Genomic DNA, 115,343 nt, shown 5'->3' with positions numbered 1-115,343 from the left:
TCGACAAAATACCGTTGCGGTCACCGATATAGCGTTCGCGGACAACAATACTCGGCTGGTACTTGATCGTTTCCGCCGCAGTCACCGCGTTGACCGTCTGGTCGATCTCCTGCTTGTCGAGCGTTTTGACCACCGCCGGAACCGTTGCCGGAACCAGCGGCTTGCTCGCCGAAACCACCACATCCCCCAGTTCCAGCGCCGCACCATCATCGGGGGGGCTGTCCTGCGTCTGTGCCGCCAGCACCGGGGAAGAGCACAACACAACACCGCACACGCCAGCAAGCAGGTGCTGGCGACGGTTCTTCACTGCCATCATCATCATTCTTCACACGCCGTGTCCTGTCACCCGGCACAGTCATGCCGCATGCAGGATCATTTTTTCGGAAAGGACGCGCGCACGCATCCTTGCTGTTTATGGTGGAATTTATGAGGACAGCAGCAGCGGAGGCCCGCGCACATCGGGCCGCAGGCGGGCGGTGAAGCCGAGGAACAGCCGATAAAACGCCGCCAGAGTGGCGGCGACCCCGGCATTGTGCCGGATCAACACCACCGTCTGCGACAGCAGGAACGGCGGCAGGTTCAGGCAGCAGTCCAGACATGCCTGACAGGGAGCCTGCTTGTCGTGCGGCAACGCGTCAGATGCCGGTGTGCCCCCGTCATGGCCGTCTGCCGCACAGATAAAGCCAGCCGCCTGCAACGCGGCCATAACCTCAGGAGAGGCCACGACAGCACTGCTGGTCGTCCCGGCGGCAGAGAGCATGGACAGACCGCCACCGGGGTGGCTGGCCAGCACATTGAGCAGCAAGGAGATCACGGCCAGCATCGTCACCACGCGCAAGGACAGCGCGCCGCGACACCATCGCAGCGGTCCTGGCAGCGCAGCACTCCGAGCCAACCTGCTCACATGATCCCCCGGTTGATGATGTTTGCGCCGCGCACTGCCAGACACGGCATTCCATGCGCGGCATGACCATAAAAGCCGTTGCGAGGGTAATGAATTTTCCCCCTAAAAAAAACATGAAAATTATTCACATCAATACATAAGACGATCTTGATACACGCCGTCCCGTACCCGCCGCATCCTTGTCAAAAAAAGACCGTCTTTTGCTGCAATCAGCAAAAGACGGTCAGGTGATATGGAGGATGCCTAACAAAAAGAACACTCATACCAAGCGTCCCGGCCAGACGCATCAGGACACCATCGTCCCGAGGCGCACGGCGCGAGCGCGCCATTCTCACGAACGGATGGGGGAGCCCATCACGCCGCGAGTTACACCGGCACGGCCAGCGAGGCCGTAACGGCCGACAGCGCACGGTTGAACCGGGCCATCATTTCCTCGATTTCGCTTTCAGTGATGATCAGCGGCGGGCTGAAAGCGACAATATCCCCAGCCATCGAGCGCAGGATCAGACCTTCATCCTGTGCTCTGGCCACCACCTGCGCACCCACACCCAGCGCGGGGTCAAAGGGAACCTTATGGTCCTTGTCGGCGACCAGTTCGAGGGCACCGATCAGACCAATCCCACGGGCATTGCCCACCAGCGGATGCGTTTCCAGCTGGCGCAGCGCCGCCTGCATCGTCGGACCAACGTTGGCAACGTGGTCAAAAATCTGGCGTTCTTCGTAAATGGCCAGTGTTTCCAGCGCCACAGCGGCGGCAATCGGATGGCCGGAATAGGTATAGCCATGACCAAAGGCACCGATTTCAGCCGAGCCCTTCTTGACCGCCTCATAGACCCGTTCGTTGACCATCACCGCCGAAATCGGCAGATAGGCCGACGACAGCGCCTTGGCGCAGCTCAGGATGTCGGGCTGAATGTCAAAGGTCTGCGAGCCCCACGCCTTGCCGGTACGGCCAAAGCCGCAAATCACTTCGTCGGCGACCATCAGGATGTCGTACTTTTTCAGCACCGCCTGAATTTTGGGGAAATAGCCCGCAGGCGGCACCACCACCCCACCGGCGCCCATGATCGGCTCGGCGATGAAGGCAGCGACGGTGTCCGGCCCTTCGGCCAGGATCATCTCTTCCAGTTCGGCGGCCATGCGGTCGGTGAACTGCTGCTCGCTTTCGCCCTCCTGACCATAGCGCCAGTAGTGCGGGCAAGAGGTGTGGCGGATGCCCTCAATCGGCAGGTCAAAATTGCGGTGGTTCAGCGGCAGCCCGGTCAGGCTGGCGGCGGCAACCGTCACCCCGTGATAGCCACGCTGGCGGGAGATGATCTTCTTTTTCTGCGGACGCCCCAGCGCATTGTTCATGTAGCGAACAATCTTCACCACGGTGTCGTTGGCTTCTGACCCCGAGTTGGCAAAGAACACATGGCTCATCGGCACCGGAGCCATTTCGATCAGCTTTTGCGCCAACAGAATGCCCGGCTCATGCGACTTGTGGCTGAACTGGTGGAAGAAAGGCAGCAGATCAAACTGCCGCATCGCCGCTTCCTTCAGGCGCGGCTCGGAAAAGCCCAGCGAGGCGCACCACAGCCCGGCCATTCCTTCGATGTAGTCTTTACCGTTCTCGTCAAACACCCGGATGCCTTCGCCGCGCATGGCCATGAACGGCCCCTGCGCCTCGTGGGCGGCCAGATTGGTGTAAGGGTGAAGAACGTAACGAATATCCGCATCACGCAAGCTGTTCGACGACATGGTCTCTCCGGGGGTCAGACAAGAAAGAAGACACACACGCCCCCTCGCGGGCCAAAGGTCCACGGAAGACGGGATTTACAGGAACGTCAGGACTTTCCGGCCTGAGAGGGCAGCCCAGGCACCGGGCAGGTCTTTCTGCTTTGGGGAGCGCCAAGGGGATCAAGCGTTGCCCCAAAGAGAAAGCGGATCAGTCACGGGGGACAAGAGCACAATCGCCCCGCCCCCGTGATTTGTCAGACCAGTGCGTGATGAGACGAACTCATCAGGCAGCGGTCAGTTCTTCCAGAATGGATTCCAGAATGTCCATGCCTTCGTTGATCAGCTCGTTCGAGGCCACCAGCGGGCACAGGAAGCGGATCACGTTGCCATAGGTGCCACAGGACAGGATCACCAGACCACGTTCGGCAGCCTTGGCCACCAGCGCGCGGGTCAGGTCGGCATCCGGGGTGCGGCTGTCACGGTCCTTGACCAGTTCCATCGCCACCATTGCCCCCAGCGCGCGCACATCACCGATGCACGACAGGCTGTTGCGCGACTGCATGGCGGTCAGACGGCCAACCATCAGTTCACCGATTTCCTGAGCGCGGGCGACCAGGTTTTCTTCTTCGATCACCTTCAGCACCGCCAGACCGGCAGCGCAGGCGATCGGCGAGCCGCCGTAGGTGCCACCCAGACCACCGGGGTTGGCGGCATCCATCACCTCCTTGCGGCCAGTGACGGCAGACAGCGGGAAACCACCGGCCAGCGACTTGGCCATGGTCATCAGGTCCGGCGAAATGCCAGCGTACTCAACGGCAAACATCTTGCCGGTGCGGGCAAAACCGGTCTGGATTTCGTCGATGATCAGCAGGATGCCGTACTTGTCGCAGATGGCGCGCAGGCCCTGCAGGAAGTCCGGCGGAGCAATCACGAAACCGCCTTCACCCTGCACCGGTTCGCAGATGATCGCGGCCACGCGCAGCGGATCGACGTCGGACTTGAACAGGGCTTCCAGGCTGGCCAGCGCATCGGCCACCGAAATGCCACGGTACGGGTTCGGGTAGGTGGCGTGGTAGACTTCCGAGACGAACGGACCAAAGCCGACCTTGTAGGGAACGACCTTGCCGGTCAGCGCCATGCCGAGCATGGTCCGGCCATGGAAACCACCGCCAAAGGCGATCACGCCCGGACGACCGGTCTTGGCGCGGGCGATCTTGACAGCGTTTTCAACGGCTTCGGCGCCGGTGGTCACGAACAGGGTCTGGCAGTCGCCGTCGATCGGCACCAGTTCGTTCAGCTTTTCGGCCAGCGAGATGTAGCTTTCATACGGCATCACCTGGAAGCAGGTGTGGCTGAAGTTGTCCAGCTGCGCAGCAACCGCGGCCTTGATGGTCGGGTGGTTGTGGCCAGTGTTCAGCACGGCGATCCCGCCAGCGAAATCAATGTAACGCTTGCCTTCGGCGTCCCACATTTCCGCCCCTTGAGCGCGGGCAGCAAACACCGGCAGCATGGTGGACACGCCGCGCGGCACGGCAGAAACGCGACGGGCCTGGATATCAGCGTTAGACGTCATCTCAAGAGCACTCCAAATCTTACCGAGGGGGATTGACCGTTGAACGGCACAGGCAATTTTCAACTCAGGATTGAGAGTCGCGGCACACGCATTTCTCTTGATCCTTGACCTGCCCAGCCAGAGAAACCGTAAAACCCCTGACGCCCGGAGGCGCGTCCAACCATCAGGGGGCACAGGCCGGGGCGTGGCATCTGTCATGCAGGCACCACGCCCGGCTTTTGTCAAAACCTCATTCCGACAGGAACGAGGGGTGTCCTCAGGTGCTCAGGCCACCCATGCATAGGTACTTCAGCTCGGTGAAGTCATCCATGCCGTACTTGGAGCCTTCGCGACCCAGACCCGATTCCTTGACGCCGCCGAACGGGGCGACTTCGTTGGAGATCAGGCCTTCGTTGATGCCGACCATGCCATATTCCAGGCCTTCGGCCACGCGCCACACACGACCGATGTCGCGGGCATAGAAGTAGGCGGCCAGACCGAACGGGGTGTCGTTCGCCATCTGGATGGCTTCTTCTTCGGTTTCAAAGCGGAACAGCGGCGCCACCGGGCCAAAGATTTCTTCGGCAAAGCAGGCCATGTCACGGGTCACGCCGGTCAGAATGGTCGGCTCAAAGAACTGGCCGCCCAGCTCGTGACGCTTGCCACCGATGATCGCCTTGGCACCCTTGCTGGTGGCGTCGTTGACCAGACGTTCCACCTTGTCAATCGCCGCCGCGTTGATCAGCGGACCCTGATTAACGCCATCGCCAATCCCGTTCCCGACCTTCAGCTTGGCAACGGCTTCGGCCAGTTTGGCGGCAAAGGCGTCATACACGCCCGACTGCACCATGATGCGGTTGGCGCAAACGCAGGTCTGGCCAGCGTTGCGGTATTTCGAGGCCATCGCCCCGACCACAGCGGCATCCAGATCGGCATCGTTGAACACGATGAACGGCGCGTTGCCGCCCAGTTCCAGCGAGACCTTCTTGACGGTGGTGGCGCACTGGGCCATCAGCAGCTTGCCGACCGGAGTCGAGCCGGTGAACGACACCTTGCGCACAATCGGGTTGGAAGTCAGCTCGCCACCGACGGCAATCGCGTGCGGCTTGGAGCAGGTCACCACGTTGAACACACCAGCCGGGAAACCAGCGCGTTCGGCCAGTTCAACCAGCGCCAGCGCCGACAGCGGGGTGTCTTCGGCGGGCTTTACCACCACCGGGCAACCGGCGGCCAGCGCCGGGGCGCACTTGCGGGTGATCATGCCCAGCGGGAAGTTCCACGGGGTAATGGCAGCCACCACACCGATCGGCTCGCGCACCACCACCAGCCGGGCGTCAGCCTTGTGGGTCGGGACGGTATCGCCATAGACGCGCTTGGCTTCTTCGGCAAACCACTCGACAAAGCTGGCCGAGTAAACCACTTCGCCGCGCGATTCGGTCAGCGGCTTGCCCTGTTCGGCGGTCATCAGCTGGGCCAGATCTTCGCCGTTGGCAATGATCAGGTCAAACCACTTGCGCAGGATCGCACCGCGTTCCTTGGCGGTCTTTTTGCGCCAGGCCGGGAAGGCGGCATTGGCGGCTTCGATCGCACGACGGGTGTCGCTGTCATTCATGTCGGCGACATCGGCAATGTGGGCACCGGTGGCCGGGTTGGTGACGGCAAAGGTCTTGCCCGACGCTGCTGCCGACCACGCGCCATTGATGTAGCCATCGGTATGGAGCAGCGAGCGATCCTTGAGGAAATCCATGGAAAACCCTTTCATCTGGTCAGCCGGACATGGGCCGGTCAGGGACGGAAAGATGGTGATCTGGCCTCTGCCAGCATCTGAAAAGAACTCTATCACTGTTTAATATATCAAACAACAGCCTTTGCTCATTCCGGCCCCGAAGCACCTCCCCCACTCCGGGGGATAAAGCAGTTTGATATACCTGCCATCACGCCATCGTCTTGCTGAAAAAGATCGGTTGTTACATTGCAGGATTGGATTTAAGCGTTTGGGAGATTAAAATATTGAACACCCGAACAGGGACCGGAACAGGCGATCCCCAGTGTTGACAATGCCTCGCAAAACCGAGCCATCACCACGGGTTTCCCAAACAATCAACAACAGCCCTGACAACAAGGAACAACACCAATGATGGACTTCGACGTGGGAGGCCGACTGCGACAGGTCCGCGAAACAGCAGGACTGTCCCAACGAGAACTCGCCCGCCGTGCTGGCGTCACCAACGGGACGATTTCCCTCATTGAGCAAAACCGCAACAGCCCGTCTGTTTCCTCGCTGCGCCGCGTGTTGCAAGGGGTTCCGATGACCCTCAGCGAGTTCTTCAGCACCGAAGATACCGACCTGGAAAAGATCACCTTCCGTCACGATGAACTACTGCCGCTGACCAATGAAATCGAGCGCAACAATCAGGGTGCCGTGTCGTTTTTACAGGTGGGTGATTCCCGCAAATATGGCCTGCAGATCCTCTACGAAACCTATCAGCCCGGTGCAGATACCGGCCGGACGATGCTGCAACATGCCTCGAACGAAGGCGGCATTGTCATCTCGGGGACCATCGAACTGACCGTGGGCGACAGTAAGCACATTTTGAACACCGGCGATTCGTACCTGTTTGACAGCACCCTGCCGCACCGTTTCCGCAATACCTCCAAGGAACCCTGCGTTATCGTTTCGGCCTGTACCCCGCCCTATCTGTAAGCCTGTTTTTCCGACCTGATGCAAGAAAGGGGTGCCCGGCAGCACCCCTTTTTCGTGTTTAAAATTTTAGACTTTTGCACGGTCCTCAGGATCGTTACCGGACAGAAGCATAACGACCCTGATCATCGCACAACCGGACCGCCAGACCGCTTACCGCAGACCGCGCATCTTTTCGTTCCGGCGCCGGAGCATTTCCAGCAACAGCAGCAGGGCCACCGACACCAGGATCATCACCGTCGCCACGGCGGTAATCGTCGGGCTGATGTTTTCACGGATCCCGGAGAACATTTCACGCGGCAGCGTGCGCTGTTCCGGGCCGGCGATCATCAGCACCACCACCACTTCGTCAAAACTGGTGGCAAAGGCGAACAGACCACCAGACGCCACACCCGGCGCAATCAGCGGCAGGATCACCTTGAAGAAAGTGGTCACCGGGTTGGCCCCCAGACTGGCCGAGGCCCGCGCCAGGTTCATGTCAAAGCCCTGCAGGGTGGCACTGACGGTGATTACCACGAACGGAGCCGCCAGCGCGGTATGGGCCAGGATCAGGCCGGTGTAGGTGGCACTCAGCCCCAGCGGGGCAAAGAAGAAGTACAGACCCACCCCGGTGATTACCACCGGCACAATCATCGGTGACAGCAGAACGGCCATCACAAACGCCTTGCCGCGGAAATCGGCGCGGGTCAGCCCCAGCGAGGCCACCGTCCCCAGCGAGGTTGACAGGATGGTGGCGGCAATGCCGACGATGAAGCTGTTCTTGAACGCCCGTTGCCAGGCTTCGCTATGCATGAACTCTTCGTACCAGCGGAACGAAAAGCCTTGCAGCGGGTAGGTCAGGAACTGCCCCGAGTTGAACGACAGCGGCACAATCGCCAGGATCGGCGCCATCAGGAAAAAGAACACCAGCCCCGACAAGCCATAGAGCACGAACAGCCAGAACTTTTCTTCGAAGGTGCGAACGTGATTTGCACTCATCCCGAGGTCCCCTTAGAGCAAATCCCGAGCCGATGGCACATCGGCGACGACGCATTTGCTGAAATCACAAAGCCAGAGCAAATCCCGAGCCGATGGCACATCGGCGACGACGTATTTGCTGAAATCACAAAGCCAGAGCCGATGGCACAGGACACGACAAACAGAAAACAGGATCATGGAGCGCTGCTCCAAACCTCGCCGGGGCCTTCAGGCCCCGGACCCCATTTCTTTGATAATCAAAAGAAGGGAGGCTTGGGGGCATCGCCCCCGAACGGGCATGGGCGGTAGCCCATTCTTGTTTTTCAACTGTGGTGTCCTGTGATCCAGCAGAAACCGGAACTGCCTTAGCCCATCTTCATGTTGGAAATACCGACCAGCCGGTTGTAGATGGTGTACAGGATCAGGGTCACCACCAGCAGAACCGCACCCAGCGCCGAGGCCATGCCCCAGTTGACGGTTTCCGAAGTGTAGAAGGCGATGAAGTAGCTGATCATCTGATCGGCTGCGCCCCCAACCAGCGCCGGCGTGACGTAGTAGCCCAGAGCCAGAATGAACACCAGCAACGCACCAGCGCCCATCCCCGGCAGGGTCATCGGCATGTACACCCGCAGGAAGGCCACCGTCGGACGAGCCCCCAGCGACACCGCAGCGCGCATGTAATGGGGCTTGATGCCTTTCATCACCGAGTACAGCGGCATGATCATGAACGGCAGCAGCACATGGGTCATGGCGATATAGACGCCAGCGCGGTTGTAAATCATGCGGATCGGATGATCGACCACCCCCAGCCACAACAGGAACTGGTTCACCACCCCCTGTTCCTGCAACAGCACGATCCAGGCGGCGGTACGGACCAGCAGGGAGGTCCAGAACGGCAGCAGCACCAGAATCATCAGCAGGTTGGCAGTCTTGGGCGGCAGGTTGGCCAGCAGGTAGGCCACCGGGAAACCCAGCAGCACCGACAGGACAGTCACCGAGAAGGCGACGGTGAAGGTGCGCAGCAGAATATCGATATAGATGGCATTGTTGCCAGACACCGACACGATGTCACCGTTGGCCTTTTTGTGCAGGTCCATCGCCTGCAGCAAATAGAACGAGGTGAACGGGCCGCTGGCCTGATTGATCGCCTGCCACAGTTCCGGGTCATTCCAGCGGGCGTCGATGGCAATCATCGCCTCTTTCCAGCTTTCCGTCTGATCGGGCAGCTTGCGGGCGGTGCCAAACACCAGCGAACGACCATTATCAATGGCATAGTTCAGACGGCGGGCAGCGGTGGCCAGGGTGTTGGCGTCCCGGCTTTTGCGAATGTCTTCGGCCACGGCCTTGAAGACGGCTTCGCCCGGCGCCTGCGAACGGTCGGTCCACTGCTGCATCGCAGACTGGGTCTGCGGCCAGACGGCCGACAGCTCGTTGTCAACGAACGAGCGGCGCAGCATGTCGCCAATGGGCGCAATGAAAGTCACCAGAACAAACAGCAGCAGCGGCGCCACCAGAGCAAACGCCCGCACTTTCTTCATGCGCTCGGCGCGTTGCAGCCTGGCCTTCAGGCCCTGTTGATCCGGTAGCAATGCCTGTTGTCGTTCAGGCAGGGCCATATCGGTCATCGCAAGTCCCCACTTTGGTAGTGTACGCAGCCCACGGGCCGCCCCATGCTTTTTATCAGTAAGAAGAGAGTTGTCCGGTGCGGATCACCGACAGAACCAGATCGTCAGTGATCCGCAACCGGGGCCAGAACCTTAGTTCTTGGCAGCCGCCCACTTGTTGAAGCGTTCGGTCAGACGGTCACCGTTTTCCAGCCAGAATTCGGTGTTGATCTGGACCGCGTTGGCAATGTTTTCCTTGGCGGTCGGCAGGTCCTTCAGACGGGCCGGATCGATCTTGGCGTTCGCATCAACGTTGGTCACGCCATAGGCGATGTAGGTCGGCAGCTTGGCCTGATTGTCAGCCTTGCCCACGAAGTCGAGGAACTTGTAGGCGGCGTCCTTGTTCGGAGTGCCCTTCAGGATCACCCAGCTGTCGATGGTGAACAGGCTGCCGTCCCACACGATACCAAAGTTACGGTGGTCCTTGATGTTGGCGGCATCGACACGGCCATTGTAGACCGAGGTCATCGCCACTTCACCCGAGGCGAGCAGCTGCGGCGGCTGGGCGCCAGCCTTCCAGAACACCAGGTTGTCACGGATGCTGTCGAGCTTCTTGAACGCGCGGTTCACGCCGTCTTCGGTCGCCAGCACCTTGTACACGTCCTTGGGGGCCACGCCATCGGCAATCAGGGCGATTTCCAGGGTGGTCTTCGGGCCGTTGCGCAGGCCGCGCTTGCCCGGATACTTCTTCAGGTCAAAGAAGTCAGCCCAGGACTTCGGAGCGTCCTTCAGCTTGTCCTTGTCATAACCCAGAACGAAGTTGTAAACGATCGCGCCGATGCCGCACTTGTTGACGGATTCCGGCATGTAGGCTTTTTCACCGCCGATCTTGCTGTAATCGAGGGTCTCGTACAGACCTTCTTCGCAGCCCATCGCCAGTTCGTCGGATTCAACCTGCACCACGTCCCAGGTGGCGCTGCCGCCTTCGACCTTGGCGCGCAGAACGCCGATACCGCCGTCCCACGATTCATCGACCATGGGGGTGCCGGTCGCAATGAACGGCTCGAAGTACACCTTCTTCTGGGCTGCCTGATAATCGCCGCCCCACGACACGACCGACAGGTCGCGCGCCTGCGCTGCCATGGAAACCGACCCGACGATCGCAGCGGCGGCAGCCGCCAGTACCAACTTCTTCACGTCCATACCCGATGTACTCCCTGTAACAATCGATAGTGGATGATGGAATGGTAGCATGGTGATAGGCGGCCGGAGGAAACCGGGTTGCCCCAGTCAGACCGGCCGCATTTTTTCCGCCCCCCTGAACAGTGCGGCTGATGGTTCAGCCTGCCGGGCGAAAAATCGTGGCCGTACCGGCGCCTCAGATCGGATCGAGGGCCAGGCAGTCTTCGGCCGTAAAGGCAACAAACAGCTCTTCGCCCGGCAGCGGCACGGCACGGCCAGCGCGGAAGCGCATCTTGACGGTAAAGCTGTCGGACCCGGCAACGGTCATGCGCACCCGCACATGGTCACCATAGTAAATGGTTTCGTTCACGCGGCCATGCAGACGGTTCGGATGATCCGGACCAATACCTTCGATATGCACCTTTTCCGGGCGGAACGACAGGCTGGTCTTTGACCCGACACCACCGATGTTCACCGCACGGGCCTGCACCGTTTCACCGCTGGCCAGACGCACCGAACACAGCTCGCCACTGACGCTTTCGACGATGCCCGGCAGGGCGTTGTTCTCACCGATGAAGTGCGCCACAAAGCTGTTGCGCGGGCATTCATACAGACCGGTCGGGCTGTCGAGCTGCTGAATGATGCCATCGTTGAATACCGCGATGCGGTCGGACATGGTCAGGGCTTCGCCCTGATCGTGGGTCACGTAAACGATGGTGATGCCCAAGCTTTCGTGGATGTGCTTGATTTCAAGCTGCATGTGCTCGCGCAGCTGCTTGTCGAGCGCGCCCAGCGGTTCGTCCATCAGCACCAGCTGCGGTTCAAAAACCAGCGCACGGGCCAGGGCAACACGCTGCTGCTGACCACCGGACATCTGCCCCGGGCGACGGTTTTCCATCGCGCCCAGCTTCACCATGTCCAGCGCCTTGCGCACCCGGGTGGTCTGTTCCGACTTGCTGACCCCACGCACCGACAGCGGGAACGCAACGTTCTCGGCCACGGTCATGTGCGGGAACAGGGCATAGTTCTGGAACACCATCCCGATGTCGCGCTGGTGCGGCGGCACGTTGCGCAGCGACCGGCCATCCAGCAGGATTTCGCCATGGGTCGGCACTTCAAAGCCGGCCAGCATCATCAGCGAAGTCGTCTTCCCCGAGCCCGAGGGGCCGAGCATGGTCACGAACTCGCCGCGCTTGATCTCGAGGTTAAGGTCCTTAACGACCAGGATCTCACCGTCGTAGGTCTTCTGGACGCCGTTAAAGGTGACCAGAATATCTGATCCGTTCTGAGCGGAGGTACCACGCTTTGCCGCTGCGTCAGCCATTGCCATATGCCACTCCCAAACACGTTCACATCAGACTCTCTGTGCCCTGCCTGTCTGGCGCACAGGGTCTGGATCTCGTCGGCTCATCGGCCAGCCATGCATTCCATGATGGTCTGCAATGAAAGCATCATGACACGTTTAAAAAATTAGACAACAAACTTGCATATTTTTCGTGCTCGCACCTGCAACATAGCGTTCGTGGTGAAAATTTCGCCACATTTTCGGTCACATGAGCACCGAAACAGCAGATCAGCGCACAGCAAATAGTCAGGCTTCCCCTCGATTTTTCAGAAATATGATCACAATATGAGTTTAAAATTTCATGACACCGCGTTTAAAATGCGATTCGTACGCCGATTCATACAGCGAAATGAAGATGAATAATCATTATATATCAAATAGATATTGTAAAGCTCCTAAACCTTCAAAACAGCCAATAAAGTGATCAAATTATAAGAGCCCATCCACGCAACTAAACTATTTCACCTGTAAAAACCGCCCCCCATTTGCATCGTATTTTCAATAAAATTGTTGTATTTCAGATGTATAACCAGACACCCGGTTGCCATACCCCACCAGCATCCGCCTCAATCCCGCATAACCTGATCAATCCGGCACATGCCGATGTAAAATCAGACCCCTTCAAGCGGCCTTGTTGAAAATTCCCGACAGTCCACTTTAGGGGGAGCGGGCTGTAAAGATCATTTCAGACACGATTTCCCATACCGGAAGACAGAGTATTTCCGCCTGTAATCATTTTTATGCTAATACACTGAACAAGACATCCGCCCCTGCCCCCTTTGTGCAAGGAGAGCCCTGTGACACGCTATCGCTTGCTGCTCCCGCTCCTCCTTGCCCTGACCATCCTGTGGGGGATCATCTCTCCTTCGCATGCCCAGACGGCGCCTCCCCAGACCTCTCCCTTGCTGGAACCGGTGGTGTTGCAGCTGAAATGGCAGCACCAGTTTCAGTTTGCCGGTTATTACATGGCGGTTGCCAAGGGCTATTACCAGAGTGCCGGGCTGGATGTAAAAATTATCCCGGCCACACCCGGCTCTGATCCGGCTCAGGCGGTGATTGACGGCACGGCAGATTTTGGCATCGGGACATCCGAATTGCTGCTGATGCGCGCCAAAGGCGCTCCGGTGGTGGCGCTGGCTCCCATTTTCCAGCACTCTCCCTTTGTCCTGCTGACCCTCAGCGGGCGCAACCTCGATACCCTTGACTCTCTGGTCGGCAAGACACTGATGGCCGAAGAGCAGGCCGCCGAGCTGTGGGCCTATATGGTCAACGAGGGCATTCCCCTGAACCGCATCAACCGGGTCCCGCACGCCTTTACGGTGGCACCGCTGCTGTCCGGGGAGGTCGCCGCCATGACCGCCTATGTTTCCGACGAGCCTTACGATCTGCGGAAACTGGGTATCCCCTTTACCCTGCTCACGCCCCGCAGCGGAGGGATCGATTTTTATGGTGACACCCTGTTCACCACCGAACAGCAGATCAGCCAGCACCCCCAGCGGGTCAAGGCCTTCATCGAGGCCTCGCTGAAAGGATGGCGTGATGCACTGGACAACCCGGATGCCGCCATTGACCTGATCGAGGCCCATTACCCCAGCATCAAGAACCGCGATCATTTGCGTTACGAGGCCGAGCAGCTGCGCCGACTGATCATGCCCGAGATCATCGAAATCGGGCACAACAACCCCGGACGCTGGCAGCACATCCTGAACAGCTATCGTTCCCTGGGACTGATCCCGGCCGATCAGGATGTCGATCTATCCGCCTTTCTCTATACCCCCAGCCGCAACACCCCGTTACCGGCATGGGTCAACTGGACCGCCCTTTCCGCCGCCGCCGTCATTCTGCTGCTGGTGGTATTGCTGATGCGCACCACCTCTCTTGCCCGCCAGATCCGCGAGCGGGAACAGCGTCTGCGTTTGCTGACCGATACGATGATTGACGTGGTGTGGTCCGCCGATGCCTCACTGGTCTATACCTATTGCAGCCCGTCGGTCGAAAAACTGACCGGACGTCAGGCCCATGCCCTGCTCGGACACTCCGTTTTCGGCAACCTGCCTCCATCGTCGCGCAGCCGGGCGGAACAGGCCATCGCCCGCGCCCGGATGCAGGCCCAGACCACGGTACAGAAAACCGGTGCCCCCACCACCGAAGATGTCTGGCTGGAACTGGAAGCCCACACCCTGTATGGCGCCACCGTCCAGACCGAGGTTTCAGCCCGCCTCACCTTTGACGCCAACGGCACCTTGCAGGGCATGCATGGCATCACCCGCGACATTTCAGAACGCCACGCATTGCGACTGGAACTGGAAAAGCTGGCCACCACCGACCCCTTGACCAGCGCCGCCAACCGTCGCGCCTTCGCCGAGGCCCTTGAGCGCGAAATCAATTGCAGCGTCCGTTCCGGGCAGCCGGTTACCCTGATTTTACTGGATCTGGATCATTTCAAGCAGGTAAACGACCATTGGGGCCACCCGGCGGGCGATGTCGTGCTGTGTGCCATCGCCCGACAGCTCCAGAACGCCGTCCGCTCGGTGGACATGGTCGCCCGCCTTGGGGGAGAGGAGTTTGCCATTCTGCTGGAGAACACCCCTCTCAAGGACGCCAATGAGCTGGCCGAGCGGTTGCGGCAAGGCATCATCGCCACCCCGATCCTGCTGGAGACCGGCGAAACCCTGCACATCAGTGCCAGCTTTGGCGTTGCCCAGCACAGCCCCTGCGAAACCGGCAACAATCTCTATGCACGCGCCGACCATGCCCTGTACCATGCCAAAAGCAGTGGCAGGAATTGCGTCTGCCATGCCTGAGCCCCCCTGACTGCCCGGATTGCCATCCATTGACGACACCGCCACGCCCTTATCGCATGCTGGGAGACTTTCTGCGGGCCCACCGCGAACAGCACGCTGCCCCGCCCCCCGCTATCGGAGAACGTCGCCGCCGCACCCCCGGCCTGCGCCGCGAAGAACTGGCCGCCACCGCGGGCGTCAGCACGACCTGGTTGACCTGGCTGGAACAGGGGCGTGACGTACAGGCATCGGCCCATACCCTGGCCCGTCTGGCTTCGGCCCTCGACCTGACACCGGCCGAGCGGGCGTCCCTGTTCGATCTGGCCCGCCGCCGCGATCCGGCCTTGCCCGATCAGGAAGCCTCGCCCCTTCCCGCCTCTCTGCTGGCGCTGCCGGAAACCATCGCCGTTCCGGCCTATGTCCTGGATGGAGAATGGACCGCCCGCGCCTGGAACCGTCAGGCCGCCGCGGTCTTCAGCGGATGGCTGGATGACGGCAGTCAGGAACGCAACCTGTTGCGCTTCGTGTTCTGCCAACCGGCAGCACGCATCCTGCTGGGGAGTGACTGGTCTGAACGGGCGCGCCGACTGGTCGCCGAGTTCCGTGCCGACGTCAACCGGCGGCCCCGCGACCCACAGCTCTTGACGCTGATTACCGATCTGGAAGGCTGTTCGGTAGAATTTTCCACCTTTTGGCACAGTCAGAGCGTGCTGAACCGTGAGGGTGGCGAACGGCGTTTTCTACACCCGGGCCACCACGATCAACGGTACCGTCAGACCACCTTGCTGGTGGCCGAGGCCCCGGACTGCAAACTGGTCTGCCTGCTGCCTGCCGGATAAGGCCCCCGCCCCCGGGGACCCCGACCTTCAGGCATCTGGCCCTCAAGCATTTGGCCCTCAGGTATTGGCCGCAGCGCGGGATGCCAATTGATCCTGACCTTCCGGGTCGCGCAGGACATAGCCACGCCCCCAGACGGTTTCGATATAGTTTTCCCCGCTGGCGGCCTGCGTCAGCTTCTTGCGCAGCTTGCAGATGAACACGTCGATGATCTTCAGCTCTGGTTCATCGATACCGCCGTACAGATGGTTCAGGAACTGTTCCTTGGTCAGCGTCGTTCCCTTGCGCATCGCCAGCAATTCCAGAATGCCGTATTCCTTGCCGGTCAGATGCAGCGGCTGGCCACCCATCTGGGCCGTTCGGGCCTCCAGATTGACCTCCAGCTGGCCGACGTGCACCACCGGCTGGGCATGGCCCTTGGATCGGCGGACGATCGCCTGCAGGCGGGCGACCAGCTCGGCGCGGTCAAACGGCTTGGTCAGGTAATCATCGGCCCCGACCCCCAGCCCGCGCACCTTGCGCTCGGGCTCGTTCAGGCCGGACAGGATCAACACCGGCGTTTCCACCCGTGCCGCCCGCAGGGCGCGAATGACATCCATGCCGTCCATGTCCGGCAATCCCAGATCCAGGATGATGATGTCATAATCATAGAGCTTGCCAATCTCGAGGCCGTCTTCGCCCAGATTGGTTGAATCCACCACCCATTGCTCCTTACGGAGCATCAGCTCGATGCTCTGACGGGTCGCTGGATCATCTTCGACTACTAGAACTCTCATGCGAAGCCTTCCCCGTCTCATTCCCCAGGGTTGTTGCGATCACAACCGAAGAGTCATCCCCACCCCCCTCGTTCGGTCTCATACCGGCGGGATGGTAATGATCTTCCCATTCAAGGCAAGAGTTAACATGAGTTTAACGATAGAAGCATTACCGTTGGCGCGCAAGGGTCGTGCCTCTTTTGACACCAGATGGTCATCTCTGGCCTTTGCGATCAAGGGGGCACCAGCCATAATACAGCGTTGCCTCCGTTCCTCAGGTGGCTGTCTTGTGACCAGAGACGACTGTGACCAGCTTCATTCGCAACTTTCTGACCGAAGTTCAGCGCATTCCCGACCACCGCATTTTCGGGCGAGTGGTTGGCGTGCAGGGCCTGCTGATTGAAATTGGCGGGATTCAGACAACGCTGTCAGTGGGTGACCGGGTGAATGTGGTCGCCCGTGGCGAGCGCCGGGTTCCCTGCGAGGTGGTCGGCTTTCGCGGTGGCCGGGCACTGGTGATGCCGTTCGGTACCCTTGACGGCATCGGCCTCGGCTGTCTGGCAGAGCTTGAGCGGGCGACTCCGTCAATTTATCCGCACCCGTCCTGGCTGGGGCGGGTGATCAACGCCATGGGCGAACCGGTGGACGGGCTGGGACCGTTGCTGCAAGGCCCCGATGCCTTTCCGATTCAGGCCGCCCCGCCCTCGGCCCATGCCCGCCAGCGCGTGGCGGGCAAGCTTGACCTCGGCATTCGGGCGATGAACTCCTTTACCACCTGCTGTCAGGGCCAGCGTATGGGGATTTTCGCCGGGTCAGGCGTCGGGAAGTCGTCGGTGATGTCAATGATGGCGCGCTATTCATCCGCCGACATCATCATCCTTGGCCTGATCGGGGAACGTGGCCGCGAAGCCCGCGAATTCATCGAAGACGATCTGGGCGAGGAAGGCATGAAGCGGTCGATCGTGATCGTTGCCACCTCGGACGAAGCGCCACTGGTCCGCCGACAGGCGGCCTACATGACCATGGCGGTCTCGGAATTTTTCCGCGACCGGGGCGCCAACGTGCTGTGCCTGATGGACTCTGTCACCCGCTTTGCCATGGCACAGCGCGAAATCAGCCTGTCCGCCGGGGAACCGCCGGCCAGCAAGGGCTATACCCCGACGGTGTTCGCCGAACTGCCGAAACTGCTGGAACGCGCTGGTCCCGGCCCGGTCGGCAAGGGCAACATCACCGGCCTGTTCACCGTGCTGGTCGAAGGCGACGACCACAACGAGCCGATCTCTGACGCCGTGCGCGGTATTCTCGACGGCCATATCGTGCTGGACCGCACCATCGGCGAACGGGGCCGCTATCCGGCGATCAACATTCTGCGCTCGGTGTCGCGTACCATGCCCGGCTGCAACACGCCGGAACAGAATGCCCTGATCCGCACCGCCCGCCGGATCATCTCCACCTATGAAGACATGAGCGAACTGATCCGTCTGGGGGCCTACAAGGCCGGGTCGAACGCCGAGGTCGATCAGGCGATCGAGCTGTATCCCCGCATCGAAGCCTTCCTGACGCAAGGCAAAACCGAACCAACCGACCTCGACACCAGCTATGCCCTGTTGGCCGAGGCCATTCACTTTGACGGCGGCATTCCCCGCCCCGGCACTCCGGGGGTGGCTCCTCCGGCGGCTCCGCCTCGCCCTGCCGTCAAGCCTGCCGTGCGCGGCCCGGCCAAGCCCGCCGCCCCGGTCCGTCCCGCCGCCAAGGGAGCAAAGAAGTAACCGATGGCACGCGATCTGAAAGGCGTTATCCGCTTTCGCAAATGGGAGCTTGATGAAAAGCGCCGGGCGCTGGGCGACCTGTTGCGCAAGGAACAGGGCCTGATGGATGCGCTGGAAAAGTTCGATCAGGAAATGCTGGCCGAACAACGGGCCGCTGCCGCCAATGCCATCGAAGGCGGAATGACCTTTGCCAGCTATGCCATCGCCGCCAAGGCCCGCCGCGAGCAGGTCACCCTGTGGCTGAATGACACCCGCCGCGAAATCGAGGCCGCCCGCGACGAACTGGCGCAGAGTTTCAAGGAGTTCAAGACCTTTGAAATCGCGCAGGAACAGCGGGAAGAGCGCGACAAAAAAGAACGCGACGCCAAGGCGCAAAAGACCCTCGACGAAATCGCCCTGACCATCCACCGCCGCCGCGAGCGGTAACGGTGGGGTGGCTTCTGGCAATTCCTTTCCCGGAACAGGTCAAAGGAAAAAGTTATGGTGTTGATGCACCATGAAGCCGTTGCTCAAAGCTGACCAGTTCGTGAATGCTGCTATTTCTTGGATTATAGACCCATTCATTGTCAAAAAGACTCTTTAGGTGTTGGGTCATGTAGCAGCCCCCCACAACCAGCGAATGGAATCTTGATCCATTCAGCCTTTGGCCTTTAATCCGCGCAAGGATACTTTCGGGTAGTCCGGACATGATAAAGTCCGACACGATAAGCAAATCGGCATTCCTGTAAGCATCGCGTTTCATGGTGTCCAGAGCATGATCGAGCGCTGGTGCGACGTCGGTCCCCCCATGAAAAGACATCTGCAAGAAACGTATCAATCCGTCCATCCCAAAATCGCCCCCCAGATCCAGAGTATGGATTCCTGTGGAGAAATTGATCAGATAGCATGGACGCTTCTGCTCTCTTGCTTTCGTCGCCAGAAAAAGAGCAACAGCCTTGGCAATGGTCTCGGGCATGCCATTCATCGAACCGCTGGTGTCGATACAGATCACCATCGGCCCCTGCTTCTCGGCGTCCTTGACGCTCTGCTCTTCTTCAGTTTCGACGTGCCGATGGATATTCTGGATGCCCTGCATATCGAAACACATAAGGCGAGCCTCGACATATTTCAGGTCGAACAGAATCGCCGTATCGGGGTCCGCAAGCAGGGCCAGTTCTGCGGGCAGAACATGTTCAATATCCCGTCCGAGACGGACCCCGACAATCTCTTCCCGCGAATTGATGTCGGGCAGGCGAATTTTTGAGGGGGCGACTGATTTCACCCGCTCGATTCTCTCTGAAAATTCTATTTGCCGGATTTTCCCCAACAGATCGCAAAGTGCCCGGACACCCTGATCTTCTGCAAGGTACTTGGCCCAGCGTTTGAACTGCTCGATGTCTTGTGCTGTCAAGTTTCCCCGTGAGAGATCGAGCAGAATGCCAGTCTCCAGCCCTAACGCCTCAAGCTGTTCGTGCAATTGCTGGAGCATGCGCAGGAAACCATCCAGCTTCGCCTTGAATGCTGCCCGCGAAACCTCGATCCGCTCAAGCTCCCACTCCGCACGCGCCTGATCCATTTTCTTTCGCCAGCCAGAAAGGAGCAAGCGCGTTGCGATAGACCTGTCGTCAGTGTGCTTTCGGGAATCGTCGATGAACCACTCCTCCCAAAAGCTCTTGCTTACGGGATGGCCGATCGCGTTGCAGAAAGATACATACTCATCAATCGCATCACTCGTGTGGTTCTGGTGACGGAGCGAGGCTGGCGGGTCACGCTCCCATGATACCAGGTTCCCTTCATGTGCAAGGAAGGGAAACTCGGTAGCCAAAGTGGCATGAGCCGTTGCCTCCCATTGCCGGATTTGCTCCGCCACATGGTTCCAGACGCTAGCGGAGCCGTCCATCACATGAAAGGAAGACTGAAGCTCGCTGCTGATTTTCTCAGCCGTAACACGAATCAGATTTATCGACATCTCTTTTCGAGCCGTTCGCAATACACGAGGCTTTGCTTCAGTTGCTCAATTTGCACTGCGATACCGGAAAACGCCAGATTCGTTTTCTCGACGGGAACGAAAATTGATGAGTGAGAGGCCTCAATATCTGAGAACATCTTTTTGGCGGTCGCGAGCATCTGGCTAATGTCGCCTTTTATGCCGGAAAGGGATTCTTGGAGGGCAGACACAAGCCTTTCGTCTACACCGCTTTTTTTATCGCCTTTCTTGAAAAGAACTTCCGGCGTAAAGGTGGCATGCTCGCCACTATTACAGCTTATGCGGCAGTTCCCTTGACCATCGAACTGGCATTGGATGAAATCAATCTTATTGCCCGATATATTGGTTGGATAGAATCTATCCCTTGTCTTCATTTTTTCAAGCGGTATCATTATGTATCCACCGGATCTCGATGCTATTTCATTCAAGCGAAAATAATTGAATTTACACTCAAATTTAAAGAAATCCTTCCCAGAAACGCATTCTGTTTCATAAAAATCCTCAGAATAATATAATTCTCGATGAATCTCACGATCAAGGTCTTCTTTTTTTCTATCGATTTCAGCCAGACTCAATCCGCTATCAAGTCCCGCTTCCTGTACAGCATCCGCAACAAACTGGAGAATATCGGGGCGATTCTCTTCGTCTGTCCATAGGCAGTGCTGGAGCAGCAAAGCATCACTATGGTTCGTCGAGGAACGACCGTTAAAGAATGCCGCAGCTTTCATAAGCATCGCTGCACGCTGCCACCGCCGATCCGAAACATAGACCGGCTGCCCCCCATCCTGCTGCGCCGCCAGCTTGTGGCGAACAAGATGAATGATGGTCAGAGTTTCGGATGACAGGGTCACGGAATGAATTTCGCTCTGCCATGCAGCCCATTCGTCGGAAGTGATGCGCAATTCCTGTGGCACATCGGCGACTGCCGAACTGGGTCTGACCTGCAAAAGATGCTCAAAATTTTGCTGCTGGACAATCGGCGGAACCCATAAACGGACGATAAAGCGATCATATAACGCCTCCAATCCCTGGTTCACGTCCGGTATTTCGTTCGATGCGGCAATCAGGGCTTTAAGGGGCGCCGTCTCGATGATTTCGCCGTTCTTGAATGTTCGCTCATTGATAAGCGTCAGCAGAGTATTCAGAATGGCCGGGCTGGATTTCCAGATTTCATCGAGAAACGCGAACTCCGCCTTGGGAAGATAGGAGGCGGTTTGTCGGGTATAGCAATCCTCCTTCAAGGCTTTGATGGAGACCGGACCAAACACTTCTTCTGGAGTGCTGAAGCGGTTCATTAAACACTCAAAGTACGCCGGCTGGTGGAAAGCACACGAAATTCTGCGGGAAATCAAACTTTTGGCTGTGCCTGGCGGCCCATACAGGAATGTATTCTGACCACACAGGGCGGCGAGGAGAGAAACGGAGATTACCTCTTCTCGCTCATGCATTCCCTCGCTGATGGCTTTGATCAGGTCGCTCACGCGACCTCTTAATTCCGGCACACTTTTAGCGCACATGATGCTTCCCAAATCGACAAACTATGGTTGAATTGGCTTTAACCGCAGGGGACGATACGTGCATCCATCAAGGCGTGCAAGTATATATACTATACATTCAGTGGTGACATCCCGCACCCCCATACCCCATGAAAAAGGCCATCCTCTGTCCTGTACGGATCAGAGGATGGCCTTTTTCATTAGACACTTTTTATTCAATCAAATCCCGGTGCCATCCCGGAGCGGGGTGCCGCCCGCCATCCTGCGCCCGGACAGGCGCAGGAGAAGGCGCTTTACGCCTTCACCACCGTCAGGCGACGCGGCAGGACGCCCAGACGCCCCAGAGCCATCGCCAGACGGGACGAGGACATTCCGCGATTCAGCTTGCCGAGGAACGGGCCATCGTGGTTGGTCGCCCCACTGTTGACGGCGGTCACCATCGGCTGTTCTTCCACCTCGGCCTGAGCCTCGGCATCGTCAACCAGACGCACCATGTTGATGGTGAAGTCATCGGCCAGCACCTGCCGCCCGATCCGGCAGGCCTGCTCGCTGTCGGCTTCGTCGATGATCACCACCACCGGCACCAGCACCGACAGGGCATCCATCAGGGTGTTCACGCGATCATAGCCCAGAAAGCGGATGCCGATCGCCTGCGTCTGACGGCGCATGTGGGTCAGGTTCTGCAGGTTCGGCGAGTACATCACCACCAGCGGCACATCATTGGACGGCCAGCCGTCAACACGGCCCTGGCTGAGGGTAACCCGCCCGGAGGTCAGGGCGGCGACATTTTGCAGCATGGCCGGCAGGGTATGAACCGCCAGCGAGCAGGACGACGGAACCGGATCAGCGTGTGGGGGCAGAGACTGGAAGGACATGGCAACCCTCGATGGCATAAGGACTGGCTGGCACAGAGCCGGGATCTTGATACCAAGGGAGTAAGCAAAGAGCGGGCCAAATGCTTGGCGATCGTCTAACATATTGAAAAATCGCGTTATCCCACATAATTCATAAGGATTATCAACCGGCAATTTGCGGAACGCCTTGCATTCTGCAAATTGCCCTTTGCGCGCTGCAGAAAATTGCAATCTTCAACAACCGTTGACGAAATGTTGGCATGGCGCAGCCAGCCAAAGACAAACAATGCCCGAAAGCCACATTTTCCCTAAAGGCATTGCCGACCACCGCAAAGGTTGTTACCCCTGATGAAAGGTGCTCTGCCACTCCTGACCATAAGGGGCACACCATGCCGGTCCCGTATCCTCTTGTTTGTCTTGATCAGGATCAGGACGTTCTGGACCGCCTGCGCGTCAGGCTGTCAGAAGGCGTGCCGACACATCCCCTGTTCCCGGCCTCGGACCTGCCTGGTCTGCGGGCCTGCACCCGCCAGCACCCCTTGCAGGGCTGTACTGTGGCGTTGTTGTGTACCGGGGCACAGGTTCCTCCCTCCCTGACCGCCGACGCCCTGACAGCCCTGCGGGGCACCATCCCGCAGGTCGTTCATGTCCCTCTGGCCAGCGCGCCGGAAAGCTGGATCCCCAGCATCCAGGCCGCAATCGGAACAGCGGGCCAGCTGGCCGCGCTGTACACCGATCACCGGCGGTCGCAGGCGTTTTTACAGCGCATTCCCGATGGCATCCTGACGCTGGACGCCATCGGGCGGATCCTGTCTGCCAATCCGGTTGCCCAGCGCCTGCTCGGACTGGGGCCGAACGGCAGCTATCATGGACAGGACGCCCTGCGCTGGTTGCCGTTTGACGACCTGCCCGCCATCCTCGGCAGCCCGTCCGGCATGTGTCTGTTGAACGGGCGGCGCCCGGATGGCAGCGTCATTCCGCTGGAGGCCAGTGTCTTTGAGGCGTGGGATGGCGAGCAACAGGTGGTCTCGGTTATTTTGCGCGACCGCAGTGAACAGATCCGGGCCGACCGGCTGGCACAGGAAAAGGAACGGGCCGAGCAACAGGCCGCCGCCAAGACCTCGTTTCTCGCCACCATGAGCCATGAAATCCGCACCCCGATGAACGGCGTGCTGGGAACCCTCGAATTGCTGGAGGCAACCGGCCTGTCCAGCGAGCAAAGCGGTCTGCTGCGCATTTGCGAAGATTCCGCCCACTATCTGCTGACCATCATTGATGACATTCTCGATTTTTCGAAAATCGACGCGGGCAAGCTGCTGTTTGACGAAGCCCCCACCAGTCTGGACGAGGTGGTGTTTTCCGTCGCCGAGCTGTTGTCATCCCGCGCGTGGGGCAAAGATCTGGAACTGGTGACCTTTGTCGATAATGCCCTGCCGCACGAGGTGCAGATCGACAGTGCCCGCCTGCGGCAGATTTTGATCAATCTGGTGGGCAACGCGATCAAGTTTACCCATCAGGGGCAGGTTTCGGTCCGGGTGCGTCCGGTCAGGCAGGAGCATGGCCAGTCTGCCGATCCCGGGGATAGCGACCACCTGTGCCGGGTCCGCTTTGAAGTCACCGATACCGGCATCGGCCTTGACCACGATCAGGTCAGCCGCCTGTTTCGTCCCTTTGAACAGGCCGAAGCCGGAACCACCCGCCGCTTTGGCGGAACCGGGCTGGGGTTGGCCATCTCGCGCCGGCTGGTCGAAATGATGGCCGGAGAGATCGGGGTCAACGCCATGCCGGGACAGGGGTCAACCTTCTGGTTTGAACTGCCCCTGCCAGTGATCACGCCGCCACAGCCACGGCTGCGCCTGTCGCCGGTCCGCCTGCTGCTGGTTGCCGCCAATCCGATCTTCCGCGATGCCATGGAACGCGGACTGGCCGGGGCCGGAGCACGGGTTGACACCGTTGACAGTGTCAGCGACGCCATTGCGCTGGCCCGGCAGACCGATGATGATCCCTATGCCCTGATGGTGGTCGAAGACGGCTGTGCCGCCAGCCACGGGGCCTACTCCGGACAGGCATCGCTGCGCGACCCGGCTTTGGGTGCCCTGCCCGTCCTGCTGATGGCCCGACGCGACCGGGGACCGATCACAACGGTCCTCAGCCGGACCGGAGCCGATTACGGCCTGTCACGCCCCACCCGCCCCGGCCTGCTGATCAAGACGGTGGCGGTGGCCATCGGCCAGCATCCTCCGTCGCTGCTGGAAGAAGACCAGCGGGCGGCGCGGGCCTCGGCATGGTATGACGATACCGCCCTGCGCTTTGGTGGCGGGGCCGTTCTGGTGGCCGAAGACACTCCGACCAGCCAGTTGGTGGTCACCAAAATGCTGCAACGGATGGGCATTGATCCGGTGGTGGTCGATAATGGCCTGCAAGCGTGGGACGTTCTGCGCCATCAACCGTTCGACCTGTTGATCACCGATGGCCACATGCCGGAACTGGATGGCTTTCAACTGGCCGCCCGCCTGCGCGCCGCAGAAGCGGCCGGAGCCTGTTTTTCCACCAGCGAGGGGGCGGCCCTGCCGATTGTCGCCTTGTCCGCCGGTGTCACCGAAGAAGAAAAGGCCCACTGTCAGGCGGTTGGCATGAATGGCTTCCTCGCCAAACCGGTGGAAAGCCAGAAACTGCGCAAGGCATTGCTGACCTTCATGCCCGCCCACTGGCATCCAGTAGCCACCGCCGACGAACACACACCGCCTCTGTCCCCCTATCGTCAAACGGCCGCCCGCTGTGGTCAGCCGATTGCCATCACCCTGCCGCGGGATCAGGCCCCGGCGGCGGTGGCCCCTCCACAGCCCATTCCGGCTTCTCAGGGCGATGTCCTCAAGACCGACCTGTATCACGAACTGTTCGGCAGCATCACCGACGATGTTCTGACCCTGCTGGGCGGCTTTCTGTCCAGCGCCGAACAACTGCGGCACGACATTGACCTGCATCTGGAACAGCAGGATTCCACCGCGCTGGCCCGCACGGCCCACCGACTGGCCGGGGCCGCCCTGACCGCCGGAGCGATCGAGCTGGGAACACTGTGCCAGCGGCTGGAAAGCGCCCTGAAGGCCGACGCCTCGTGGTCCACCATCCGCACCCAGACGGAACAGGTTGCCCCCAGTCTGGCGCGGGTCCGGTCCGCCATCAACGCATTGTCGGAGCCTCCCGCAAAGCCACAGGAAAAACGTCGAAACCATTTTTCCTGACCGATCAGGAGAGTATCACCCGCTACACTGCTTAGTGCCTGCGTCCGGTTTAACGCACGCTGCTCTAGCCTCCATTGACCCGCACCACACGCACGACGTTTCAGGGAGACGCTGCCATGCCAACCAGCACCTCACGGCCACAGCCCCTATCCCCCGCAGGCCCGGAGCCTGACCGGGCATATGACAGCCTTGCGGTGCTGATTGTCGATGATGACCCCTGCTTTTGTGGCCTGACCACCCGCATGTTCACTGCGCTGGGGGTCGGCCACGTTCAGGTTCTGCACAGCGGGCAGGAAGCGCTGACCCTGGTTGCCTCGGCCACCCAGCCCTTTGACCTGATCGTCTGCGACCTCGACATGCCCGACATGGACGGGATCGAAACCCTGCGCCACATGGCAACCATTGCCAAAGGTGCGGCATTCGTAGTGGTCAGCGCCGCCGAGCAGCAAATCCTGCGCACCGTTGCCGAGCTGGCCAAAGCCCGTGGCATGCGCCTGCTGGGGTCGCTGTCCAAGCCCCTCGGCATGGTCGCCCTCGGGGACATTCTGAACCGCCTGACCGCCAGCGAGCAAACCACCCGTCGGCCATTCCAGCGGGTGCAGGCCGACCGCCAGCGGCTGGAACAGGCCCTGGACAGAAACGAAATCATTCCGTGGTTCCAGCCCAAGGTATCGTTACAGGACGGCACTCTGAAAGGCGTCGAGGCGCTGGTGCGCTGGCAACACCCGCAGCTTGGGGTTCTGACGCCGGGGGCCTTCCTTGATTCGCTCGAAGGCTCGGGGCTTGCCGACCGCTTTGCCGAACACATGCTGCGCCACGCGCTGGAGCAGGCCGGAACATGGGCCCGGCAAGGGCTGCCGATCGGGGTTGCCGTCAACCTGTCGGTCGGCGAGCTGGACCGGCTGGACCTGCCCGAGCTGGTGCTGGACCTGATCGGGCAGAACGGCCTGCGCGCCTCGCAGGTCACACTGGAAGTCACCGAAAGCGGCCTGATGACCGATATCACCACCCCCTTTGATGTCATCAGCCGCTTGGCGATGAAAGGGGTCCGCCTGTCGATTGACGATTTCGGCACCGGCTATTCGACCATCCAGCAACTGGTCCGCCTGCCGTTTACCGAGTTCAAGGTTGACATGTCCTTTGTCCGTGGTGCGCAGGAAAACGACCGTGTGCGGATCGTTCTGGACAGCACCATCGCCATGGCGCGCAAACTGTCGCTGTCGGTGGTCGGCGAAGGCATCGAAAACCGGGATAACTGGATGATGCTGAAAGCAATGGGATGCGACCTCGCCCAAGGGTTTTTCATCGGCAAGCCGATGCCCGGCGGCGAACTGGAAAACTGGTCTCTTGACTGGGCACGACGGGTTGCGGCCCTTTCACACGAACAGGAGGTATCGCCATGAACGATGATTTCGCCGCCTACCGTGACCTGCATGTGCTGATTATTGATGACGAGAGCTTTGTCCGCACGATGGTCAAGCAGATGCTGCGCAGTCTGGGCATCATCAACATCCGCGAAGCCGACGAGGGAGCCACGGCGCTGAAAGAAGCCCAGCTGTTCCCCCCCGACGTGATCATTTGCGACCTGAACATGCAACCCATTGACGGGCTGGTGTTCGTACAGATGCTGCGCAATCACCAGAACCCGTCGCTGCGGGACATCCCGGTGATCATCCTCAGCGGCAAAAGCGATCTGGCATCGGTCAAGGAAGCAACCGCCAGAGGCATCAACGGCTATCTGATCAAGCCCGTTTCGTTGCAGTCACTGAAAAACCGGCTGATGTCCGTCTTCAAGGACCCCCGTTACGTCAAGATCAGCAATCCACCGCATGCGCGGGATCTGTCATCCCAGGCGCCGCAGGGCAACACTGGCTCCAACCTTGGCCTCAGTGGCGGGTTTCACGTCTTTGACTGACATCTCGACAGGTCTCTTCCCACGGTCGAGGGAAAGGCGTACAGCCTACCGAAACATACAAATATCCTGATATTTCCCATAACGGCACGGGTGATCACGCAGGCGTGTAAAGAAAGTTCCGTGCAAACAGTTTGTGTTTTGTCTAAACTCCCACCTTGGGCGCGAACTGTACAATGTACAGTGTGCGTTGGTGAGGGAAATCGGGGAGCTGTTCACTGCGGCGGGCACAAGATGCCACCTGCACGGTGAGAGGGCTGTTTGGGGCGTATTGGATGAAACCGTTATCGATGCACATCATGGCCGGAGTCATGGCTCTGGCAGTTCAGGCCGCCGACGTGGCCCCCGCTCGGGCAACCTCGCATACAGGTGATGCCAAACAGGGAAACGGTACGGCAGCACCGTCTGCGTCCCATACGCAGGCGCCTGCCTTGGCGGCTCCTCCCCTGACGGCCAGCGCCTTGCAACAGGCAGCCCACACCCTGCCCGGCTTGCCTGCCGAAATCCAGGCCGCCTATGCCGCCCGTGGCTGGAAACCGTACTGGATGACCAGTCAGGCCAGTCAGGCGGACCGCATCGCCGATCTGACCGCCGCCTTGACGCAGGCCGAAGCCCACGGTTTGACCCTGCCCGCACTGCACGGCAGCCAGACGGAGTCTCCGGCGACCTATGAGCTGACCCTGTCGTGGGCCGCCGCAACAATGGCCCGCGCCCTGTCCTATGGCGCCCTCACCTCGCCTGCCAGCGATGCCGAACGGGTTGCGCCGCCGTCTTTGGCCTCCCTGCTGGATCAGGTTGCCTCGGCAGCCTCGCCGGGCAGCAACATTCTGCATCGTGTGCCTCAGACGCCGCTGTACACCACCATGTTGGCAGCTCTGGCCAAAAGCCGCGAGGTGGCCGCCCGCGAAAGCTGGCCCAAGGTTCCCACCTCGGGCAAGCTCACTCCCGGCGATGACGCCGCCGAAGTCCCGGACTTCCGCCGCCGTCTGGCCGCCAGCAACGCCTATCATGCTGACGACGCCACCATGGCCTCGACGCTGTACGATGAAACGCTGGCCGCTGCCATCAAGGTCTTTCAGGACGAGCACGGGCTGGAACCCGATGGCGTGATCGGTAAAAGCACCCGTGAAGCCCTGAACATGTCGCCCGCGATGCGGGTTGACCAGCTCAAGGCCAACCTCGACCGCCTGCGCTGGCTGCCCGATCACCTGAGCGACCGCTACCTGCTGGTCAACATCGCCGGGTTCGAAGCCTGGCTGTTCAACAAGGGGGCGGTTGAAATGTCGACCCCGGTGATCGTCGGCAAGGACCAGCAGCAAACCCCGTCGTTCTCCAACGCCATCCGCTCGGTGGAATTCAATCCGTCATGGGAAGTGCCGCGCAGCATCGCCATGAAGGAAATCCTGCCCAAGCTGGCAAAGGATCACGGCTATCTGGCCAAAGAAGACATGGAAGTCTATGAAGGCTGGGAAAACGGCGGTCAGGTGATCAATCCCGATAGCGTTGACTGGGCATCACTCGCCCGCAACGACCGCCTGCCCTATCGGTTCCGCCAGAAACCCGGTCCGAAAAACTCGCTGGGGCGGGTCAAGCTGTTGTTCCCCAACAGCTATGATGTCTATCTGCATGACACTCCGTCCCGCGGGCTGTTCAACCGCCGGGTCCGCGCCTTCAGCCATGGCTGCATGCGCGTCGGCAAGCCGCTGGAACTGGCATCGGTGGTGCTGGGGATGCCGCTCGACAAGGTGCAGGAAGCCGTCAGCAGCGGCAAGCAGATCCGGCACAAGGTCACCGATCCACTGCCCATTCACATCACCTATCTGACCTCGTGGGCTGATCCCGGCAACGGAGCCATCCGCTATGGCTCGGACGTTTATGGCCGTGATGCCGCCCTGATTGCCCAGTTCCACCCGGCAGGCAAATCGTCGGATGACGATCTGGACAGCGGCATTCTGAAGGCACGGGCGGTGCTTGCCCACAGTGGCCAGCCTCCTGTTGCAGAGACCCCGGTTGCAGAGGCAGCCCCGGCGGGTCTTCCGGCAGTCCCCGAAGCCTCTGCGCAGGCACCGGTCACCGACACCACTGCACCGCCGACCAACGCGGTAGCGCCCGCCCCCGCTCAGGAGGCCCCGGCCCCGGCGCTCCCGGCTGCGGGAGCTCCCAAGGCTGATGCGCAAAAAGCCGCTGCCCCCCAGGCAGAGGCCCAGAAGGTTGACCCGCCGAAAGCCGAGCCGCCAAAGGCCGCCCCCGCTCAGGCCCCTGCAAAGGTCGCCATGATCCCTGATGTGCCGCCACGCAAAGTCAACCCGCCTGCCGCAGCGGCAGCACCGGCACGTCCTGCCCACGACACCGTTCCCACCGCGAAAAAGCCCCCCGAGCAGAGCAAGGTCGAGGCTGAGGCTGTGCCTTCCGTTACCGCAAGCACCGAAACGGTCGCCGCCTCGACCTCCCCCGAAACAGCCACGGCGCCGACACAGGCCACCCCTGAAAGCAAGGAAGGTTTCTTCTCGTTCATCAAACCCGCCGAGAAGAACATCCTGTCCCAATAAGATAAAAACACGCGGTTCTGTCTTCATCATGCGGCATCCCTCAACAGGGGTGCCGCATGGTGTTTTGTGGGAAGGGCACGATACAAAGCAGGGTGTCCATTTGGAGCAGTGAGCGCAAAGCGTTTTCGCTCAGTGTGAAAATGCTCTACATCACCCCGCCCCTGCATTCCCATAATAAAAATAAGTATAACTTATGGCCTGTTCGCCAACCGGGAAATCTAGGATATGAATACAACAGTTCAGGGCGCGGACCTCCGCTCCAGTCTTCATACCCATTATCCTGCAGGTGTCACCATGAGCATCAAAGTTGTCTTCGGCTCGGACCTCGGTACCACTCGGGCCATTGCAACCAGAATTGCCACAGCCCTGAATGCCATGCCGCTGGAAATCACCAAGGCTCAAGCCAAAGATCTGGAAAGCTGTGACCTGTTGCTGTTGGGCAGCCCCACCTATGGCATCGGCGAATTACAATGCGACTGGGAAGAGCGCCTCGATACCCTGTATCGCGCCGATTTGACCGGCAAGACCGTTGCCCTGTTCGGAACCGGTGATCAGGTCGGCTTTGCCGACAGCTTTGCCGATGCCATCGGCGTTCTGTACGATATCGTCACCGAAAAAGGGGCGCAGGTGATTGGCTTTACCGATGCCTTCGACTACGAATTTGCAGAGTCCCGCGCCTTTCGGGATGGCCAGTTCGTTGGGCCGGTGATTGATCAGGACAATCAACCCGACATGACCGAGCAGCGGATTGCGCAGTGGCTGAAAAGTCTGCACAGTGAATCCGGGCTGGAGGCTGTTCTGCAGACGGGCAGTTAACGCTGCGGGCGCCACAGTACGCGACAGTTGGGAAGAAAGGACGTGGAGCGCTGCTCCACACCTCGCCGGGGCCTTAAGGCCCCGGACCCCATTAATTTGCGAAAACCGGTTCCCGCTTTTCGCACAATACTCTAATATATTGTATTTGCTCTAGGCGTAATAACTCCGGTATTCCTCGGGAATATCAGTGTCCCGAAAAAGAATGTCTGCCGGTTCAAGAGCAGCCTCTACACCACGGCGAAGGAGCGCGCCAGCGATGTAGGGACGCTTGAAATTGCCCCCCGAATTATGGTCTAAACGGTCACCATCGACAACATCGCGCACAAATAATTCCAGCTTTCTCACCAAGGCTTTATCTTTTATCTGAGAAATAATTTGCATGGCTTTCATACTCTCTTCACTAATTGTTTTGTTATAAAATAGACCAAAGTTATCGATAGAAAACAGTCCATCGTATTGAAAGAAAACGTTCAGCGCCTCAACGAATAGCTCTTTATTCTGCAAGAGCATTTCATACGGCAAAACCGTCACCGATGCCGAAGTCTGCCTCAGCATGTTGGTAACCCAACTCCAGCTAAAAGGCTCATTGCATTCTGTATCGACGAAATGCGCAAAAGATCCAGCGTAATGCCCGGTCGAAACCATTTGCACATACCAGGATTCCAGAAACTTCGCAGGCTTGCGAGGCACAAACAGAATATGAACCTCATGCCCCAAGCCAGTGTAATATTGAATCATGGCATGGAGAGACAAGATGCGCGGAAAAAACTTTCCCCGCCCAACAGGTGGCCCCATCAAGCCTTCAGCAGACACAAACAGCGGCTCTGTTTCCGGGGTACTTGCCATTGCCAAAAATTCATCACAGGTCTTTTCAAGAATGCCCGGCTTATGGAAATTTGGAGAAAGTATGCGTTCCCTGATAAATTTATCGACGCCTTTCTGGACCAGAGAGCCGGGAACCTTCTGTATTAATGCAGACTGAAGTGTTGTTGTTGCCGTTTTTGGCGACCCGATATGGATAAATATTTTCCGCGACATGGCAATCATCTCACCTGTTGTTGATTTTTAATTCAAATGGTAATTATTGAAAATTGGCTTCATGGCCATCCTCCATTATCATCTTTTACAATGTCTCTATTTAGAACAGTACACGTAAAATCTGAAATCAAGTCGCTCGTTTGAGTCGCCGCTTCAAGCACGTCCCCGGAAACGAACAGAGCACCAGCGTCGATAGAGACAGCCATCGAGAGTGGGGGCGTTTCATGAACCGCAAATGCACCCGCAAGGCGGGATAGAACGGACAAGTCTCCATTCAGGGGGACATCAATATTGATGTATCCATACGTATGAACAGGCATGTGATCAACCTCTCATCAGGATCACATCACCCCAGAACTATTCTTGCGCTGAGAGATACTTCAGGACTGAGGAATATTCTTTCACTCAGATCGAATTGAAGACGAGAAAAAATCCCATGGTTGTATTAACTTTTAGTAAAAACAGATTGCAGCTACATCTTTAAAGTGATCATTGGTGAAAAATAAAATCAGAGCCATAAGCACGCCCCCACAGTACACGACTGTCCGCGCAGGAGACTGGACTACCGCCCATACCCGTTCGGAGGCGATGCCCACGACCCCCCATTTTTTCCTTGAAGATCAAAAGACCGGGGTCCGGGGCCTCAAGGCCCCGGCGAGGTGTGGAGCAGCGCTCCACGTCCTTGTTCCCTTGCTATCGTGGACCGTGGCTTCCCCGCTCGCCACCCTTTCCGCAAGCACAAAAAATCCCGGACGGGAACCCCACGTCCGGGACAACGCATTCACAGAAACGCCGCAGCCGATATCAGATCGGCATCTTCAGGATTTCCTGATAGGCGCTCACCACCTTGTCACGCACCGACACCACGGTGCTGAGGGCGTTTTCGGCATTGTTGACAGCCAGCACGACATCCTTCAGGTCGGCTTCGCCCGCCAGCCCCATCATGCTCATCTTTTCAGAGGTCTTGCCGAGGTTGACCGCCTCTTGCAGGCTGCCCTTGACCATCCCGGCAAAGTCTTCGCCGGTCGAAGTGGTTTCGCTGCTGTCCGCCGCAACGGCCTTGTTCTCGGTAACCGAGCGGGCGGCATTCTGATAGGCGCTGATCGCCGAGGAAAAAGAGGAAATAGCCATCGCTCAGGGTCCTTTGTTGCCTGTCTGGCAGGGCCACAGGGTTACTTCAGCAAATCCAGCGTCTTGGCCGTCATTTCGCGTGACATGGAAATCACGTTCAGATTGGCCTCATAGGTCCGCTGGGCTTCACGCATGTCCATCACTTCGACCAGCGGATTGACGTTTGGCGTCAACACATAGCCGGTCGCATCGGCAATCGGGTTGCCGGGATCGTACTTGCGCCCGAAATCTGTCGTATCGCGCAGGGTCTTGTCAACCTTGACGGTTTCCATACCGCTTTCACGGTCAACCGCGCTTTTGAAGGTGATCAGCTTGCGGCGGTACGGCTCTTCGCCGGGGCTTTTGGCCAGCGAGTCAGCATTGGCCATGTTTTCGGCCACCACACGCAGACGCTTGGCCTGGGCCTTCAGACCCGCAGACGCAATGCGTGATGCCTTTGTGATTTCGTCCATGCCATACCACTCCGCATATCTGCACGTATTGCCCCCTCACGGGGGCGGGCTGCACCTGTCGCCCCCCGCCGGGAGCAGAAAACCATCAAACGACCAGAACCCCGTCAGGCGCTGCCACGCCCGAGGGCGGTTTTCAGCATCTGCATGTTTTTCTGGATCAGGCTGAGCGCCATGTTGTATTCGCTTTTGTTGCGCGACACCTGCTCGATCTGCTCTTCCAGCACCACCTTGTTCCCGTCAATCGAGGTCTCATAGGTCTGGCGCGGCGTATCGACCTGGAACGGGCCGGTGTCGGTCAGGGTGGCGCGCACATGCCCCGGCTGGGTGATCGCCTGCTCGGGAATGTTGCTGTAAGCGTCGGTCGCCATTTTCTTGAAGTCAGGACGGCGCAAATCCTTGACCTTGTACTTCGGGGTATCTGCATTGGCGACGTTTTCAGCCAACAGGGTCTGCCGCTGGGCCGTCCAGTCAAGTTTTGTCTGCGCCATTTTGAACAGCGCGAGGTTCTTGAAGTCCATAACACACACCTCTGGCCTGAAAGAGCATCCGACGCAGGCCCACCCACTCCCAGCGCAAGCCAGAGTGTACCCACCAGGACTTTAAGAAAGGGTAAAGTCGCAGCGGTCTCCTCTTCCCTTGCGGAATCGGGGCAGCAGGGCCAAGACTTGATCATGGCTTATACGCCAGACGACGGGAAAAGGAAACCCGGCCCACAGGGCCATGACAAACGAGACAGAGATGCTCCCGGACCTGTTCAGCGACCTCCCACCCCCTGACGGTGATCTCGCCACCGCGCCGCTCACCGCGATTGACGAGGGCGCCGTGCTGATTCGCGGCGGCATCACCCGCCACGCCGAACACCTTCTGTCCGACATCCGGTCGCTGACCGCACAGGCTCCGCTGCGTCGGCTGTATACCCCGGGCGGCGGCCTGATGTCGGCCTCGTTAAGCTGTTGCGGCACGGTCGGCTGGGTCAGTGACCAGCGCGGCTACCGCTACCAGCGCACCGACCCGCTCAGCGGACGCCCGTGGCCTGCCCTGCCTGCCAGTTGGAGCCAGCTTGCCGCACAGGCCGCCGGGCGGGCTGGATATGCGGGCTTTGTCCCCAACAGCACGCTGATCAACCGCTATGGGCGGCGGGCAGAGATGGGATTGCATCAGGACCGTAACGAAGGTGACTTTTCGGCTCCGATCGTGTCCTTTTCCCTTGGGCTGGCCTGCCTGTTCCTGTGGGGAGGCTCAACCCGCTCGCAGCGTCCCCGCCGGATTCCGCTGACTCACGGCGATGTGGTGGTCTGGGGCGGCCCCAGCAGGCTGTTTTTTCACGGCATTGCCCCGTTGCCGGATGGCACTCATCCGCTGACCGGTCCCTGCCGCTATAACCTGACCTTTCGCCACGTTCGCCCGTGACCGACCCCGCGCGTCGCAATCAATGCAGAAAATTAACCTTTTGCCCCCCACCAGAAAGCCTATACTGATGGGCAAGAGAACGGACTGGCTGCTGATCACCCTGGAGTTCTGGCTGTGCCATCAAGCCCCTTTGCCCCCCCTGTCCGGCCCGCCGCCGGCCCAGAGAGCAGGACAGACTCCCTGACCGCCGTCCCCCCGGTCGGGGGAGAGGCGCCATCGACAATCGCCGTCGCCCTGGCCCATGATCCTGCCAACGACGCCGTTCCGCAGGTTGTTGCCAGTGGCAAGGGCTGGGTGGCGGAACAGATTCTGGCGCTGGCCTTTGCCAACGGCGTCAAGGTGCGGCAGGATGCCGATCTGGTCCAGATCCTGTCGGCGGTCGATGTCGAAAGCGACATTCCCCCCGAAGCATTCAGTGCCGTTGCCGAAATTCTGGCTTACGTTTATAAGGCCAACGCAACATTGACCCCCAGCACCGGCGAGGATCACCCATGAATCACTCCCCCACCGGTTCACCGCCCCCTGCCCCCAGCGTTGCCCAGACCCGGGCGGCGATTCTCGACGTGGCCCGGATGATTTCAGAGGCCCGGTCGAAAATGGTAGCAGGCGAAATGGTGGCGCTGGCGGATCTGGAACATCGCTGTCGTCTGGCCTGTCAAATGGCCACCCGCCTGCCGCCGCCGCTGGGCCGACAGGTTCGCAGCGATCTGGAAGCCGTGCTGTATGATCTGGACGCGCTGGAAACCGACATGACCCAGCGGTTCGGCGCGCTGGCCCGCCGCCCATTAACCGATGACAGCCCGCGCCCGTTAACCGTTGGTGCAGCGTATCAGGCGGGTCTGGGCCGGACAGCCCGGCCGCGCAGTGCGGCTCCGCCGCCGGTTGACGGCACCGCCTCCTATCCCCCGTCGGCGGCTCCGCCTGCGTCGGACCCAACCGAGCCGCATACCGCTCCCACCTCGCCCCGCCGTAGCTGGACCCTGTGATGGATACCTTTGCCCTGTTGCGCCTGCCGCTGGCGCTGGCCGTTGTCATCGGCCTGATCTTTCTGGTGGCCTTCCTGCTCCGCCGCTTTGGTCCGTGGGGGATCGGCGATGGACGGAAAAAGAAACGGCTGGCCCTGATCGACAGCCAGATGGTTGACAACAAGCGGCGACTGGTTCTGGTCCGCCGGGACGGCGTGGAACACTTGCTGCTGATCGGCGGCAGCAACGATCTGGTGGTCGAAAGCGGTATCATGCCGCCGGTTGCCAAACAGCCGCAGCGGGACAAAAAGCCCCAGCCCGCCACAAAGCCCCCGGAGCCAGCCCTGTCGGCCTCTGCCCCACTGATCGCCGACCCGTTTGCCGCCGATGATGATCTGTACGAGGACGAAGCCTTTGACGTTCCCCCGCTGCCCTCACGCCGGGAGCCCTCGATGAGCGGAATCTCTGCCGCCTCCCGTTCATCCCGTTCCCCGGTCGGGAGCCGCTGATACCATGACCACACCCTGTTCTGTTGCACCGCCCCGCCGCCGTCGCTGGCTCAAGCGGGCCCTGTGGGGGTCTTTGTGCCTGCCTGCGGTGATGCTGACCGTCAGCCTGATTGCCATTCTGGGCTTCCCCGACGGAGCCATGGCACAACAGTTCTCGATGGACTTTGGCGACAATTCCGGCTCGACCACCGCCCGCATCGTGCAGTTGATTGCCCTGATGACGGTGCTCAGCCTGGCTCCCTCCCTGCTGCTGATGGTAACCTGCTTTACCCGCCTGCTGGTGGTGCTGTCGATCCTGCGCACCGCGCTGGGGACCAGCAGCACCCCGCCAAACCAGGTGATGGTCAGTCTGGCGCTGTTCATGACCCTGTTCATCATGCAGCCGACGCTGGAAAAAGCCTGGTCACAGGGCATGGAGCCGCTGATCAACGAGCGGATCGACGAAACCGAGGCCTTTGAGCGCGGTATTGAACCGTTCAAGGTGTTCATGGCCGAACACGCCCGACCGACCGATCTCGAGCTGTTCATGAACATGGCCAGGATGGAGCCGGTCGAAAGCGCCCAGCAGGCCCCCCTGCGCGCCCTGATCCCGGCCTTCATGATCAGCGAGCTGCGCCGGGCGTTTGAAATCGGCTTTCTGATCTATGTGCCCTTCATCATCATCGACATGGTGATCGCATCCGTGCTGATGTCGATGGGGATGATGATGCTGCCGCCAATGATGCTGTCGATGCCGTTCAAGCTGATTTTCTTTGTGCTGGTCGATGGCTGGCATCTGCTGGTCGGTACACTGGTCCAGAGCTTTGGTGTTCTTGATTAACATCCCCCGTTTGCCCGCCTTTCTCCGACCGCAATGGACCACTCTGCCATGAATGAAACCCAAATCATTGACATCGCCCGTGACGGTGTCATGACCATGATCCTGGTGGCAGGCCCCATTCTGGTGGTCGGTCTGGTGGTCGGTCTGCTGGTGACCCTGATCCAGACGGTAACGTCGTTGCAGGAACAGACCCTGACCTTCGTCCCCAAACTGCTGGCGACCTTTTTCTCCCTGATCTTCCTGCTGCCGTTCATGATGCATGAAATGACCGACTTCATGCAGCGGATGATGGACAACATCATCGCCCTGCCATAAAGGCGCAGGCCCCATGCTGAATGAATTTCTGGTTTCCCATGCCTATGCCGGACTGCTGGTTTTCATCCGCGTTGGCTGCGCCTTTATCGTCATGCCGGGCTTTTCAGCAGTTTATGTCCAGCCGCAGGTGCGCCTGATGGTTGCCGCCGGCCTGACGCTGATCCTGTATCCGTCGGTCCTGCCGATGATCCCGCCAGCACCGACCACCGTCTGGAAACTGGTGCTGCTGATCATTTCCGAAGGCTTCTATGGCCTGTACATGGGGCTGCTGGCCCAGTTTGCCCTCGGGGCGCTGCATTTTGCCGGGTCGGTGATCGGCCAGTATACCGGCCTGACCAACGCGATGGTTTTTGACGCCGTGACCGACCAGCAAGGGGCGTTGCTGGTCGGGCTGTTCAGCACCATTGCCGTGGTGTTGATGTTTGCCCTGAACCTGCACCATCTGGTGTTCATGGCACTGTACGAAAGCTATTCCGTCTTCCAGCCCGGGTCGGCCCCCGATGGCGGGGCACATCTGCAGATGGCTGCCGACCTGATGTCACGCAGTGCCTTTCTGGCCCTGAAACTCGCATCGCCGTTTGTGCTGTTTGCCGTCGTGTTCCAGACCGGCATGGGGTTGCTGGCCCGCCTCAGCCCGCAATTGAACATCTTCTTTGTTGCCTTGCCATTGCAGATCCTGTTTGGTCTGGCCTTGATCTGGATTTCACTGCCCGCCATGATGATGTGGTTTCTGGGCTTTTATGAAAGCGTCTTTCAGGTGTTCCTGCCCGACTAGAGCCGTGAGCGCAAAAGTGGGAACCGGCTTGAGCAAACCAAAGGAGGCCGCGTGTCTGAAGACGACGATTCGAAAACAGAAGAGCCGACAGAGAAACGCCTTTCCAAAGCGCGTGACGACGGCAACATTCCCGTTTCCCAGGAAATCAAAAGCCTGCTGACTCTGATCGCGGCGCTGGTGATCCTGTCTCTGGTTTCGCCCTACGTCGTCCGCCATGTCGGCAATCTGCTGAAAGCCTATATGGAGCACATGCACGAAATTCCAGGCGATCTGGAAGGAATGCGGGCGGCATTGCTGGGTCTGGGGCTGGACATCGCCAAGATTCTTGCCATCCCGGTGGCCCTGATGGTCCTGCTGGCAATTGTTTCCAACGTCGGCCAGACCGGTCTGGTGTTCACCACCAAAAAGCTGGGGCCGAACTGGGACCGCCTGAACCCGGTCAGCGGAGCCAAAAAACTTTTTGACAAGCAAAAGCTGATCGACCTGCTGAAATCCATCCTGAAAATCAGTCTGGTTGGCACGGTCGCGGTGTCGGTCATCATCCCCAATTTTCCGCACCCGGACATTCTGTTGGGACAGGATTTTTCCTATGTCCTGGATGAACTGTACTGGCTGCTGGTGATGCTGACCTTCACCTTTTGTACGGCCTTTTCGCTGTTGGCGGTGGCCGACTGGCTGTGGACCCGCTGGACGCACAAGCAAAAGCTCAAGATGACCCGGCAGGAAGTCAAGGACGAGCACAAGCAGTCCGAAGGTGACCCGCTGGTCAAGGGACGCATTCGCTCGTTGCGCATGAAGCGTGTGCGCGAACGCATGATGCAGGCCGTTCCGACCGCCAGCGTGGTGATCACCAACCCGACCCATTTCGCTGTCGCCCTGAAATATGACATGGACACCATGCCCGCCCCGAAACTGGTGGCCAAGGGGGTGGACTTCCTGGCGCAAAAAATCCGTGAGTCCGCCGAAGAGAACGATGTGCCGATCGTCGAAAACCCGCCGTTGGCCCGTGCCCTCTATGCGGCGGTGGAACTGGATCAGGACATCCCGCCGGACCACTATAAGGCGGTGGCCGAAGTCATCGGCTTCGTGATGCGTCAGCGCCAGTCTTCGGGCTGGAAGCCGACACCGAAAAAAGACCGTACGCCCTCCCCCGGACGCGACCAGTCGCAGGCTCCTGACCAGCGGGATGCCGGGCTTTTCTAGACCAGCGTGCGTTAAATCGGATGCAGGCACGCTGCTCTAGCCTTTTTGTATTGCCGCAGTGATTTTGCGCAAAACCGGTTCCCACTTTTACGCTCACTGCTCTGACGTTTCCAATCTTAAAGCCTTTCCGATCAGGACTTCCCCATGGCCTTTGAAGACGACACCCTGAGCTATGCCATCTCTGCCGGAGACAATGCCTGGCTGGCCAGTGATGACGCCGTTGCCATCCTGATGGGGGCGCTGGCCATTTGCGTGCTGGTGGTCCTGCTGATCATTCCGCTCATCCTGCGACGGCTCCACGTTTCGGCTCTCGCCCGGCAGGCGGTGGCGATGCTGGATGCCGAACCGGGGGCCCGCCTGCTGCTGTCCGCCGACGGACAGGTTTTGCATGCCAACACTGCTGGCCGCCTGCTGTGGGGGGACCATGCCCCGCTGGCGATCCTCAGCCAGCGGGTGGTCAGCGATGATGCGGCTCTGGCCGCACTGGAACGCCTGCGTCTGGCCGCCGAGGCCGGTGTTGCCGAACGGGTGGAGCTGCCGTTGCTGCCGTTGCTGCCGGTGGTGCAGACGCTACACGGGGCCGGCGGCGAACAGGCCCTGCATGAAGAGCAGATTGCCTCTGAATGGTGGGCGATCAGCCTGCGCCCCCTGCCCTCGACCGATCAAGGCCAGCGGGGAACCACCCTGTGGCAAGCCGAAGACGTCACCGCCCGCCGTGCCATCGAAGACATTCTGGTGCGCGAGCGCGAAGATCTGGCCGAGTTCCTGTATTTTATCCCGGCGGGGCTGTATTCGGTCGATGCCGATGGCACCCTGCTGATGGTCAACCAACGGTTTGCCGAGTGGTTGGGGCACTCACAGGATGACTTGCTGGGCCACCGGCTGGAACACTTCCTCGACCGCTGTCAGGCCCCCGATGCCGAAGGTGCCTGGCAGGGGACCCTGACCTTCCGCAGCGCCAGTGGCCACAGCTTTTCGGCACTGGTGGTGCAGACCATCTATGACGATGGCGGTGAATTGCGCACCCGCTCGGTGGTGGTCCGCCCCGATGCCGACAGCAACGGCATCTCGTTGCCCGACGGCTTTGCCGATGGCCTGCCTGACCGCCGGTTCCGCTGGCTGTTTGAAGGCGCCCCGGTCGGATTGTGCCTGCTGGACTTTGACGGCCTGATCACCGACTGCAACCCGGCCTTCGAGCGCATGTGCGGCCTGCGCCGGGACGGCCTGCTGGATCAACCACTTTCCCACCTGATCGCCGCCGATGACCGCCATGACCTCGAGGTGCTGATGCAGCGGGTAAGCCTGGGGGAAGCCGCTGGAGCCCACCGCGAGGTACGGCTGGTGCACAGTCCAGACGCTGCCGCCGCCCTGTGGGTCGGCCCAATGGGCAGCGGGAATGGTGTTGATGCGCTGGTGGCCTACTTCATCGACACCACCGCCCAGCGCAATCTGGAAGCCCAGTTCGCTCAGGCCCAGAAAATGCAGGCGATGGGGCAGTTGGCCGGGGGCGTGGCCCACGACTTCAACAACCTGCTGACGGCGATGATCGGGTTCTGTGACCTGCTGCTGCAACGGCACGGGGCCGGAGACCCGTCCTTTGCCGATATCATGCAGATCAAGCAGAACTCCAACCGGGCCGCCAATCTGGTCCGCCAACTGCTGGCCTTTTCGCGCAAACAGCCGCTGAAACCCCGTCTGCTGGACATCACCGACGCCCTGACCGAAATGAGCCACCTGTTGCGCCGCCTGCTGGGGGAATCGGTGGAACTGCACATGACCCATGGGCGGGATGTCGGGCTGATCCGGGTGGATCCCGGCCAGTTCGATCAGGTGATCATCAATCTGGCGGTCAATGCCCGCGATGCCATGCCCGGCGGTGGCCGCCTGAGCATCAGGACCGGCAGCGAAGAGCTGAAGGAAACCCTCGCCCGCGGAGCCGAACACGTCCCCCCCGGCTCCTATACGGTGGTCAGTGTCAGCGATACCGGCACCGGCATTCCGCGTGAAAATCTTGGCCGCATTTTCGAGCCGTTCTTTTCGACCAAGACCGGTCAGGTCGGAGCGGGCACCGGGCTGGGGCTGTCAACGGTGTACGGGATCATCCGCCAGACCGGCGGCTTCATCTTTGTCGATTCCGTGCCGAACAAGGGCACCACCTTTACCATTTACCTGCCACGCCAAACGGCCGATGACGGTGAATCTCCGCAAAAAAGCGAACGCCCCGCCGCCGCCAGCGCGAAAAAACCCTCTGCCGAACCGGACCTGACCGGTGGCGGGGTGGTGTTGCTGGTCGAAGACGAAGACGCGGTGCGGGTCTTTGCCGCCCGCGCCTTGCGCAACAAGGGCTATACGGTGCTGGAGGCCCGCACCGGCGAAGGCGCGCTGGATGTGCTGGAAGAAACCCCGAAGGTTGATCTGCTGGTCACCGACATGGTGATGCCGGGCATGGACGGAGCGACGCTGGCCCGGTTGGTGCGGCAGGAACGTCCGGGACTCCGGGTTGTGCTGATCTCGGGGTATTCGGAAGAAGCCGCCCGTGGCGAGCTGACCGATTCCCCGGACTTCCATTTCCTGCCCAAGCCGTTCTCGCTGAACCAGCTGGCGGCCAAGGTCAAGGAAGTGATTTCCGAGACCGAACCATGTGAGTAATCCGTTGTTTTTTCACGTACTCTTGGTGCGCGCTGCCAATGTTCCCTCTTCGTTCAAAATTTCCCTTGAGAACAAGAACGGAACGTGTACCTTCAGCCGTGTTGCACCATCCGGCAAACCTGTGAAATAACGGGGGCTCGTTTATGTCTCAGACCGCACTCCGACTCGTCGACAAGGATACCATGGACAAGCAAAAAGCGCTGGACGCCGCCCTCTCGCAGATCGAACGCTCTTTCGGCAAAGGCTCGATCATGCGCCTCGGGGCCCGGCAGGTGTTGGATATCGAAGCCATCTCCACCGGTTCGCTGGGTCTGGACCTGGCGCTGGGCATCGGCGGCCTGCCGAAAGGCCGCATCGTCGAAGTCTACGGCCCGGAGAGCTCGGGGAAAACCACGCTGGCCCTGCACGTCGTGGCAGAAGCCCAGCGCAAGGGTGGCACCTGCGCCTATATCGACGCCGAACACGCCCTTGACCCGATCTATGCCCGCAAGCTGGGGGTCAGTCTGGACGACCTTCTGATTTCCCAGCCGGACGCCGGGGAACAGGCGCTGGAAATCGCCGATACGCTGGTGCGCTCGGGGGCCATCGACGTGCTGGTGGTGGACTCGGTCGCCGCGCTGGTGCCCCGTGCCGAACTCGAAGGCGAAATGGGAGACTCCCACGTCGGCCTGCAGGCCCGCCTGATGTCGCAGGCCCTGCGCAAGCTGACCGCCTCGGTGGCCCGCTCAAACACGCTGATCATCTTCATCAACCAGATCCGCATGAAGATCGGCGTGATGTTCGGTAGCCCCGAAACCACCACCGGCGGCAACGCCCTGAAGTTCTACGCCTCGGTCCGCCTCGACATCCGCCGCGTTGGCCAGATCAAGGACCGCGAAGACGTGGTGGGCAACCAGACCCGCGTCAAGGTGGTCAAGAACAAGGTTGCCCCGCCGTTCAAGATCGTCGATTTCGACATCATGTATGGCGAAGGCATCTCGAAAACCGGCGAACTGCTGGATCTGGGCGTCAAGGCCAACATCATCGAAAAGTCTGGCTCGTGGTTCTCGTACAACTCCACCCGCATCGGGCAGGGCCGCGAAAACGCCAAGACCTATCTGAAAGAACACCCGGAAGTCGCCAATGAGATCGAAACCTCCATTCGGCAGAACGCAGGGTTGATCAGCGACGTCCTGACCGCCGCACCGGGCGAAATCAGCGAGGAAGACGCCGCCGAAGGTGAGGCGTAAGACCTATAGCTGATTGCGTGCCAGTTGGCTCTGGCAATGCTATCGTATTGACACCATCGGCCCGGACCGGCAGGTGGTGATCATCCAGAAGGGGAAGCAATCGTGCCTGATTGCTTCCCCTTTCTACATGCCAGAGCAGGGAGCGCAAAAGTGTTCCGGTTTTGCGCAAAATCACTGCGACAAAGCAGGCGACTGGGCTACCGCCCATACCTGTTCGGGGGCCAATGCCCCCGATCCCCCATTTTTTCTTTCAATATCAAATCAATGGGGTCCGAGGCCTCAAGGCCCCGGCGAGGTTTGGAGCAGCGCTCCATGATCCTGCTGCTTTATTTGTAACGGCGGAAATTGTTCGAACGCGCACGACCGCCATTGCCGCCCCCGTTCTCCAGCCCTTGCATGCGTTGTTCGTGGCGTGCGGCGGCACCACCATCCAGAGCCGTTTTGTCAAAGGGCGTTGCCCCTTGAAAACCAGCCTCATCCCCACGTGCAATCTGTAGCAACATCTGCTCGCGCTCCCACTCGCGGAACATTTCAGCGTCCAGCGTCCGCCCCTTGTAGATGCCAAGGCGCGTCCGGTTGGCCAGACGCCGCTCTTCCAGGATGCGCCGTGTCTGATCCCCTGAAAAGCGCGAGAAGGTGGCGAGGAAGTACTCAACACACCTGCGCAATTTTTTCCCGCCATAGGGAGAGGAAGCACTTTCGCCATCACCAAAGGAATAGCTCTGCTCTTCCATATTGATGGCGCCAGTCTTCATATCCATGTCACCAAACAGGAAGGCTTCGGAAACGGCTGCCGGTGAAAATCCGGCCCGACCGATCCGCAGGAAATCGCGCGCGGGACAACTGGCGACACAAAAATCGCCATCCCACAAAAAGTCAAAGTACGCGACGCCATTGCCGAGGGCTGGTTCCAGAAAGGCAAGGGTCTGCAGGAACATTTCGATGGTTGGCCAGTAATGACCACTTTTGGTCGAGATGGCGACCACACTGCCATTCGCCGCCCAGATCATCCCGGCGCCGGCGACGGCCTCCCCTCGATGACCGGAAGAATGGTAAATCCGTCCCTTTTGCCCGATCGATTCTCCCGCCACTTTTTCCAGTCGCTTCATCGCCAGCGCAACCAGACCCGATGCTGCCCCCTCGGGGTGGGGGTAGACATAGAGAACACCATGTTCATCAATGCAATAGGCCATGAACATGTCATAGGACTCGCCAAGACTGCTCAGAACCGAGGTCGAAAACGGCTCGAGAACCGGCTCCCCCCCCACTGATGGGGCCAATTGACACAGCTGGCCATCCTTCAGGGTGACCAAAGCCGCCTTTTGTGCCGCATCACTCAGGTACTCGGCACCACCATCAATCCCCACCCGCGTTTCGCACCACAGAAAGAACGGTTCGTTCGTTTGCCCGGTTTCACAGTCATGCAACCATTGCCCAATATGTGCCGACCAGTTGCCGCCAAAGCTGCGATTGGGCGTCAGGTACTCCATGACCCGAACGGGAGACAGGCCCTGTGTCCACACATGACCACCCGCCCGTTGCCCGGGAACAGCCTGACCGCCAACCAGCCCGGCCACCAGCCGCCAGTGATAGGACGGGTCTTCGCTGCTGTTGCTGTACATGGTATTGAGGCGTTCCATCATTCCCACAGCACGGGATGCCACAGCAGCAGCCTCCTCCAGCGCTTTTTTGATGGCTTTGACGTCACCAGTACACAGGGCGGCCTTTCCCGACGCCGTCGCAATGGCCTGCCCGAATTGCCGCAGCGCCGCCAGACGGCTGGCAACAACGGCCAACTGGCCGCTCGGAAGCAGGTCATAGGCCGCGCCAAGCCGTACCGCGTCATCAACGGCCACTTTCAGCATCACCAGCTGCGCAGACCCGGCGCCACCTGTCGGTGAGCCGCCAGTCGCCCCTGAACTGCGGGGGCGGCCTCCGCCGTTCAGGGGCGGCGGTACGATCGCCACCGGTGGCGCCACCGGTGGCGAGGTCGGCATCCCTGCTCCTGATGGCGGGGCGAGGCCAAGCATGGGATAGAGCAGCGTCCGGGCCGTCGCCAAACGATCGCGTGCATCAGAAATATCACCGTACTTGCTGGCGGCCATCGCAGGCTCCTCTTTTAAGAGCGTGGTCGGGAAAACATCAATCACTGATTGATGCTTCTCTACTGGTCTTTACACCCATATCCCATAACACCGGATTTCACAGGGCGCATTTTTTGGCACCGATTTACGCCCGGATAGACATACCCATCCCCTGATCACGGGAACCGGCATGGCAGAACGCTGCCCCAAGGAACCTCCGTAAGCTGACGATCGTCGCGGACCGTCGGAGGATGCCCCTTTCCGTATGTCGCAGCAGAAACACTCTGAAATGGATAATTGAAAAAAATAAAACTTTAAGGTGAATTACAGCAACCGCAACAGCACGACAGTCGCAGCCTCTCCCCGCTGACCGGACTTGCTTTTTCATCGTCCCGTTCAGTTGAAAGAATGCCAGCTATGGCATTGGGCCGTGGCGTGATGTACTGTGTGCTCCCTTTTCTATGGACACCGAGGATGAGTGTGATGTCTGGGCAATGGACAAAAGACGGATGGAGACGCATCGTTGAGGAGCGCCGGGGCCAGGGTGGCACCTGGGAAGACTTCCAGATGCCGACCTATCCCGATGCCGATGCCTTGGGCCGCGTGGAAACATCCCTGGCCACCATGCCGCCGCTGGTCTTTGCTGGCGAAGCCCGCACGCTGAAGGCCCAGCTGGCCAAGGTCTGCGCCGGTGAGGCGTTCCTGCTGCAAGGCGGCGACTGCGCCGAAAGCTTTTCCGAGCTGCGCGCCGATACCATCCGCGACACCTTCCGCGTGCTGTTGCAGATGGCGGTGGTGCTGACCTTTGGCGCGGCCCTGCCGATCGTCAAGGTGGGCCGGATGGCCGGGCAGTTTGCCAAGCCCCGTTCGGCTCCGACCGAAAAGATCAACGGCGTCGAGCTGATCAGCTATCGCGGGGACATGATCAACGGCCCGGAAAACACCCCGGATGCCCGCATCCCCGATCCTGACCGCATGATGCGCGCCTACAACCAGTCGGCAGCGACCCTCAACCTGCTGCGTGCCTTTGCCGCCGGTGGCTATGCCGACCTGCACAAGGTGCACAAGTGGACGCTGGAATTTGCCTCCGGCTCGCCGCAGGCCGAACAGTATCAGGGCCTCGCCGACCGCATTCAGGAAACGCTGGCCTTCATGGAAGCCTGCGGCCTGACCGGCGACCGTGTGCCGCAGATCCGCAAGACCGACTTCTTCACCAGCCACGAAGCCCTGCTTCTGCCCTATGAAGAAGCCCTGACCCGCACCGATTCCACCACCGGCGAAGTCTATTGCTGCTCGGCCCACATGCTGTGGATCGGTGAGCGCACCCGCGATCCCAAGGGGCCGCATGTGCAGTTCATGAGCGGAATCGGCAACCCGATCGGCTGCAAGGTTGGTCCGTCGATGACCACCGACGACCTGCTGACCCTGTGCGACGCCATCAACCCGCGCAATGAACCCGGCAAGCTGACCTTCATCGTCCGCATGGGCGCTGAAAAGGTGCTGGAAAAGCTGCCGGCGCTGGTGCGCGCCGCCAAGGCCGAAGGGCGTAACGTGGTGTGGGCCTGCGATCCGATGCACGCCAACACCATCAAGACCGAAAACGGCTACAAGACCCGCTCGTTCGACCGCATTCTGGATGAAGTGAAGGCGTTCTTTGCCGTCCACAAGGCCGAAGGCACCCATGCGGGTGGCGTGCATTTTGAAATGACCGGCCGCAACGTCACCGAGTGCATCGGTGGCTCGCAGGCGATCACGGAATCCGGTCTGTCCGAAGCCTATGACACCTACTGCGATCCGCGTCTGAACGCCAACCAGTCGCTGGAACTGGCGTTCCTGATCTCGGAAGCCCTGAAGGCCGAACGTCAGGCGCTTGCCGGCTGATCCTGACCTCTGTTCCCTGTTGAAACGGGCCGCCCCTTGCCGGGTGGCCCGTTTTTCCTTGATGTCCCCAGTTCTATTGAAAACACCCGCTTCGGGAACAGTTGTTTCTGATAACAGTTTACAGGGAAAGGACGGCAGGCGTATCCTCCCTGTTCCTTTTCAGCGGAACCCGGATCCGTGACGCCGGACAGTCTGTGGCAAGGACAGAATTCCCGTGCAGAATGTCGTTTTCTTTTGCACGCAGCGCAATGATAACTCTGCATGGTGCGAAACCTGGCTCTCCCCTTTCGTGCCACGCCATGAAGGGAGTTCGGGCGATGGCCCACCCAGCTAACACTGTTGCCAAACCCGCCGTGCAAAAGGCGGTGCAGCCGTGGCCTCCGGAAAATCAGGTTGCGCTGTGGACCGACAAGTATTTCACCCGCACGCAACAGGTGGTGCAGCGGTTTGGTGACGCCGAAGTCACCTATGCGGTGTTCATGCGTCGCCCGGTGCTGGCGGCAACCAGAATGGCCTGCGACTGGCTGCAAACGATGGTGCAGGAGCGCGGACAAACCGTCTCGATCGAACAGGTGTTCCAGGAAGGCGACTGGGTTGGCGCTGGTGAGCCGATGGTCTACATCACCGGCAGCTTTGTCACGCTGGTCGATCTGGAAACCCTGCTGCTGCAAAAACTGGGGGCGGCCTGTGTGGCGGCCTATAACGCCCATGCGATGTGTGAACAACTGCCGCAGGTGGCTTTTCTGGCGATGGATGCCCGCCACTGCGCGGGCACCGAGATGGCCGAACTGATGGCCTATGCGGCTTCGGTCGGCTCGAAAGCGGCGCAACGGTCCTCGGGGGCCAAGGGCTTTGTTGGCAACGCCACCGATGCCACCGCGCACTTCTTTGGCGCCAGCAGCGGCAAGGGCACCATGCCACACGCCCTGATCGGCTATGCCGGATCAACCCTGCGCGCCGCCCAGATGTTCCACGAGACCTTCCCCGATCAGGACCTGATTGTGCTGGTCGATTACTTTGGCCGCGAGCTGACCGACGCGCTGGAAGTCTGCCACGCCTTCCCCGAGCTTGCCGCCAAGGGCCGCCTCGGCATGCGGCTGGACACCCACGGCGGGCGCTACATCGAGGGCCTCGATACCCAGTCGAGCTATGACATCCTCGAACGCAACGCCCCCAAGGCCATTCGCGGCTATCGTACCGAAACCGAGCTGCGCCACCTGATCGGCACCGGCGTTTCCGCCGCCGCCGTCTGGCACATGCGCGAAGCCCTCGACCGGGCAGGGTTCCCGAACGTCAAGATCATTGCCTCGTCCGGCTTTTCGGCCAGCAAGTGCAAGGTGATGGCCGATGCCCGCGCCCCGATCGACGTGATCGGCACCGGGTCATACCTGCCGTCCAACTGGGGGGAAACCTACGCCACAGCGGACATCGTTGCCTATGACGGTCAGCCGCGCGTCAAGGTTGGCCGCGAGTTCCTGCTGAAGCGCAACGAAGACGATATCCTGTAAGGAAAAAGGGGTGTAGAGCAAACCTCTACACCCCTTTTTACCGCGCCTTTGTTAAACGATGGCTACAGCAAGCCCCCAAACGGCAAATCCCGCGCCGGAGCCTGCACCGCCATCACCGCCTGCTGTTCGAACCGGGCAAAGGCTGCATCCAGTTCCCGCAGCGCCCCCATGGCCCGCGAGCCATAAGTGGCCTCCAGTTCGACCGGCCCGTCGCGCAGACGCTGGCGCAGGTCATCGTACAACGCCAGCAGCATCATCCGCGCCTTGGAACCATCCATCACCCACACACGCCCCCCGTCTTCCGGCTGCGGCGGGCCAAGGTGGCTATTGACCACCTCCACCAGCCACTGCACCCGCTTGTCGAGGTCACCAAAGTAGGGTGCCATGCGGATCAGGGCCAATTCAACCAGTTGGGTGCTTTCCCGCCGGGCGGCGACATCGGCCCAGTCGATCGGACCCGGACGCTCGGCCTTGTGGCGGCGCAGGATTTCATGGGTGGCGGTCTCCCATGCGCGATAGCGGTCAATGCCGATCATTTTGGTGATCGCCACCGCAATGCCGGGAATGGCCCGTCGGGACAGCATCGCCCCCTGCATCACGCCATCATCGCCGATTCGTTTGGGCAACAAATGGGAGAAGCGCCGAATGATCAGCCGTTCAAAGGGATGGCGGCGGCGTTCTTCCCACTTCAATTGCTCGTGCAAACGCAGGCAATTGTCCGCAGGCTGGCGCAAGCCGCGCAAATGGCCCAGGAATACCTCGGCCTGCGCCCGCAAGGCCCCGGCATCCAGCGTCCCGGTGCGGGCGGCTTCCTGTTCGAGCGTGGCGACAAAATCCATGATCAACAGGCGGCTCATGTCCAGCGGGCAGCCGCCCTCATTGTAAGCCTCGCTCCGACCGTCAGCGCCGTCCGGAGCGACCGAAGGGGATAAGGTGGCAGTCATGGCGTTCCCCGATCATGCAAAATACGTCTTTGCGACGTTTATCAGCGAGCTTCTGGCATCAGTGAGCATTTGGTATCACTGGCGCGGTACTCAGGGCCCTCAGGTACGAGATCGAACCGGGGTCGTCTGCGTTCCAAACCAAAAGCGTTACACCCATAGTACCGCCTTTCCCGGGCCGGATCATTTGCACATTGGTAGATTTCCCCGGTGCAAGAGGGTGTTTCCGGCAAGAAATACCAACCGGAAATACTGTCGTGCGTTGACAGGACCACCCCCGCCCCCTAGCCTCTAACCCCCTTAGACATCTGGCTCGGACCAAGCGGGATGACCCCTGCCCCGGCGTCCCCGCCCCATCCCACTCTTTGCCCTGCGCGCTTGATTTAGGAACGCACGAGATGGCTGACCGGCTGAAACTGACTCTGGCACAACTCAATCCCACCGTCGGGGATGTGGCCGCGAATGCGGCTTTGGTGCGGCAGGCCTACCTCCATGCGGCGGGACGGGGCAGCGATGTGGTGGTGACGACGGAACTGGCCCTCAGCGGCTACCCCCCCGAAGACCTGATCTATCGCCCGGCCTTCCTCGACCTGTGCGACGAGCATCTGCGCGACCTGAAAGAGATGACCGCTGCGGGCGGCCCGGCGCTGATCGTCGGCGCTCCTGTGCGGCAGGATGGCAAGGTCTACAACGGCGCGGTGGTGCTCGACCGTGGCGAGGTGGTGGCCCGCGTTCTGAAACAGCATTTGCCGAATTACGGCGTGTTCGATGAAATCCGCGTCTTCGCCACCGGTCCGGCCCAAGGCCCGGTGCGGGTGCGCGGCGTCCGTCTGGGCATCCTGATCTGCGAAGACATGTGGTTTACCGACGTGGCCGAGACGCTGGCCGAAACCGGGGCCGAAATTCTGGTGATCCCCAACGGCAGCCCGTTTGAACTCGACAAGCCCGATCAGCGCCTGTCGCACGCGGTGGCCCGCGTCAGCGAAACCGGCCTGCCGCTGGTGTACGTCAATCAGGTCGGCGGTCAGGATGAACTGGTGTTCGACGGCTCCAGCTTTGTGCTGGGGGCCGACCACAGCCTGCGCCTGTCAATGGCCCCGTGGGTGGCGCACGAGGTGGACAGTGACTGGACCCGCGGCAGCGATGGCCGCTGGACCTGCACCGAACAGACCCCGGTTCCGGCAGGCGACCGGCTGGAACAGATCTATCAGGCGATGGTGGTCGGGCTGCGCGATTACGTGCAGAAAAACGGCTTCCCCGGCGTGCTGCTGGGGCTGTCGGGCGGCATTGACAGCGCCCTGTCGGCGGCGGTGGCGGTCGATGCGCTGGGGGCGGACAAGGTGCATTGCGTGATGATGCCCTCGCCCTATACCTCGCGCGACAGTCTGGAGGACGCCGCCGAGTGTGCCCGCCTGCTCGGCTGTCGTCTGGACGAAATCAACATCGGCCCGGCGATGGCCGCCTATGACAGCATGCTGTCGCCGTTCTTTGCCGGGCGCGCGCCGGACATCACCGAAGAAAACATCCAGTCGCGCGCGCGTGGCATGACCCTGATGGGGCTGTCGAACAAGTTCGGCGCGATGGTGCTGTCCACCGGCAACAAGAGTGAAATGAGCGTCGGCTATGCCACCCTCTACGGCGACATGTGCGGCGGCTATTCGGTGCTGAAGGACGTCTACAAGACCGACGTGTTCGTCGTCTCGCGCTGGCGCAACGCCCACCGCCCGACCGGAGCCAGGGGGCCGGAGGGGATGGTGATGCCCGAACGGGTGATCACCAAGCCACCGTCGGCAGAACTGCGCCCGGACCAGAAAGACGAAGACAGCCTGCCGCCCTATGACGTGCTGGACGACATCCTGTTCGGTCTGGTCGAAGGCCAGAAATCGGTCTCCGAGGTGGTGGCAACGCAAAATCACGACCCGGCCACCGTCGAGCGGGTCTGGCGTTTGCTGAACCGGGCGGAGTATAAACGCCGTCAGGCCCCTCCGGGGGTCAAGATCGGCACCCGCGCCTTTGGCCGCGAGCGCCGTTACCCCATCACCAACGCATATATTGGACCCCGGTAATCCTGATGACAGTCCGTGTTCGCTTTGCCCCGTCCCCGACAGGCTATCTGCATGTGGGGAACATCCGCGTCGCTCTGGTCAACTATCTGCTGGCTGGCGGGCAACCGTCGTCGTTCGTCCTGCGCTTTGACGACACCGACCGCGAGCGTTCAAAGGATGAGTATGTGCAGGGCATCCTGCGGGACCTGCGCTGGCTGGGGATCGGCTGGCAGGAAGAGTATTACCAGAGCCAGCGGCTGGAACGCTACACCGCTGCCGCCGACACCCTGAAGGCGGCCGGGCGGCTGTACCCGTGCTATGAAACGCCGGAAGAGCTGGAATACATGCGCCGCCGCCAGCGCGCGCGCGGCAAGCCGCCGATCTATGACCGCTCGGCGCTGGAGCTGACCGACAGCCAGCGCGCCGACTACGAAGCCCAGGGCCGCCGTCCGCACTGGCGGTTCAAGATGGTGCCCGGCACCATCGAATGGAATGACCTGACCCGTGGCACCTGCACCTATGACGCCGCCCATCTGGCCGACCCGGTGCTGATCCGCGAAGACGGCACCTTCCTGTACATGATGCCGTCGGTGGTCGATGACGCCGAAATGGCGATCACCCATGTGGTGCGCGGCGAAGACCATGTGACCAACACCGCTGTCCAGATCCAGATTTTCGAGGCTCTGGGTTATCAGCCGCCGCTGTTCGCCCACTTGCCGCTGCTGGTCGATGCCGACGGCAACGGCCTGTCCAAGCGTCTGGGCAGCATGTCGATGGGCGACCTGCGCGAGCAGGGTCTGGAGCCGATGGCCATTTCATCGCTGCTGGGGCACCTTGGCTCGTCCGACGCCATCGAGCCGTTCGACAGCCTGCAAGCACTGGGCAGCAGCTTTGACGTCAGCCACTTTGGACGCTCGACCCCGCGCTTTGACCCGGCCGAGCTGCTGCGCCTGAACCAGAAGCTGATCCACGCCCTGCCGTGGGATCAGGTCGAACCGCGCCTGCAGGCGCTGGGACTGGACAAGGCCGACGCGGCGTTCTGGGAGGTGGTGCGCTCGAACCTGACCGTCCTGCGCGATGCTGCCATCTGGCACGCGGTGGTCCATGACGCCCTGCCGCCGCAGGACTTCAGCGACGACGACCGCGCCTTTCTGGCACAGGCCGCCACCCTGCTCCCCGCCGCACCGTGGGACGGGCAGACGTGGAAAGCCTGGACCACCGCCGTCAAGGATGCCACGGGCCGCAAGGGCAAGGGCCTGTTCATGCCGCTGCGTCAGGCCCTGACCGGCCACGACCACGGCCCGGAAATGAGCGGCCTGCTGCCGCTGCTGGGCCATGATCTGGTGCAGGCCCGCCTGACAGCAAACTGAGTGGGGCGCAGGGACAGACCAGAAACCAGACCGTGGAGCGCTGCTCCACACCTCGCCGGGGCCTTGAGGCCCCGGACCCCGATCTGTTGAGTGCTCAAGAGCCGGGGGCCACCGCCCTCGGCTCTTTTTGGTTGCTCTGCCTCATAAACTCCTAATACCCTCAGGGGTATGGGGTTGCATTATGCAGGCGGAGCGAGCGATTGAGCGAGTCCTTTGATGTGTTCCTCAGCTATGCCCGTAGTGACAGCGCCCTCGCCGATCCACTGGTGACAGCACTGGAACAGGCCGGAGTTCGCGTCTGGCGCGATACCCGGCAGATCGATACCTTTGCCGACATTCAGCGCGCCATCAGTGATGGCCTGAGCCGCTCAAAGGTGTTGCTGGCGCTGTACTCGCGGGCCTATACCACACGGCGCGCCTGTGACTGGGAACTGGCAGCGGCCTTTGTCAGCGGTGGAGCAGACCGCATTCTGGTCCTGAACCCCGAGCACAACGCTGACCACATCGAACCGCAGTCGTTGCGGGAGGCTCTGTTTGCCGGGCAGAACGAGTTGAGCCACCCGGCGACGCTTGTCAACCGGATCAAGGCCCGGACAAGCGCCCATTCGGCCCCGTTTGGAGCCCTCGTGGTTGCGGACCCGCAACAAAAATGGATCGGCCTGCCCCCGAATGGCGGCGCGCAGACCTTTGTCGGACGACGGGCCGAACTGTGGCGGGTCCATGATGGCCTTGATGCCGGGTCGGTACTGCTGGCCCCAACCACCGCAGGCACCGCGCCGGGGGATGGCTCCACCCTGCTGTGCGGACTGGGCGGGATGGGCAAAACCTTGCTGGCCGAAGAATACGCCCGCCGCTTTGCCGCCGCTTGGCCGGGCGGCATTTTCTGGCTGAGGGCAGGCGGCCCGCTGGAAGACCAATACCAGACGCTGGCCCGCGAGATGGGGATTGCCTTTGATCCCGCGCTGCCGGGGGACTTGAAACGCGCCATCACCACCGCAATGAAGGCTCGCCCCGGTCGTTATCTGTGGGTGGTCGATGACCTGCCGCACGGCCTGAAGATCGAACAGGCGCGGGCATGGTTTGCCCCCACCGCGCAGGGGCGCAGCCTGATCACCACCCGCAGCCGCACCCTCGACAGCATCGCCCGGGCGGTGGAACTGGCCGAGCTGGATGAACAGGCCGCAATGATCCTGCTCACCCTCGACCGCCCGCCGGGCACCGAGGCCGACCGGCAGGCGGCCCACGCCATCCTTGACGCCCTTGGCCGCCACGCGCTGGCGGTCGATCTCGCCCGCCATCTGGTCAAACGTCAGGGCTATGGCAAGGTACTGGCCGACTTGCAAAACCCGGACAAGGAGGCGCTGGCTTTGGCGGAGCGGCTGAGTGTGGAACTGCCCACCGGCCACAGCAAAAGCATCGCCCAGACCTTCCTCAGCAGCATCCAGACACTGGACGACAGCGCCCTCGACGTTCTGCGCATCGCCGCCTGTCTGGCCCCCCATACGCCGATCCCACGGGATTTGGTATCGGCAATCCTCGTACAGGCTGATGGCGTCAACGTGGATCAGGCTGAGGAGGATGCCCTCATCGCCATCGATCAGGCTGCCGCTCAGTCGCTGTGTGATGACACCGATACCGCCTATCAGGTGCATGCGCTGGTCTGTCGCACGATAGCGACCCGCTACGCCGATAAGCGCAGCCAGATATTGGCGCAGGCCAGTCTGGCAGTGTTGATGGAAAGGTTCAAAAATGTAGCGGACACTCGCAATCATAGAGGGGTCTCCCCTATTCTTACTCACGCCCATGCGATTATCGCAGGATTAAAAACATACGAACAAATATACATCGGAAATCAATTGGGTATTTACTACAATTCAGCCGGCCTATATCAAGAGGCATTAGCTGTACAATACGATGTAATTAACGCATTTGAATCCACATTTGGCATAAATCACGAAAATACTTTAAGTAGCATAAGCAATCTGGCCATCACTCTGTATTCTCTCGGTCAGCTGACCGCAGCTGAAAAAATATTCCAGCAGGTGCTGAATGCTCGCCGCTGCATCCTTGGATCAGACCACCTAGATACATTGAAAAGTATCGGCAAACTGGCCGGTGTCTACCTTGAACTCGGACAGCTGACCCAAGCCAGGGAGATGCAACAATATCTTGTGGACGCCCACCTCCATATCCTAGGCTCAGATCACCCTGATACTCTGAACAGCATGAGCGGTCTGGCCGTAGTCCTACTCGCCCTCGGCGAACTAACCAGTGCTAAAAAAATACAGCAAGCAGTATTGGATACCTGTCCCCGCGTCCTCGGCCCAGATCATCCAGATACCCTGAGCTACCTAAGCAACATGGCTGCCATCTTGAGAGTTCTTGGCGACGTAATCGGTGCCGAAGGCCTTCAACGGAAGGTATTACACATGCTTGATACCACATTTGGCCCAGAACACCCTGCTACATTGAACGCGATTCTTAATTTATCAGAAACAATAAGATTTAATGGAAACTTTGCCTGCGCCAAAGAAATGCAGCAACAGGCGCTTAAGGTCTACCGCCGCATTTTTGGCCCCGACCATCCCACAACGTTAACCTGCTTGAATAATCTGGCAGGAACACTGCAAACCTCAGGAGACTGGGCTGAATCTCAAAAGATACATGAGCAGGTTCTAGATGCCCGCTTCCGCATCTTTGGCCCCGACCATCCCAGCACCCTGACCAGCATGAACAATCTAGCAGACATTTTTCGGGCCCAAGGTAATCTAGCCAGAGCCAAAGACATGCATCAACAGGTGCTAGATGCCCAACTTCGCACCCATGGTCTAGATCATCCTAGCACTCTGACCAGCATGAACAATCTGGCTGGAACCCAGAACGCCCTTGGCAATCACACTGTTGCTAGAGAGATACAACAACGGGTGCTAAACGCTCGCCGTCGTGTCTTTGGCCTCGATCACCCGACAACTCTGACAGCCACTTTCATGCTAGCTCAATACATTGCACTATCCGGCGACTTGGCCGCCGCCATCCCTCTGGCAACAGAAGCCGCCCAAGGCCTTCTCACCAAACTCGGTCCCGATCACCCGGATACCCAAACAGCCCACAGAATTCTCACCGTCCTCCAGTCCCAGCAAAACAGCGCCCCAGCCCCCGACTGACCAGCACAGCGATTTCGCTCGGGCGCGGGGTGCAGGCCAAAGCAGCGAGGTCATCGGGGGACAGACCGCTGACCAGCGGCGCGTCAGCCACCACCCCGGCGATTTCCTCCAACCCCTGGCGGAAAGCGTCTTCATATTCCGCCGCCTGCCAGTCAGGAGGCAGCCAGTCCATCGCCAGCCCGGCGGCGCGGGCGATGTCGGCGGTGGCTCCGCCGAAACCGGCGGCGAGGTACAGCGGCTGGCCAGCGCGCAGGGTCAGCAGAGCCTCCTCCACCAACCCCGGCATGCGGCCCTGAAAGCCGCTGCGTTTGCCGCCGATCATCAGGCGGCCTTCGGTATTCCCGACCAGATAGCGCCGCATGGCGCTCAACTGCCGGGCTTTTTCCTGCGGGTTGGTTTCTGGCACCGGGGCCTCAAAACGGTCGGTCTCGGGGGGAATTTCCTGCCCCTCGCGGTCGAGGCACACCACCCGGCCATGCCGCCCCAGCCGGTCCTGCGTGGCGCGCAGGGTGGACAGCGGTACCTCACGGTGAACGCACCATGCCAGACAGACCAGCAGGGCCGGATCGTCGCCAGCGCCATAGCGCACCACTTCGTCCACCAGCATCGAGGTCAGGCCGTCAGGCTGCAAATGCCCACCCCACGCCAGCGAGCCTCCGCCCACCAGCACCAGCCGTGCCAGTTCGCCCAGCGCCAGCCGGAAATGGCGAGGGTCCAGCCCCAGCCGGGCCAGATCGGGGGAGTCCGAGGCCGACAGCCCCAGACGCCGCGAGCGCAGGGCATCTGCAGGCAACAACGGAGAGATCATGGCGAACCCTTTCACGATCAACACGGGCCCTGAAGGCCCCGACGAGGGGAGAAGCAACGCTCCACGCCCCCGTTCCCATTCTATCCTAGCCTAGAGCAGCGTGCGTTAAACCGGACGCCACAGTACACGACAAAAAACAAAAAGATCATGGAGCGCTGCTCCAAACCTCGCCGGGGCCTTGAGGCCCCGGACCCCATTGACTTGATTTTTAAAGAAAAAATGGGGGCTTGGGGGCATCGCCACCAAACGGGTTTGGGCGGTAGCCCACACTGATCCCGCCAACTGTCGTGTACCGTGACCGGACGCAGGCACGCTGCTCTAACCTTTTATTCTATCGCATTGTTTTTGCGAAAACCGGTTCCCACTTTTCGCACAATGCTCTAAGACCGCGCCGACAGCGTGCGCGGGGTCAGGATATCCAGCGTGTCGGCTGGAATGCCAGCCAGAGCGGCCACCGTGCCAAGGGCTTGCCGCTCGCACGGGGTCAACGGCGGGTCAGGGTGCAGGATCACCAACGGCTGCCCCGCCACAGGCCGGTGAGTGGTCAGCCGGTCGGCCAGCGTCAGCGGCTCGGGGGCGTGCGGGGCCCACCACGACACCGGGGTCAGGCCCCGCGCCAATATTTCCTGGTGCTGCCACAGCGCCCGCTTCAGGCACTCATCGACCAGCCGCAACAGGGCCTCGCGGATGCTGTGCTTGCTCCAGCGTTTTTTCTTGCGCCGGGCCGGAACGCGCGGAATGTGGTCCAGCAGGAACGATCCCCGACCATCCCCCCGCTGCAAGGCATCAAGCGCCACCACCGGCACGCCGTTCAGTTTGGCAGTCACCACTTCGCGGTGACACCACTCGCGCCCGGCGTAACTGTCGGTGCGCAGGCACAGCATCGCGCCATCGGCAGCATTCCGTTTCAGCACCGCCGCCCAGTCGTCGCCGGTCTGGATTGCGGCAGAGTCAAAGAACTCTGCCAGCCGGGTTTTCAGCACCTCCATCCGCACCGTCGCCACCAGCGCCTTGATCGCCTGTTCGGTGCCGGGGTCCATGTGCTTGCTGTGGCTGATGAACACCTGAATCGGCTGTGACGAGCCCCTCAGGAATTGCGTCAGGCTTTGCGACAGGTCGCGCATCAGCATGGTGTCGTCGGCATCGTTCATCACATCGGGAGAGGCCAGCAACTGCCGGTCAGCAAACAGGCTCTGCAAGCCGGTCGAGGTCACGGCGCTGCGGCACAGGGCCAGCCCCCACAGGCGGACCTCTGCTGGCCGGGCCTCTGCCACATCGCGCACCTGTTCCAGCCAGTCGGACCAAGGCCCCGACCTGCCGGTGGCGGCGGCCAGCCCCGGCCCCAGCAACGCCAGCACCACCACACGGGCCGCCGAACGCACCGGCCCGGCATCCCCCGGCAACGGCACCGGACGCGGCGCCGACCCCGGTCCGTGCCACCCGGCAGAACGCACGAATACCTCGACCGCCCCGCCCAGCAAGCCGGAAAAGCAGTCGCCCTGATAGTGGTCAATGATCGCCTCGGCAATCGGACGGGCCTTGAGGTCGTCGTCAGGATGCCAAACCAGATGAATATCAAGAACCGGAGGCAACACGGCAAAGACCTTTCAATCCATTCAATAATCCAGATCGCGGGCGGTGAACTCCCTGACCGGCGAGGCCCCGCCGAGAATCCGGCGCAGGATGTGGTTCATGGTCACAGGGTCGTTGTCGAACCCGCCATGCGACCGGCTGCGCGTCACCGACGATGCGGCGTCAGCGATGTGCAGGCCACCGACCTTCAGCCCCAGTTCGTCCGGGGTCTCCGCCATGCCAGCCAACGGGGTTCCGCGCGCGCCTTCAAAGGCATTTGACACCAGATACAACAAAGACTTGCGATAGATCAAGCCGACGTTATCCGCCTGTTCCAAAGCATCCGACAGATTGTAGATGGCAAAGTTCTCGATCCGGGACGGTGTCGCCCCATCAAGGCCCGCCATCTTCCCATAATATTCGCGGAAAAAATCGACCCGGCACGCCGGGGCCATCAGCGAGCAACTACTGACCGGGATTGCCCCGTCCGGTCCTGTCAGCAATGACTCCAGCAGGTGGCCGACCAGCACGCTGCCCAGACTGTGGCCGATGACATGCAGCTTGATCTTGTCTTGCTGGAACAGCGGCTTCAGCGCGATCAGAAATGCCGCCAGTGTCGCGCTGCCCGCGCCATCAGTCTCGAACATCTGGCGGGCATTGCGCTTCATTTCCCGCCACATCGCCCCGCCAACCCCGCTCACCGCCTGCTCAATCAGCATGTCGGTGCGGTCAAAGCTGGCTCCGGCGCGGTCGTTGGTCCGCGTCGCCGCCGCAACGATGATATCCTTCAGCGTTTCGGCAAAGCCGGTGTCATACATCACCGCATAGGGATAGATACCGTTGGCCATGAACACCGGCGTCATCGCCCGTATCCGCTCGGCACAACTGTCCGGGCTGTTCAATCCGCCATGGGCATAAATCAGCAAGTGCTGATACCGACCATCCTCGGCGAACCGCCGGGCAATCAGGCCCGCCGTTTCGGCCACATCCTGCGCCGTGCTCCAATAGGGCTGGCGGGCACAGAACGTGCCATCATCAATATGGACAAAATGACCGGCAATGTCGTTGCGGGTGGGGGCAGAGCGGCCCCAAAGCCCGACCGGGCCAGAGGAGTTATTCCGGTTGCTCAGGCCAAACACCTGCGGCGTCGGCAGGGCCAGCCGGACCACCCAGGCATCCTGCACATTGGCCGCCCAGTCTTCATAGGACCACAAGGCCACTCCACCCTTCCCCCACTCTTGGCCCCACGAGTTTTGCACCCAGAAGCCATCGGCATCATACCCAACCACCGCAAAGGCATGATAGCCCAGCTGCGTCTGACCGGCGGCAATCACCGCTCTCTCGCCATGCACCTCCGGCGTTTCCCACCCGTCATGCACCGCCGCCGACACCAAAATGGTCTGGCATTCGTTCAGCGCGGCATGGAAATCCGACAGATTGGCGCGCAGACGATAATAAGCCCCCAAAGCGACCGAGCGGGCATCCTTGGCCTGTTCCACGCTGACTCCGCTCTGGGGCTGGGGCCAGAGGGAAAAACGGCACGCGCCGTTGTTGTACCAGCCGCGCAAGGCTCCGCGCAGGCTGGAGCCGTCATAGTCTTCACCCGGCCATTCATCGTGGCGGCGGGCCATGTCGTACAACATCCACGGGCTGACCGTTTCGCAACCATCCTCGTCCGCCAGCCGTGCGCGTTCCGCCAGCAACAGGTTGATCACCGCCGCCAGCGCAAAGCCGGTGCAGGCACCATCCCGCCCCTGATCGAGAATCACCGGGGCCTTCAGCGGCCCCACAGACCGTTTCAAAGGGATCAAGGATGGTTCGTAATAACGATCCCGGATATCCGGCACATCCGGCAGGGCATTGACCTTGCGCCCGCCCACGGTGACGGGGTGTGAGGTCTTCTGAGACGTCGCTATGGGCATGACCGACTCTCCTGATGAGTTATTCGGCCAGAATACTCCCCTCATAATAGTATTTAAATATAATTTTCGCCCTCTTGGATGACCTCCGTATCACTCCCGAACAGGCGGCGGTCCGGCCCGTCAAACATCATGCCACCCCGTTCGCCCTGTCGCCGGTCTGGTCCGAAATAGCTGTCGGTCCGCACAAAAGGGCGCGGCTGACGGATGACCTGAAACAATGCCCCGATCAATTCGCGCGGCTGAAACGGCTTGGGCAGAAAATGGCTGATCCCCACGTCACGGGCTCGCTGATGGACGCGGGGATCAGTCAGCGACGAGACCATCAGGATCGGCATGTAACTGTCCGGGCTGTCCTCGGACGTGCGAACCCAGCGGGTCAGCTCCAGCCCGTCCACCGGGGCCATGTTGCAATCGGTGATCAGCACATCCGGCCTGCTCTGGCGCAGGGCATCGATGGCTTCATGCCCGTTGCGGGCTTCTACCAAGTCCGACACTCCGATCACCCGCAGCACCTGACAGAGCATCAGGCGCATGTTCGGATTGTCTTCGACCACCGTCACCGACAAAGACTGGATCGCGGCCATCAAAAGCACTCCCATCGCCCTTTTCACAGTGTGTGAAAAAGCGGTAAAGCGGTTATGACTGCCTTGCCCCACCCCGAATCATGGGGGAAATGTCGCCGTGGTAGAACAGAAAATTCTCTCTTTTGACAGATCAGACACCTACGCCATGATCAACCACTGCGGGAACGAACCGCTGCGCCGGTTTCAGCAAAGACTCCTGCGCTTCGACCACCGCCAGCTCGGGACGCCCACCCGGCCCGACGCCCAGCGCCTGCGTGTGCTGTAAAATCGCATACAGGGCCGAGACCGCATCCCCCAGCGCCTGCGGGATATCCTGATCCAGCAGGATATAGCCCAGCAACAGCGCCGCCAGACAGTCCCCGGTCCCGTTGGGCGGCGGGTTCGGTGCAAAGGACAGCCGTGGGGTCGAGACCACCCACGCCCCGGCGGTGGTCACCGCCAGACAGGCAATCTGGTCCTGTGCCCGTTCGTCCGGCAGGCTGGTGACGATGCAGGCCGTTGGCCCCTGCCCTGCCGGGCGCAACAGGCTGCGGGCGGCCCGCAAAGCCTGCGACACATCGCGTACCGGTTGTCCGCTGAGGATTTCCAGCTCGAAGCGGTTCGGTGTGATCACGTCAGCCGCAGGCAGCATCTGGTGGCGGATATAGTCGGGAATGTCGGCCGCCGCATACAACCGGCCCTGCCCGTCGGGGGTATCATCCCCCAGCACCGGATCGCACAGGAACACCGTCGGACGGGCGTGCCGGGCCGCAGCCACTGCCGACAGCACCGCTGTCCCGATATCGGCCTTGCCCAGCCAGCCCGACAGCACGCCATCGCAGGCAGCCAGCACACCGCGCTGTGCCAGCCCCTGCACCACCTCGGCCACCACCGATGGCTCGAACACCACCCCTCGGGTCGGGCGTCCATCGATCGGCGGATAGCCGGTGTGATTGGAAAACAGGCAGGTATGGATTGGCCAGACGGAAAACCCGAGGCGCTGTAACGGAAATGTCGCCGCCGCGTTGCCGACGTGGCCATAGGCGACATGCGACTGAATTGATACGATGTTTCCCCGGCTCATCCCCGCCCCCGGCCCATGGTCGCGTCCCCTGCCCCGTCTGCCTGTATCATCGCCGGAAAAGCGGTTGCATGGGGTAAGAATTAATTATAGTATCCCGCAACCGCGAAATAAGTAACTTTATTGCGCAATGACAGTGTGCATAAGCCCTGAAATTGCGTATCCTTCTCCTGCCAACCGCCCAAAGGCGGAACGCAGGCGGCAGCCTACCCCCTTCCGGCCCCACCCGACAAGGAGGTTCTGCCGTGCGTTGCACCATACTCTGGCTTTCCGTCTTTTCTCAGGGAGTTTCCCCATGGCTGCTACCGCCCGTCCGCGTCGCTCTGTCCTGTATATGCCCGGCTCCAACGTGCGTGCGCTGGAAAAAGCCAGGTCGCTGGCCGCCGATGGCCTGATCCTTGATCTGGAAGACGCCGTTGCCCCCGATGCCAAGGTCGAAGCCCGCAGCAACGTGGTGGCCGCCGCTGGCAGCTATGGCCAGCGCGAAGTGCTGATCCGGGTCAACGGGCTGGCTACTCCGTGGGGACAGGCCGACGTGGTGGCTGCCTGCGCCTCGCAGGCCGATGGCATCCTGATCCCCAAGGTCGAAAGCGCCGACATGGTGCGGCAGGTCGAAGCGATCATGGCCGCCAACAACGCGCCCGACAGCATGAAAATCTGGTGCATGATCGAAACCCCGCTCGGCGTCCTGCATGTCGAGGACATTGCCAAGGCCAGCCCGCGTCTGGGCGGCTTTGTGATGGGCACCTCGGACCTTGCCAAGGACATGCGCTGCCTGCACACCACCTTGCGCCTGCCGTTCATCGCCGCCTTTAACCTGTGCGTGATGGCCGCCCGCGCCTATGGGCTGGCCATTCTGGACGGCGTGCATCTGGACCTGTCCGACGACGAAGGCTTTGTCGCCTCGTGCACCCAGGGCCGCGAGCTGGGCTTTGACGGCAAGACCCTGATCCACCCCAAGACCATTGCCGCCGCCAATGCCGCCTTTGGCCCGACCGAAAAGGAAGTCGCCTGGGCGCAGACGATCATCGCCGCCCATGCCGCCGCCGAACAGGACGGCAAGGGTGTGGTGGTGGTCGATGGCAAGCTGATCGAAAACCTGCACGTTGTCACCGCCCGCCAGCTGGTCGCCGAAGCCGAAGCGATCAAGGTGCTGGAAGCCGACCTCGCCACCGCCTGATCTGTCCCGTAAAAGGTTTTCTCCCATGAGCACCAAGACCAACGCCGGCAATTTTTTCGAAGATTTCCGCATCGGGCAGGTTCTGGCCCATGCCACCCCGCGCACGGTAACCGAAGGCGACATCGCCCTGTACACCGCCCTGTACGGATCGCGCTTTGCCGTCAATTCGTCGGCCACCTTTGCGATGGATATCGGGCTGGAAGATGCGCCGCTTGATGACCTGCTGGCTTTCCACATCGCCTTTGGCAAGACCGTCCCCGACGTGTCGCTGAACGCCGTTGCCAACCTCGGCTATGCCGATGGCCGGTTTGGCGAGCCGGTGCTGGCCGGTGATACCCTGACCACCACCTCGACGGTGATCGGGCTGAAGGAAAACTCCAACGGCAAGACCGGGGTGGTCTATGTCCGTTCGACCGGGGTCAACCAGCGCGGCGAAATGGTGGTTGATTATGTCCGCTGGGTGATGGTCAACAAGCGCGACACCAGCAAGCCCGCCCCGGAGCCAGTGGTTCCCGACCTGCCGGCGGTGGTCGATGCCAGCGCCCTGCGGGTGCCGGTCGGGCTGTCGCTGGAAGATTATGATACCGTGCTGGCGGGTTCGCCCTATCTGTGGGACGACTATGAAATCGGCGAGAAAATCGACCACGTCGATGGCATGACCATCGAAGAGGCCGAACACATGATGGCCACCCGCCTGTACCAGAACACCGCCAAGGTGCATTTCAACCAGTTCGAGCAGGCCAAGGGCCGGTTCGGCAAGCGGCTGATCTATGGCGGCCACATCATTTCGCTGGCCCGCGCGCTGTCGTTCAACGGTCTGGCCAATGCGTTCAAGATCGTCGCCATCAACGCGGGCAGCCACTGCAACCCGACCTTCAGCGGCGACACCATCCACGCCTGGACCGAAGTGCTGGACAAGGTGGAATTCAGCGAGCGGCAGGATCTGGGCGCCCTGCGTCTGCGCACTGTTGCCACCAAGGACCTGCCCTGCGCCGACTTCCCCTACAAGGACGCCGACGGCAAGTATCTGCCGAACGTGGTGCTGGACTTTGATTACACCGTCCTGATGCCGCGCCGGGTGGGATAACCCCTGTTCAGGTTAACCCAAATCATTCAACCGCCGGACGGGGAACCTCCGGCGGTTTTGTTTTGGCGCAGGTCCGGGGCAATGCTTCAGGAATAAATATGAATATATGAAAAATACGTAATCCTGCCCTTGCGGCAAGCCGCTTTTATTCCCAATAACAACAAACAGATTTCTTTTCCTCACCCATTTGATTCATAAAGGATATGCTCATGCTCCACGATGCCCCTTTGATTAGCAGCATCGTTGCCGGTCTCGGGTTGGCATTCATCTTTGGAGCTATCGCCAACAGGCTCAAAATCCCTCCGCTGGTCGGCTATCTGTTTGCCGGAGTGCTGGTGGGACCGCACACGCCGGGTTTTGTCGCTGACCAGACCCTTGCCCCGGAACTGGCCGAAATCGGCGTTATCCTGCTGATGTTCGGCGTCGGGCTGCACTTTTCGGTCAAGGACCTGCTGTCGGTGCGCGCCATCGCCATTCCCGGCGCGGTGGTCCAGATTGCCGCCGCCACCTGTCTGGGCGGCCTGCTGGCGATGGCACTGGGCTGGGGCTGGGGAGCCGCCCTGTTGTTGGGTCTGGCGCTGTCGGTCGCCAGTACCGTGGTGCTGCTGCGCGCCTTGCAGGATCAGCGCATTCTCGATACCAGCCGGGGGCGGATTGCCGTCGGCTGGCTGGTGGTCGAAGACCTGGCAATGGTGCTGGCGCTGGTGCTGTTGCCCGCCTTTGCCGGAGCGATGGGCGGCACCGACAGCGTTGCCACCCACGACCCGATTGCCGATTACTTTCAACTGAACTGGGTTGGCGTGCTGGCCCTGACGCTGGGCAAGGTGGTCGCCTTTGTGGTGGTGATGCTGGTGGTCGGGCGGCGGGTCATTCCGTGGGTGCTGCACCAGATCGCCCAGTCCGGCTCGCGCGAACTGTTCCGGCTGGGGGTTCTGGCCATTGCGCTGGGGGTGGCCTATGGGGCCGCCAAGCTGTTCGGGGTATCGCTGGCGCTGGGGGCATTCTTTGCCGGGATGATCATGAGCGAGTCCGAACTCAGCCATCAGGCCGCACAGGACTCCCTGCCACTGCGCGATGCCTTTTCGGTGCTGTTTTTCGTCTCGGTCGGAATGCTGTTCGACCCGCTGGCGCTGATTGATGACCCGCTGCCGATCCTTGCCGCCCTGTTCATCATCATTTTTGGCAAGTCCGTCGCCGCCTTTGTCATCGTCCGCCTGTTCAAGCATCCCGTCGCCACCGCCCTGACCATTTCAGCCAGTCTGGCGCAGATTGGCGAGTTTTCCTTCATCCTCGCCGAATTGGGTGTCAATCTGGGCGTGCTGCCGCCCGAAGGCCGCTCGCTGATCCTGGCCGGAGCCATCCTGTCGATCCTGCTCAACCCGCTGGCCTTCCACGGTGCCGAGCGCCTGCGCCCATGGCTGGAACGCAAGCTGGAAAAAACCCCGCCCACCGCCCCTGTTGCCACCGAACAGGCCCGCATCACCACCGATGCCATCGCAGACAGCGAATCTGCTCCGGCCCCTGCCCTCGAAGACGCCCCGGTCACCACCAGCAAGAGCAATCACATCGTGCTGGTCGGCTGTGGGAGAGTCGGCAGCCTGATCGTTGCCGGGCTGGCCGAGGCGCAGGAGACGCTGGTGGTGATCGAAGACGCCACCCGCGTCACCGCAGCCCTGATGGCGCTGGACGTCGAAACCATCATCGGCAACGCCGTCCGCGACGATGTACTGGCCGCCGCCAACGTCGCCCATGCGGCAACACTGATCCTTGCCATCCCCAACGCCTTTGAAGCGGCACAGGTGATCAAAAAAGCCAAGGCCCTCAACCCGCATCTGACCATCATCGCCCGTGCCCATTCCGACAGCGAAGTCAGCCTGCTGGAAGAGCTGGATGTGTCGGCAGTGATCATGGGGGAACGGGAAATCGCCAAAGGCGTGTTGTCCTGCCTGACACTGCCGCCGAAAGACCCGCAGCCCGACGCCGTTCCGGCCTGATTTTCAACTTTCGGGGCTCTGGTTACATTTTCTCCATTGACGAATACCGCCGTTTAACCAAATAAAGAGGTGCCTTCTCCGGGTCCGGGCCCCTCTGGCGACGACGGCGGTTGTCGTGATGTCGGACCTTTGCATGTCATAGCGCTGACGCGGCGCAGAGACAGCCGGAGGTTCCTGGTGGAACTCCTTGATATTGTGTCGATGTCCGTGATGGGGAAACCCGCATGGGCGTGGGTGGCGTTCATGACTCTGGTCGTGGCGCTGCTGGTTCTTGACTTGGGCGTCTTGCATCGCAAGACCCATGAAATCTCCATTCCCGAAAGCCTGAAGCTGTCCGCGTTCTATATCGCGGTCGCCCTTGCCTATGGCGGTTGGGTGTGGTGGTACCTTGGCGATACGGCGGGAATGAATTACCTGACCGCCTATTTTGTCGAGAAAAGCCTGTCGCTGGATAACGTGTTCGTTATCTCGCTGGTGTTTACCTATTTCGCCATCCCCCGCCTGTACCAGCACCGGGTGCTGTTCTGGGGCATTCTGGGGGTGATTTTCCTGCGTGGAATCATGATCGGGGCCGGGGCTGCCCTGATCGAACAATTCCACTGGATCCTGTACCTGTTCGGCGGTTTCCTGATCATCACCGGCATCAAGATGCTGATTGCCAGCGGTGACGACGAACCCGACATGTCGAAAAACAAGGTCATCGCCTTTCTGCGCCGCCATCTGCGGGTGACTGACCAGTTGCATGGCGACAAGTTCTGGGTCCACCAACCGGACCCGAAAACCGGCCATTCCATCCGCTGGGCCACCCCGTTGTTTCTGGCGCTGGTGGTGGTCGAAATTTCCGATCTGGTGTTTGCGGTTGACAGCGTTCCGGCGGTGTTTGCCATCACCACCGACCCGTTTGTGGTCTACACCAGCAACATCTTTGCCATCCTTGGCCTGCGCGCCCTGTACTTTGCGCTGGCGGCGATGGTTCACCGGTTCGAGTACCTGAAGTATGCTCTGGCCGCCGTGCTGATCTTTATCGGTGGCAAAATTTTCTATGCCAGCTTTGTCGGCAAGGTCCCGGCGCTGATCTCGCTCGGCGTCACCTTTGGCCTGCTGGCGGCGGGGGTGGTGGTTTCCCTGCTGCGCACCAAGCCCGATGAGGCGAGCGAAAAGGGCGGGTCGGTGTAAGCCGGGTCAGTCCCGATACGAAGAAACCCCCGGAGAGGTGGCCCTTTCCGGGGGTTTTGTTTATTGCGAGCGGTGAGGAGCAAGAACGTGGAGCGCTACTCCACACCTCCTTTACGAATTGAATTTCGAACAAATTATAAAAGAGAATTTTATATATTTAAACAACCATTGCGGTCAAATCACCTAGAATGGCGCCCATAAAAGTGGAGGCGCACTTTCGCAACAACAATGTGACAAAACAAAGATTTAGAGTTGTAAGCGCGCTTCACACCACGGTACACGACAGTTGAGGAACGAGTACAGGCTGCCGCCTGAAACCGCTCAGGGATAATGCCCCCGAACCCCTCTTGTTTCTTTACATATCAAATGAACGGGGGTCCGGAGCCTCAAGGCCCCGGCTCCATGACAGGGCACCGACCAATGCCCCCCGTCCCCTTACTCCACCGTCACCGACTTGGCCAGATTGCGCGGCTGATCGACATCGGTGCCCTTCAGCACCGCGATGTGATAGGCCAGCAACTGCACCGGAATAGCGTACAGGATCGGAGCAACAAACGGATCGACCGTCGGCAGGCTGATGGTGAAGACGGCATTCTGGCCCATCTTTTTCACCCCGTGCTCGTCCGAGAAGAACACCACCTTGCCGCCACGGGCGACGACTTCCTGCACGTTGCTGGCGGTCTTTTCAAACAGGCTGTCGTGCGGGGCGATCACCACCACCGGCACTTTCTCGTCGATCAGGGCGATCGGGCCGTGCTTCATCTCGCCCGCCGCATAGCCCTCGGCGTGGATGTAGCTGATTTCCTTCAGCTTCAGCGCGCCTTCCAGCGCAATCGGATAGCTGGACCCACGGCCCAGATACAGCACGTCGCGGGCGTGCATCACCTCTTCGGCGATTTCACGGATGCGCTCGTCGTGGTTCAGGACTTCAGAGGCCCGCGCCGGGACTTCGACCAGCGCCGCCGACAACCGGTCTTCTTCCGCCGCCGACAGCACGCCACGGGCGCGGCCCAGTGCCACCGCAAAGCAGGCCAGCACCATCAACTGGGTGGTGAAGGCCTTGGTCGAGGCCACGCCGATTTCCGGCCCGGCCAGCGTCTGTAGAATGGCATCGCTTTCGCGTGCCATCGAGCTTTCGGTCACGTTGACCAGCGAAACGATATGCTGCCCCTGCGCCTTGCAATAGCGCAGCGCCGCCAGCGTATCGGCGGTTTCGCCCGACTGGCTGATGAACAGCGCCAGCCCGCCCGGCTCCATCACCGGCTCGCGATAGCGGAACTCGGACGCCACGTCGATATCCACCGGCACCCGCGCCAGACTTTCAAACCAGTAGCGCGCCACCGACCCGGCATAGAACGAGGTGCCGCAGGCCACGATGGTCACCCGCTTGACCGCGCTGAGGTCAAAGGGGATTTCCGGCAGGGTCAGGGTGCGTTCAACCGGGTTGAACATGCTGTGCAGGGTATCGCCCAGCACCTGCGGCTGTTCGTAGATTTCCTTCAGCATGAAGTGGCGGAAGCCACCCTTGCCGATCACTGCCGCCGACAGGGCCGACACCTGCACCGGACGTTGCACCGGCTGACCGGCGCGGTCAAAAATCTCCACCCCGCCACGGCGCAGAACCGCCCAGTCGCCTTCTTCCAGATAGGACAGACGGTTGGTCATCGGAGCCAGCGCCATCGCATCGGAGCCAAGGAACATTTCGCCGTCGCCATAGCCGATGGCCAGCGGGCTGCCCAGCCGCGCCCCGATCATCAGGTCGTGCTCACCGGCAAAGATGATCCCCAGTGCAAAGGCACCTTCCAGACGGGCCAGCGCCTTTTTCACCGCTTCGACCGGGCCGCACTCATCGGTCCAGTAGGAGCTGATCAGGTGCACCACCACTTCGCTGTCGGTGTCGGACTGGAACACCCGCCCCTGCGCTTCCATTTCGGCGCGCAGCTCGGCAAAGTTCTCGATGATGCCGTTGTGGACCACCGCCACCCGGCCATCGGTGTGCGGATGCGCGTTGCGCTCGACCGGCACGCCATGGGTCGCCCAGCGGGTATGGGCAATCCCGACCGTGCCGCCAATCGGCTGCGCCCGGGTGCAGGCATCGAGATTGACGATCTTGCCTTCGGCCCGGCGACGCTCGATCGAGCCGTTGACCAGCGTCGCCAGACCGGCGCTGTCATAGCCGCGATATTCCAGCCGGCGGAGGGCATCCACCAGCAGGGGGGCCGCGTCTTTGTTACCAATCAAGCCAACGATGCCGCACATGGGTCAGCCATCCTTCAGGAAAGAGCATCAAGGGGAGGAGATGGAAATTACTTCTTCTTGGCCTGCATCGCCGCCCGGAAACGGGCAGCCCAGCCGGGACGGCTTTCCTGACGGCCACGCGCCACCGCCAGCGCATCGGCGTCGACCGCGCCGGTGATCACCGACCCGGCTCCGACGATGGCACCATCCCCGATCGCCACCGGGGCCACCAGTGAACTGTTCGAGCCAATGAAGGCCCCGGCACCGATGTCGGTATGCGACTTGTTGTAACCATCATAGTTGCAGGTGATGGTCCCGGCGCCGATGTTGGCCTTGCTGCCAACGCGGGCATCGCCGATGTAGGTCAGGTGATTGACCTTGGCGCCGGTTTCGACCACCGCCTTCTTGATTTCGACAAAGTTGCCGATGTGGGCATCAACACCGATTTCGGCCCCCGGACGCAGGCGGGCATAGGGACCAACGGTGGCCCCGGATGCCACCGTACACTGCTCGAAATGGCAGAAGCCCTTGATATCGACACCATCGGCCACCGTCACCCCCGGCCCGAAGACGGTGAACGGGCCAACCATCACATCGCGGCCCAGAACGGTGTCATGGCTGAAATAAACCGTTTCCGGGTCAATCAGCGTCGCACCGTTTTCCAGCGCCGCCGTCCGCATGCGGTCCTGGGCGATATACTCGGCCTGCGCCAGCTCGACGCGGGAATTGACCCCCAGCAGCTCGTCTTCATCGCCTTCGACCACGCAGCACAGACGGCCATCGGCACAGGCCAGCGCCACAATGTCGGTCAGATAGTATTCGCCCTTGGCATTGGCGTTATCGACCCGATCCAGCCAGCCGAACAGCGCCGAGCCATCCACCGCCATCACCCCGGAATTGCACAGGTCAATAGCCAGTTGGTCCGGCGTTGCTTCCCTGGCTTCGACAATCGCCTGCAAGTGTCCCTCGGCATCGGTCACCAGACGGCCATAGGCCCCCGGCTGATCGGGACGGAACCCCAGCACCACCACCCCGGCCCGGCTCTGTTCCCGCAGGGTGATCATGTTGTGCAGGGTCTCGGGGCGGATCAGCGGCGTGTCGCCGTACAGGATCAGGATGGTGCCGTTGACACCCTCCATCAGCGCCCGCGCCTGCAGCACCGCATGGGCCGTGCCCAGCCGCTCGGTCTGCTCGACGGTCGGGTGTGGCGCCACCACCTTTTGCACCGGCGCCATGTCCGGCCCGATCACCACCGCCACCGGCGACAGCCCCAGTCCTTCGGCCCCGGCAATCACATGGCTGACCATCGGACGCCCTAGCACCGGATGCATCACCTTTGGCAGCGCCGATTTCATACGGGTGCCCATGCCGGCAGCCAGCACAATGGCAGCGGCCGAAGACGGAAGCGAAGACGAAGAAAGGGAAGACATGAGGGGCCAGCCGATGCACTATTGCGTTGCGGAATGATGCGAAGACACTGCCATAGCACCATCTGCACAACAAATCAAAACGTGTTGCACTTTGTTAACAGGAGCCCCGTTCATGCCCCCCCTTTCCCGGTCCGTGCTGTTGTTTGACCTTGATGGCACGCTGATCAACAGCATCCCCGACATGCGGGCGGCAGTGAATGCCACCCTGGCCGATGACGGCCTGCCAGCCTTTACCGATGAACAGGTTTCCCGCATGGTCGGGCGCGGCGCGCGCGTGCTGATGCAGCGGGCCTATACCGCCGCAGGCGTTCCGCTGGCCGATGATCAGGCGGTGCAAACCGTGGTTGACCGCTTTCTGGTCCACTATGACCGCTCGCCGGTGGCAATGACCCATGTCTATGACGGCGTTCCCGAAACGCTGGCCCAACTGAAGCAGGCCGGATACCGGATGGCGGTCTGCACCAACAAGCCGCACAGCGCCACCCTGCAGATCATGAACCTGCTGGGCCTGAGCGATCATTTCGAGGTCATTTGGGGCGCAGGCCAGATTCCGCAGGTCAAGCCGGACCCGGCCCCGCTGCTGGCAACCCTTGACCAGCTGGGCGCCGATGCCAGACAGGCGGTGATGATCGGCGACAGCCAGAATGACACCGATGCCGCCCGGGCAGCAGGCATTCCGACCGTTTGCGTCACCTTTGGCTATCGCCATGGCACGCTGGAAGACCTGCGGGCGGACAGCCTGATTGACCACATCAGCGAGCTGCCAGCGGCCCTGTCGGCACTGTCATAAAAATTTTCAAAAACCCTGTTGACAGAGGGGGGCCAAGCCTATAGAAACTGGCCTCCCAAGCGACGGAGACGCAAGACACCGCCGCAAAAAAACGAAAGCCCGCGCAGCCCGGCTGCACACGGCGACGATATCCGAGCAGGATGGGCGATTAGCTCAGCGGGAGAGCACACCCTTCACACGGGTGGGGTCACAAGTTCAATCCTTGTATCGCCCACCATCCTGCATCGACCGCCTCCGCCCCGCGAGGCACCCTACCCCAAGGGGTAGGAAGACGAACAGAGGTTCGTATGCGAGAGATGGGCGATTAGCTCAGCGGGAGAGCACACCCTTCACACGGGTGGGGTCACAAGTTCAATCCTTGTATCGCCCACCATCTCTCATCAAGGTCTCTTCAAGACAACCTGCCTGAAAGCCAGTACACGGCTTGTCGGGCCGAATGCATGTCATGCATCAGGTTCAATTCGGAACGCGGGCAATCACCTTGATCTCGAAGTCAAACCCTGCGAGCCAATTGACACCAATCGCGGTCCAGTTCGGGTAAGGTGCCTGCGGAAAGACCTCGCTCTTCACCTTCATGATCGTTTCAAACTGATTTTCCGGATCGGTGTGGAACGTTGTCACATCAACAATATCGTCAAAGGTGCAGCCGCCTGCCGCCAGTGTTGCCTCCAGATTGGAGAAGGCCAATTGCACCTGCCTGGCGAAGTCCGGCTCCGGCGAGCCATCAGCACGACTTCCAACCTGCCCGGAAACAAACAAAAGATCGCCAGATGCAATCGCGGCCGAATAGCCATGAGCTTCGTAGAGGGCATGGCGGTTCGCCGGAAAAACAGCATTACGTCTGGTCATGGGATCACCCTTTCTTGAACATGCCTAGACCAGCGTGCGTTAAATGTAACGCAGGAACGCTAGTCTAACCGTTTGTTTTGTCGCAGTGATAGCGCGCAAAACCGGAATCACTTTTGCACTCACTGCTTTAAGCCCGCGATGCGAACGTTCATCGCAGCCGGGGACCGGTTCTCAGTTGCGGCGTAATTTTATATACGCTATGTATGTCAATAACTGACATACGGATTGCATGTCAACTCGAATACACTCCGTATGTGAAAGAGAGGCCATTCGTGACACCACGCCGACGCATCGAAACCATGGAAAAAAACCGTGCCAAGCTGATTGCGGCAGCACGCCGGGCTTTTGCCGAAAAAGGGTTCAGCACAGCATCAATGGACGAACTCACCGCAGATGCCGGGCTGACACGCGGGGCGCTTTACCACAACTTCGGTGATAAAAAGGGGCTGCTTGCCGCCGTGGTCGCTCAAGTCGATGAAGAAATGGCTCTGCGGGCGCAAGAACTGGCGGCGACCGCGCCGAACGACTGGGAGAGCCTGCTTGCAGAAGGATCGGCGTATATCGAGATGGCCCTCGACCCTGAAATTCGCCGGATCGTTCTGCTGGACGGGCCAGCCTTTCTCGGCGACCCCTCACAATGGCCCAGCCAGAACGCTTGTCTGGAAACGACGAAGCAGACCGTTGGCAGACTGATTGCGAACGGGATCATGAAGCCTGTCGATGACGAGGCGGCGGCACGCCTTCTCAACGGAGCGGCATTGAATGCTGCCTTGTGGGTGGCGGCCAGCGATGACCCCGGCACCGTCCTGCCCAGAGCGATTGAGGCTTTCCGCATCATGGCGGCAGGGTTTCTGGCTAAGGAGCAGCCGCGCTGCAATGCCCCGGTCTGACTGGCCCCACACCCAAGCCCCAAGATGACCACATCAGGCGTCACCCGCAAAAATCAGCGAAAAGACCGCTCCGCCCCCCACGACATCGCCAATTTCGACCCGACCGCCATGCAGACGCATGGTAGCAGCGACGATGGCCAGCCCCAGCCCGGCCCCGCTGTCGCCCAGCCGGTCGCCATCGCCCCGCCAAAAGCGTTCAAAAATCAACGGGCGCAATGCTGATGGAACCCCACTCCCTTGATCTTCGACCGAGATCACCCGTGCCTCAGCCGCCAGCCGGATGGTCACCACCGACCCGGCGGGCGTATGCCGCAAGGCATTTTCCACCAGATTGCGCACCGCCCGGAACAGGAAATCGAACGAGCCCGCCACCAGACAGGGATGCTCGGCCCCGATGACTTCTATTTCACGGTGCTGTTCAAAGGCGATCGGCCCCATGTGGCGAGCAACATCAATCGCCAGTGCCGCCAGATCCACCGGATCAGAAACCCCGCCCTGCAAACCGTCCAGCCGTGCCAGAGCCAGCAATTGCAACACCAGCCGCTCCATGCTGCCCAGATCGTCGGCAAGGGAGGCGGCAATCCCCCGGTCATCCAGCACCTCAAGGTGGGTCTTCAGAACCGCCAGCGGTGTCCTTAACTCATGGGCGGCATCAGCGATGAAATTGCGTTGCGCCAGATATCCCTGCTCCAGCCGGTCCAGACAACGGTTTACCGCCTGAACCAACGGCATCACATCCGGCGGCAAACCGCGTTCGGACAACCGGGCCGAAGTCGTCTGCGGGCCAATGGCCGCCGCTTCCTCTGATGCCCGGCGCAAGGGACGCAGGGACCAGTACAGGACCAGGGCATTCGCCACCAGCGTAATGGTCAGGAATCCCCAGCAAATCACCGCCAGATGATGGGACAGACGGCGCATCATGCCGCCGTAAAACAGGGTTGGGTCCGGCGTCGCCACTTGCAACGTCGCCGTCCCCTTGTGGGCGGAAAAGCCATACAGGGCAGGAGCATCACCCGCCGCAGGAATGCGAAATGACTCGTTGAACCATGGCTGGGACTGGGTGAAAAACAAGCCGGTGACGCCCTCCGACGCGGCCAGAACCTGCCCGCGTTCATCAACGGCGACAAAACGCAGATGATAGCGTGACAGCAAGGCCGTCATCTCGGGCGGAATGCCGGGATTGTCCTCCGCATCATAGGTGCGGAACAGCTTTTTCAGGGGCTCGAGCTGTTCGACGTCATCCTCAGGGATGACGCTTCGCCAGAAACTCAGATAAAATTGTAGGACAATCAGGGCTGCCGCCAGCAGATTGACCACCAGCAACACCACCGATGCCCGCACCGACAGCGACCATGATGCAGGCCGGAACATCACAATTTCACCGACACCATATTACCAGTTCCTCGTATCATGACGATCAGCACGGTGCAGGCAATGCCCGTCTGGCACATATCCGCCAACAAAGCCGTACCACCCCGGATCAGGCCGAAGGCAGGGGCTTTCCTCTGCACCGTAATTGCTGAACAACGCCTTCAGGGATTCCAGCTGCTCGGCATCCTTGCCGGGAACAACGCTGGACCTGATGCCGGGGTAGCATTGCAGGGCAATCAGGACTGCCGCCAGCAGGTTGAGTGCCAGCAACACCACCGATGCCCGCACCGACAATGGCCATACCACAGGCCGGAACAAGCGGCGGCTCATGACGGCTTCACCGACAGCATATAGCCAACACCGCGCATGGTGACGATCACGACAGCGGCGCCAGCATCCTGCAACCGTTTGCGCAACCGATGAATCAGAACATCAACCGCATTCGATGCCAGTTCTTCCCCCATCGGATAAAGCGCCTCTTCCAGCGCCGTCCGGGTGATCACCCGGCCACCGCGCCGGATCAGATATTCCAGGGCATCCCGCTCGCGCCGGGACAAGGTCAGCACGATTGCGCCAACCCGCGCTTCCCGCGTCCGCGGGTCAAAGCTGACATTGCCATAGCACAGGGTCATCTCCAGCCCCTTGCCCTGACGACGTTCCAGCGCACGCAGGCGGGCCACCAGTTCGGCCATCGCAAACGGCTTGACCAGATAATCATCGGCCCCGGCCGTCAGGCCGTTGACCCGATTTTCCACGCCATCACGGGCCGTCAGGATCAGCACGGCGCAGGCAACACCTTTCCGGCGCATTTCTTCCAGCAGATCCATGCCATCCCGGTCCGGCAAGCCCAAATCCAGCACGACGGCATCATAGGAACCGACCGCCAGTGCCTCCCAGCCATCCCCTGCCGTGCTTACCGCATCTACCACAAACCCGGCTTTCCCCAGCCCCAGGGCGGCATATTCCGCCAGCTTGCGGTTATCCTCAATCAGCAGAATCTTCATTCACTCCGACCTAAAGCAGTGAGCGCAAACGCAGGAACCGGTTTTGTGCAAAATCACTGCGACAGATAAACAGGTTATACCGGCACCATGATCGCCCCGGCGGATTACCACAACATTACATACCTTCGTAATGCCACCGTAATGCGGGCACCGCATCGTGTCGGTATCGCATCCCTTGGACCGGAATAAACCTGATCATGCGCTTTCCCTTTTTGATCTCCCTGAGCCTGACAGCCTGCCTGTTCCAGAGCATGCCCGCCACTGCTGCCGAGCCAGGCAGCGTATCCAACTGGGCTTTTCAATTGGGAGCCGCCGGAATGGTCCAGCCGACCTATGAAGGCTCCAAACACTATGAAGTCTCTCCGGTTCCCTTGATCGGAGTATCGTGGCGCGACACCGTATCGCTGGATGTCAAAGATGGCCTGAAGGTCCAGATGCACCCCTTGCAGGACAACCGGCTTTCGGTCAGCGGCAGCCTCGGCTATTGGCAGGGCCGGAAAGAAGGTGCTGACAAGGACAATGACGACGCTTTGCGCGGACTGGGGAACATCTCGGGCAACGCCGTCGCCCGTCTGGGGGCCGAATACCAGATCGGGGCCTTGTCTGCCGGCCTGACCATTGCCCGCGATGTCGGCGGCGACCGGGATGGGACGGCCTTGACATTCAGCGGGAAATACATGGTTTATCAAGGGGCTGGCTTTCAGGTCAGCGCCGACGCATCAACCACTCTGGCAGATGACAATTACATGGGCAGCATGTTCGGGATCAGCGCAGAGCAGGCTGCCAGGTCCCCGAAAGGCTACGCAGTCCACGATGCCGGAGCGGGGGTGAAGGATGTCAAAATCGGCATGACGGTCGGGTATGCGATCAGTCCATCGCTCAACATGTTTGTCCGGACCGAAGCCGGGCGCCTGATCGGCGACGCCGCCGACAGCCCGATTGTCAAGGATGCCGGATCAGAAAACCAGTTCTCTGGCGGAGCTGGATTGAGTTACCGTTTCTGATCACCGCCCATTACATGGGGTCGCACGATAGAGCATTGTGCGAGACGTGGATACCACAGTACACGACACAAAGAAAACAAGATCATGGAGCGCTGCTCCACACCTCACTGGGGCCTTGAGGCCCCATTCCTTTGATCATAAAAGAAAAAATGGGGGTTGGGGGCCTCAGGCCCCGAGTAGTTCAGGCGGCAGCCTGCACTGGTTTCACTAACTGTCGTGTACTGTGCGTGGGCACAGGCACGCAAGTCTAACATTTTGATTTATAACAGTTATTTTGCGCAAAACTGGTTCCCGCTTTTGCGTTCACTACTCTAATTTGATCGCCCAAGCGTATTGACCTTGAAAAAAACAAACCCCGAGGCGTGTTTCCACAGCCTCGGGGTTGTCTTGTCTGGCTTCGTGACCAGCGAGGAAGGCCCTCACTGGCAACAGAAATCAGGCATCACGCAGGTTGATAGCGGCCAGCTTGCCGGTACGACCACGCTCGGTTTCGTAGGCAATCTTCTGACCTTCGCCCAGGCCGTTCATGCCAGCGCGTTCGACAGCAGAGATGTGAACGAAGATATCAGCCGAGCCATCATCCGGCTGGATGAAGCCATAACCCTTGGTGCTGTTGAACCACTTCACGGTGCCGGTAGTGGACATAGTCCCTCCAATAGGCAGATTTGCTCCTTCCGAACATCGGAAAGAGCATCAAATAAAGAATGGGGATGTCCAGGAACCGCCTGTATCGGTGGCCTGCGGGAAAAAGCCCACTAAATTCGATGGCTGGATTATGGGGTATTTCAGCGGGATCAGCAAGGATTATTATCAACCCTCCTTGCTGTTTCCCAAAAAACAAACAGCAGCGTGCCGTTACAACCTATCCACACCCGCCCGGAAACTCTGCAGGGACCGGCGGATCAGGGAATCGGGGGCATTTTGAGAACACCCGCGCAGTCCCGCCATCAAACCGGTCCCAGTGTCTTGCCTGATACTTTCGTCAATCCAGTTTTTTCAGCGTATCCAGATCACGATTGATGCTGACCATCGCCTGTTGCTGTCGTTCGGCCACCGACGCCAGTTCCGCCAGCGTCGTATCGAGCACCCCTGACCCTGAGAACACCGTCTCGATCTGGGTTACCGTTTGCTGATACAGGGCTTCTTCGGCGGCAAAGCGACTACGGATGGTGTCGATGATCGTCCCCAGCGTATCCAGAGAGCCATCCATGCCGTTGATCGCCCGCTGGGTTCGCCCCAAAGTCTGCTTGGTGCTGGCCGCCAGGTTTTTGACTTCCCCGGCCACCACCGCAAAGCCCTTTCCGGCCTCACCGGCACGGGCGGCTTCGATGGTGGCGTTCAGGGCCAACAGGTTGGTCTGGCTGGTGATGCCGTCGATCACCGAAACCACCGTCCGCAGTTCCGAGGTGGCTTCTCCCAGCGTGGCGAATTCCTGGCTAAGGGCTTCGGCATCCCCATCGACACCCGCCCCACTACCGCTGCCACTGCGACCACTGGTCAGGGTATGACGCACCTCGTCCATCGCCTGCCGGATTTCATGGGTCCGCGCCGCCATGCCTTCCATTTCCTGCGTCACCGCCAACTGATCCATCAACCGCAGAATCAAATCCTTGCGCATTGAGTTCATCAGCTCGGCCCGCCGCAACTGGCTTTTGCTGAAATAGTTCTGGTAACGCCCGTAATGAACCGGAAAGGTTTCGATGAACGGGTCGGAAAAACCGTCTTTGGCTTCAAAGAACACCAGGGCACTGAGGGATTCGTTGATCGAAATCCCGAACAGTTCGCCAAAGGCCGAATATCCCGCCGTCGGACAGGTCCACAGACCATTCAGGTCTTTCAGCGCCGGTTCGTTCTTCAGGCGGCGTAAAATGCAGTCGTTCAGCAGGGCCGCCACCGGCGTTCCGCGCCCGCGCATGAAGGCCGTCACATCCTTGCGCGTCTGCGCGGCAAAATCCGTTGCCTTGAGCAAAAACAACTGATCCCCGGCATTGATGTCACAATAAAAGGTCACCACACCGCTTTCGGCATTCAGGGTTGCCACCGAGCGAACGAACATTTCCCCATCGATTTCAATCCCGAACGCATAGCCTGCCAGCTTGCGCTCGATATCCGCTGGCGAAGACTTCAAGGCCCGGCACAGGGCATCGACCATGGTGATGACCTCGCCAGTGGTGGTGTCCAGAACCGACGATGCCGTGCGACGGGCCGGGTCGGCCTGAATGATGACAAAGGATGTGCTGGTTTTTTCGTAATTCTGGCTTTTCAGCACCCCATACCGTTTGGATGGATGAATGCGCAGAAAGGCAATCACTGCATGCTGTTGCAGGACACGTTTGCCATCGAACAGCCAGGTGTTCTGAAAATCCAGCGTTCCCCCTGCCAGACCACCGATGAACAGGCAGGGAAACTGCCCCGAGGAATAGACCGCCTCCATCAAATAATGGTCACTGGCGGCCAGACCATCGACAAACGTCAGCGCCACGGTATCCGACGCCCGGATATGGAACGGTGGCTTGATGGTGCGCAGCGTCTCGATCAGTTTGGCTACCCTGGCTTCCCGATCCACATGGGCAACCCCGGACTGCGGCATGTCGGTGTGCAACGGGATGGTGTGAAGGCTGACCTCGGAAATCAGCTCAGGACCAAACACCTGCACCACCACCGACGACCATTTTCCTTGCGTCGGACAATACAGCGGGCTGGCCCCTTTGGCCGATTGTGATCCACTGCACAACTCGCCAGCCGTCGACAGGGCCAACAGGGGCGTTTGCCCCGCCAGTTTGTTCAGCGCCGTCGCCACCGACGCAAAATCCACATTCGGGGAAATGAACGCCACCGCCAGAGGCGCTGACTGCGCATTGATACGGAACAGGTCAGCCGTTACGCCAGCCAGCGATGCATCCGTGTGGACAACAACCACCGGCGGCGGCAAAGCTCCTGACGGCGACGCTGCATCGGACAGGGAGGGTGCAGTGGCAGACGCAAGAGAAGGCTGGACAGCCTGGGCGGTTGACGAGGGCACAACATCATCCTTGTGGCGGAAAAACATGACAGCAACCTCTCGAGGATTTGTTTCCAGGGCTCCAGCGTCTTTCCCGACTGCCATGGCAGGTCGATAAGCGCCGGTTATAATACATAAATATACATATACTCTAAAGAGCGTCCAGTCACCTATAGGTCTGGTGATCCAGTTTCATTCTTTCCGGGCAGAAATCCTGCCGTCTATAAGACTATCGTCCACAATACCGGACGTGCAGGGCTCTCCCCTGTCGCTGAAGCTGGTCATTGCGAAGAAGCCTTTCAAGGAGAGAGTCCAGAAACAAACAGGCCCGGAGGAACCATCCCCCGGGCCTGTCTGGTCAGGTTGCGCACGATCAGGGTTATCAGGCAGCAAAGCCCGCCGCAGCCAGTTGCTGGTGGAAATCACGCACCATGCGCTCGGCGTCCGCCGGGTTGTTACAGCCTTCCGTCAGCCTCTCGACAAAGTTGGGCTGCCGCAGGTGCTCGGCGATACGGCGACGGGCGATCTGCAAGGCACGACCTTCCAGCAGTACGCCCGACGAGCAGAATTTCACCAGTCGGGTTGCCCGTTCATGCAGCGACAGCACCGGATCGTCCAGACGATCAATAAAGCCGTCTTTTTGCACGAAGTGCGCCAGCATTTCATCGAGTTGATCAACCACCCGGGTCCGCAAATCCGCCGGGATGGCTGAATTCAGCAAGGCTCGCTGCAAATCGCTGACCATCAGCATCTTTTTGGTCGATGGCAGGCGGGGATTGATGAACCCGTGAATATCCAGCGCCTGCGCGGACAGATAATCAATCGCCCCGGTCACCACATCCATCGTCACTTCGCCGGTCTGCGTTTCGGCTATATTGATCAGATAGCGCAGCTTTTGCATGGGGTCACGGATCATCCCCAACATCGCCGAGACAGCCCGCCGCCGTCCGGGGGCGCCGCCTTCCGGGAAGCGCAAGCCACAGCGTGTGGTCAGGGCTTCGGCCATTTTCGGGCCACCGGTGATGCCCTTTGGACTGGACAGGCGGTTCAGCAACTGGCTGAAAGCGGCCTCTTCCTGCTCGGGGTTGGCCCGGTTCAACGGCTGGCGGCCTTCGATCTGCACCTTGACGCGATCAAGCAACACCTGTGCTCCGCTCGGCAGGCAGCCATCGGCAAACAACCGCCGCAGCACCTCGACCAGATCGGGCACCGCCGAGCAGGGCTTGTCTTCTTCCTTGCCTTCCATCAGGTCGATCAGCGCAATCAGGGCCGAACACAGGTTCGACCGGTTGCCCAGCAGTTCCTGAATCACCGTCGCAGAGCCGAGGACGTCAGCGATATAGCCATCCAGAATCGCCAGTGCCCCGCGATCCAGCGTCGGCGTTGCCGCCTTGAGCAGAAAGTCGAGCTTGCTGAGGAAATTGCGTTCGACATAGAACTGGCGGGCGATCATGCAGCGCACCAGATGATCGCGCCGCGCCGGTCCGCCTTCGTCCTCACAGGCCTGCAACAAGGCCGGGTAGTCGGTCAGGTTGAACTTGCGCAGATGACGCTCCAGTTCCGCCTCACGCGCACGCGATGCAATGATGTTGGCCCAGGAATACAGCTCGTCACGCCGCTCACGCGCATCCTGCCCCGATCGCCGGGCCTGGATGGTGGCAATGCGGTCGATCGCTGCCGGATAGACCGGTGGGTCATTGTCCATCAGCTTGGCCAGCGCGCCGTAATTGTGCAGCACTTCCGAGGGAGTCAGGCCCATCTGCTCGAAATACTTGCGCAGCACCTTCCACATGGTCAGACGGGATTCCAGCCCATAGACGTCTTCCAGGGACTGACAATCGTTGGCGTCTTCAATCGGCACGATCTGCACTTGCGGATCACCCGGACCCGCCAGCATTTGCTTGAAGATGACCTTTTCGCTAAAAGTCCCATCGGCCTTCATGCGTTCACGGGTGACCTCGACCCCTTCGCATTGATTGGCCTTGACCAGTTCATTGGCACGTTTGAGGGCGAGGGTCTCGCTCTCAAACACGGTATCGACGAGCCAGCGCTTTTCCGCCAGCGTCTTGACCTCGAACGTAAAATGGGGCACGTTCCGGCCTCCCCAACTAAAAACGACCACTCCGATGCCCGTTCTGGGCCCACGAGCGGACAGCAACGCCCTTCTGTTGCGTTCTCCACTTCTGTTCGAACATTCCTGACAGAAGAGCCCCGTATCGTTTCCTCGCCCCAGACCCGGAAACAAACCCCGAGAGCAGCCAGCCCCAGGACTTCAGACCTGACGAAAGGATGTAAAACCCCGACCGCACAAGATGGAATTTGAATGTATGATCGGGAAATCAAATCATCCCGAATTTCTGTCATTCTGTCAGCAGGAATTCTGTATATTTGACCGTACAATAATAATTAAACGCCGTTTTTCATCAATTAAGGGTTTCATAAATACAGAAATTAGTCCTTTGTAACTATACTTCTTTCACCGCATCCTCTTCCGGCACTCGCCGGGCCTGCTCCGTCCACCGCCCCGCCTCATCCTGACGCCAGTAATAGAGAGAGAATCCTGCCGCCAGCCGCGCTTTCCATCGTTCGCGGGCGGCCATCACCGCCGCCTCGTCGTGACCATTGAACAGGTCCAGCGTCCGGGCCATCTCCGTCGCCAGCGGGCTGTCCATGCCATCACACAGCACCAGCACCTGCGCGCCGTTCGGGCAATCCTGCGGATCATCCGTCAACCAGACCGGCTGGTCACTGGCATAACCATCCCGCGCCGATCCGTGCGGAATCCACAAATCACGCTGGTCCCACAGCATCAGGGTCAGGTCTTCGACCCGTTCGGCAGAGCCCGCCACCACCACGGCCCGCTGGCCACTGGCCAGAACCCGCTCCAGCAGGCGCGGCAACGCCTCTTCCAGCCTGAACCGTAACAGGTGATAGAAATCGCTGCGCGGCATGGGGGCTCCGGGAAAACAGGGGGCAGACGGCGCGTTAGTCTTAACGGCTCGCCTCGTCCTTGGAAAGGTCTGTTTGGGAAAAGGTCTGTTCGGGAAAAGGCCTGAGTGATAACCGGGCTTTCACTATCAGTCGTCTGGATGGCTTGCTACACTGCGAGGCTTCGCTGTCTGCAAGGACTATTGCCTGTGCGCGTTCTTCCTCCCCTGCTTGTCGGCTTTGGCCTGCTGGCCCCTGTTGCGGCAACGGCCCATCCCCATGTCTGGGTCGACGGGACCCTGACCGCCCACCTGACCCCACAGACGATGATTGACAGCGTCACAGTGGAATGGGTGTTTGATGACGCCTATAGCGCCTATACCCTCGAAGGCCGCGACCGCAATCGCAATGGTCGCTACGAGCCAAAAGAGCTGCACGACCTGATCGACGGTGCCATGGACCGGCTGGTCGAATGGCGCTATTTCACTGATATCCGCGACAGCCAGAATACCCGCGCCACCTTTGCCCATGCCCGTGATGCCATCGCCTCGGTCAAGGATGGCAAGCTGGTGTTTACCTTTACCCTACCCCTTGCAACACCCGTGGCGGCGCAGGGCGCCACCCTGCGTCTGTATGATCCCAGCTTTTACATGGACGTCGCCCCCGCCGAGCAGGACCCGGTCCGTTTTGATCCTGCGGGCCGCTGTCAGGCCACATTTCACCCTCCGCCACCCATGCAGGAAAGCATGCTGATGTCTGAAAGCATGTTCCGGCAAGAGGTCACCCCGGAAACCGAAGCCAGCATTGGTCTGGCCTATGCCGCCAGTCTGAGCGTGGAGTGCACCCCATGACGGTACGTCTTGTTCTCGCCTGTGCCACAGCCATTGCTCTGGCGACGCTTGCTGGCCTGATTTTCGGGCCGGGGCTGGCCCATTGGGTGGTCGAGCAGCAGCAGTATTTTCACCACATTCTGACCGCCGCCCTGTATACCCTGCGTGATCAACACAGTTGGGCGGCCAGCCTTACCCTGATTGCCATCAGCTTTGGCTATGGAGTGTTCCACGCCCTCGGCCCCGGCCATGGCAAGGCCGTGCTGTCCGCCTATGCTGCCACGCAGGAAAGCCGCTGGCGGCGGATGGTGGTCCTCGCCGCCATTTCCGCCCTGACCCAAGCGGTGGTTGCCATCGCGCTGGTGTCACTGGCTGCCTGGGTGATGGCACAAGGCATGCGCTGGGCAATGCAGGCCGCCGACCGCTGGCTGGAGCCGGTGAGCTTTGCGGCTGTTGCCGTGGTCGGCCTGATCATGGCCTGGCGAAGCATCCTGATCTGGCGGCGGCAGGCTGGCCCGATGGCATCCCCGCATCACCATCATGATCATGACCACCATCACCATGGGCATGAGCACCACCATCATGACCATCAGCACAGCGAAGACTGCGGCTGTGGCCATCAGCACCTGCCCGATGCCCGTGCCCTGACCGCCAGTTGGCAGCAAGGAATCCTGATGGCGGTGACAGTCGGTTTACGCCCCTGCACCGGCTCTCTTCTGGTTCTGGCGCTGGCCTATGGCCTTGGCCTGTGGAGCACCGGCATCGCCGCCGCCTTTGCCATGGCCGTCGGCACTGGCCTGACCGTGGCCGGGCTGACCACGCTGGCCCACGGGTCGCGGCGACTGGTGGTACGGCTGATCGGATCAGAATCCCCGGAGGCCACTCGACGGCAGGCAGCGCTGATGCTGGTTGCCGGAGTGGTAGGGGGACTGGGCGTAACGGCCTTTGGCCTGCTGTTGCTGTCCGCAACGCTCAGTCAGCCGGTACACCCGCTGTTTTAGAGCATTGTGCGAAAAGTGGGCACCGGTTTTCGCAACAACAATGCGACATGGAAAAACCTGCATTGTGCGAAAAGTGGGCACCGGTTTTCGCAACAACAATGCGACATGGAAAAACCTGCATTGTGCGAAAAGTGGGAACCGCTTTCCGCAACAACAATGCGACATGGAAAAACCTGCATTGTGCGAAAAGTGGGAACCGGTTTCCGCAACAACAATGCGACATGGAAAAACCTGCATTGTGCGAAAAGTGGGAACCGGTTTCCGCAAAAAAAAATGCGACAGAACAAAAGGTTAGAGCAGCGTGTGTCGGATTTAACGCACGCTGGTCTAGAGCCGTGTTCTTGCGTCACATCACGGTACACGACAGGTGGTTCAATCAGTGCAGGCTGCCGCCTGGAACCGCTCGGGGCCTCAAGGCCCCGGCGAGCTTTGGAGCAGCGCTCCATGACCTTGTTTTCTGTTGACCATACGCTGCAAAGCAATCGGGGCCAGCCTGTCGGCTGACCCCGTTGTTTTTACTCATCCGCTGCCGGAGCGGCCTTTTTGGTCCGGGTCCGCCTCGGCTTGGCCGGAGCAGCCTCTTCGGTCACCGCCGGAGCCTCTTCAACCACGGCAGCCTTTTTGGCAACACGGGTCCGCTTCGGCTTGGCGGGGGCGGCCTCTTCGATCACCACCGGAGCCTCTTCGACCACCGCAACCTTTTTGGCAACACGGGTCCGCTTCGGCTTGGCTGGAGCCGGGGCAGCCTCCTCGGTCACAACCACAGGAGCAGCGTCAACCGCCACCGGAGCCTCTTCGACCACCGCAACCTTTTTGGCAACACGGGTCCGCTTCGGCTTGGCCGGAGCCGGGGCAGCCTCTTCGCTCACCACCACCGGAGCCGCCTCAACACCCACCGGGGCCTCTTCGGCAGCCACAACCTTTTTGGCGCGAGTCCGCCTCGGCTTGGCCGGAGCGGCAGCCGGGGCAGCCTCTTCGATCACCACCGGAGCCGGTTCGCTCACCACCTCGGCACTCACCGGTGCCTGATCCTGCACAACCACAGCAGCCACCTCGGCAGCCTGCGGGGTGGTCACCTTTTTGCTGCGACGACGCGAGGTCCGCTTCTGGCGACCCTTCGGGGCACTTTCGGCATCATCGGCCACGCTCTCTTCGGCGTCCGCCACCACAGCTACCGGCTCGGCGTCATCGTTGGCGGCCACGTCGGGAGCAACGTCATCGCCAGCGACAACGGCGGCCGCTTCACCACGGCCACGATTGCGACCACCGCGACGACGGCGCGAACGGCCACCACGCGACGACTGCTCTTCAGCATCAACCACCGTCACCATTTCCGGCGGCAGCTCTTCGTCGTCAGCATCACTGCTGTCGTCGATCACCACCACCACTTCGTCAATCAACTGATCGGCGGCCTCATCGCTCAGCAGGTCTTCTTCGGTGCTGGAGAAATCGCCGGGATCGACCAGAATGAAGGCCGGGACGTGACTGCCAAAGGCCAGCACATCATCGCCATGATCCATTTCCTCGACTTCCCACGCCGGATGATTGCGCCGGCTGCGTCCACCACGGTCGCGATCACGATCACGACGGTTACGGGGATCCTGGCGGCTTTCCGCCCGCGCTTCAGAGCGTCCTTCAACGGCCATCACAGCAGCACTTTCCGGGGTTGTCTCGATGGAAGGGGAAACAGCAGCTTCAACGGGGCGATCGTCCCGCTTGCGATCACGACGCTTGTCGGCAGGGCGCTTGCCAGCCTTGCGGGCCAGTTTGGCTGCCTCTTCGCTCAACTCAAGCGGCGGGATACCTTCGATCTCCAGGCGCGGAATCGCCGTGTTGATCAGTTTCTCGATAAAGCCAACGTACTTGGCATCACCCGGGGTGGCGATGGTAAACGCCCGCCCCTCGCGGCCCGCGCGACCGGTGCGACCAATGCGGTGCACATAGTCTTCGCTGTGCGTCGGCACGTCAAAATTGAACACATGGCTGACATCGGCGATGTCGATCCCGCGCGCAGCCACGTCAGAGCAGACCAGAAAACGGACGTTCCCGGCCTTGAAGGTGGCCAGCGTCGCGGTGCGTTCCTGCTGCGGCATGTCGCCGTGCAACTGGGCGACATCGAAACCGTGCTTGTTCAGCGAGCGGTACAGGACCGACACGTCACGCTTGCGGTTGCAGAAGATGAATGCATTGCGCACCTCTTCGGTCCGCAGGATGTGACGCAGGGCTTCGCGCTTGTCGAACTCGTCAACCACCAGCAGGTGCTGGGAGACGGTGCTGGCGGTGGACTGCGTGGGGGCGACGCGCACTTCCTTGGGATTGCTGAGGAAGGCATCGGCCAGCTTGCGGATCGGCTCGTCCATCGTCGCCGAGAAGAACAGCGTCTGGCGCAGCGGCGGCAACATCGACACGATCCGCTCGACATCGGGAATGAATCCCATGTCCAGCATGCGGTCGGCTTCGTCGATCACCAGCACCTTGACATCACGCAGCAGGATGCGACCGCGGTCGAACAGATCCATCAGGCGACCCGGGGTGGCGATCAGCACATCGACGCCGCGTTCCAGCGCCTTTTCCTGCTCGCTGAAGCTTTCGCCGCCGATCAGCAGGGCCATGGTCAGCTTGTGATACTTGCCATACAGGGTGAAGTTTTCCGCCACCTGATTGGCAAGTTCGCGAGTCGGCGCAAGAATCAGCGAGCGCGGCATCCGCGCCTTGGCCCGGCCCTGCGCCAGGACGTCGATCATCGGAAGAGTGAAACTGGCCGTCTTGCCGGTTCCGGTCTGGGCAATGCCCAAGACATCGCGCCCCATCAGGACATAGGGGATCGCCTGCTCCTGGATCGGAGTGGGTGTCGAATAACCAACGTCTTCGACGGCCTTAATGGTTTCAGGACTCAGTCCGAGATCGGAAAAGTTCATGGAAAGTGCGTTTGCCTAGGCTCATGTGCGCTTGATGCACCAGGGCGACTTGCTCTGGCAGGACCGGAAAAGCCCTATCGGCGCGTTATTGTGGCGGATAATAGGCGTATGGTGTGCGCTGTCAACCGGTGTACAGCTTTTGCCCCTCTGAATTTGGCAATTCAGCGGCAAAAGAATCCTCTCCGGCTCCACGGGAATGGTCCTGCAGCCCGAACCGGACTGATCCTTAACCCCGATCAGATGCAAGGCAACAGACCTTATTACCAAGAATTCATACCCCCGCAAGGCCGGGGTTAGTTTTGCAATGGCATGCTTGGCTCCATGGCCGGTTGTTGGTTGTCGGCCCGCGGACAGACTACGGCGTCACCCCTGCTGTTCTGTCCGCCCGTGCTCGTGGTGGTCCTGCCTGCCCTTTCACCGGACAGGGCCATGCGTCCCCGGTGCGAGTCTCCCCACCCCGTCGCACCGGGGACAGAGCCTTTCAGGGGCTGCCGAAATTAGGTATGGTATCCAATGACGTCTGCATCCCATGATATCAGCAGCTCTGTCAGCACCGCTTCTGTTACAGCACCAAGGAACAGGTTATCCATGCGTGTCCTGATTGTCGAAGACGATGATAAGACGGCATCCTACATCGAAAAGGGCCTCTCGGAGGCTGGCTTTGCCGTTGATCGCGCCGCCGATGGTCGCAGCGGACTGTTCCACGCCATGGACGGGGATTATGACGTTCTGGTGGTGGACCGCATGATCCCCCAGCTGGACGGTCTGGCGCTGGTTCAGGCCCTGCGGGCGGCATCGGTATCAACGCCGGTCCTGTTCCTGTCGGCGCTGGGTCAGGTTGACGAGCGCGTCAAGGGACTGCGCGCTGGCGGCGACGACTATCTCGCCAAGCCGTTTGCCTTTTCCGAACTGCACGCCCGCGTCGATGCCCTCGCCCGTCGCCGGGTCGAGCCAAAGGTACAGACCCGCCTGCAGGTCGGTGATCTGGAAATGGACCTGATCGAACGCCGCGTTCGCCGCGACGGCAAGACCATTGACCTGCAACCGCGTGAATTCAAGCTGCTGGAATACCTGATGCGCCACGCCGGTCAGGTTGTCACCCGCACCATGCTGCTGGAAGGCGTGTGGGATTATCATTTTGATCCGCAGACCAACGTGATCGACGTCCACGTCTCCCGTCTGCGGCAGAAAATTGACAAGGGCTTTACCCAGCCCCTGCTGCACACCGTCCGTGGCGCTGGTTATAGCCTGCGGGCTGGCCTATAGTGGGGGGAGTCATCCCCCTTCTTTAAACAGGCAGTCTGCGTTCCCATGGTGCCGAGCTTTGTAACCAACGGCCTGAAGGGCCTCGGCCGTTACGGGCGGTCGGCTTTATCGATGTCCCGTTCGATGCTGCAATCGACCGCTTTCCGGCTCACCATGAGTTACATGGCCCTGTTCGGGCTGTCTGTTCTGGTGCTGTTGCTGTTCATCTACATGACCACGGCGCAATCCATCTCGCACCAGACCGAAGACACCATCAGCGCCGAAATCGACGCCCTCTATCAGCATTACGATACCGAAGGCCTGCGCGGACTGATTGACTCGATCGCCGAGCGCACCAGCTCGCCCAACCTGTCCGGTGGCCTGTACCTGCTGACCGACAACCAGTTGCGTCCCATCGCCGGTAATCTGGCCTTTTGGCCGACCGAAATCCCCGATACCCAGGGATGGCTCGACTTCTCGCTCAGCAATGGCAGCAGCGTCAGCGAAGATGCCACCATTGGCCGGGGGCGGACCTTTATCCTGTCCGGCAATTATCACCTTCTGGTCGGGCGCGACATGCGGGCGCTCGAGGGCTTTCAGGCCTTGATGCTCGAAGCCATGGGCTGGGCCTTTGCCGCCACTGCCCTGCTGGGAATCGGTGGCGGCTTTGTGCTGACCCGACAGGTGCTGACCCGGCTGGAAAACATCAACCGCGCCGCCGAACGAATCATGGGGGGTGACATTTCGCACCGCGTTGCCCTGACCGGCAGCAAGGATGAATTCGACCGCCTGGCCGAAACCCTGAACGCCATGCTGGACCAGATCGAGCAACTGATGGCCGGCATCCGCACCGTCACCAACAACATTGCCCACGACCTGCGCAGCCCCCTGACCCGCATGCGGTCCCAGTTGGAGCGAGCGATCAGCAGCCCCGCCAGCGAAGACGATCTGCGCGACATTTGCGCGCAGGTGATTGGCGAGGCCGACAACCTGCTGGCCACCTTCAACGCCCTGCTGTCGATTGCCGAAGCCGAGGCCGGCAGCACCCTGACCGACATTGCTCCGGTGGACCTGCGGGCGCTGATCGAAGATGTCGTAGACCTGTACGGCCCGGTCGCCGAAGACATGGGGCTGACCCTGCACACCGCCCAGCCCGCCAACCTGCCTGCTCCGCTGTGGGTCGGCGGTAACCGCGAGCTGCTGTTTCAGGCCCTGTCCAACATTCTGGACAATGCCATCAAATACACCCCCAACGGCGGTGATGTCGCGGTGTGGCTGCGTGCCAACGAGACAGGCAGTGTCCATTTGATCGTGGCCGACAGCGGCCCCGGCATTGTGCCGTCAGACCGGGGCCGGGTGCTGGAGCGGTTTGTCCGCCTCGACACCAGCCGTACCACCCCCGGCAATGGCCTGGGCCTCAGTCTGGTCGCCGCCATTTGCCGTCTGCACCGGGCCAGCCTGATGCTGGGCTCGGTTGATGAATCGCCGATACAGGACAATCTGCCAGCGAGCACCACCGCCCCCACGCACGGACTGGCGGTTCAGATGACCTTTCCCTCCCTCAAGGTAACCATTTAATTTTCATGGTTAAAGGCAACATTCTGCTGGATGTCCCGATATTTTCCGTTGCTTTTTGACGATCGATGCTATATTCATCGAGATATAACGAATGCAGAAAGCGATGACCCTGTTTATCGGGCAAGGCCATGGATGATCCCCCCTCCACGCCCTCCCCCAAAAAAGAAGGACAGGCCAAGGCCCGTCCTTCGTCAGTGGCGTAACTTTCAGGGTACAGATACCTGTGGTGCAGCGCATGAAAAACGGCACGTGCTTTTCGTGCGATGATCACAGGCGTTTGATCTCGATGTTGTACTTTTTCAGTGCGTACCCAACCTGACGGGGCGTCAACCCCAGGATACGGGCGGCCTTCGCCTGAACCCAGCCCGATCGTTCCATCGCCGTTACCAGACGATCCCGCTGAGGAAGGCCACCGGATCCCAGCAGCGGCTCCCCGTCTCCTCCGTCAAAGATGTCCTGATCGTCGAAATCATGGTCATGGTCGTGCGCTTCGGCCAGTTCGCGCTCACGGGCTCGCCGTGCATAGACGTCTTCGTCATGATCATGCCCATGCGTCCGGTTGACCGCCTCCCGCGCCGCAGTCCGTGGATCGAGAGCCGCGTTCCCCAGCCCACCGACCGGCTTGGCCTGCGCATCCAGTCGCCAGAGGACCGCCGACAGGCACTGGTCCCGCTGACAGGGCATATCGACGGCGGAAATCGTTTCGCCCCGCGCCATCGTTGCCACCCGATTGACGCAGTTTTCCAGCTCGCGGACATTCCCCGGAAACTGGCAACGGCAAAAGATATGCAAGGCATCGGCCGAGATGTGCATGTCGCGGCCATTCTCGTTGTTGAATTTCCCCAAGAAATACTGCACCAGACGCGGGATATCCCCATCCCGTTCCCGCAATGGCGGCAGAAAAACCGGAACAACATTGATGCGGTAATACAAATCGGCGCGGAAATCGCCCTTTGAGACCGCCTCTTCGAGGTTTTTGTTGGTTGCCGAGATCAGGCGCACGTCAACCTTGATCGTCTTGTTGCCACCAACACGTTCAAATTCGCCCTCCTGCAGGATACGTAACAGCTTGGCCTGGAACGATGGCGAAATTTCCCCGATTTCATCGAGGAACAACGTCCCGCCCGAAGCCATTTCAAAACGCCCCTTGCGCTCCTGCGTCGCACCGGTGAAGGCCCCCCGCTCGTGGCCGAACAGTTCGGACTCCAGCAGGGTTTCCGGCAAGGCCGCGCAATTGACCTTGATAAAGGGCTTGTCCTTGCGGTTGCTCAGGCTGTGGACCGCCCTCGCCACCAGTTCCTTGCCGGTACCGCTTTCACCACGCAGCAAGACTGTCGATTTCAACGGGGCAACCTGCCGCACCTCGTCGAACACACGCTGCATTGCCGGACTTTCGCCAACGATGTCGGTGATGGCCGACAGGGCCCGATCATCGGCTTCTTTTTCCAGCGCCTTTTGCAGTCTGGCCCGTTCCTGTATCAAACGCTCGCGGTCAGAAGCCACCGACTGATGCAGGCGAACCGTCTGGGCAATCAGGTTCGCCACCATGGTCAGGAAACGAACATCCGATTCAAACTTGAACTGTACGCCGCCATCCCATTCCCGTTCGATCGACAGAACCCCATAGGTCCGTTCGGCGCCCTTGATCGGAACGGCAATCACCGACACAACGTCATCTTCCTCGTGATCCGCCAGATAGTCGGCAAAGTTGGCATCCTCGCGGGCATTACCCATCACCACCGGCATCGCGGTGCTGACCACCCGTTCCAGGATTTGCAACGGGAAACGACACGCCCCCCGTTTCAAGGCGTCCCGCGACAGGTGGGACGCTGCGGCGAGGCGAACGTCACCGTTCCCCTCGGCCAGCGCCACCACACCCCGTCGCATCTGCATGTACGACGACAGCAGATTCAGGACGTCATGGAATGTTTTCTCGATATCCAGCGACGATGACAGGATTTTCGAGATTTCATAAAGACTGATAAGGGACAGCTCTGTGCTTCCCACATCGTCACCGCGCATGGGCATCTCCTGCGGTGTCCGGTTGATCCCCTGGTTCCACGCATTCAAACGCAATGATTCATTTCATTGCACTTCTTGTTTCATGAGCTTTGCTTTTTTTTATCGTGGGAACGGTCTGAAATCCAGGTTTGCCGGGGCTGAACTCCCTTACGACCACGACCTCAACCGCCCCTCAAGTGGACTTTCCACCCCAATACGATAGCCGTTTTCAGCCATTTCCGCAAAGGAAGATCGTCAAATATGCATTCTTTTTATGCATGCGACCATACTGAGTCATAAACGATCAAATTATCGACACATGCAAAAAACAGACTTTCGAGCAGAGCAGAAACCACAGGCAGTGCACCATTTATAATGAAAAATGCATCAATTGCTGCAACGCACACTCTAAATCGAACAGATCAAAAATGGACGCCATCCACCAAACCGGCTGCCCAAGCTACTGGCAAGAGAGAAAACCCTCAATGATCTTTGGAAGACATATACAACCAAGGGAATATCCACTTGAGTATTAAGGCGTCAAACCACGCTTACAGTGTATTACAGATAAATGACACTCAGGTAGGGCCGACACCGATACCGCGATGCAGCGAAGCAAACAGCATCAAGAGACATTCCCCCGCACGGCTCCGGTCACTCCGATCGCCCGGAGACGTCACACAGGACACGCCCCCTGACATGGATCACGCCATCGGGGCACATACCCAAGACATCTGCAGTGCACCTTTTCGCACTGTTCCTCGCCGGTTTCATGATGCAATCCTGATGCAGGATGTTTTTTTCAGTTCTCTGCCGGTAAAAGGATACGCAACAGCAATGTCGTTGCCCCCCAAGCCCCTGGATGCATCTTCGGCGCTGATGGCTCCTTTGCCATGGGCCGCCAGGGCGCCACGTACCCCGTCAGAGGATCATGCCGTGTCCACCCCATCGTTTGGAAACCCGATCCTTGCCTTGACCCTTGGTCTGATTGCAGCCGCAGTGGCGCTGGCTCTGGAACTGGCAGATGTTCATGGTGGGCTGGCAGCGGTGGCAACGGGCCTGAGCGTCACCTCGGCGGCATTGCTGGCGTTGTTGTATATCCGCCCGGCAACAGTGGCGGCACCATCCCCCCCCGCCTCGGCGTTTCCGCTGACAGCACCGCCGGAAGGCCCCTCTCAGGAGCAGGCCGGCCCCTTCCCGCTGCCCACCGACCCGGCCGCCCTTCAGCAGCTTTACCGCCAGATCACCAGCGACACCATCACCGGTCTGGCCAATCAGATCCATTTCCTGTCCAGACTGGATGAAATGGTCGCCCAAACCAATCGCGAGCCGGGACGCCAGATTTCCCTCACCCTGTTTTCTTTTGACTGGCCAGAGCATTTGGACACCGAGCAACAGAACGCCTATCTGTCGCACGTCGCCTCGCAGTGCCGCCCGATTGTTCGCCCCGGCGACATGGTCTGTCGGCTGGAAGACAAGCTGTTTGCCCTGTTGCTGCCCAACGCCGGACCACGGGCGGCCATGGCCTGCGCCGACCGCTTGCGCAGCACCCTGAATCCGGCGGCATACGCCGGTGCCCCCTCGCCGCTCCCCCACAAGCATTATTTCGGCGTGGCCACCCTCAAGGCGGGGGAAAGCCCGGAAGACCTGAAAAACCGGGCGTCACAAGCCATGCTGATGGCCCGGCAATCTCCGGACGAAGCCGTTCTGTTTGCCAGCAACGCTCCACCGTACCCGCTGGATTAGACCAGCGTGCGTTAAATGTGACGCCACAGTACACGACAAAAAACAAAAAGATCATGGAGCGCTGCTCCAAACCTCGCCGGGGCCTTGAGGCCCCGGACCCCATTCCTTTGATCATAAAAGAAAAAACAGGGGTTCGGGGGCATCGTCCCCCGGGCAGGTGCGGACGGCAGTCCGCCATTTTCCACCAACTGTCGTGTACTGTGATCTTACACAGGCACGCTGATCTAACCTTTTTATCTGTCGCAGTGATTTTGCGCAAAACCGGTTCCCACTTTTGCGCTCACTACTCTAGACCCGCCTTACGGCTTTGCCAGCGTCAGCGATGGCTGGGTGAGCCGGTCACCGACCGTGATCCCCCATTTATCAACCTGCCCGCCGGGCAATTCGAGAACGGCCCGCACCGGCTCGGCCGGTCCGACCGGGGTCAGGTCTCCGGGTTGAGCCTGTCGCACCAGCCCGACCACCCGGCCATCCGGGGCAAAAAACACCATATCGAGCGGAATCAGGGTGTTTTTCATCCACATCCGCACGACCAGCGTTTCCCCGAAATCGAACAACATGCCGCGCCCCTCTTGCAGCGAGGTGCGGTACATCAAGCCCTGCATCCGCTGTTCGGGCGTCAAGGCCAGTTCGACAGTCAGGTCGTGCTGACGGCCATCGTGCCCGACCAGCGTCGCCGTTCCCACCGGAAAGGTTACCCCCCCCTGAAGCTGAGCCTGCGCCCCACGCACCGGCATTCCCAGCAACAGCAAGGCCAGCACCAGGAACCAAAGCCCCCCCTGCCGTTTGGCACCCTGTCGGACTATAGACCTTTGGTAGCATTCCACCGTCTTAGACAAGACTTCCCAGCCTTGGTACATCCACACGTCCTTTCTCACGAGAGAATTATACCTTTTCCAAGATAGGAGAGAGACAATTCAGCCGTATAGTTTTTAGAGGCAAGACTGAACAGCGTTAAGATAACCCTGTAAACGCTGTTCCAGAATTTCTCGCATCCGCTAATATACTTGCAGAGGCACGCCTTCAGGGCCTATACCCTTTGCCATCGCCTGTGCTGACACGGATTTCTCTTCGGGCCTGATCATACCCCATATGCGGGCCTGAAAGCCAACGGAAGGCGCCCCCCGACTGCCCCCCTTGCCTTCCGTTGAGAAAACGCCGAGCGACCCCATCGCTCGGCGTTTGCTTTTTTGGCGCGGGCTGCCATAGTGGCCCCCCGTATCCCTGCATGATCGCTGCATGATTTGCCGGAATGACTGTCGCTTCCGTGGCCTCGCCCCCTCCACTGGGTTTAACCCTGACCGCCCGTCATGTGACCTATGACGGCATCACCCTGTTCAGGGATCTGACCCTTGATCTGCCAGCCGGACACTGGACCTGCCTGCTTGGCATCAGCGGGGTCGGCAAGTCTTCGTTGTTGCGCCTGCTGGCCGATCTGGCCCCGGCGGGCAGCGATTATCACGTTCAGACCTCTGACAACCGCCCTCTGACGGACCGGGTTGCCTACATGGCGCAACAGGATTTGCTGCTGCCATGGCTGAGCGTGCTGGACAACATCACGCTGGGGGCCCGCCTGCGCCGCCAGCCTGCCGACACCGCCCGCGCGGCCTCCTTGCTGGAGCAGGTCGGGTTGGCCGATTTTCGCCACCGCCGCCCGGATCAACTGTCAGGCGGCCAGCGTCAACGGGCGGCACTGGCCCGCACCCTGATGGAAGACCGCCCGGTGGTGCTGATGGACGAGCCGTTTTCCGCCCTCGACCCGGTCACCCGCCTGCAAATGCAGGATCTGGCCGCAACCCTGCTCGACCGGCGGACGGTCCTGCTGGTCACCCATGACCCGCTGGAAGCCCTGAGGCTGGGGGAACAGGTGCTGGTGCTGACCGGTCCTCCCGCCTCCCTGACCTCCCACCCTCTTCCGGCAGACTGGCCCGCCCCGCGTGCCGTTGACGATCCCCGCCTGACCAACCAGCAGGGGGCCTTGCTGGCCCGGCTGGTGCATCAGCGTCCGGCCGGAGCCGTCTCATGATCCGGCGGCTGATACACATCCTGGTATCGATGGTGATGACCGCCCTGCTGTGGCAGATCGCCTATCTGGCTGCCGGGCAGCAGGACTATCTGCTGCCATCGCCCCTCAAGACGCTAACCACCGCCGTGCTGAAAGCCGACCTGCTGGCCCGCCATGCACTGACCACCGGCGCGGAAATCCTCCTCGGTCTGCTGGGTGGCGGACTCGTCGGGGTGGCCTCGGCCCTGCTGCTGGCCAGCTTTGCCCCCTTGCGACGCTGGCTGGTGCCAGTGCTGGTGATCAGTCAGGCCATTCCGGTGTTTGCCATCGCCCCGTTGCTGGTGCTGTGGCTGGGCTATGGCATGGCGTCAAAGGTCGCCATGGCCTCGCTGATCATCTATTTCCCGATCACCACCGCCTTCCTGGATGGCCTCAGCCGCACCGCCCCCGGCTGGCTCGATCTGGCTCAGGTGATGGGGGGCTCCCGCTGGACGGTCCTGCGCCATATCCGTATTCCCGCTGCCCTGCCGTCGCTGGGGGCTGGCCTGAAGGTTGCCGTCGGCGTCGCCCCGATCGGGGCGGTGATCGGTGAATGGGTCGGCAGCTCGACCGGACTGGGCTATCTGATGCTGCACGCCAATGCCCGCATGCAGGTTGATCTGATGTTCGCCGCCCTGCTGGTGCTGGCCGGGCTGGCGATCACCCTGTTCTGGGTAACGGACCGCCTGCTGGCCCGCCTGCTGCCATGGCGCGCCACCACCAACGAATGAACCACCTTTTTTCAGGGAGCTTGTTACCCCATGCGCTTGAAATCCTTGCTGTTGGCCGCCGGTATCGGCCTGTGGACCGCCGCCACCGCCCTGTTGCCGCCCGCCAACGCCGCCACCAGCACCGCCTCGGCGGAAAAAGTGACCATCATGCTCGACTGGTTCGTCAACCCGGACCACGCCCCGCTGGTGATCGCCAAGGCCAAGGGCTTCTTTGCCGATGAAGGGCTGGATGTTGACTTGCAGGCCCCCGCCGACCCCAACGACCCGCCGAAGCTGGTGGCGGCGGGCAAGGCCGATCTGGCCGTTTCCTATCAGCCGCAATTGCACCTGCAAGCCGCCGAAGGCCTGCCGGTGGTGCGGGTCGGCACGCTGGTGGCCACGCCGCTGAACTCGTTGGTGGCGCTGAAAGGCGGCCCGATTGCCAGCCTGAAAGACCTGAAGGGTCGCAAGATCGGCTATTCGGTCGGCGGCTTTGAAGACGCCGTTCTGGGTGCGATGCTGGAAAGCGCTGGCCTGAAGCTGTCGGATGTCGAGCTGGTCAACATCAACTTCTCGCTGTCACCGGCCATCTATGCCGGTCAGGTCGATGCGGTGATCGGCGCTTTCCGTAACTTCGAGCTGAACCAGATGGATCTGGCGGGCAAGCCGGGGATCGCCTTTTACCCAGAAGAAAACGGCGTCCCGGCCTATGACGAGCTGATCCTGATCGCCCGCAAGGACCGCGCCAACGCCCCGGCGCTGAAAAAGGTTCTGGCGGCCAGCGAGCGGGCCGTTCAGTACATCCTGAACCACCCGACCGAGGCGTGGGACGCCTTCGTCAAGGCCTACCCCGAGCTGAACGACGACCTGAACAAGCGGGCGTGGGCCGACACCCTGCCGCGTCTGGCCCTGCGCCCGGCGGCGCTCGACAGCGGCCGCTATCAGCGTTTTGCCGAATTCCTCAAGCAGCGCGGCCTGATCAAGGACATTCTGCCGGTCGAACAATACGCCGTCGCCGTCCGCTGATACAGCAGAACGGAATATTGCGTCGCAACAGACGCAAACAAAAGGCGTTTTCATCCCCAAATGACGGCACAGAGAGTGTTCTTTGTGCCGTTTTTTGTTGGCTGGATGGCGGGCATGGGTCTATTTTCCTGCCTTGTTTCTGCCACAAGGTAGCGCCTTGCAGGCAGTGTCCCCGTTGGTTTCGGTCCCCGGCCTGCACAGCGCGCAGCGGGAATCAGGAGGCGTTATGGTGCACCTGATCGGTTTGACATCGGTCTTTGCGGCCCTGTGGCTGTTATTGTCCGGGCATACGGAACCCTATCTGCTGGCGCTGGGGGCGCTGTCGATCGGGCTGACGGTGTTCGTCCTGCGGGCGCTGAAGATTGCCGATGCCGAGGCAATGCCGCTGCACCTGCTGGGCCGGGGCCTGCGCTACTGGCCATGGCTGATCCGGGAAATCCTGAAAGCCAACTGGGATGTGGCAAAGATCATCGCCAATCCGCGCCTGCCAATCAGCCCGACCATGGCCCGCGTCACCGCCTCGCAGAAAACCGAGCTGGGCCGGGCGATCTATGCCAACTCGATCACCCTGACACCGGGGACAATTTCGGTCGAACTGGACGGCGACCAGATCACCATCCACGCCCTGACCACTGGTGGCGCCGACGGCACCGAGGAAGGCACCATGGACCGCAAGGTCACATGGCTGGAGACTGCACCATGATCCTGTACGCCGTGGCCGCCGGAGCGGTCCTGATCACCATGCTGATGGCTCTGGCCCGTGCCCTGCTTGGCCCCAGCCTGTGGGACCGCATTCTGGCCATCAACTCGTTCGGCACCGGCACCGTGTTGATGATTGCCATTCTGGGCTATCTGACCGACCGCCCGGAATGGGAAGACATCGCGCTGGTCTATGCCCTGATCAACTTCATCGGCACCATTGCGGTGATGAAGTTCATCAAGTTTTCCAATCTGGGTGGCCCGCGCTCGGGCAACTCGCTCAGCGACCTGTAAGGACCGGCCGATGTCATTGCTCCTTGATTGTCTGAGCTGGCTGCTGATCCTGACCGGCGGCACGTTCTGCCTGCTGGGCGGCATCGGTCTGCTGCGCATGCCGGACTTTTACACCCGCACCCATGCCGCCAGCCTGCCCGACACCCTGGGGGTGATGGGTATCCTTGGCGGCCTGATCCTGCAAGGGGTCAACGGCGGCCACTGGATGTCGGTGATCAAGCTGTCGCTGATCATCGTCTTTATCCTGTTCACCGGTCCGATTGCCACCCACGCCCTGACCCGCACCGCCCTCAGTCACGGCCATGCTCCCGTTCTGCATGAAAACCGTCTGCCCGAACAGCAGCCGGTCAAAAAAGACTCCAAAGCCGGTCGCAAGCGGGGACGCAAGAAATGATCACCATGGTTACGCTGATCGATCTGGTGCTGTTCACCCTGTTGGGGATCACCGCCATTGCCATGCTGCGCATCCGCGACCTGTTCGCGGTGGTGATGCTGTCGGGCATTTACAGTCTGGTGTCGGCGGTGATCTTCACCGACCTTGACGCGGTGGACGTTGCCTTTACCGAGGCCTCGGTCGGAGCCGGGATTTCGACCATCCTGATGCTCGGTACCCTCGCCCTGACCAGCACCAAAGAAAAAACCCCGCGCCGCCAATCGTGGGGGGCGCTGTTGATCGTGCTGGTCACTGGCGCGGCCCTGATGTATGGCACGGTGGACATGCCCGCCTTTGGCGATGCCGCCTCGCCGATCAACTCGCCGGTCACGGATCGCTACATCACCGCCAGCGGGGAAGAAACCGGCGTGCCCAACATCGTGACCTCGGTGCTGGCCAGCTATCGCGGCTATGACACCATGGGGGAAACGACGGTGATTTTCACCGCCGCCATTGCGGTGCTGATCCTGCTGGGCAGCGCCCGCACCACCGATGCCCCGGTTACGCCCCGCCCTGCCACCACCCGTAGCCTCGAATTGCGCCCGATCCTGCGCGCCGGGGCCAAGCTGTTGATCGGCCCGATCCTGCTGTTTGCCTTTTACGTGCAGTTCCATGGCGACTTTGGCCCCGGAGGCGGCTTTCAGGCCGGGGTGATCTTTGCCGCTGGCGTGATCCTTTATGCGCTGATTTTTGACATGGACCGCGCCCGCGCCCTGTTCCGCCCGGCGGTTACCCGCCCGCTGATTGCCCTCGGAGTACTGATCTATGCCGGAACCGGCATCGCCACCCTGTTCTTTGGCGGCAATTTCCTCGGCTACTCGGCGTTCAACCCCCATCACCCGGCCCACGGGCAGGAACTGGGGATTTTTCTGGTTGAACTCGGCGTTGGCATCACCGTTTCCAACGTGATGATGACCCTGTTCTTCACCTTCTGCGGACGGCGGCGCCCATGAGCTGGACATCCCTGATCGACCACGCCATCGGACACTATAACTATTGGGTTTGTGTGGTCCTGATGATGCTGGGCTTTTACATCGTCATCGCCAGCGGCAACCTGATCAAGAAGATCATCGGCCTGAACCTGTTCCAGACCGCGGTGATCATGTTCTACATCTCGATGGGCAAAATCGACGGTGGCACCGCCCCCATTCTGGTGGACCCGGAAAAAGTCAGCGGGCCGGTGGTCTATACCAACCCGCTGCCCAGCGTGCTGATGCTGACCGCCATCGTGGTCGGTGTCGCCACCAGTGCGCTGGGGCTGGCGCTGGTGGTGCGGATCAAGGAAGCCTATGGCTCGATCGAGGAAGATGAAATCCTCGCCGCCGACCGCGCCAGTGATGCCAAGGAACAGGCCCAGTACGCCGCCAGCGCCGCACAGGCCGCCAAGACCGAAGCCGCCCAGCAAGGACACGCCTGATGCTCCCTGACCTGCCCCTTCATCTTCCGCCCCTGCATCTGGCGGTGCCGCTGATGGCCGCACCGGTCGGGGTCCTGTGGCGTCGTCCGGTTCTGGCGTGGGGCTGGGCTGCCGTGGTGTCGGCGGTTACCCTGCTGATGGCCGTGACAACCCTCGTCACCGTGCTGGGCCATGGCCCGGTTTCCTATGCGGTCGGCAACTGGCCGGCCCCGTGGGGGATCGAACTGAAGCTCGACATCCTGTCGGCGCTGATGCTGGTGCTGATCAACGGCATCGGCCTGCTGACCGTGCTGTATGGTCGCGCCAGCGTGCAGAGCGAAATTCAGGCCAGCCACCAGTACCTTTATTACATCTGCTATCTGCTGGCACTGGCCGGGCTGTCGGGGATGGTGATCACCGGTGATGCCTTTAACCTGTTCGTCTGCCTGGAAATTTCCTCGCTGTCATCCTACGCGCTGATTGCGATGGGCAAGGGCCGCAAGGCGTTGACCGCCGCCTATAACTATCTGGTGCTGGGGACCATCGGCGCGACGTTTTACATCATCGGCGTCGGCATGCTGTACATGGTGACCGGCACCCTCAACATGGCCGACATTGCCCTGCACATGCAGGCCGCGCCGGTCAACCGCACCGAAGTGGTCGCCATCGCCTTTCTGTTGGTCGGCATCGGCCTGAAACTGGCACTGTTTCCGCTGCACAAGTGGTTGCCCAACGCCTATGCCCATGCCCCGACCGCCGTCACCACCTTTCTGGCCTCGACCGCGACCAAGGTGTCGCTGTACATCCTGATCCGGGTGTTCTTCACCGTCCTGAACGGTGCCCCGCTGCTGGCCAGCCATCTGTGGGCGGAAATGCTGGTGCCGTTTGCCATCGCCGGCATGTTCTCGGCCTCGCTGGTGGCGATTTTCCAGACCAACATCAAAAAAATGCTTGCCTATTCTTCGGTGGCCCAGATTGGCTACATGGCGTTGGGGTTGGGCTTTGGCACCGTCAATGGGCTGGCCGCCGGGATCATCCACATGATCAACCATGCGATGATCAAGGGCGCGCTGTTCATGGCCGTTGGCTGCGCCGTCCTGCGCATCGGTACCTCGGCCAGCGGCGCCGTGCGGGTGGAAAGCTGGCAAGGGCTGGGACGGCGGATGCCGTTGACCATGTTTGCCTTTGTGCTGGCTGGTCTCAGCCTGATCGGCGTGCCGCTGACCACCGGCTTCGTCTCCAAGTGGTACCTGATGATGGCGGCCTTTGAAAAAGGCTGGTGGCTGGTGGCGGTGCTGATCGTGCTGTCGTCGTTGCTGGCGGTGGTCTACATCTGGCGGGTGGTCGAAGCCGCCTACCTGCGTCCGGCCCTGCCCGGCAGTGACACCAGCCGTTGCGAAGCCCCGCTGTCGATGCTGCTGCCGCTGTACCTGCTGGTGGCGGCCAATATCTGGTTTGGCATTGATACCCGTTTCACCGTTGATCTGGCTCAGGCGGCAGCCTCGGCCTTGTTCCAGCCGGTCACCGGCCTGAACGGAGGCGCACAATGAGCGACCTGCTGACCACCCTCAACCCGCTGGCGCTGGTGCTGTGCCTTCCGCTGGTCGGTGCCCTGCTGATCGTCCTGTGCCACCGCCGTCCCAACCTGCGCGAAGCCGTGACGCTGGCAACGGCTGCCGCCCTGCTGCTGGCGGTGCTGCACGTTCTGGGCCTGTACGTGCAAGGGGCGCACCCGACCCTGACCCTTGCCCCGATGCTCGGCAGCCTCAGCCTGTCGCTCAACCTCGAGCCGCTGGGGATGCTGTTCATGCTGGTGGCCTCGGCGCTGTGGGTGGTCAACTCGATCTATTCGATTGGCTACATGCGCGCCAACCATGAACAGAACCAGACGCGGTTTTACCTGTGCTTTGCGCTGGCGATTGCTTTTACCATGGGGTTGGCGATGTCGGCCAACCTGCTGACCCTGTTCGTGTTTTACGAGCTGCTGACCCTGTCCACCTACCCGCTGGTCACCCACAGCGGCACCCCGGAAGCCCGCAAGGGAGGCCGGATTTACCTCGGCATCCTGCTCACCTCGTCGATCGGCATGCTGATGCTGGCGATTGTCTGGACCTGGGCCAGCACCGGCACCCTCGACTTCCGCCCCGGCGGCATTCTCGCCGGGCATATCGGCGGCGTGCAGACCGGCCTGCTGCTGATGCTGTTCATGTTCGGCACCGGCAAGGCAGCGCTGATGCCTTTGCACCGCTGGTTGCCCGCCGCGATGGTCGCCCCGACCCCGGTGTCGGCCCTGCTGCACGCGGTGGCGGTGGTCAAGGCCGGGGTGTTCACGGTGGTCAAGGTGGTGGTTTATGTGTTCGGCCCGACCCTGCTGCAATCGCAAGGAGCGGCAACGTGGCTGGTGTGGGTCGCCGGAGCCTCGATCCTGCTGGCCTCGACCATCGCCCTGAAGCAAGACCACCTGAAACGCCGTCTGGCCTATTCGACCATCAGCCAGTTGAGCTATGTCACGCTGGCCGCCGCCATTCTGGCCCCGTTGTCGCTGGTCGGCGCGGCCCTGCACATCGCCGCCCATGCCTTTGGCAAGATCACCCTGTTCTTTGCCGCTGGCGCCATCCATACCGCCGCCCACAAGGATTACGTCAGCCAGTTGAACGGCATCGGGCGGCGGATGCCGTGGACCATGGGGGCCTTTGCCATCGGCGCCCTGTCGATGATCGGCCTTCCGCCCACCGCTGGCTTCCTGTCAAAGTGGTTCATCCTGCAAGGGGCCTGGCAGAGCGGCCTGTGGGGCGTGGTGGTGGTTCTGGCCCTGTCCACCCTCCTCAATGCCGGTTATTTCCTGCCGATCCTCTACCGCGCCTTTTTCAAGGCCGAAGATGCTCCGGCGGCCCATGGGCACCACCATCCCGCCGCCCACGTCCCTGTTCATGACCACGGCGAAGCGCCGTTCCCGATGGTGCTGGCCCTGTGCCTGACCGCCGCCGGGACGCTGGCGCTGTTCCTGTTCCCCGATGGTCCGTTGTCCCTGGCCCAAGCCATGCTCGGAGGCCCCCGATGAGCCAGCGTCCTGCTGCCGACCAGCCACACTGGCTGGTCCGTCCGTCCACCATCCGCCTGCTGTGGGGGGTGTTCCTGCTGGTGCTGGCCGCCACCGTCGCAGCGGATGTCTGGCTGGACGGCCACCATGCCCTGTTTGGTCTGGATGGCACCTTCGGGTTCTTTGCCTGGTACGGCTTTGCCACCTGCGTGGCGATGGTGGTGGTTGCCAAGGGTCTGGGGATCGTGCTGAAGCGGAAGGAAACGTACTATGATTGAGGCCCTGCCGCCGCTGCCGTTCCCTCCCGGCCTGATCCTGATTGCCGGTGGCCTGCTGTTGCCGCTGATCCCGGCGGCCTTGCGCTCTGGCTGGCTGCTGCTGGTGCCCCTGCTGGGGCTGCTGGCGGTGTGGACCATCCCCGATGGCGTGGTGGTATCCACCCACTGGCTCGGCTATGCGCTGGAACCGGTGCAGGGGGACTCCCTGTCCCGCCTGTTCGGCAGCATTTTCAGCATCATGGCCTTTGCCGGGGCGCTGTTCTCGCTGAAACAGACCCGCACCATGGAACTGGCCGCTGCCCTCGCCTATGCCGGGGGCGCGGTCGGGGTGGCCTTTGCTGGCGACCTGCTAACCCTGTTCGCCTTCTGGGAAGTGATGGCCATCGCCTCGGCCACCGTCCTGTGGGCCAACCGCACCACCGGCTCGCAGCGGGCCGGGATGCGCTATCTGATGGTGCATCTGCTGGGGGGCGTGGTGCTGATGGCCGGGATTGCCGCCCACGTCGTGCAAACCGGGTCCATTGACGTGGTCAGCCTGCGCCTTGACACGGCCGCCACCTGGCTGATGGTGATCGGGGTGCTGATCAACGCCGGAGCACCGCCGCTGTCGGCCTGGCTGCCCGATGCCTACCCGGAAGCCTCGTGGTCAGGGACGGTATTCCTGTCGGCCTTTACCACCAAAACCGCCGTCTATGTCCTGCTGCGCTGCTTCCCCGGTAACGAGATCCTGATCTGGGTCGGCCTGTACATGGTGTTCTATGGCATCCTCTATGCGCTGCTGGAAAACGACATGCGGCGCATTCTGGCCTATTCGATCATCAATCAGGTCGGATTCATGGTGGTCGGGGCCGGGATCGGAACACCGCTGGCGATCAACGGCGCGGCCGCCCACGCCTTTGCCCATATCATCTACAAGGGCCTGCTGCTGATGAGCGCCGGAGCGGTGATGTACCGGACCGGCAAGACCAAATGCACCGATCTGGGCGGGCTGTTCCAGTCGATGCCGCTGACCACCCTGTGCGGCATCATCGGCGCACTGGCCATCTCGGCGTTCCCGTGGACCTCGGGCTTTACCACCAAGTCGATGGTCACCGCCGCCGCCGGGCACGAGCACCTGACGCTGGTGTGGTACGCCCTCGAAGCGGCCTCTGCCGGGGTGTTCCTGCACGCGGGCATCAAGTTCCCGTGGTTCGTGTTCTTCCAGAAAGACAGCGGCCTGCGTCCCAAGGACCCGCCGCGTTCGATGCAGGCGGCGATGCTGCTGCTGGCGGCCTTTTGCATCGGTCTGGGGGTCTATCCGCAACCGCTGTATGCCATGCTGCCGTTTGCGGTCGAGTATGTGCCCTATGACCTGCCGCATGTGGTCAAACAGCTTCAGTTGCTGCTGTTTGCCGGTCTGGCATTCTTTGTGCTGTTGCCGATGATGAAACGCACCCTGACCATTACGCTGGATGTGGACTGGTTCTATCGCACCGGCCTGTCGTGGCTGGTCGGTCGGGTCAACCGCTATGGCGGCTGCCTGTGGTCGCTGGCCGAGCAGGGCTTGCGGACCGTCTGGAACCATCTGGTCGGCTCGCTGGAACGGACCCATGGCCCGGCGGGGACGCTGGCACGTACCTGGGCGGTGTCGAGCGCCATGCTGTGGGTGATTGGCCTGCTGGGCTTTTACCTGATCCTGTACTACGTCAACGGATCATAAATGCAGGCCCGTCTGCGCGCCTGGCGTATCCTGTTTGTGGTGGTTGTCAGCCTGCTGGTTGCTCCGGCAGCCCTGTGGCTGACAACCCGCCTGACCGAACAAAGCACCCTCGACGACCTGAACGCCCGCACCACCAGCATTCTTGATCTCTATTCGGCCAATCTTGCCGGACATCTCGAAAAGTTTTCCTCCCTGCCGCAAGTTCTGTCCGAAAGCGCGCAGGTCCGTGCGGTGCTGCAAAACCGCCATGACCGGCAGGCAGTCCTGTACGCCAATGCCCAGCTTGAACGCTTTGCCGCCATGACCGGGGCGCTGGAATGCTATGTAATGGCCCCGGATGGCGAAACGCTGGCCGCCTCGAACTGGGCGCGCAGGGACAGCTTTGTCGGGGAAAACTTTGCCTTTCGCCCCTATTTTCAGGCGGCGATGGCCGGGACAGCAGGCCATTATTACGCTATCGGCACCACCTCGTTGCAGCGGGGCTATTATTTTTCCTATCCGGTGATCGGCCCGTGGGGCATCGAAGGCGTCACGGTGATCAAAAGCAACCCCGAAGACATTGAAAAGGCCTGGTCCGGGGCGGAAGAAAAGATCATCGTCACCGATCCTGACGGGGTGATCTTCATCTCGGGGGTCGAAGACTGGATGTTCCGCACCCTCGCCCCGCTGTCCTCCGAAACACGGCAACGGTTGCAGGATACCCGCCGCTATCCGGGCATCGAGCCATCCCCCCTGCCCATCACCCGCGACAGAACCACCACAGATGGGCACCATATCCTGACCCTGCGCAACGAACAGGCGGAAAACCGGGAACTGGACATTCTGGGGGTCGAGGTCAACACCCCCAGCCATCCCCCTGCTGAAACCCGTTATCTGTTGCTGTCCTCACCGATGCCGCAGGCGGGCTGGACCGTTCACCTGCTGGCCGACCTGACCCCGATGCGCCATCAGGTGATCAAGAACAACGCCATGGTCCTTCTGGGGCTGGCCCTGCTGATGGTGACCGTTTACGCCGTCCTGCAACGGCTGGACTGGTATCGCACCCGCATCATGCTGGAACAAAGCACCTCACGCGCGCTGGCGGCAAAAGAGGAAGCCCTGCGCCACGCCCGTGACCAGCTGGAAGTGCGGGTACGCGAGCGCACGGAAGACCTGTCAAAAGCCAACCAGCGCCTGCGCAGCGAAATCATCGAGCGCATCCGCACCGAAGAACTGCTGAACAGTGCGCAGGATGAACTGGTGCAGGCAGGCAAGCTGGCCGCCATCGGGCAACTGGCGGCAGGCATCACCCACGAGGTCAACCAGCCGCTGGCCGCCCTGCAATCCTATGCCGACAACGCCCGCATCCTGTTGCAACGCAACCGTCTGCCGGATGTGGACGGCAACCTGCAACGCATTCTCGAGATGTGCCACCGGATTGCCGACATTTCAGGGCACCTGAAACGCTTTGCCAGCCGCACCCGGGGCGAAGTCACCACGGTTGCCCTGGCACCGGTGATTGCGATGAGTCTGGAGCTGGTCGGGGCCGGGGGACGCCTGCGCGGGATCAGCATTCACAATGCCATCACCGACGAGCACCTGCTGGTGCAGGCCGAAACCATCCGGCTGGAACAGGTGTTTGTCAACCTGTTCCGCAATGCCATTGATGCCATGCAGGACGGCGATCGCCGCTTGCTGGAGATCACTGCCGAGCCGCGCACGGTCAACGATGAAGCCGGATACGCCATTCTGGTGCGTGACAGCGGCCCCGGCCTGCCCGAGGTACTGGTCAACAAACCGTTCCAGCCATTTTTCTCCACCAAGGGACCGGAACACGGGCTGGGTCTGGGATTGTCGATCTCCCATGGGATCATCGACACGTTTGGTGGTACATTGACCGCCAGCAATGCTCCCCAGGGTGGAGCCCTGTTCACTGTTTGGCTGAAAGCAGTCTCCCTCCATGATGGACCTTAACCAGATCTACTTCATTGACGACGAGCCCCATGTCCGCATGGCCGCCCAACAGACGCTGGAGCTGGCCGACTATGTGGTGCGTGGCTTTGACAGCGCCCATGACGCGCTGAGTGTCCTGAAAGAGTCTGCCAGCAGCTTTCCCGGCATCATCATCACCGATGTCCGCATGCCCGACATGGACGGCATGCGCTTCCTGCCCAGAATTCAGGGGCTGGACCGTGACCTGCCGGTGATCCTGATCACCGGCCACGGCGACATTGCCATGGCGGTGGAGGCCATGCGCAGCGGTGCCTATGACTTCATTGAAAAGCCGTTTTCCGCCGAGCGCCTGTACGAAGCGGTCCGGCGGGCGCTGGACAAGCGGCGGCTGGTGCTGGAAAACCGCCACCTGCGCACCGCGCTGGAAGACAACGGCACCATCGGCCCGATCCTGATCGGCAATACGCTGCCGATGCGGGACCTGCGCCGCCTGATCGGCAGTATTGGCAATACCGATGCCGATGTGCTGATCATGGGTGAAACCGGCACCGGCAAGGAAGTGGTGGCCCGGTCGCTGCATCATGCCAGCCGCCGACGCGACGGGAACTTTGTGGCGGTCAACTGCGGTGCCCTGCCGGAAAGCGTCATCGAAAGCGAACTGTTCGGCCACGAAGCCGGAGCCTTTACCGGTGCCAACCAGCGACGGATCGGCAAGATCGAACACGCCTCAGGCGGCACCCTGTTCCTTGACGAAATCGAAAGCATGCCACTGTCGTTGCAGGTCAAGCTGTTGCGGGTGTTGCAGGAACGCAGCCTTGAACGGCTGGGGTCCAACACCGCCATTCCGCTGAACCTGCGCATTCTGGCGGCCTCGAAGGTCGATCTGCGCAAGGCCAGCGACACGGGTGCCTTTCGCGAAGACCTGTATTACCGCCTGAACGTGATGGTGCTGACCATTCCAGCCCTGCGCGAACGGCTGGAAGACGTGCCAACCCTGTTCCAGCACTTTACCCTTGATGCCGCCAGCCGCCTCGGGCGGGATGCCCCCACCCTGTCCCCTGCCCAACTGGCCCGCCTGATGGCCCACCGCTGGCCCGGCAACGTGCGCGAGCTGCGCAACGTCGCTGAACGCTTTGTCCTGCTGGAAGGCATCGACAGCGCCCTGCCCACCCCCCCCGGTGACGGCCCCGGTGCCACCAGCGGCAGCGCGGGCGGGACGCTGGTCGATCAGGTCAACGCCTTTGAAAAGGCATTGATTGCCCAGGCCCTGCGTCTGAGCAACGGATCGGTCCGTCAGGCGAGCGACGGACTGGGACTGCCGCGCAAGACCTTGCATGACAAGATGCGCAAGCATGGCCTGGAACGGACATCGTTCCTTGATGATGGCGACTAACCGCCACCCCCGAAACGGCAATATGGCGAAATTCCGCCACCTGTTCGCCACATTTTTGCCATTAGTTGCCTTGGAAACTACCATCTCCCCTACCATTTTCACCTTTATGGGTGGGTTGCCGCATCTTGGCATGCTGTGTGCTTTAAGGCTGGAGGAAGATGCAGTGGTCCAACCACACCACTGACAGCCTTCACCCATAAAAAAGACCCACAGGGAGATCGTTCCATGCGTCATCTGTTCAAGGGCCTGCTGGCCGCCACCGCCCTGACCACCGGCCTGCTGGGTGCAGCCGTTACGGCTCAGGCCGCCCCGATGGTGATCAAGTTCTCGCACGTTGTGGCCGAGAACACCCCCAAGGGACTGGGTGCCCAGCACTTCGCCGCCTGCTCGGAGAAAAAGCTCCCCGGCAAGGTGAAGGTCGAAGTGTACCCGAACAGCCAGTTGTTCAATGATGAAAAGGTGATGGAAGTGATGCTGCTGGGCGATGTCCAGTTCGCCGCCCCGTCGCTGTCCAAATTCCAGTCCTACAACCCGGCAATGCAGGTGTTTGACCTGCCGTTCCTGTTCGACGATCTGGCCGCTGTTGACCGTTTCCAGCGTTCCGACGCCGGTCAGGGCCTGCTGAAGTCGATGCAGGACAAGGGCGTGCTGGGTCTTGCCTACTGGCACAACGGCATGAAGCAGCTTTCGGCCAACAAGCCGCTGATGACCCCCGCCGATGCCAAGGGGCTGAAGTTCCGCATTCAGGCCTCTGACGTGCTGTCAGCCCAGTTTGACGCCATCAGCGCCGCCGCGATCAAGAAGCCGTTCTCGGAAGTGTTCACCCTGCTGCAGACCAAGGCGGTCGACGGTACCGAAAACCCGTGGTCGAACACCTACAGCCAGAAGTTCTTTGAAGTGCAGTCAGACATCACCGAAACCGACCACGGCGTGCTGGACTATCTGGTGGTGACCTCGGCCGAATGGTGGAACGACCTGCCGGACGACATCCGTCAGGGCCTGTCGGGCTGCATGGACGAAGCCACCAAGGTTGCCAACGAAGAAGCCCTGAAGATCGCCCTCGCCGACCGCCAAAAGATCATCGACAGCGGCGTCAGCAAGGTACACGCCCTGACCCCGGACCAGCGCGCCGCCTGGCGGGATGCGATGAAGCCGGTGTGGCAGAAGTTTGAAGGTGTGGTTGGCAAGGACCTGCTGGCCTCCGCCGCCAAGGCCAACGCTGCCAAATAAGACGGATGACCAACTGAAGTACCCTGTCCTGCGGGGTGGGGTGCTCCGTCATCTTCACCCATTTTCGCCATCTCCCGGAAAGTGTGGAAGCCACTGGTTTCCCTTTTCCCTGTCGTGAGGGGATATCGTGAAAACCATCCGTCGCTGGCTTAATGGCATCGAAGAAGGGGTGATTTCCCTTCTGATGGTTACCATCACCCTGCTGGTTGTCGCCGAAGTGGTCGCCCGCTTTGTGTTCAACACCGGCATCAACTGGGCGCAGGAAGCCACCTTGCACCTGTCCGCCTGGATGGTGCTGTTCGGGGCCTCCTATGGCGTCAAGGTCGGCTGCCACATTGGCGTCGATGCCTTTGTCCGCCTGCTGCCGCGCCACATCCGTCGCCTTGTGTCCTTTGTCGCCGTCATCGGATCGATCGTCTATTGCGCCCTGTTCTCGTGGGGGGCGTGGTTCTATCTGAAAAAGGTCTACAAGATCGGCATCAAGGTCGATGACCTGCATATTGCCAAATGGCTTGCCCATTCCATCCTGTTGATCGGCCTGATCCTGCTGGGTATCCGCTTTCTGCAACTGGCCTGGCAAATCCTGACCGACAAGGCCGATGGCTTTGCCTTTGCCGATGAAGCCAAGGATGCCATGCATCTGGTCGATACCGACGAGCAGGGGAGCAAGTAACCCATGACCATGGCATTTTTGTTCGTCAGCCTGTTCGTGTTCATGTTCATGGGGATGCCGGTGGCCATCTCTTTGGGCCTGTCGTCGGTGCTGACCATTCTGTTTTTCTCCGGCGACAGTCTGGCGTCGATTTCCCTCAAACTGCTGAGCGCCGTTTCTGAACATTATACTTTGCTGGCCATTCCGTTTTTCATCCTGTCCTCGGCATTCCTGTCGACCGGTGGGGTGGCACGGCGCCTGATCAACTTTGCCATGGCCTGCGTCGGCCATGTCCGGGGTGGCATGGCGATGGCCAGCGTGATGGCCTGCATGCTGTTTGCCGCCGTTTCGGGCTCGTCTCCGGCCACCGTGGCGGCCATCGGCTCGATCGTGATCGCCGGGATGGTCAAGGCCGGTTATCCGAAATCCTTTGCCGCCGGGGTGATCACCAATGCCGGTACGCTGGGAATCCTGATCCCGCCGTCAATCGTGATGCTGGTCTATTCGACTGCCACCGAAGTCTCCGCTGCCCGCATGTTTGCCGCCGGGGTGATTCCGGGGATCGGGATTGGCGTCATTCTGATGATCGCCATCTATATTGTGGCACGGATCAAGAATTTCCCTGCGCAGCCGTTCCCCGGTGTGATGGAACTGATCAGCAGTGGTGCCCGCGCCATGGGCGGTCTGATGCTGATCGTCATCGTGTTGGGAACCATCTATGGCGGTGTTGCCAGCCCCACCGAAGCCGCAGCCATTTCAGCAATCTATGCCTTTTTGATTGCAGTGATCGGTTATCGCGACATCGGCCCGCTGAAGGGGGTCGCCTGGCGCAATCCGGGTGAAAGCCTGCCGGCGGCAGTGGTGCGTAATCTGGTGATGGCGGTGGCGGGGATCTGCAAGGCTCCCTTTGACAAGGAAGTCCGTCACATCGTGCTGGATTCCTCCAAAGTCACCATCATGCTGCTGTTCATCATCGCCAATGCGATGCTGTTCGCCCATGTGCTGACCACCGAGCGCATCCCGTTCGATATTGCCGAAAGCCTGGTCCAGATGGGCCTGCCCGCCTGGGGCTTCCTGATCGCCGTCAACATCCTGCTGCTGCTGGCCGGGAACTTCATGGAACCGTCAGCGATCGTGCTGATCATGGCGCCGATTTTCTTCCCGATCGCCATCAGCCTGGGAATCGATCCGATCCATCTGGGGATCATCATGGTGGTGAACATGGAAATCGGCATGCTGACACCGCCGGTCGGCCTGAACCTGTTCGTGACCGCCGGGATCACTGGCAACTCGATCCTGTGGGTGGTCCGCTCGGTGATGCCGTGGCTGCTGCTGCTGCTGGTCTGCCTGATGGTGGTGACTTATGTCCCGATCATTTCCACCTGGCTCCCGAATTATCTGTTCGGGAAAAGCCTGTAGCCGCAGGGTGTAAAAAGCCCAAAACAATATCGCCGATGGTTCCACGGGTAAGGAAGAACCATCGGCGATCACCGGGCGCGGCAGAGAGAGAGGCTGCGTTCCACCCCCGGCAGATGACCCATGTCATCCGCTGGGGGCTTTTCTTGTCAACGATTAATTTTGTCTGCAACGATCCCCATTGCCCATGGCGGCTTTCCGCCACCCCTGCCCAATGCGATGGCAGGGCCTTACTCTCGCCGTAATTTCATGTAAAATCAGAGCTTAAGAAAACCACATCCGCTCTCTGCATTTTTTTTGAAAGGCACAGCGCCATGTTCCCTCATTTCAAGGCCCTTTTCGCCCCGACCATCGCGGCCCTGATCGCCTTTTCTGCTGCGACTCCGGCGTCTGCCGGCACCCTCAGCCAAAGCTGTCTCGCCGTCGATCGCGTCGCCAAACCACAAGTGACCGTGTACTTTGCCGTCGACAGTGTTGCCATCAGCGCGCAGGACCGCGCCCTGCTGACCAAGGCCGCCTATGACGGCCAGAGTCAGGGCCGTGTCTGTGTCATCGGACAGGCCGACAAGCAAGGCAACACCGCCCACAACATGGCGCTGGCTGCCAAGCGGGCCAATGCGGTTGCCGATATCCTGCGCAGCAACGGCCTGAACAGCGGCCTGCTGGAAGCCGGAGCCCGCGGCGAGGCTTTTAACGATTCCGTGCTGGAAATCCTCGGCTCGCAAAAGCAGGACCGCCGGGTTGATGTCTATTTCATCACCAATGCCGAGCGGTAACCCGCGCCCTGTTCCGCGCAAAAACCTATTCTTTCCCGCCGTCCCCGGGGGGCGAGCCAGCCCGTTTGGTCGGCATCCAGCGGCGCACGTTGACCGGCTTGCCCTTGTGCGAGCGCATCACTTCGGGGCGGATGACGTTTTCCAGGGCCGGGGCGGTACGACCATCGCCCGCCCCCGGCAGATCGCCTTCGGCCAGTGACGAGCCATCCTTGTCATCCGGGCGACGACCGTAATAGGCAACCATGCTGTCAAAGGTGATCTCGGCCCGTGCGCCAGTCGCCAGCGCATCCTGATAGGGCGGATGGCTGACCGTTGTCCGGGTCAGGTAGTCAACCGAATGGGACCCGAACCGCCGCCACAGGCTGTCGAGGAAATGCCGCTGGGTTTGCGGCACCGGCTGGAAATCAATGTTCGGGCGGCCACGCTCGAACGCCCGCCATGTACTCGGTTCGACCGGCCCCAGCGCGGTGGTGACAAACACGCAGGGCATCAGCTTTTGCCCCTGCGAGGCCACACCGTAATAGGCTTGCGCCAGATACAACATGCGTTGCAGCTTTTGTGGCTGCAAATACTCGCCATCTTCGGTGGCGCGATGCAGCAACCAGAACGCAACGTCAAACGGGCTGTCACAAACCGGGGGCTTCATGATGTTCCTGTCAGGCTGAAAACCGTGATAGTCTAAAGCATCCTACACAAAGTGGGCACCGGTTTTCACGCACGCGGTGCGACAAAATACAGGCCAGACCATCGTGCAAGACCAGATCGTGCCTGCCCCGTCATCGCCTTCCCCCGCCCGCCGCTCCCTGCTCCGCCGGTGCCTTGGCTGGGGGGCCGCCACCCTCGGCGGCCTTCTGCTGCTGGTCATTCTGACCATCCTCAGCCTGCCCGTGACCCTGCCCTGGCTTGCCACCCACCGCGTCCCGGACTGGCTGCGGGCCGAGGGCTTGCCGCCGATGACGCTGGAGATCGAGGAAGCGGGCTGGAGCAAGATGACCATCCGCGCGCTGCATCTTGGCTCCGCCCTTCGTATCGACCGTCTGTCGCTGTCGATGAATCCGCTGGCCCGCTCGTTCGGGCGGTTGCAGATATCCGGCCTGTCGCTGGCCATTCAGCAGGACGGGCAGGGCAACTGGAGGATCCCCGACCTTTACCCCCTGCCCTCGCTATTGGCGGTCCCCGCCGAAGCGGTCCCGACATGGCAGGAGCTGGCGCTGGCCCTTGGCCCGTCGCTGGCGCTGGTGTTCGAGATCGACAGCAGCACCATCACCGTCACCACGCCGCAGGCCACCACCACCCTCAGCCTTGACAACGCCACCCTCAGCGGCCCGTTGCTGGGCGACCTCAGCGGGCATATCAGCCTGCGCGGGCAGACGACCCTGCACGGGCAGGAGCACGCCCCGCTGACTGCCCGGATCGACAGCGACTGGCAAGCCGGGCGCAGCACCCTGACTCTGGAAAATCCCGTTGCCTCACTGTCGGTTGACGGTCCGCTGCACTGGCAGGACATCGACATTCCGGCTGGCTCGGAATGGGTGGTCACCGCCAACGATGCCAGCGCGACGGCACTGACCATTGCCTTCCCCCCCAGCCTGATTCCGCCCTTTTCACCCCCGACCGACGACGAAGTGTTCAGGATCATCCCGTCGCTGATTCTGGTGTCGCCATCGGTTGATATCGGCCTGCCAT

General features: G+C 60.8%; 95 protein-coding genes and 2 tRNA genes (2 of these 97 cut by a window edge). 58 read left to right on the top strand and 39 right to left on the bottom strand.

Annotated features, from left to right (window positions below; translation table 11 throughout):
- The 5 genes from BW995_RS14450 to BW995_RS14430 all read right to left on the bottom strand — a co-directional run.
- A protein-coding gene (locus BW995_RS14450) for a TonB-dependent receptor (protein WP_084194865.1) crosses the window boundary here: on the bottom strand, positions 1 to 322 show its start. 1,964 nt of this gene lie to the left of the window's left edge; only the first 322 of its 2,286 coding nucleotides appear in the window; the start codon lies at positions 320 to 322; its stop codon lies beyond the left edge, outside the window.
- Positions 323 to 424: 102 nt separating this feature from the next.
- Positions 425 to 823: a hypothetical protein gene (locus BW995_RS14445; protein WP_139332935.1), complete on the bottom strand. Its 399-nt coding sequence runs from the start codon at positions 821 to 823 to the stop codon at positions 425 to 427.
- 447 nt (positions 824 to 1,270) lie between these two features.
- A complete protein-coding gene (locus BW995_RS14440; protein WP_076401113.1) occupies positions 1,271 to 2,644 on the bottom strand; it encodes an aspartate aminotransferase family protein in 1,374 nt (457 codons plus the stop codon).
- A gap of 262 nt (positions 2,645 to 2,906) precedes the next feature.
- Positions 2,907 to 4,196: a 4-aminobutyrate--2-oxoglutarate transaminase gene (gene gabT, locus BW995_RS14435; RefSeq protein ID WP_076401112.1), complete on the bottom strand. Its 1,290-nt coding sequence runs from the start codon at positions 4,194 to 4,196 to the stop codon at positions 2,907 to 2,909.
- 256 nt (positions 4,197 to 4,452) lie between these two features.
- On the bottom strand, positions 4,453 to 5,922 hold the full coding sequence (locus tag BW995_RS14430; RefSeq protein ID WP_076401111.1) for an NAD-dependent succinate-semialdehyde dehydrogenase: 1,470 nt from the start codon (positions 5,920 to 5,922) through the stop codon (positions 4,453 to 4,455).
- Between the two features lie 390 nt (positions 5,923 to 6,312).
- On the opposite strand from BW995_RS14430, the gene BW995_RS14425 reads away from it, so the two are divergent.
- Positions 6,313 to 6,879, top strand: a complete 567-nt coding sequence (locus BW995_RS14425) for a cupin domain-containing protein (RefSeq protein ID WP_076401316.1) — start codon at positions 6,313 to 6,315, stop codon at positions 6,877 to 6,879.
- A 150-nt stretch (positions 6,880 to 7,029) separates the two neighbouring features.
- On the opposite strand, the gene BW995_RS14420 is transcribed toward BW995_RS14425, so the two are convergent.
- From BW995_RS14420 to BW995_RS14405, 4 genes are all read right to left on the bottom strand, one after another.
- A complete protein-coding gene (locus tag BW995_RS14420) occupies positions 7,030 to 7,854 on the bottom strand; it encodes an ABC transporter permease (protein WP_076401110.1) in 825 nt (274 codons plus the stop codon).
- A gap of 344 nt (positions 7,855 to 8,198) precedes the next feature.
- Positions 8,199 to 9,458, bottom strand: a complete 1,260-nt coding sequence (locus tag BW995_RS14415; protein WP_245821469.1) for an ABC transporter permease — start codon at positions 9,456 to 9,458, stop codon at positions 8,199 to 8,201.
- A gap of 132 nt (positions 9,459 to 9,590) precedes the next feature.
- Positions 9,591 to 10,640, bottom strand: coding sequence for an ABC transporter substrate-binding protein (locus BW995_RS14410; RefSeq protein ID WP_076401109.1), 1,050 nt, complete (start codon positions 10,638 to 10,640; stop codon positions 9,591 to 9,593).
- A gap of 175 nt (positions 10,641 to 10,815) precedes the next feature.
- Positions 10,816 to 11,943: an ABC transporter ATP-binding protein gene (locus tag BW995_RS14405; protein WP_076401314.1), complete on the bottom strand. Its 1,128-nt coding sequence runs from the start codon at positions 11,941 to 11,943 to the stop codon at positions 10,816 to 10,818.
- Between the two features lie 818 nt (positions 11,944 to 12,761).
- On the opposite strand from BW995_RS14405, the gene BW995_RS14400 reads away from it, so the two are divergent.
- Together BW995_RS14400 and BW995_RS14395 are read left to right on the top strand one after the other, a co-directional pair.
- Complete coding sequence (locus BW995_RS14400) at positions 12,762 to 14,768, top strand: diguanylate cyclase (RefSeq protein WP_076401108.1); 2,007 nt, start codon at positions 12,762 to 12,764, stop codon at positions 14,766 to 14,768.
- Positions 14,769 to 14,797: 29 nt separating this feature from the next.
- Positions 14,798 to 15,586: a helix-turn-helix transcriptional regulator gene (locus tag BW995_RS14395; RefSeq protein ID WP_217696100.1), complete on the top strand. Its 789-nt coding sequence runs from the start codon at positions 14,798 to 14,800 to the stop codon at positions 15,584 to 15,586.
- Positions 15,587 to 15,643: 57 nt separating this feature from the next.
- Here the strand turns inward: BW995_RS14395 and ctrA are convergent, their stop codons facing one another.
- Positions 15,644 to 16,360: a response regulator transcription factor CtrA gene (gene ctrA, locus BW995_RS14390; protein ID WP_076401106.1), complete on the bottom strand. Its 717-nt coding sequence runs from the start codon at positions 16,358 to 16,360 to the stop codon at positions 15,644 to 15,646.
- A 284-nt stretch (positions 16,361 to 16,644) separates the two neighbouring features.
- On the opposite strand from ctrA, the gene fliI reads away from it, so the two are divergent.
- Positions 16,645 to 18,108, top strand: coding sequence for a flagellar protein export ATPase FliI (gene fliI / locus BW995_RS14385; protein WP_084194864.1), 1,464 nt, complete (start codon positions 16,645 to 16,647; stop codon positions 18,106 to 18,108).
- 3 nt (positions 18,109 to 18,111) lie between these two features.
- Entirely contained in the window at positions 18,112 to 18,534 is a 423-nt protein-coding gene (locus BW995_RS14380) for a flagellar FliJ family protein (RefSeq protein WP_076401105.1), read from the top strand.
- Between the two features lie 52 nt (positions 18,535 to 18,586).
- On the opposite strand, the gene BW995_RS14375 is transcribed toward BW995_RS14380, so the two are convergent.
- The 3 genes from BW995_RS14375 to BW995_RS14365 all read right to left on the bottom strand — a co-directional run bounded on the left by BW995_RS14375 (position 18,587) and on the right by BW995_RS14365 (position 22,445).
- The gene (locus BW995_RS14375; RefSeq protein ID WP_076401104.1) at positions 18,587 to 20,056 is read right to left on the bottom strand and encodes a VWA domain-containing protein; all 1,470 of its coding nucleotides are present in this window, start codon (positions 20,054 to 20,056) and stop codon (positions 18,587 to 18,589) included.
- Entirely contained in the window at positions 20,047 to 21,555 is a 1,509-nt protein-coding gene (locus tag BW995_RS14370) for an AAA family ATPase (RefSeq protein ID WP_217696099.1), read from the bottom strand. The genes BW995_RS14375 and BW995_RS14370 overlap by 10 nt, the downstream gene beginning before the upstream one ends.
- 308 nt (positions 21,556 to 21,863) lie before the next feature.
- The gene (locus BW995_RS14365; RefSeq protein WP_076401102.1) at positions 21,864 to 22,445 is read right to left on the bottom strand and encodes a hypothetical protein; all 582 of its coding nucleotides are present in this window, start codon (positions 22,443 to 22,445) and stop codon (positions 21,864 to 21,866) included.
- 368 nt (positions 22,446 to 22,813) lie between these two features.
- Here BW995_RS14365 and BW995_RS14360 point away from each other — a divergent pair, with 368 nt between their 5' ends.
- The 5 genes from BW995_RS14360 (at position 22,814) to fldA (ending at position 30,943) form a co-directional block, all read left to right on the top strand.
- On the top strand, positions 22,814 to 25,666 hold the full coding sequence (locus tag BW995_RS14360; RefSeq protein ID WP_076401101.1) for an ATP-binding protein: 2,853 nt from the start codon (positions 22,814 to 22,816) through the stop codon (positions 25,664 to 25,666).
- Positions 25,667 to 25,782: 116 nt separating this feature from the next.
- Positions 25,783 to 27,069 (top strand): EAL domain-containing response regulator, encoded by a 1,287-nt coding sequence (locus tag BW995_RS14355; RefSeq protein ID WP_084194862.1) that lies wholly within the window; start codon positions 25,783 to 25,785, stop codon positions 27,067 to 27,069.
- Positions 27,066 to 27,581: a response regulator gene (locus BW995_RS14350; RefSeq protein ID WP_076401100.1), complete on the top strand. Its 516-nt coding sequence runs from the start codon at positions 27,066 to 27,068 to the stop codon at positions 27,579 to 27,581. Before BW995_RS14355 ends, BW995_RS14350 begins: the two co-directional genes overlap by 4 nt.
- A gap of 296 nt (positions 27,582 to 27,877) precedes the next feature.
- Positions 27,878 to 30,127: a L,D-transpeptidase family protein gene (locus tag BW995_RS14345; protein ID WP_175617082.1), complete on the top strand. Its 2,250-nt coding sequence runs from the start codon at positions 27,878 to 27,880 to the stop codon at positions 30,125 to 30,127.
- Between the two features lie 294 nt (positions 30,128 to 30,421).
- Positions 30,422 to 30,943 (top strand): flavodoxin FldA, encoded by a 522-nt coding sequence (gene fldA, locus BW995_RS14340; protein WP_076401098.1) that lies wholly within the window; start codon positions 30,422 to 30,424, stop codon positions 30,941 to 30,943.
- A gap of 150 nt (positions 30,944 to 31,093) precedes the next feature.
- On the opposite strand, the gene BW995_RS14335 is transcribed toward fldA, so the two are convergent.
- The 4 genes from BW995_RS14335 to flgB all read right to left on the bottom strand — a co-directional run bounded on the left by BW995_RS14335 (position 31,094) and on the right by flgB (position 34,082).
- On the bottom strand, positions 31,094 to 31,990 hold the full coding sequence (locus BW995_RS14335) for a hypothetical protein (protein ID WP_139332933.1): 897 nt from the start codon (positions 31,988 to 31,990) through the stop codon (positions 31,094 to 31,096).
- Positions 31,991 to 32,785: 795 nt separating this feature from the next.
- A complete protein-coding gene (gene fliE / locus BW995_RS14330) occupies positions 32,786 to 33,112 on the bottom strand; it encodes a flagellar hook-basal body complex protein FliE (RefSeq protein WP_076401096.1) in 327 nt (108 codons plus the stop codon).
- A gap of 41 nt (positions 33,113 to 33,153) precedes the next feature.
- Complete coding sequence (flgC, locus tag BW995_RS14325) at positions 33,154 to 33,564, bottom strand: flagellar basal body rod protein FlgC (RefSeq protein ID WP_076401095.1); 411 nt, start codon at positions 33,562 to 33,564, stop codon at positions 33,154 to 33,156.
- A gap of 104 nt (positions 33,565 to 33,668) precedes the next feature.
- Positions 33,669 to 34,082: a flagellar basal body rod protein FlgB gene (flgB, locus tag BW995_RS14320; protein ID WP_076401094.1), complete on the bottom strand. Its 414-nt coding sequence runs from the start codon at positions 34,080 to 34,082 to the stop codon at positions 33,669 to 33,671.
- 220 nt (positions 34,083 to 34,302) lie between these two features.
- On the opposite strand from flgB, the gene alkB reads away from it, so the two are divergent.
- The 10 genes from alkB (at position 34,303) to recA (ending at position 43,439) form a co-directional block, all read left to right on the top strand.
- On the top strand, positions 34,303 to 34,974 hold the full coding sequence (gene alkB, locus BW995_RS14315; RefSeq protein ID WP_076401313.1) for a DNA oxidative demethylase AlkB: 672 nt from the start codon (positions 34,303 to 34,305) through the stop codon (positions 34,972 to 34,974).
- A 180-nt stretch (positions 34,975 to 35,154) separates the two neighbouring features.
- Positions 35,155 to 35,469 (top strand): EscU/YscU/HrcU family type III secretion system export apparatus switch protein, encoded by a 315-nt coding sequence (locus BW995_RS14310; RefSeq protein ID WP_076401312.1) that lies wholly within the window; start codon positions 35,155 to 35,157, stop codon positions 35,467 to 35,469.
- A complete protein-coding gene (locus BW995_RS14305; RefSeq protein WP_076401093.1) occupies positions 35,466 to 35,960 on the top strand; it encodes a hypothetical protein in 495 nt (164 codons plus the stop codon). Before BW995_RS14310 ends, BW995_RS14305 begins: the two co-directional genes overlap by 4 nt.
- Positions 35,960 to 36,448 carry a flagellar biosynthetic protein FliO gene (locus BW995_RS14300; protein WP_076401092.1) on the top strand — a complete coding sequence of 163 codons (489 nt, stop codon included), beginning with the start codon at positions 35,960 to 35,962 and terminating at the stop codon, positions 36,446 to 36,448. The genes BW995_RS14305 and BW995_RS14300 overlap by 1 nt, the downstream gene beginning before the upstream one ends.
- Before the next feature lie 4 nt (positions 36,449 to 36,452).
- Positions 36,453 to 37,268 carry a flagellar type III secretion system pore protein FliP gene (fliP, locus tag BW995_RS14295; protein WP_076401091.1) on the top strand — a complete coding sequence of 272 codons (816 nt, stop codon included), beginning with the start codon at positions 36,453 to 36,455 and terminating at the stop codon, positions 37,266 to 37,268.
- Positions 37,269 to 37,316: 48 nt separating this feature from the next.
- On the top strand, positions 37,317 to 37,583 hold the full coding sequence (gene fliQ, locus BW995_RS14290) for a flagellar biosynthesis protein FliQ (protein WP_076401090.1): 267 nt from the start codon (positions 37,317 to 37,319) through the stop codon (positions 37,581 to 37,583).
- 13 nt (positions 37,584 to 37,596) lie between these two features.
- Positions 37,597 to 38,358 carry a flagellar biosynthetic protein FliR gene (gene fliR, locus BW995_RS14285; RefSeq protein ID WP_076401089.1) on the top strand — a complete coding sequence of 254 codons (762 nt, stop codon included), beginning with the start codon at positions 37,597 to 37,599 and terminating at the stop codon, positions 38,356 to 38,358.
- Positions 38,359 to 38,409: 51 nt separating this feature from the next.
- The gene (gene flhB, locus BW995_RS14280) at positions 38,410 to 39,561 is read left to right on the top strand and encodes a flagellar biosynthesis protein FlhB (RefSeq protein ID WP_076401088.1); all 1,152 of its coding nucleotides are present in this window, start codon (positions 38,410 to 38,412) and stop codon (positions 39,559 to 39,561) included.
- Positions 39,562 to 39,705: 144 nt separating this feature from the next.
- Positions 39,706 to 42,210, top strand: coding sequence for a hybrid sensor histidine kinase/response regulator (locus BW995_RS14275; RefSeq protein WP_076401087.1), 2,505 nt, complete (start codon positions 39,706 to 39,708; stop codon positions 42,208 to 42,210).
- Between the two features lie 143 nt (positions 42,211 to 42,353).
- Positions 42,354 to 43,439: a recombinase RecA gene (gene recA / locus BW995_RS14270; protein ID WP_076401086.1), complete on the top strand. Its 1,086-nt coding sequence runs from the start codon at positions 42,354 to 42,356 to the stop codon at positions 43,437 to 43,439.
- A gap of 326 nt (positions 43,440 to 43,765) precedes the next feature.
- Here the strand turns inward: recA and BW995_RS14265 are convergent, their stop codons facing one another.
- Complete coding sequence (locus BW995_RS14265; protein ID WP_076401085.1) at positions 43,766 to 45,544, bottom strand: hypothetical protein; 1,779 nt, start codon at positions 45,542 to 45,544, stop codon at positions 43,766 to 43,768.
- Positions 45,545 to 46,006: 462 nt separating this feature from the next.
- On the opposite strand from BW995_RS14265, the gene BW995_RS14260 reads away from it, so the two are divergent.
- The gene (locus BW995_RS14260) at positions 46,007 to 47,404 is read left to right on the top strand and encodes a class II 3-deoxy-7-phosphoheptulonate synthase (protein WP_076401311.1); all 1,398 of its coding nucleotides are present in this window, start codon (positions 46,007 to 46,009) and stop codon (positions 47,402 to 47,404) included.
- Between the two features lie 317 nt (positions 47,405 to 47,721).
- Positions 47,722 to 48,912 (top strand): beta/alpha barrel domain-containing protein, encoded by a 1,191-nt coding sequence (locus tag BW995_RS14255; RefSeq protein WP_245821468.1) that lies wholly within the window; start codon positions 47,722 to 47,724, stop codon positions 48,910 to 48,912.
- A 62-nt stretch (positions 48,913 to 48,974) separates the two neighbouring features.
- Here the strand turns inward: BW995_RS14255 and BW995_RS14250 are convergent, their stop codons facing one another.
- Positions 48,975 to 49,856, bottom strand: a complete 882-nt coding sequence (locus BW995_RS14250; protein ID WP_139332932.1) for a hypothetical protein — start codon at positions 49,854 to 49,856, stop codon at positions 48,975 to 48,977.
- 395 nt (positions 49,857 to 50,251) lie between these two features.
- Here BW995_RS14250 and BW995_RS14245 point away from each other — a divergent pair, with 395 nt between their 5' ends.
- From BW995_RS14245 to BW995_RS14235, 3 genes are all read left to right on the top strand, one after another.
- Positions 50,252 to 51,919 (top strand): NAD+ synthase, encoded by a 1,668-nt coding sequence (locus tag BW995_RS14245; protein WP_076401083.1) that lies wholly within the window; start codon positions 50,252 to 50,254, stop codon positions 51,917 to 51,919.
- 5 nt (positions 51,920 to 51,924) lie between these two features.
- Positions 51,925 to 53,268, top strand: a complete 1,344-nt coding sequence (gltX, locus tag BW995_RS14240; RefSeq protein ID WP_076401082.1) for a glutamate--tRNA ligase — start codon at positions 51,925 to 51,927, stop codon at positions 53,266 to 53,268.
- A gap of 200 nt (positions 53,269 to 53,468) precedes the next feature.
- Complete coding sequence (locus BW995_RS14235) at positions 53,469 to 56,432, top strand: tetratricopeptide repeat protein (RefSeq protein ID WP_076401081.1); 2,964 nt, start codon at positions 53,469 to 53,471, stop codon at positions 56,430 to 56,432.
- Here the strand turns inward: BW995_RS14235 and BW995_RS14230 are convergent.
- The 5 genes from BW995_RS14230 to pdxY all read right to left on the bottom strand — a co-directional run bounded on the left by BW995_RS14230 (position 56,386) and on the right by pdxY (position 62,381).
- Positions 56,386 to 57,240: a hypothetical protein gene (locus BW995_RS14230; protein WP_076401080.1), complete on the bottom strand. Its 855-nt coding sequence runs from the start codon at positions 57,238 to 57,240 to the stop codon at positions 56,386 to 56,388. The genes BW995_RS14235 and BW995_RS14230 overlap by 47 nt on opposite strands.
- Positions 57,241 to 57,620: 380 nt before the next feature.
- Positions 57,621 to 58,835 carry a hypothetical protein gene (locus tag BW995_RS14225; protein ID WP_076401079.1) on the bottom strand — a complete coding sequence of 405 codons (1,215 nt, stop codon included), beginning with the start codon at positions 58,833 to 58,835 and terminating at the stop codon, positions 57,621 to 57,623.
- Between the two features lie 21 nt (positions 58,836 to 58,856).
- On the bottom strand, positions 58,857 to 60,734 hold the full coding sequence (locus BW995_RS14220; RefSeq protein ID WP_076401078.1) for a C1 family peptidase: 1,878 nt from the start codon (positions 60,732 to 60,734) through the stop codon (positions 58,857 to 58,859).
- 53 nt (positions 60,735 to 60,787) lie between these two features.
- Positions 60,788 to 61,318: a response regulator gene (locus tag BW995_RS14215; protein ID WP_076401077.1), complete on the bottom strand. Its 531-nt coding sequence runs from the start codon at positions 61,316 to 61,318 to the stop codon at positions 60,788 to 60,790.
- A 130-nt stretch (positions 61,319 to 61,448) separates the two neighbouring features.
- The gene (gene pdxY / locus BW995_RS14210; RefSeq protein ID WP_076401076.1) at positions 61,449 to 62,381 is read right to left on the bottom strand and encodes a pyridoxal kinase PdxY; all 933 of its coding nucleotides are present in this window, start codon (positions 62,379 to 62,381) and stop codon (positions 61,449 to 61,451) included.
- A gap of 292 nt (positions 62,382 to 62,673) precedes the next feature.
- Between pdxY and BW995_RS14205 the strand changes: the two genes are divergently transcribed.
- From BW995_RS14205 to BW995_RS14190, 4 genes are all read left to right on the top strand, one after another.
- Positions 62,674 to 63,558: an HpcH/HpaI aldolase/citrate lyase family protein gene (locus BW995_RS14205; RefSeq protein ID WP_076401075.1), complete on the top strand. Its 885-nt coding sequence runs from the start codon at positions 62,674 to 62,676 to the stop codon at positions 63,556 to 63,558.
- 25 nt (positions 63,559 to 63,583) lie between these two features.
- Positions 63,584 to 64,645, top strand: coding sequence for a MaoC family dehydratase (locus tag BW995_RS14200; protein ID WP_076401074.1), 1,062 nt, complete (start codon positions 63,584 to 63,586; stop codon positions 64,643 to 64,645).
- Between the two features lie 209 nt (positions 64,646 to 64,854).
- A complete protein-coding gene (gene ybaL / locus BW995_RS14195; RefSeq protein WP_076401073.1) occupies positions 64,855 to 66,639 on the top strand; it encodes a YbaL family putative K(+) efflux transporter in 1,785 nt (594 codons plus the stop codon).
- 177 nt (positions 66,640 to 66,816) lie between these two features.
- Positions 66,817 to 67,815 (top strand): TerC family protein, encoded by a 999-nt coding sequence (locus BW995_RS14190; protein WP_076401072.1) that lies wholly within the window; start codon positions 66,817 to 66,819, stop codon positions 67,813 to 67,815.
- Positions 67,816 to 68,250: 435 nt separating this feature from the next.
- Here BW995_RS14190 and glmS read toward each other — a convergent pair whose 3' ends face one another.
- Together glmS and glmU are read right to left on the bottom strand one after the other, a co-directional pair.
- Positions 68,251 to 70,074, bottom strand: a complete 1,824-nt coding sequence (gene glmS, locus BW995_RS14185; RefSeq protein ID WP_076401071.1) for a glutamine--fructose-6-phosphate transaminase (isomerizing) — start codon at positions 70,072 to 70,074, stop codon at positions 68,251 to 68,253.
- A 47-nt stretch (positions 70,075 to 70,121) separates the two neighbouring features.
- Positions 70,122 to 71,483, bottom strand: a complete 1,362-nt coding sequence (glmU, locus tag BW995_RS14180) for a bifunctional UDP-N-acetylglucosamine diphosphorylase/glucosamine-1-phosphate N-acetyltransferase GlmU (protein WP_076401070.1) — start codon at positions 71,481 to 71,483, stop codon at positions 70,122 to 70,124.
- A 112-nt stretch (positions 71,484 to 71,595) separates the two neighbouring features.
- On the opposite strand from glmU, the gene gph reads away from it, so the two are divergent.
- From gph to BW995_RS14165, 3 genes are all read left to right on the top strand, one after another.
- Positions 71,596 to 72,273, top strand: coding sequence for a phosphoglycolate phosphatase (gene gph, locus BW995_RS14175; RefSeq protein ID WP_076401069.1), 678 nt, complete (start codon positions 71,596 to 71,598; stop codon positions 72,271 to 72,273).
- A gap of 142 nt (positions 72,274 to 72,415) precedes the next feature.
- Positions 72,416 to 72,490 (top strand) — tRNA-Val (locus tag BW995_RS14170).
- An 81-nt stretch (positions 72,491 to 72,571) separates the two neighbouring features.
- Positions 72,572 to 72,646, top strand: a tRNA-Val gene (locus tag BW995_RS14165).
- An 83-nt stretch (positions 72,647 to 72,729) separates the two neighbouring features.
- Here BW995_RS14165 and BW995_RS14160 read toward each other — a convergent pair.
- On the bottom strand, positions 72,730 to 73,122 hold the full coding sequence (locus BW995_RS14160) for a RidA family protein (RefSeq protein ID WP_076401068.1): 393 nt from the start codon (positions 73,120 to 73,122) through the stop codon (positions 72,730 to 72,732).
- A 272-nt stretch (positions 73,123 to 73,394) separates the two neighbouring features.
- Between BW995_RS14160 and BW995_RS14155 the strand changes: the two genes are divergently transcribed.
- A complete protein-coding gene (locus BW995_RS14155) occupies positions 73,395 to 74,012 on the top strand; it encodes a TetR/AcrR family transcriptional regulator (RefSeq protein ID WP_217696098.1) in 618 nt (205 codons plus the stop codon).
- A 33-nt stretch (positions 74,013 to 74,045) separates the two neighbouring features.
- Here the strand turns inward: BW995_RS14155 and BW995_RS14150 are convergent, their stop codons facing one another.
- Genes BW995_RS14150 through BW995_RS14140 form a run of 3 tightly spaced genes read right to left on the bottom strand, consistent with a single transcriptional unit; the run spans position 74,046 to position 76,387 of the window.
- On the bottom strand, positions 74,046 to 75,383 hold the full coding sequence (locus BW995_RS14150; protein ID WP_076401067.1) for a sensor histidine kinase: 1,338 nt from the start codon (positions 75,381 to 75,383) through the stop codon (positions 74,046 to 74,048).
- Positions 75,384 to 75,404: 21 nt separating this feature from the next.
- Positions 75,405 to 75,713, bottom strand: a complete 309-nt coding sequence (locus BW995_RS14145; RefSeq protein ID WP_076401066.1) for a hypothetical protein — start codon at positions 75,711 to 75,713, stop codon at positions 75,405 to 75,407.
- A complete protein-coding gene (locus tag BW995_RS14140) occupies positions 75,710 to 76,387 on the bottom strand; it encodes a response regulator (protein WP_076401065.1) in 678 nt (225 codons plus the stop codon). Before BW995_RS14140 ends, BW995_RS14145 begins: the two co-directional genes overlap by 4 nt.
- Positions 76,388 to 76,584: 197 nt before the next feature.
- Between BW995_RS14140 and BW995_RS14135 the strand changes: the two genes are divergently transcribed.
- Positions 76,585 to 77,391 carry a MipA/OmpV family protein gene (locus BW995_RS14135; RefSeq protein WP_076401064.1) on the top strand — a complete coding sequence of 269 codons (807 nt, stop codon included), beginning with the start codon at positions 76,585 to 76,587 and terminating at the stop codon, positions 77,389 to 77,391.
- Positions 77,392 to 77,826: 435 nt separating this feature from the next.
- On the opposite strand, the gene BW995_RS14130 is transcribed toward BW995_RS14135, so the two are convergent.
- From BW995_RS14130 to BW995_RS14115, 4 genes are all read right to left on the bottom strand, one after another.
- Complete coding sequence (locus BW995_RS14130; RefSeq protein WP_076401063.1) at positions 77,827 to 78,036, bottom strand: cold-shock protein; 210 nt, start codon at positions 78,034 to 78,036, stop codon at positions 77,827 to 77,829.
- 337 nt (positions 78,037 to 78,373) lie between these two features.
- Positions 78,374 to 80,413 (bottom strand): methyl-accepting chemotaxis protein, encoded by a 2,040-nt coding sequence (locus BW995_RS14125; protein ID WP_175617081.1) that lies wholly within the window; start codon positions 80,411 to 80,413, stop codon positions 78,374 to 78,376.
- 361 nt (positions 80,414 to 80,774) lie between these two features.
- A complete protein-coding gene (locus tag BW995_RS14120; protein ID WP_076401061.1) occupies positions 80,775 to 82,484 on the bottom strand; it encodes a hypothetical protein in 1,710 nt (569 codons plus the stop codon).
- 373 nt (positions 82,485 to 82,857) lie between these two features.
- Positions 82,858 to 83,343 carry a DNA polymerase III subunit chi gene (locus BW995_RS14115; protein ID WP_076401060.1) on the bottom strand — a complete coding sequence of 162 codons (486 nt, stop codon included), beginning with the start codon at positions 83,341 to 83,343 and terminating at the stop codon, positions 82,858 to 82,860.
- A gap of 186 nt (positions 83,344 to 83,529) precedes the next feature.
- Here BW995_RS14115 and BW995_RS14110 point away from each other — a divergent pair, with 186 nt between their 5' ends.
- Together BW995_RS14110 and BW995_RS14105 are read left to right on the top strand one after the other, a co-directional pair.
- The gene (locus BW995_RS14110) at positions 83,530 to 84,171 is read left to right on the top strand and encodes a DUF1007 family protein (RefSeq protein WP_076401059.1); all 642 of its coding nucleotides are present in this window, start codon (positions 83,530 to 83,532) and stop codon (positions 84,169 to 84,171) included.
- Positions 84,168 to 85,151, top strand: a complete 984-nt coding sequence (locus BW995_RS14105) for a nickel/cobalt transporter (RefSeq protein ID WP_076401058.1) — start codon at positions 84,168 to 84,170, stop codon at positions 85,149 to 85,151. The genes BW995_RS14110 and BW995_RS14105 overlap by 4 nt, the downstream gene beginning before the upstream one ends.
- A gap of 515 nt (positions 85,152 to 85,666) precedes the next feature.
- Here the strand turns inward: BW995_RS14105 and BW995_RS20305 are convergent.
- A complete protein-coding gene (locus tag BW995_RS20305; RefSeq protein ID WP_084194857.1) occupies positions 85,667 to 88,069 on the bottom strand; it encodes a DEAD/DEAH box helicase in 2,403 nt (800 codons plus the stop codon).
- 588 nt (positions 88,070 to 88,657) lie between these two features.
- Between BW995_RS20305 and BW995_RS14095 the strand changes: the two genes are divergently transcribed.
- Together BW995_RS14095 and BW995_RS14090 are read left to right on the top strand one after the other, a co-directional pair.
- On the top strand, positions 88,658 to 89,335 hold the full coding sequence (locus BW995_RS14095) for a winged helix-turn-helix domain-containing protein (protein ID WP_076401057.1): 678 nt from the start codon (positions 88,658 to 88,660) through the stop codon (positions 89,333 to 89,335).
- A gap of 45 nt (positions 89,336 to 89,380) precedes the next feature.
- Positions 89,381 to 90,892 carry a sensor histidine kinase gene (locus BW995_RS14090; protein ID WP_084194856.1) on the top strand — a complete coding sequence of 504 codons (1,512 nt, stop codon included), beginning with the start codon at positions 89,381 to 89,383 and terminating at the stop codon, positions 90,890 to 90,892.
- On the opposite strand, the gene BW995_RS20560 is transcribed toward BW995_RS14090, so the two are convergent.
- Both BW995_RS20560 and nifA read right to left on the bottom strand, forming a co-directional pair.
- Positions 90,876 to 91,163, bottom strand: coding sequence for a hypothetical protein (locus BW995_RS20560; protein ID WP_139332927.1), 288 nt, complete (start codon positions 91,161 to 91,163; stop codon positions 90,876 to 90,878). The two genes, BW995_RS14090 and BW995_RS20560, sit on opposite strands and share 17 nt — an antisense overlap.
- On the bottom strand, positions 91,160 to 92,914 hold the full coding sequence (gene nifA / locus BW995_RS14085; protein ID WP_084194855.1) for a nif-specific transcriptional activator NifA: 1,755 nt from the start codon (positions 92,912 to 92,914) through the stop codon (positions 91,160 to 91,162). Before nifA ends, BW995_RS20560 begins: the two co-directional genes overlap by 4 nt.
- Before the next feature lie 915 nt (positions 92,915 to 93,829).
- Between nifA and BW995_RS14080 the strand changes: the two genes are divergently transcribed.
- Complete coding sequence (locus tag BW995_RS14080; RefSeq protein WP_175617080.1) at positions 93,830 to 94,639, top strand: GGDEF domain-containing protein; 810 nt, start codon at positions 93,830 to 93,832, stop codon at positions 94,637 to 94,639.
- Between the two features lie 299 nt (positions 94,640 to 94,938).
- Here BW995_RS14080 and BW995_RS14075 read toward each other — a convergent pair whose 3' ends face one another.
- Complete coding sequence (locus tag BW995_RS14075; RefSeq protein ID WP_245821466.1) at positions 94,939 to 95,400, bottom strand: DUF192 domain-containing protein; 462 nt, start codon at positions 95,398 to 95,400, stop codon at positions 94,939 to 94,941.
- Between the two features lie 491 nt (positions 95,401 to 95,891).
- Here BW995_RS14075 and BW995_RS14070 point away from each other — a divergent pair, with 491 nt between their 5' ends.
- The 18 genes from BW995_RS14070 (at position 95,892) to BW995_RS13985 (ending at position 113,657) form a co-directional block, all read left to right on the top strand.
- Positions 95,892 to 96,665: an ABC transporter ATP-binding protein gene (locus tag BW995_RS14070; protein ID WP_076401054.1), complete on the top strand. Its 774-nt coding sequence runs from the start codon at positions 95,892 to 95,894 to the stop codon at positions 96,663 to 96,665.
- The gene (locus tag BW995_RS14065) at positions 96,662 to 97,414 is read left to right on the top strand and encodes an ABC transporter permease (protein ID WP_076401053.1); all 753 of its coding nucleotides are present in this window, start codon (positions 96,662 to 96,664) and stop codon (positions 97,412 to 97,414) included. The genes BW995_RS14070 and BW995_RS14065 overlap by 4 nt, the downstream gene beginning before the upstream one ends.
- A gap of 30 nt (positions 97,415 to 97,444) precedes the next feature.
- A complete protein-coding gene (locus BW995_RS14060) occupies positions 97,445 to 98,419 on the top strand; it encodes an ABC transporter substrate-binding protein (protein WP_076401052.1) in 975 nt (324 codons plus the stop codon).
- 226 nt (positions 98,420 to 98,645) lie between these two features.
- Positions 98,646 to 99,122 (top strand): Na+/H+ antiporter subunit E, encoded by a 477-nt coding sequence (locus tag BW995_RS14055; protein ID WP_076401051.1) that lies wholly within the window; start codon positions 98,646 to 98,648, stop codon positions 99,120 to 99,122.
- The gene (locus tag BW995_RS14050; protein ID WP_139332926.1) at positions 99,119 to 99,412 is read left to right on the top strand and encodes a monovalent cation/H+ antiporter complex subunit F; all 294 of its coding nucleotides are present in this window, start codon (positions 99,119 to 99,121) and stop codon (positions 99,410 to 99,412) included. The genes BW995_RS14055 and BW995_RS14050 overlap by 4 nt, the downstream gene beginning before the upstream one ends.
- Before the next feature lie 10 nt (positions 99,413 to 99,422).
- Positions 99,423 to 99,806, top strand: a complete 384-nt coding sequence (gene mnhG, locus BW995_RS14045) for a monovalent cation/H(+) antiporter subunit G (RefSeq protein WP_076401050.1) — start codon at positions 99,423 to 99,425, stop codon at positions 99,804 to 99,806.
- Entirely contained in the window at positions 99,803 to 100,798 is a 996-nt protein-coding gene (locus tag BW995_RS14040; RefSeq protein WP_217696097.1) for a DUF4040 domain-containing protein, read from the top strand. Before mnhG ends, BW995_RS14040 begins: the two co-directional genes overlap by 4 nt.
- Entirely contained in the window at positions 100,795 to 101,262 is a 468-nt protein-coding gene (locus tag BW995_RS14035) for a cation:proton antiporter subunit C (protein ID WP_076401049.1), read from the top strand. Before BW995_RS14040 ends, BW995_RS14035 begins: the two co-directional genes overlap by 4 nt.
- Positions 101,262 to 102,791 carry a monovalent cation/H+ antiporter subunit D family protein gene (locus tag BW995_RS14030; protein WP_076401048.1) on the top strand — a complete coding sequence of 510 codons (1,530 nt, stop codon included), beginning with the start codon at positions 101,262 to 101,264 and terminating at the stop codon, positions 102,789 to 102,791. The genes BW995_RS14035 and BW995_RS14030 overlap by 1 nt, the downstream gene beginning before the upstream one ends.
- Positions 102,788 to 104,302 carry a proton-conducting transporter transmembrane domain-containing protein gene (locus BW995_RS14025; RefSeq protein WP_076401047.1) on the top strand — a complete coding sequence of 505 codons (1,515 nt, stop codon included), beginning with the start codon at positions 102,788 to 102,790 and terminating at the stop codon, positions 104,300 to 104,302. Before BW995_RS14030 ends, BW995_RS14025 begins: the two co-directional genes overlap by 4 nt.
- Entirely contained in the window at positions 104,299 to 104,559 is a 261-nt protein-coding gene (locus BW995_RS14020; RefSeq protein WP_076401046.1) for a hypothetical protein, read from the top strand. The genes BW995_RS14025 and BW995_RS14020 overlap by 4 nt, the downstream gene beginning before the upstream one ends.
- On the top strand, positions 104,552 to 106,258 hold the full coding sequence (locus tag BW995_RS14015; protein ID WP_076401045.1) for a Na(+)/H(+) antiporter subunit D: 1,707 nt from the start codon (positions 104,552 to 104,554) through the stop codon (positions 106,256 to 106,258). Before BW995_RS14020 ends, BW995_RS14015 begins: the two co-directional genes overlap by 8 nt.
- Positions 106,259 to 108,211 carry a sensor histidine kinase gene (locus BW995_RS14010; protein ID WP_076401044.1) on the top strand — a complete coding sequence of 651 codons (1,953 nt, stop codon included), beginning with the start codon at positions 106,259 to 106,261 and terminating at the stop codon, positions 108,209 to 108,211.
- Positions 108,198 to 109,583 carry a sigma-54-dependent transcriptional regulator gene (locus BW995_RS14005; protein ID WP_076401043.1) on the top strand — a complete coding sequence of 462 codons (1,386 nt, stop codon included), beginning with the start codon at positions 108,198 to 108,200 and terminating at the stop codon, positions 109,581 to 109,583. Before BW995_RS14010 ends, BW995_RS14005 begins: the two co-directional genes overlap by 14 nt.
- 225 nt (positions 109,584 to 109,808) lie before the next feature.
- Complete coding sequence (locus BW995_RS14000) at positions 109,809 to 110,813, top strand: TRAP transporter substrate-binding protein (RefSeq protein WP_076401042.1); 1,005 nt, start codon at positions 109,809 to 109,811, stop codon at positions 110,811 to 110,813.
- Between the two features lie 127 nt (positions 110,814 to 110,940).
- The gene (locus BW995_RS13995) at positions 110,941 to 111,486 is read left to right on the top strand and encodes a TRAP transporter small permease (protein WP_217696096.1); all 546 of its coding nucleotides are present in this window, start codon (positions 110,941 to 110,943) and stop codon (positions 111,484 to 111,486) included.
- 3 nt (positions 111,487 to 111,489) lie between these two features.
- Positions 111,490 to 112,884: a TRAP transporter large permease gene (locus BW995_RS13990; protein ID WP_076401041.1), complete on the top strand. Its 1,395-nt coding sequence runs from the start codon at positions 111,490 to 111,492 to the stop codon at positions 112,882 to 112,884.
- A 311-nt stretch (positions 112,885 to 113,195) separates the two neighbouring features.
- A complete protein-coding gene (locus BW995_RS13985; RefSeq protein ID WP_076401040.1) occupies positions 113,196 to 113,657 on the top strand; it encodes an OmpA family protein in 462 nt (153 codons plus the stop codon).
- A 25-nt stretch (positions 113,658 to 113,682) separates the two neighbouring features.
- Here BW995_RS13985 and BW995_RS13980 read toward each other — a convergent pair whose 3' ends face one another.
- Positions 113,683 to 114,303 (bottom strand): Panacea domain-containing protein, encoded by a 621-nt coding sequence (locus BW995_RS13980; RefSeq protein ID WP_076401039.1) that lies wholly within the window; start codon positions 114,301 to 114,303, stop codon positions 113,683 to 113,685.
- 103 nt (positions 114,304 to 114,406) lie between these two features.
- Here BW995_RS13980 and BW995_RS13975 point away from each other — a divergent pair, with 103 nt between their 5' ends.
- On the top strand, positions 114,407 to 115,343 hold the 5' portion of the coding sequence (locus BW995_RS13975) for an intermembrane phospholipid transport protein YdbH family protein (RefSeq protein ID WP_076401038.1). It continues 1,382 nt past the right edge of the window; 937 of the gene's 2,319 nt are visible here — the first part of the coding sequence; its start codon is at positions 114,407 to 114,409; the stop codon falls past the right edge of the window.

This window comes from Insolitispirillum peregrinum (genome assembly GCF_900156605.1).
Taxonomy (GTDB): Bacteria; Pseudomonadota; Alphaproteobacteria; order Rhodospirillales; family Rhodospirillaceae; genus Insolitispirillum; species Insolitispirillum peregrinum.
The sequence above is the reverse complement of the archived record's forward strand: the minus strand, read 5'-3'. Positions and strand labels throughout refer to the sequence as shown.

Excerpts from the sequence above, each read along its gene's own strand:
- ybaL (WP_076401073.1), top strand. The coding sequence starts at position 64,855 with ATGCTCCACGATGCCCCTTTGATTAGCAGCATCGTTGCCGGTCTCGGG.
- BW995_RS14220 (WP_076401078.1), bottom strand. The coding sequence starts at position 60,734 with ATGCCCATAGCGACGTCTCAGAAGACCTCACACCCCGTCACCGTGGGC.
- BW995_RS14350 (WP_076401100.1), top strand. The coding sequence starts at position 27,066 with ATGAACGATGATTTCGCCGCCTACCGTGACCTGCATGTGCTGATTATT.
- BW995_RS14160 (WP_076401068.1), bottom strand. The coding sequence starts at position 73,122 with ATGACCAGACGTAATGCTGTTTTTCCGGCGAACCGCCATGCCCTCTAC.
- BW995_RS14380 (WP_076401105.1), top strand. The coding sequence starts at position 18,112 with ATGGCACGCGATCTGAAAGGCGTTATCCGCTTTCGCAAATGGGAGCTT.
- glmU (WP_076401070.1), bottom strand. The coding sequence starts at position 71,483 with ATGTCTTCCCTTTCTTCGTCTTCGCTTCCGTCTTCGGCCGCTGCCATT.
- BW995_RS14055 (WP_076401051.1), top strand. The coding sequence starts at position 98,646 with ATGGTGCACCTGATCGGTTTGACATCGGTCTTTGCGGCCCTGTGGCTG.
- fldA (WP_076401098.1), top strand. The coding sequence starts at position 30,422 with ATGAGCATCAAAGTTGTCTTCGGCTCGGACCTCGGTACCACTCGGGCC.
- BW995_RS14130 (WP_076401063.1), bottom strand. The coding sequence starts at position 78,036 with ATGTCCACTACCGGCACCGTGAAGTGGTTCAACAGCACCAAGGGTTAT.
- BW995_RS14015 (WP_076401045.1), top strand. The coding sequence starts at position 104,552 with ATGATTGAGGCCCTGCCGCCGCTGCCGTTCCCTCCCGGCCTGATCCTG.
- BW995_RS14265 (WP_076401085.1), bottom strand. The coding sequence starts at position 45,544 with ATGGCCGCCAGCAAGTACGGTGATATTTCTGATGCACGCGATCGTTTG.
- BW995_RS14150 (WP_076401067.1), bottom strand. The coding sequence starts at position 75,383 with ATGTTCCGGCCTGCATCATGGTCGCTGTCGGTGCGGGCATCGGTGGTG.
- BW995_RS14245 (WP_076401083.1), top strand. The coding sequence starts at position 50,252 with ATGGCTGACCGGCTGAAACTGACTCTGGCACAACTCAATCCCACCGTC.
- BW995_RS14410 (WP_076401109.1), bottom strand. The coding sequence starts at position 10,640 with ATGGACGTGAAGAAGTTGGTACTGGCGGCTGCCGCCGCTGCGATCGTC.
- mnhG (WP_076401050.1), top strand. The coding sequence starts at position 99,423 with ATGTCATTGCTCCTTGATTGTCTGAGCTGGCTGCTGATCCTGACCGGC.
- fliE (WP_076401096.1), bottom strand. The coding sequence starts at position 33,112 with ATGGCTATTTCCTCTTTTTCCTCGGCGATCAGCGCCTATCAGAATGCC.
- gph (WP_076401069.1), top strand. The coding sequence starts at position 71,596 with ATGCCCCCCCTTTCCCGGTCCGTGCTGTTGTTTGACCTTGATGGCACG.
- nifA (WP_084194855.1), bottom strand. The coding sequence starts at position 92,914 with ATGCGCGGTGACGATGTGGGAAGCACAGAGCTGTCCCTTATCAGTCTT.
- gabT (WP_076401112.1), bottom strand. The coding sequence starts at position 4,196 with ATGACGTCTAACGCTGATATCCAGGCCCGTCGCGTTTCTGCCGTGCCG.
- BW995_RS14345 (WP_175617082.1), top strand. The coding sequence starts at position 27,878 with ATGGCCGGAGTCATGGCTCTGGCAGTTCAGGCCGCCGACGTGGCCCCC.
- BW995_RS14205 (WP_076401075.1), top strand. The coding sequence starts at position 62,674 with ATGGCTGCTACCGCCCGTCCGCGTCGCTCTGTCCTGTATATGCCCGGC.
- BW995_RS14105 (WP_076401058.1), top strand. The coding sequence starts at position 84,168 with ATGACGGTACGTCTTGTTCTCGCCTGTGCCACAGCCATTGCTCTGGCG.
- BW995_RS14145 (WP_076401066.1), bottom strand. The coding sequence starts at position 75,713 with ATGAGCCGCCGCTTGTTCCGGCCTGTGGTATGGCCATTGTCGGTGCGG.
- BW995_RS14025 (WP_076401047.1), top strand. The coding sequence starts at position 102,788 with ATGAGCGACCTGCTGACCACCCTCAACCCGCTGGCGCTGGTGCTGTGC.
- gltX (WP_076401082.1), top strand. The coding sequence starts at position 51,925 with ATGACAGTCCGTGTTCGCTTTGCCCCGTCCCCGACAGGCTATCTGCAT.
- BW995_RS14035 (WP_076401049.1), top strand. The coding sequence starts at position 100,795 with ATGAGCTGGACATCCCTGATCGACCACGCCATCGGACACTATAACTAT.
- BW995_RS14420 (WP_076401110.1), bottom strand. The coding sequence starts at position 7,854 with ATGAGTGCAAATCACGTTCGCACCTTCGAAGAAAAGTTCTGGCTGTTC.
- BW995_RS14135 (WP_076401064.1), top strand. The coding sequence starts at position 76,585 with ATGCGCTTTCCCTTTTTGATCTCCCTGAGCCTGACAGCCTGCCTGTTC.
- BW995_RS14445 (WP_139332935.1), bottom strand. The coding sequence starts at position 823 with ATGCTGGCCGTGATCTCCTTGCTGCTCAATGTGCTGGCCAGCCACCCC.
- BW995_RS13980 (WP_076401039.1), bottom strand. The coding sequence starts at position 114,303 with ATGAAGCCCCCGGTTTGTGACAGCCCGTTTGACGTTGCGTTCTGGTTG.
- alkB (WP_076401313.1), top strand. The coding sequence starts at position 34,303 with ATGCTCCCGGACCTGTTCAGCGACCTCCCACCCCCTGACGGTGATCTC.
- BW995_RS14355 (WP_084194862.1), top strand. The coding sequence starts at position 25,783 with ATGCCAACCAGCACCTCACGGCCACAGCCCCTATCCCCCGCAGGCCCG.
- BW995_RS14140 (WP_076401065.1), bottom strand. The coding sequence starts at position 76,387 with ATGAAGATTCTGCTGATTGAGGATAACCGCAAGCTGGCGGAATATGCC.
- BW995_RS14005 (WP_076401043.1), top strand. The coding sequence starts at position 108,198 with ATGATGGACCTTAACCAGATCTACTTCATTGACGACGAGCCCCATGTC.
- BW995_RS13985 (WP_076401040.1), top strand. The coding sequence starts at position 113,196 with ATGTTCCCTCATTTCAAGGCCCTTTTCGCCCCGACCATCGCGGCCCTG.
- BW995_RS14060 (WP_076401052.1), top strand. The coding sequence starts at position 97,445 with ATGCGCTTGAAATCCTTGCTGTTGGCCGCCGGTATCGGCCTGTGGACC.
- BW995_RS14275 (WP_076401087.1), top strand. The coding sequence starts at position 39,706 with ATGGCCTTTGAAGACGACACCCTGAGCTATGCCATCTCTGCCGGAGAC.
- BW995_RS14115 (WP_076401060.1), bottom strand. The coding sequence starts at position 83,343 with ATGCCGCGCAGCGATTTCTATCACCTGTTACGGTTCAGGCTGGAAGAG.
- BW995_RS14010 (WP_076401044.1), top strand. The coding sequence starts at position 106,259 with ATGCAGGCCCGTCTGCGCGCCTGGCGTATCCTGTTTGTGGTGGTTGTC.
- BW995_RS13990 (WP_076401041.1), top strand. The coding sequence starts at position 111,490 with ATGACCATGGCATTTTTGTTCGTCAGCCTGTTCGTGTTCATGTTCATG.
- BW995_RS14070 (WP_076401054.1), top strand. The coding sequence starts at position 95,892 with ATGACTGTCGCTTCCGTGGCCTCGCCCCCTCCACTGGGTTTAACCCTG.
- flgB (WP_076401094.1), bottom strand. The coding sequence starts at position 34,082 with ATGGACTTCAAGAACCTCGCGCTGTTCAAAATGGCGCAGACAAAACTT.
- BW995_RS14430 (WP_076401111.1), bottom strand. The coding sequence starts at position 5,922 with ATGGATTTCCTCAAGGATCGCTCGCTGCTCCATACCGATGGCTACATC.
- BW995_RS14425 (WP_076401316.1), top strand. The coding sequence starts at position 6,313 with ATGGACTTCGACGTGGGAGGCCGACTGCGACAGGTCCGCGAAACAGCA.
- BW995_RS14000 (WP_076401042.1), top strand. The coding sequence starts at position 109,809 with ATGCGTCATCTGTTCAAGGGCCTGCTGGCCGCCACCGCCCTGACCACC.
- BW995_RS14065 (WP_076401053.1), top strand. The coding sequence starts at position 96,662 with ATGATCCGGCGGCTGATACACATCCTGGTATCGATGGTGATGACCGCC.
- flgC (WP_076401095.1), bottom strand. The coding sequence starts at position 33,564 with ATGGACGAAATCACAAAGGCATCACGCATTGCGTCTGCGGGTCTGAAG.
- BW995_RS20305 (WP_084194857.1), bottom strand. The coding sequence starts at position 88,069 with ATGAACTTTTCCGATCTCGGACTGAGTCCTGAAACCATTAAGGCCGTC.
- BW995_RS14335 (WP_139332933.1), bottom strand. The coding sequence starts at position 31,990 with ATGATTGCCATGTCGCGGAAAATATTTATCCATATCGGGTCGCCAAAA.
- BW995_RS14365 (WP_076401102.1), bottom strand. The coding sequence starts at position 22,445 with ATGTCCTTCCAGTCTCTGCCCCCACACGCTGATCCGGTTCCGTCGTCC.
- BW995_RS14405 (WP_076401314.1), bottom strand. The coding sequence starts at position 11,943 with ATGGCTGACGCAGCGGCAAAGCGTGGTACCTCCGCTCAGAACGGATCA.
- pdxY (WP_076401076.1), bottom strand. The coding sequence starts at position 62,381 with ATGAGCCGGGGAAACATCGTATCAATTCAGTCGCATGTCGCCTATGGC.
- BW995_RS14260 (WP_076401311.1), top strand. The coding sequence starts at position 46,007 with ATGTCTGGGCAATGGACAAAAGACGGATGGAGACGCATCGTTGAGGAG.
- glmS (WP_076401071.1), bottom strand. The coding sequence starts at position 70,074 with ATGTGCGGCATCGTTGGCTTGATTGGTAACAAAGACGCGGCCCCCCTG.
- recA (WP_076401086.1), top strand. The coding sequence starts at position 42,354 with ATGTCTCAGACCGCACTCCGACTCGTCGACAAGGATACCATGGACAAG.
- fliP (WP_076401091.1), top strand. The coding sequence starts at position 36,453 with ATGACCACACCCTGTTCTGTTGCACCGCCCCGCCGCCGTCGCTGGCTC.
- BW995_RS14030 (WP_076401048.1), top strand. The coding sequence starts at position 101,262 with ATGCTCCCTGACCTGCCCCTTCATCTTCCGCCCCTGCATCTGGCGGTG.
- BW995_RS14360 (WP_076401101.1), top strand. The coding sequence starts at position 22,814 with ATGCCGGTCCCGTATCCTCTTGTTTGTCTTGATCAGGATCAGGACGTT.
- BW995_RS14440 (WP_076401113.1), bottom strand. The coding sequence starts at position 2,644 with ATGTCGTCGAACAGCTTGCGTGATGCGGATATTCGTTACGTTCTTCAC.
- BW995_RS14255 (WP_245821468.1), top strand. The coding sequence starts at position 47,722 with ATGGCCCACCCAGCTAACACTGTTGCCAAACCCGCCGTGCAAAAGGCG.
- BW995_RS14230 (WP_076401080.1), bottom strand. The coding sequence starts at position 57,240 with ATGATCTCTCCGTTGTTGCCTGCAGATGCCCTGCGCTCGCGGCGTCTG.
- BW995_RS14040 (WP_217696097.1), top strand. The coding sequence starts at position 99,803 with ATGATCACCATGGTTACGCTGATCGATCTGGTGCTGTTCACCCTGTTG.
- BW995_RS14250 (WP_139332932.1), bottom strand. The coding sequence starts at position 49,856 with ATGACTGCCACCTTATCCCCTTCGGTCGCTCCGGACGGCGCTGACGGT.
- BW995_RS14415 (WP_245821469.1), bottom strand. The coding sequence starts at position 9,458 with ATGACCGATATGGCCCTGCCTGAACGACAACAGGCATTGCTACCGGAT.
- ctrA (WP_076401106.1), bottom strand. The coding sequence starts at position 16,360 with ATGAGAGTTCTAGTAGTCGAAGATGATCCAGCGACCCGTCAGAGCATC.
- BW995_RS14020 (WP_076401046.1), top strand. The coding sequence starts at position 104,299 with ATGAGCCAGCGTCCTGCTGCCGACCAGCCACACTGGCTGGTCCGTCCG.
- BW995_RS14200 (WP_076401074.1), top strand. The coding sequence starts at position 63,584 with ATGAGCACCAAGACCAACGCCGGCAATTTTTTCGAAGATTTCCGCATC.
- BW995_RS14215 (WP_076401077.1), bottom strand. The coding sequence starts at position 61,318 with ATGGCCGCGATCCAGTCTTTGTCGGTGACGGTGGTCGAAGACAATCCG.
- fliR (WP_076401089.1), top strand. The coding sequence starts at position 37,597 with ATGCTGAATGAATTTCTGGTTTCCCATGCCTATGCCGGACTGCTGGTT.
- BW995_RS14375 (WP_076401104.1), bottom strand. The coding sequence starts at position 20,056 with ATGTCGATAAATCTGATTCGTGTTACGGCTGAGAAAATCAGCAGCGAG.
- BW995_RS14305 (WP_076401093.1), top strand. The coding sequence starts at position 35,466 with ATGAATCACTCCCCCACCGGTTCACCGCCCCCTGCCCCCAGCGTTGCC.
- BW995_RS14090 (WP_084194856.1), top strand. The coding sequence starts at position 89,381 with ATGGTGCCGAGCTTTGTAACCAACGGCCTGAAGGGCCTCGGCCGTTAC.
- BW995_RS14050 (WP_139332926.1), top strand. The coding sequence starts at position 99,119 with ATGATCCTGTACGCCGTGGCCGCCGGAGCGGTCCTGATCACCATGCTG.
- BW995_RS14300 (WP_076401092.1), top strand. The coding sequence starts at position 35,960 with ATGGATACCTTTGCCCTGTTGCGCCTGCCGCTGGCGCTGGCCGTTGTC.
- BW995_RS14095 (WP_076401057.1), top strand. The coding sequence starts at position 88,658 with ATGCGTGTCCTGATTGTCGAAGACGATGATAAGACGGCATCCTACATC.
- fliQ (WP_076401090.1), top strand. The coding sequence starts at position 37,317 with ATGAATGAAACCCAAATCATTGACATCGCCCGTGACGGTGTCATGACC.